This window comes from Micromonospora sp. HM5-17 (genome assembly GCF_003762835.1).
GTDB lineage: Bacteria > Actinomycetota > Actinomycetes > Mycobacteriales > Micromonosporaceae > Plantactinospora.
The window spans coordinates 1-115,343 of the sequence record NZ_RJWA01000011.1; the positions used below are offsets into that span (position 1 = coordinate 1).

The 115,343-nt window shown below is 73.1% G+C and carries 94 protein-coding genes, 2 pseudogenes and 1 riboswitch (1 of these 97 running past the window's edge); of the genes and pseudogenes, 60 read left to right on the forward strand and 36 right to left on the reverse strand.

Features of this window, described 5'->3' with window-relative positions:
• Positions 1-285: 285 nt before the first annotated feature.
• Positions 286-1,011, reverse strand: coding sequence for a hypothetical protein (locus EF879_RS23875; protein WP_123562362.1), 726 nt, complete (start codon positions 1,009-1,011; stop codon positions 286-288).
• Between the two features lie 68 nt (positions 1,012-1,079).
• Between EF879_RS23875 and EF879_RS23880 the strand changes: the two genes are divergently transcribed.
• The 3 genes from EF879_RS23880 to EF879_RS23890 all read left to right on the forward strand — a co-directional run bounded on the left by EF879_RS23880 (position 1,080) and on the right by EF879_RS23890 (position 5,564).
• A complete protein-coding gene (locus tag EF879_RS23880) occupies positions 1,080-3,707 on the forward strand; it encodes a valine--tRNA ligase (RefSeq protein ID WP_123562364.1) in 2,628 nt (875 codons plus the stop codon).
• A gap of 208 nt (positions 3,708-3,915) precedes the next feature.
• Complete coding sequence (locus tag EF879_RS23885) at positions 3,916-5,187, forward strand: folylpolyglutamate synthase/dihydrofolate synthase family protein (RefSeq protein WP_123562521.1); 1,272 nt, start codon at positions 3,916-3,918, stop codon at positions 5,185-5,187.
• Positions 5,184-5,564: a DUF4233 domain-containing protein gene (locus tag EF879_RS23890; RefSeq protein ID WP_123562366.1), complete on the forward strand. Its 381-nt coding sequence runs from the start codon at positions 5,184-5,186 to the stop codon at positions 5,562-5,564. The genes EF879_RS23885 and EF879_RS23890 overlap by 4 nt, the downstream gene beginning before the upstream one ends.
• Before the next feature lie 22 nt (positions 5,565-5,586).
• On the opposite strand, the gene EF879_RS23895 is transcribed toward EF879_RS23890, so the two are convergent.
• A complete protein-coding gene (locus EF879_RS23895; RefSeq protein WP_123562368.1) occupies positions 5,587-7,050 on the reverse strand; it encodes a VOC family protein in 1,464 nt (487 codons plus the stop codon).
• Positions 7,051-7,688: 638 nt separating this feature from the next.
• Between EF879_RS23895 and ileS the strand changes: the two genes are divergently transcribed.
• Together ileS and EF879_RS23905 are read left to right on the forward strand one after the other, a co-directional pair.
• The gene (ileS, locus tag EF879_RS23900; RefSeq protein WP_123562370.1) at positions 7,689-10,862 is read left to right on the forward strand and encodes an isoleucine--tRNA ligase; all 3,174 of its coding nucleotides are present in this window, start codon (positions 7,689-7,691) and stop codon (positions 10,860-10,862) included.
• A 194-nt stretch (positions 10,863-11,056) separates the two neighbouring features.
• Entirely contained in the window at positions 11,057-11,755 is a 699-nt protein-coding gene (locus EF879_RS23905; RefSeq protein ID WP_123562372.1) for a 1-acyl-sn-glycerol-3-phosphate acyltransferase, read from the forward strand.
• 234 nt (positions 11,756-11,989) lie between these two features.
• Here the strand turns inward: EF879_RS23905 and EF879_RS23910 are convergent, their stop codons facing one another.
• A complete protein-coding gene (locus tag EF879_RS23910) occupies positions 11,990-13,648 on the reverse strand; it encodes a hypothetical protein (protein ID WP_123562374.1) in 1,659 nt (552 codons plus the stop codon).
• 215 nt (positions 13,649-13,863) lie between these two features.
• On the opposite strand from EF879_RS23910, the gene EF879_RS23915 reads away from it, so the two are divergent.
• The 8 genes from EF879_RS23915 to EF879_RS23950 all read left to right on the forward strand — a co-directional run bounded on the left by EF879_RS23915 (position 13,864) and on the right by EF879_RS23950 (position 23,820).
• Positions 13,864-15,849 (forward strand): TIGR03960 family B12-binding radical SAM protein, encoded by a 1,986-nt coding sequence (locus tag EF879_RS23915; RefSeq protein ID WP_123562376.1) that lies wholly within the window; start codon positions 13,864-13,866, stop codon positions 15,847-15,849.
• 144 nt (positions 15,850-15,993) lie between these two features.
• A complete protein-coding gene (locus tag EF879_RS23920; protein WP_123562378.1) occupies positions 15,994-16,713 on the forward strand; it encodes a TIGR03936 family radical SAM-associated protein in 720 nt (239 codons plus the stop codon).
• 135 nt (positions 16,714-16,848) lie between these two features.
• On the forward strand, positions 16,849-20,109 hold the full coding sequence (locus EF879_RS23925; protein WP_123562380.1) for an Rne/Rng family ribonuclease: 3,261 nt from the start codon (positions 16,849-16,851) through the stop codon (positions 20,107-20,109).
• Positions 20,110-20,310: 201 nt separating this feature from the next.
• Positions 20,311-20,838, forward strand: coding sequence for a hypothetical protein (locus EF879_RS23930; RefSeq protein ID WP_123562382.1), 528 nt, complete (start codon positions 20,311-20,313; stop codon positions 20,836-20,838).
• Between the two features lie 188 nt (positions 20,839-21,026).
• A complete protein-coding gene (gene rplU / locus EF879_RS23935) occupies positions 21,027-21,335 on the forward strand; it encodes a 50S ribosomal protein L21 (RefSeq protein WP_123562384.1) in 309 nt (102 codons plus the stop codon).
• A gap of 30 nt (positions 21,336-21,365) precedes the next feature.
• Entirely contained in the window at positions 21,366-21,623 is a 258-nt protein-coding gene (gene rpmA, locus EF879_RS23940) for a 50S ribosomal protein L27 (protein WP_123562386.1), read from the forward strand.
• 209 nt (positions 21,624-21,832) lie between these two features.
• Positions 21,833-23,299, forward strand: a complete 1,467-nt coding sequence (obgE, locus tag EF879_RS23945) for a GTPase ObgE (RefSeq protein WP_123562388.1) — start codon at positions 21,833-21,835, stop codon at positions 23,297-23,299.
• Between the two features lie 71 nt (positions 23,300-23,370).
• Positions 23,371-23,820 carry a GNAT family N-acetyltransferase gene (locus EF879_RS23950; RefSeq protein ID WP_123562390.1) on the forward strand — a complete coding sequence of 150 codons (450 nt, stop codon included), beginning with the start codon at positions 23,371-23,373 and terminating at the stop codon, positions 23,818-23,820.
• Between the two features lie 37 nt (positions 23,821-23,857).
• Here EF879_RS23950 and trpS read toward each other — a convergent pair whose 3' ends face one another.
• Together trpS and EF879_RS23960 are read right to left on the reverse strand one after the other, a co-directional pair.
• Positions 23,858-24,892, reverse strand: a complete 1,035-nt coding sequence (gene trpS / locus EF879_RS23955) for a tryptophan--tRNA ligase (protein WP_123562523.1) — start codon at positions 24,890-24,892, stop codon at positions 23,858-23,860.
• 293 nt (positions 24,893-25,185) lie between these two features.
• Positions 25,186-25,404 carry a DUF397 domain-containing protein gene (locus EF879_RS23960; protein ID WP_123562525.1) on the reverse strand — a complete coding sequence of 73 codons (219 nt, stop codon included), beginning with the start codon at positions 25,402-25,404 and terminating at the stop codon, positions 25,186-25,188.
• Between the two features lie 71 nt (positions 25,405-25,475).
• Here EF879_RS23960 and pepN point away from each other — a divergent pair, with 71 nt between their 5' ends.
• The 10 genes and pseudogenes from pepN to EF879_RS24010 all read left to right on the forward strand — a co-directional run.
• Complete coding sequence (gene pepN, locus EF879_RS23965) at positions 25,476-28,130, forward strand: aminopeptidase N (protein ID WP_123562527.1); 2,655 nt, start codon at positions 25,476-25,478, stop codon at positions 28,128-28,130.
• A 79-nt stretch (positions 28,131-28,209) separates the two neighbouring features.
• Complete coding sequence (gene nadD, locus EF879_RS23970; protein WP_123562392.1) at positions 28,210-28,803, forward strand: nicotinate-nucleotide adenylyltransferase; 594 nt, start codon at positions 28,210-28,212, stop codon at positions 28,801-28,803.
• Positions 28,804-28,935: 132 nt separating this feature from the next.
• A complete protein-coding gene (rsfS, locus tag EF879_RS23975) occupies positions 28,936-29,334 on the forward strand; it encodes a ribosome silencing factor (RefSeq protein ID WP_123562394.1) in 399 nt (132 codons plus the stop codon).
• On the forward strand, positions 29,331-29,960 hold the full coding sequence (locus EF879_RS23980; protein WP_123562396.1) for a histidine phosphatase family protein: 630 nt from the start codon (positions 29,331-29,333) through the stop codon (positions 29,958-29,960). The genes rsfS and EF879_RS23980 overlap by 4 nt, the downstream gene beginning before the upstream one ends.
• Positions 29,961-30,093: 133 nt before the next feature.
• Positions 30,094-30,957 carry a DegV family protein gene (locus EF879_RS23985; RefSeq protein ID WP_123562529.1) on the forward strand — a complete coding sequence of 288 codons (864 nt, stop codon included), beginning with the start codon at positions 30,094-30,096 and terminating at the stop codon, positions 30,955-30,957.
• Positions 30,958-31,035: 78 nt separating this feature from the next.
• On the forward strand, positions 31,036-32,253 hold the full coding sequence (locus EF879_RS23990; RefSeq protein ID WP_233604711.1) for an alginate lyase family protein: 1,218 nt from the start codon (positions 31,036-31,038) through the stop codon (positions 32,251-32,253).
• Between the two features lie 161 nt (positions 32,254-32,414).
• Positions 32,415-33,323, forward strand: a complete 909-nt coding sequence (locus EF879_RS23995; RefSeq protein WP_199736590.1) for a ComEA family DNA-binding protein — start codon at positions 32,415-32,417, stop codon at positions 33,321-33,323.
• Positions 33,324-33,553: 230 nt separating this feature from the next.
• The gene (locus tag EF879_RS24000; protein ID WP_123562535.1) at positions 33,554-35,941 is read left to right on the forward strand and encodes a ComEC/Rec2 family competence protein; all 2,388 of its coding nucleotides are present in this window, start codon (positions 33,554-33,556) and stop codon (positions 35,939-35,941) included.
• A gap of 228 nt (positions 35,942-36,169) precedes the next feature.
• Entirely contained in the window at positions 36,170-37,144 is a 975-nt protein-coding gene (gene holA, locus EF879_RS24005; protein WP_123562399.1) for a DNA polymerase III subunit delta, read from the forward strand.
• Positions 37,141-37,465: pseudogene (locus EF879_RS24010) on the forward strand (hypothetical protein); the annotation flags it as partial. The gene holA and the pseudogene EF879_RS24010, both read left to right, overlap by 4 nt.
• Before the next feature lie 1,092 nt (positions 37,466-38,557).
• Here EF879_RS24010 and rpsT read toward each other — a convergent pair.
• Positions 38,558-38,824, reverse strand: coding sequence for a 30S ribosomal protein S20 (gene rpsT / locus EF879_RS24015; RefSeq protein ID WP_123562401.1), 267 nt, complete (start codon positions 38,822-38,824; stop codon positions 38,558-38,560).
• 324 nt (positions 38,825-39,148) lie between these two features.
• Entirely contained in the window at positions 39,149-40,129 is a 981-nt protein-coding gene (locus EF879_RS24020; RefSeq protein WP_123562402.1) for a phosphotransferase family protein, read from the reverse strand.
• A 244-nt stretch (positions 40,130-40,373) separates the two neighbouring features.
• On the opposite strand from EF879_RS24020, the gene lepA reads away from it, so the two are divergent.
• From lepA to EF879_RS24040, 4 genes are all read left to right on the forward strand, one after another.
• On the forward strand, positions 40,374-42,257 hold the full coding sequence (lepA, locus tag EF879_RS24025) for a translation elongation factor 4 (RefSeq protein ID WP_123562404.1): 1,884 nt from the start codon (positions 40,374-40,376) through the stop codon (positions 42,255-42,257).
• Positions 42,254-42,805 (forward strand): NUDIX domain-containing protein, encoded by a 552-nt coding sequence (locus EF879_RS24030; protein WP_123562406.1) that lies wholly within the window; start codon positions 42,254-42,256, stop codon positions 42,803-42,805. The genes lepA and EF879_RS24030 overlap by 4 nt, the downstream gene beginning before the upstream one ends.
• A 78-nt stretch (positions 42,806-42,883) precedes the next feature.
• A complete protein-coding gene (locus EF879_RS24035; RefSeq protein ID WP_123562408.1) occupies positions 42,884-43,159 on the forward strand; it encodes a GlsB/YeaQ/YmgE family stress response membrane protein in 276 nt (91 codons plus the stop codon).
• A gap of 527 nt (positions 43,160-43,686) precedes the next feature.
• Positions 43,687-44,451, forward strand: coding sequence for a hypothetical protein (locus tag EF879_RS24040; RefSeq protein WP_148086544.1), 765 nt, complete (start codon positions 43,687-43,689; stop codon positions 44,449-44,451).
• A 412-nt stretch (positions 44,452-44,863) separates the two neighbouring features.
• Here the strand turns inward: EF879_RS24040 and EF879_RS24045 are convergent, their stop codons facing one another.
• From EF879_RS24045 to EF879_RS24055, 3 genes are all read right to left on the reverse strand, one after another.
• Positions 44,864-45,775 (reverse strand): phytanoyl-CoA dioxygenase family protein, encoded by a 912-nt coding sequence (locus EF879_RS24045; RefSeq protein ID WP_123562412.1) that lies wholly within the window; start codon positions 45,773-45,775, stop codon positions 44,864-44,866.
• Positions 45,776-46,062: 287 nt separating this feature from the next.
• Positions 46,063-46,923: a hypothetical protein gene (locus tag EF879_RS24050; protein WP_123562414.1), complete on the reverse strand. Its 861-nt coding sequence runs from the start codon at positions 46,921-46,923 to the stop codon at positions 46,063-46,065.
• A 242-nt stretch (positions 46,924-47,165) separates the two neighbouring features.
• The gene (locus EF879_RS24055; RefSeq protein WP_123562416.1) at positions 47,166-47,951 is read right to left on the reverse strand and encodes an enoyl-CoA hydratase-related protein; all 786 of its coding nucleotides are present in this window, start codon (positions 47,949-47,951) and stop codon (positions 47,166-47,168) included.
• A 17-nt stretch (positions 47,952-47,968) separates the two neighbouring features.
• Here EF879_RS24055 and hemW point away from each other — a divergent pair, with 17 nt between their 5' ends.
• Positions 47,969-49,192: a radical SAM family heme chaperone HemW gene (hemW, locus tag EF879_RS24060; protein WP_123562418.1), complete on the forward strand. Its 1,224-nt coding sequence runs from the start codon at positions 47,969-47,971 to the stop codon at positions 49,190-49,192.
• Positions 49,193-49,375: 183 nt separating this feature from the next.
• On the opposite strand, the gene EF879_RS24065 is transcribed toward hemW, so the two are convergent.
• Complete coding sequence (locus EF879_RS24065; RefSeq protein ID WP_123562537.1) at positions 49,376-49,963, reverse strand: DUF4870 domain-containing protein; 588 nt, start codon at positions 49,961-49,963, stop codon at positions 49,376-49,378.
• 299 nt (positions 49,964-50,262) lie between these two features.
• On the opposite strand from EF879_RS24065, the gene hrcA reads away from it, so the two are divergent.
• The 3 genes from hrcA (at position 50,263) to EF879_RS24080 (ending at position 53,325) form a co-directional block, all read left to right on the forward strand.
• The gene (gene hrcA / locus EF879_RS24070; protein WP_123562419.1) at positions 50,263-51,285 is read left to right on the forward strand and encodes a heat-inducible transcriptional repressor HrcA; all 1,023 of its coding nucleotides are present in this window, start codon (positions 50,263-50,265) and stop codon (positions 51,283-51,285) included.
• Between the two features lie 90 nt (positions 51,286-51,375).
• Positions 51,376-52,512 carry a molecular chaperone DnaJ gene (gene dnaJ / locus EF879_RS24075; protein WP_199736593.1) on the forward strand — a complete coding sequence of 379 codons (1,137 nt, stop codon included), beginning with the start codon at positions 51,376-51,378 and terminating at the stop codon, positions 52,510-52,512.
• 69 nt (positions 52,513-52,581) lie between these two features.
• Entirely contained in the window at positions 52,582-53,325 is a 744-nt protein-coding gene (locus tag EF879_RS24080) for a 16S rRNA (uracil(1498)-N(3))-methyltransferase (RefSeq protein WP_123562423.1), read from the forward strand.
• A 103-nt stretch (positions 53,326-53,428) separates the two neighbouring features.
• Here EF879_RS24080 and EF879_RS24085 read toward each other — a convergent pair whose 3' ends face one another.
• Genes EF879_RS24085 through EF879_RS24095 form a run of 3 tightly spaced genes read right to left on the reverse strand, consistent with a single transcriptional unit; the run spans position 53,429 to position 57,854 of the window.
• Entirely contained in the window at positions 53,429-55,927 is a 2,499-nt protein-coding gene (locus tag EF879_RS24085; RefSeq protein WP_233604712.1) for a beta-glucosidase, read from the reverse strand.
• A gap of 28 nt (positions 55,928-55,955) precedes the next feature.
• A complete protein-coding gene (locus EF879_RS24090) occupies positions 55,956-56,717 on the reverse strand; it encodes an SDR family NAD(P)-dependent oxidoreductase (RefSeq protein WP_123562427.1) in 762 nt (253 codons plus the stop codon).
• 33 nt (positions 56,718-56,750) lie between these two features.
• On the reverse strand, positions 56,751-57,854 hold the full coding sequence (locus tag EF879_RS24095; RefSeq protein WP_199736591.1) for a pyridoxal phosphate-dependent aminotransferase: 1,104 nt from the start codon (positions 57,852-57,854) through the stop codon (positions 56,751-56,753).
• 144 nt (positions 57,855-57,998) lie between these two features.
• On the opposite strand from EF879_RS24095, the gene EF879_RS24100 reads away from it, so the two are divergent.
• From EF879_RS24100 to EF879_RS24135, 8 genes are all read left to right on the forward strand, one after another.
• Positions 57,999-58,355 carry a histidine triad nucleotide-binding protein gene (locus EF879_RS24100; protein WP_123562539.1) on the forward strand — a complete coding sequence of 119 codons (357 nt, stop codon included), beginning with the start codon at positions 57,999-58,001 and terminating at the stop codon, positions 58,353-58,355.
• Positions 58,356-58,587: 232 nt separating this feature from the next.
• Positions 58,588-59,991, forward strand: coding sequence for a serine hydrolase (locus EF879_RS24105; protein WP_123562431.1), 1,404 nt, complete (start codon positions 58,588-58,590; stop codon positions 59,989-59,991).
• 270 nt (positions 59,992-60,261) lie between these two features.
• Positions 60,262-62,370: a PhoH family protein gene (locus EF879_RS28905; RefSeq protein WP_123562433.1), complete on the forward strand. Its 2,109-nt coding sequence runs from the start codon at positions 60,262-60,264 to the stop codon at positions 62,368-62,370.
• Positions 62,371-62,385: 15 nt separating this feature from the next.
• A complete protein-coding gene (gene ybeY, locus EF879_RS24115) occupies positions 62,386-62,853 on the forward strand; it encodes an rRNA maturation RNase YbeY (protein WP_123562435.1) in 468 nt (155 codons plus the stop codon).
• Positions 62,853-64,343 carry a hemolysin family protein gene (locus EF879_RS24120; protein ID WP_370375554.1) on the forward strand — a complete coding sequence of 497 codons (1,491 nt, stop codon included), beginning with the start codon at positions 62,853-62,855 and terminating at the stop codon, positions 64,341-64,343. Before ybeY ends, EF879_RS24120 begins: the two co-directional genes overlap by 1 nt.
• A complete protein-coding gene (locus tag EF879_RS24125; RefSeq protein ID WP_123562437.1) occupies positions 64,336-64,737 on the forward strand; it encodes a cytidine deaminase in 402 nt (133 codons plus the stop codon). The genes EF879_RS24120 and EF879_RS24125 overlap by 8 nt, the downstream gene beginning before the upstream one ends.
• Positions 64,734-65,633 carry a GTPase Era gene (gene era, locus EF879_RS24130; protein ID WP_123562439.1) on the forward strand — a complete coding sequence of 300 codons (900 nt, stop codon included), beginning with the start codon at positions 64,734-64,736 and terminating at the stop codon, positions 65,631-65,633. The genes EF879_RS24125 and era overlap by 4 nt, the downstream gene beginning before the upstream one ends.
• A gap of 35 nt (positions 65,634-65,668) precedes the next feature.
• Positions 65,669-66,322 (forward strand): MOSC domain-containing protein, encoded by a 654-nt coding sequence (locus EF879_RS24135; RefSeq protein ID WP_123562441.1) that lies wholly within the window; start codon positions 65,669-65,671, stop codon positions 66,320-66,322.
• A 132-nt stretch (positions 66,323-66,454) separates the two neighbouring features.
• Here EF879_RS24135 and EF879_RS24140 read toward each other — a convergent pair whose 3' ends face one another.
• Positions 66,455-67,249 carry a DUF4097 family beta strand repeat-containing protein gene (locus EF879_RS24140; protein ID WP_123562443.1) on the reverse strand — a complete coding sequence of 265 codons (795 nt, stop codon included), beginning with the start codon at positions 67,247-67,249 and terminating at the stop codon, positions 66,455-66,457.
• 173 nt (positions 67,250-67,422) lie between these two features.
• Here EF879_RS24140 and recO point away from each other — a divergent pair, with 173 nt between their 5' ends.
• The 3 genes from recO to EF879_RS24155 all read left to right on the forward strand — a co-directional run bounded on the left by recO (position 67,423) and on the right by EF879_RS24155 (position 69,731).
• The gene (recO, locus tag EF879_RS24145) at positions 67,423-68,226 is read left to right on the forward strand and encodes a DNA repair protein RecO (protein WP_123562445.1); all 804 of its coding nucleotides are present in this window, start codon (positions 67,423-67,425) and stop codon (positions 68,224-68,226) included.
• Positions 68,223-69,047: an isoprenyl transferase gene (locus EF879_RS24150; RefSeq protein ID WP_123562447.1), complete on the forward strand. Its 825-nt coding sequence runs from the start codon at positions 68,223-68,225 to the stop codon at positions 69,045-69,047. Before recO ends, EF879_RS24150 begins: the two co-directional genes overlap by 4 nt.
• 378 nt (positions 69,048-69,425) lie before the next feature.
• Positions 69,426-69,731 carry a hypothetical protein gene (locus EF879_RS24155; protein WP_123562449.1) on the forward strand — a complete coding sequence of 102 codons (306 nt, stop codon included), beginning with the start codon at positions 69,426-69,428 and terminating at the stop codon, positions 69,729-69,731.
• Positions 69,732-69,755: 24 nt separating this feature from the next.
• Here EF879_RS24155 and EF879_RS24160 read toward each other — a convergent pair whose 3' ends face one another.
• From EF879_RS24160 to EF879_RS24185, 6 genes are all read right to left on the reverse strand, one after another.
• The gene (locus EF879_RS24160) at positions 69,756-72,032 is read right to left on the reverse strand and encodes an ABC transporter permease (protein WP_123562451.1); all 2,277 of its coding nucleotides are present in this window, start codon (positions 72,030-72,032) and stop codon (positions 69,756-69,758) included.
• A gap of 3 nt (positions 72,033-72,035) precedes the next feature.
• The gene (locus EF879_RS24165; RefSeq protein ID WP_123562453.1) at positions 72,036-72,776 is read right to left on the reverse strand and encodes an ABC transporter ATP-binding protein; all 741 of its coding nucleotides are present in this window, start codon (positions 72,774-72,776) and stop codon (positions 72,036-72,038) included.
• Positions 72,769-73,326 carry a PadR family transcriptional regulator gene (locus EF879_RS24170; RefSeq protein WP_123562455.1) on the reverse strand — a complete coding sequence of 186 codons (558 nt, stop codon included), beginning with the start codon at positions 73,324-73,326 and terminating at the stop codon, positions 72,769-72,771. Before EF879_RS24170 ends, EF879_RS24165 begins: the two co-directional genes overlap by 8 nt.
• Before the next feature lie 219 nt (positions 73,327-73,545).
• A complete protein-coding gene (locus tag EF879_RS24175; protein WP_123562457.1) occupies positions 73,546-74,346 on the reverse strand; it encodes an energy-coupling factor transporter transmembrane protein EcfT in 801 nt (266 codons plus the stop codon).
• Positions 74,343-75,776 (reverse strand): ABC transporter ATP-binding protein, encoded by a 1,434-nt coding sequence (locus tag EF879_RS24180; RefSeq protein WP_123562459.1) that lies wholly within the window; start codon positions 75,774-75,776, stop codon positions 74,343-74,345. Before EF879_RS24180 ends, EF879_RS24175 begins: the two co-directional genes overlap by 4 nt.
• A gap of 84 nt (positions 75,777-75,860) precedes the next feature.
• Positions 75,861-76,451 (reverse strand): ECF transporter S component, encoded by a 591-nt coding sequence (locus EF879_RS24185; RefSeq protein WP_123562461.1) that lies wholly within the window; start codon positions 76,449-76,451, stop codon positions 75,861-75,863.
• 79 nt (positions 76,452-76,530) lie between these two features.
• Positions 76,531-76,637: riboswitch (TPP riboswitch) on the reverse strand.
• A 174-nt stretch (positions 76,638-76,811) separates the two neighbouring features.
• Between EF879_RS24185 and EF879_RS24190 the strand changes: the two genes are divergently transcribed.
• The 5 genes and pseudogenes from EF879_RS24190 to EF879_RS24210 all read left to right on the forward strand — a co-directional run bounded on the left by EF879_RS24190 (position 76,812) and on the right by EF879_RS24210 (position 83,634).
• Positions 76,812-77,561, forward strand: a complete 750-nt coding sequence (locus EF879_RS24190) for a sugar isomerase domain-containing protein (protein WP_123562463.1) — start codon at positions 76,812-76,814, stop codon at positions 77,559-77,561.
• A 230-nt stretch (positions 77,562-77,791) separates the two neighbouring features.
• A complete protein-coding gene (locus tag EF879_RS24195) occupies positions 77,792-78,304 on the forward strand; it encodes a DUF6328 family protein (RefSeq protein WP_123562465.1) in 513 nt (170 codons plus the stop codon).
• Positions 78,305-78,791: 487 nt separating this feature from the next.
• Complete coding sequence (locus EF879_RS24200; protein ID WP_123562467.1) at positions 78,792-79,469, forward strand: RNA polymerase sigma factor; 678 nt, start codon at positions 78,792-78,794, stop codon at positions 79,467-79,469.
• Entirely contained in the window at positions 79,466-81,424 is a 1,959-nt protein-coding gene (locus EF879_RS24205) for an EAL domain-containing protein (protein ID WP_123562469.1), read from the forward strand. Before EF879_RS24200 ends, EF879_RS24205 begins: the two co-directional genes overlap by 4 nt.
• A gap of 249 nt (positions 81,425-81,673) precedes the next feature.
• Positions 81,674-83,634, forward strand: a pseudogene (locus EF879_RS24210) (acyl-CoA dehydrogenase family protein).
• Between the two features lie 25 nt (positions 83,635-83,659).
• Here EF879_RS24210 and EF879_RS24215 read toward each other — a convergent pair.
• The 4 genes from EF879_RS24215 to EF879_RS24230 form a co-directional block, all read right to left on the reverse strand.
• Positions 83,660-84,628 (reverse strand): aldo/keto reductase, encoded by a 969-nt coding sequence (locus tag EF879_RS24215; RefSeq protein WP_233604713.1) that lies wholly within the window; start codon positions 84,626-84,628, stop codon positions 83,660-83,662.
• Positions 84,629-85,529: 901 nt separating this feature from the next.
• Positions 85,530-85,994 carry a hypothetical protein gene (locus EF879_RS24220; protein ID WP_123562543.1) on the reverse strand — a complete coding sequence of 155 codons (465 nt, stop codon included), beginning with the start codon at positions 85,992-85,994 and terminating at the stop codon, positions 85,530-85,532.
• A complete protein-coding gene (locus EF879_RS24225) occupies positions 85,969-86,658 on the reverse strand; it encodes an RNA polymerase sigma factor (protein ID WP_233604714.1) in 690 nt (229 codons plus the stop codon). The genes EF879_RS24220 and EF879_RS24225 overlap by 26 nt, the downstream gene beginning before the upstream one ends.
• The gene (locus EF879_RS24230; RefSeq protein WP_233604715.1) at positions 86,651-87,976 is read right to left on the reverse strand and encodes a S8/S53 family peptidase; all 1,326 of its coding nucleotides are present in this window, start codon (positions 87,974-87,976) and stop codon (positions 86,651-86,653) included. The genes EF879_RS24225 and EF879_RS24230 overlap by 8 nt, the downstream gene beginning before the upstream one ends.
• A gap of 275 nt (positions 87,977-88,251) precedes the next feature.
• On the opposite strand from EF879_RS24230, the gene EF879_RS24235 reads away from it, so the two are divergent.
• On the forward strand, positions 88,252-90,864 hold the full coding sequence (locus EF879_RS24235; RefSeq protein WP_123562476.1) for a CHAT domain-containing protein: 2,613 nt from the start codon (positions 88,252-88,254) through the stop codon (positions 90,862-90,864).
• Between the two features lie 76 nt (positions 90,865-90,940).
• Here the strand turns inward: EF879_RS24235 and EF879_RS24240 are convergent, their stop codons facing one another.
• The 6 genes from EF879_RS24240 to EF879_RS24265 all read right to left on the reverse strand — a co-directional run bounded on the left by EF879_RS24240 (position 90,941) and on the right by EF879_RS24265 (position 95,003).
• The gene (locus EF879_RS24240; protein WP_123562478.1) at positions 90,941-91,348 is read right to left on the reverse strand and encodes a Fur family transcriptional regulator; all 408 of its coding nucleotides are present in this window, start codon (positions 91,346-91,348) and stop codon (positions 90,941-90,943) included.
• A gap of 106 nt (positions 91,349-91,454) precedes the next feature.
• Entirely contained in the window at positions 91,455-91,793 is a 339-nt protein-coding gene (locus tag EF879_RS24245; RefSeq protein WP_370375555.1) for an ArsR/SmtB family transcription factor, read from the reverse strand.
• Entirely contained in the window at positions 91,774-92,715 is a 942-nt protein-coding gene (locus EF879_RS24250; protein ID WP_123562482.1) for a metal ABC transporter permease, read from the reverse strand. Before EF879_RS24250 ends, EF879_RS24245 begins: the two co-directional genes overlap by 20 nt.
• Positions 92,716-92,764: 49 nt before the next feature.
• Entirely contained in the window at positions 92,765-93,526 is a 762-nt protein-coding gene (locus EF879_RS24255) for a metal ABC transporter ATP-binding protein (RefSeq protein ID WP_123562484.1), read from the reverse strand.
• 79 nt (positions 93,527-93,605) lie between these two features.
• Positions 93,606-94,571 (reverse strand): metal ABC transporter substrate-binding protein, encoded by a 966-nt coding sequence (locus EF879_RS24260; RefSeq protein WP_123562486.1) that lies wholly within the window; start codon positions 94,569-94,571, stop codon positions 93,606-93,608.
• A 174-nt stretch (positions 94,572-94,745) separates the two neighbouring features.
• On the reverse strand, positions 94,746-95,003 hold the full coding sequence (locus EF879_RS24265) for a hypothetical protein (RefSeq protein WP_123562488.1): 258 nt from the start codon (positions 95,001-95,003) through the stop codon (positions 94,746-94,748).
• A gap of 99 nt (positions 95,004-95,102) precedes the next feature.
• Here EF879_RS24265 and EF879_RS24270 point away from each other — a divergent pair, with 99 nt between their 5' ends.
• From EF879_RS24270 to EF879_RS24280, 3 genes are all read left to right on the forward strand, one after another.
• Complete coding sequence (locus EF879_RS24270) at positions 95,103-95,444, forward strand: antibiotic biosynthesis monooxygenase (protein WP_123562490.1); 342 nt, start codon at positions 95,103-95,105, stop codon at positions 95,442-95,444.
• Positions 95,445-95,835: 391 nt separating this feature from the next.
• Positions 95,836-96,306, forward strand: coding sequence for a hypothetical protein (locus tag EF879_RS24275; RefSeq protein WP_123562492.1), 471 nt, complete (start codon positions 95,836-95,838; stop codon positions 96,304-96,306).
• A 238-nt stretch (positions 96,307-96,544) separates the two neighbouring features.
• The gene (locus EF879_RS24280) at positions 96,545-97,924 is read left to right on the forward strand and encodes a glycine--tRNA ligase (protein WP_123562494.1); all 1,380 of its coding nucleotides are present in this window, start codon (positions 96,545-96,547) and stop codon (positions 97,922-97,924) included.
• Between the two features lie 52 nt (positions 97,925-97,976).
• Here the strand turns inward: EF879_RS24280 and EF879_RS24285 are convergent, their stop codons facing one another.
• Positions 97,977-98,963: a type IV toxin-antitoxin system AbiEi family antitoxin domain-containing protein gene (locus EF879_RS24285; protein WP_233604716.1), complete on the reverse strand. Its 987-nt coding sequence runs from the start codon at positions 98,961-98,963 to the stop codon at positions 97,977-97,979.
• 179 nt (positions 98,964-99,142) lie between these two features.
• Here EF879_RS24285 and dusB point away from each other — a divergent pair, with 179 nt between their 5' ends.
• On the forward strand, positions 99,143-100,300 hold the full coding sequence (gene dusB, locus EF879_RS24290; RefSeq protein ID WP_305036056.1) for a tRNA dihydrouridine synthase DusB: 1,158 nt from the start codon (positions 99,143-99,145) through the stop codon (positions 100,298-100,300).
• Between the two features lie 141 nt (positions 100,301-100,441).
• Here dusB and EF879_RS24295 read toward each other — a convergent pair whose 3' ends face one another.
• From EF879_RS24295 to EF879_RS24305, 3 genes are all read right to left on the reverse strand, one after another.
• A complete protein-coding gene (locus tag EF879_RS24295) occupies positions 100,442-101,116 on the reverse strand; it encodes a hypothetical protein (protein WP_123562498.1) in 675 nt (224 codons plus the stop codon).
• Between the two features lie 15 nt (positions 101,117-101,131).
• A complete protein-coding gene (locus EF879_RS24300) occupies positions 101,132-101,647 on the reverse strand; it encodes an RNA polymerase sigma factor (RefSeq protein ID WP_233604717.1) in 516 nt (171 codons plus the stop codon).
• Between the two features lie 303 nt (positions 101,648-101,950).
• Entirely contained in the window at positions 101,951-103,744 is a 1,794-nt protein-coding gene (locus tag EF879_RS24305; RefSeq protein ID WP_233604718.1) for a beta-N-acetylhexosaminidase, read from the reverse strand.
• 687 nt (positions 103,745-104,431) lie between these two features.
• Between EF879_RS24305 and ppdK the strand changes: the two genes are divergently transcribed.
• Positions 104,432-107,167 carry a pyruvate, phosphate dikinase gene (gene ppdK / locus EF879_RS24310; RefSeq protein WP_123562549.1) on the forward strand — a complete coding sequence of 912 codons (2,736 nt, stop codon included), beginning with the start codon at positions 104,432-104,434 and terminating at the stop codon, positions 107,165-107,167.
• Between the two features lie 104 nt (positions 107,168-107,271).
• Here the strand turns inward: ppdK and EF879_RS24315 are convergent, their stop codons facing one another.
• Positions 107,272-107,778 carry a roadblock/LC7 domain-containing protein gene (locus EF879_RS24315; RefSeq protein WP_233604719.1) on the reverse strand — a complete coding sequence of 169 codons (507 nt, stop codon included), beginning with the start codon at positions 107,776-107,778 and terminating at the stop codon, positions 107,272-107,274.
• Between the two features lie 331 nt (positions 107,779-108,109).
• On the opposite strand from EF879_RS24315, the gene EF879_RS24320 reads away from it, so the two are divergent.
• The 7 genes from EF879_RS24320 to EF879_RS24350 form a co-directional block, all read left to right on the forward strand.
• Positions 108,110-108,463, forward strand: a complete 354-nt coding sequence (locus tag EF879_RS24320; protein ID WP_123562554.1) for a VOC family protein — start codon at positions 108,110-108,112, stop codon at positions 108,461-108,463.
• A 12-nt stretch (positions 108,464-108,475) separates the two neighbouring features.
• Entirely contained in the window at positions 108,476-109,723 is a 1,248-nt protein-coding gene (locus EF879_RS24325; protein WP_123562502.1) for a deoxyguanosinetriphosphate triphosphohydrolase, read from the forward strand.
• A gap of 355 nt (positions 109,724-110,078) precedes the next feature.
• Positions 110,079-110,774 (forward strand): SDR family oxidoreductase, encoded by a 696-nt coding sequence (locus EF879_RS24330; RefSeq protein ID WP_123562504.1) that lies wholly within the window; start codon positions 110,079-110,081, stop codon positions 110,772-110,774.
• A 9-nt stretch (positions 110,775-110,783) separates the two neighbouring features.
• Entirely contained in the window at positions 110,784-112,391 is a 1,608-nt protein-coding gene (locus tag EF879_RS24335) for an MFS transporter (protein WP_123562506.1), read from the forward strand.
• Between the two features lie 48 nt (positions 112,392-112,439).
• Positions 112,440-114,329, forward strand: a complete 1,890-nt coding sequence (gene dnaG / locus EF879_RS24340) for a DNA primase (protein ID WP_123562508.1) — start codon at positions 112,440-112,442, stop codon at positions 114,327-114,329.
• 3 nt (positions 114,330-114,332) lie between these two features.
• Positions 114,333-114,902, forward strand: coding sequence for a hypothetical protein (locus EF879_RS24345; RefSeq protein ID WP_123562510.1), 570 nt, complete (start codon positions 114,333-114,335; stop codon positions 114,900-114,902).
• 128 nt (positions 114,903-115,030) lie between these two features.
• On the forward strand, positions 115,031-115,343 hold the start of the coding sequence (locus EF879_RS24350; protein WP_123562512.1) for an ABC transporter ATP-binding protein. The gene runs 620 nt beyond the window's last position; 313 of the gene's 933 nt are visible here — the first part of the coding sequence; its start codon is at positions 115,031-115,033; its stop codon lies beyond the right edge, outside the window.

Genomic DNA, 115,343 nt, shown 5'->3' on the forward strand with positions numbered 1-115,343 from the left:
TTCGTGGGGGTTTTGGCGGCTGTTGTTGTTGTTTCCGCGGCTGTTTGGGATGTTGGTCCGGCTCATTTGGGCTTTTGTTTCACGAACCAACACGCCGGCATGGCATGTCGCTCGTGGGTGGCGCGATTCCGTGCCTTTCGGCATCGAGCGACCTCTGCCCGCGCCAACCCGCTGACCGTGTCGCCACGACCGATCTGGCAACCGTCGCGTATACGGCCGCAGCCGGGCACGGCGGCGGACCATCGGCGAGTGGGTCCGCACGCCGGGCTGTTGGCGAACGCGCCCTCAGCCGCGCTGCTGGATGGCGGCGCGGATGGTTCGGAGCAGGGCGGCGGCCTCGCCCAGATCGCGTCCGGGGAACATCGCCATCACGACGCTGCCGTGGTCGGCCCAGCCGCAGATGGCGATGTCGCCGCCGTCGCCGCGGCTCGTGCCGCACTTCATCACGCCGCCGAGCGGACCGGCGTCCACCGTACGCAGGTCACCGATCGTCCCCTCGCCCTCCGACACGAGATCGAAGAGCCGGTCCAGGTCGCGTTCCGGCTGCCACACCAGGCCTGTCCCGCCGAACAGCAGCACACTCCGGTCCGGGGCGTCGGGGTCGGCGTACACGACCCCGATGCTCTCGTCGGTGTCGACGATGTCCGCGGTGAAGCCGATCCGGAGGTAATCGGCGGTCTCCCGGGCCCGCATGCTGGTGTCCTGTCTCAGGCCCGCGATCTCCGGCGGGATGCTGAGGGTGGCGTCCTTCTCCTGGAGAATCCGCCACCCGACGCTACCGAACCCGACGCCCGCGACGAGGGCGAGCGTCAGGATCGCACCCAGGACGATCGTCCGCCGCCGTGACCACCGGGGCGCGGTGGATCGGTCCTCCGACCCCGAGGGGGCAGACGAGTCCGTCGGGCCGCCATCCCGGGGCGCCGCCTGGTCCAGGACGACCGGTTCCGACGTCAGCTCTATGGGAGCGGCATCGACCGACGGACGCCGATCGGGGTGGGAAGCATCGGACATAGCCGCCACCGTACGCGACGGGGGAGGCGGCGCACGACGGACCTGGCAGCGCTCCGTAGACTTTCCGGGTGACCGAGACTCTGGACTCCCACCGCACCACGGCCGCGCCCCTGCCCGCCCAGTACCAGCCGGGCGAGGTAGAGGGCCGCCGGTACGAGGCATGGGTGGCGGCCGGGCACTTCCGGGCCTCGGCCGACAGCGACAAGCCGCCGTTCACCATCGTCATCCCGCCGCCGAACGTCACCGGCTCCCTGCACATGGGCCACGCCCTGGACCACACCGTGCAGGACGCGCTGATTCGTCGCAAGCGCATGCAGGGCTACGAGGCGCTCTGGCTCCCCGGCATGGACCACGCCGGCATCGCCACCCAGAACGTGGTGGAGCGGCAGCTCGCCGGCGAGGGCCTGTCCCGGCACGACCTCGGGCGGGAGAAGTTCGTCGAGCGGGTCTGGCGGTGGAAGGCCGAGTCCGGCGGCGCGATCCTCGGCCAGATGCGCCGGCTCGGCGACTCCGTCGACTGGGACCGCGAGCGCTTCACCATGGACGAGGGGCTGTCGCGCGCCGTACAGACGATCTTCAAGCGGCTGTACGACGACGGCCTCATCTACCGTGCGGAGCGGATCATCAACTGGTGCCCGCGTTGTCTGACCGCGCTCTCCGACATCGAGGTGGAGCACAGCGACGACGAGGGAGAGCTGGTCTCCATCCGCTACAGCGACGACGTCGTGGTCGCCACTACCCGGGCCGAGACCATGCTCGGCGACACCGCGGTTGCGGTGCACCCCGACGACGAGCGGTACCGGCACCTGATCGGCACCGAGGTCGAGCTCCCGCTCACCGGGCGACGGATCCCGATCGTCGGCGACGCGCACGTCGACCCGACCTTCGGTACCGGCATGGTCAAGGTGACCCCTGCGCACGACCCCAACGACTTCGAGATCGGCCAGCGACACAACCTCCCCGCCCTGACGATCATGGACGAGCGGGGGGTCATCACCGCGTCCGGCCCCTTCGAGGGACTGGACCGCTTCGAGGCACGGCGGGCGGTCGTCGCCGCCCTGCGCGAGCAGGGTCGGATCGTCGCCGAGAAGCGGCCGTACGTGCACGCGGTGGGGCACTGCTCGCGGTGCGGGACGACGGTCGAGCCGCGACTGTCGCTCCAGTGGTTCGTCAACACCGGCCCGCTGGCCCGGGCCGCCGGCGACGCGGTGCGGGACGGACGGGTGCGGATCGAGCCGGCCGACATGGCCAAGCGCTACTTCGCCTGGGTCGACAACATGCACGACTGGTGCATCTCCCGGCAGCTCTGGTGGGGCCACCGGATCCCGGTCTGGTACGGCCCCAACGGCGAGATGCGCTGCGTCGGCCCCGACGAGGAGCCGCCGACCGGCGAGGGCTGGCACCAGGACACCGACGTCCTCGACACCTGGTTCTCCAGCGCACTGTGGCCGTTCTCGACCCTCGGCTGGCCGGAGGACACCGCCGACCTGGCCAAGTTCTACCCGACCAGCGTGCTGGTGACCGGCTACGACATCCTCTTCTTCTGGGTCGCCCGGATGATGATGTTCGGCCTCTACGCGATGGACGGCCGGCAGCCCTTCGACGTCATCGCGCTGCACGGCATGGTGCGCGACCAGTTCGGCAAGAAGATGTCGAAGTCGTTCGGCAACGTCATCGACCCGCTGGACTGGATCAACCGGTACGGCGCCGACGCTACCCGGTTCACGCTGGCCCGGGGCGCCAATCCCGGGCAGGACGTACCGGTCAGCGACGAGTGGTGCCAGGGCTCCCGGAACTTCTGCAACAAGCTCTGGAACGCTACCCGGTTCGCCCTGATGAACGGCGCCCACGTCACCGGCGAGCTGCCCGGACCGGACCGGCTCTCCACCGTCGACCGGTGGATTCTGTCCCGGTTGCAGCAGGTCATCACCGAGGTGGACCGGCAGTTCGAGGCGTACGAGTTCGCCAAGGTCTGCGACGTGCTGTACCACTTCGCCTGGGACGATGTCTGCGACTGGTACGTGGAGCTGGCCAAGCCGGTGCTGGCCGCCGGCGGCGCGCGGGCCGAGGCGACCCGACGGGTACTGGGGCACGTGCTCGACCAGCTGCTGCGGCTGCTGCACCCGATCATCCCGTTCGTGACCGACGAACTCTGGATCGCGCTCACCGGGCCGGAGCGGTCGGTCGACTCGGTGATGGTCGCGGCCTGGCCGGAGGCCGTACCGGAGCTGGTCGACACGGCGGCGGAGCGTGAGATCGCCGAGCTGCAGCGGGTGGTGACCGAGATCCGTCGGTTCCGCTCCGACCAGGGGCTGCGGCCGACGCAGCGGGTTGCGGCACGGCTCGACGGCCTGGCCGAGGCCGGGCTCGCCGGTCACGAGGCGTTGGTCCGCTCGCTCGTCCGGCTCGACGAGCCGGGTCCGGACTTCCAGGCCAGCGCCACCCTGGCGGTGACCGGGGCGGTGACCGTGGCGCTCGACACCCGGGGGTCGATCGACCTCGCCGCGGAGCGGGCCCGGCTGGAGAAGGACCGGGCGGCGGCCGAGAAGGAGCTCGTCCAGGCCCGGACGAAGCTGGCCAACCCCGCCTTCGTCGAGAAGGCGCCCGCGCCGGTGGTGGAGAGGATCCGGGCCCGGCTCGCCGCGGCCGAGGCCGACCTCCAGCGGATCGACGCCGCTCTGGCGGCACTCGGGTGAGGTCCGGTCGCCGACGCCCGGGCGGCCCTGCCGGGACGGTCCCCGGCGGAGCCGCCCGGCGGGGGAGCCCGGCGTGGTGGCCCGCCGGGCGGTACGGGAGTCGTGGTAGCCGGGGGGAACAGGCGGGATCGTGGTGAGTGAGCGGAGTGGGCGGACGGCCGAGTTCGCCGCGGTCGAGGCGGAACTGGCCGAACGGGGCTTCACCCGGATGGTCTTCGACCTCGGACGGATCGAGACGTTGCTCGACGTGTTGGGCAGCCCGCATCGGGCGTACCCGTCGATCCACGTGACCGGGACGAACGGCAAGACCTCCACCGCCCGCATGATCGACGCGCTGCTCCGGGCCTTCGGGCTGCACACCGGCCGGTACACCAGCCCGCACCTGGAGACCGTGCGGGAGCGGATCAGCCTGGACGGCGAACCGGTCAGCGAGGAGCGGTTCGTCTCGGTGTACCGCGAGGTCGCACCGCTGGCCCGGCTCGTCGACGAGCGGGCGGACGAGCCGTTGACGTACTTCGACCTGACCACGGCGCTGGCCTTCGCCACCTTCGCCGACGCCCCGGTCGACGTGGCGGTCGTCGAGGTGGGCCTCGGCGGGGCGGAGGACTCCACGAACGTACTCGGCGCCGGGGTCTGCGTGATCACCCCGATCGGGCTCGACCACACGGAGTGGCTGGGCGACACGATCGAGGACATAGCCCTGGCCAAGGCGGGCATCATCCACAAGGGCGCCACGGTGATCTCGGCGACCCAGCCGGACGAGGCCGTCCGGCCGATCCTGGAGCGCTGCGTCGAGATGGACGCCACAGTCGCCCGGGAGGGCAGCGAGTTCGGCGTCCTGCGGCGGACGCTGGCCGTCGGCGGACAGGTGCTCTCGCTGCAGGGGCTCGGCGGGGTCTACGACGACGTCTTCGTCCCGCTGCACGGGGCACACCAGGCTCAGAACGCCGCGGTGGCGCTCGCCGCCGTGGAGGCGTTCCTCGGCGCCGGCGCGTCCCGCCAGCTCGACGTCGAGACCGTACGCCAGGGCTTTGCCAGCGCCGACTCACCCGGGCGGCTGGAACGGGTCCGGTCGGCGCCGACGATCCTGCTGGACGGCGCGCACAACCCGCACGGCATGGCGGCGACGGTCACCGCGCTGCAGGAGGAGTTCGCGTTCAACCGCCTCGTCGCGCTGGTCGGGGTGCTCGCCGACAAGGACGCGACGAGTCTGCTGGAGCTGCTGGAGCCGGTCGCGGACGCCGTGGTGATCACCCAGAACAGCTCGCCCCGGGCGATGCCGGCCGCGGAGCTGGGCCGGATCGCCGCCGAGATCTTCGGACCGGAACGGGTCCGGGTGGCGCCGGCACTGCCGGACGCGATCGAGGCGGCGGTGGCCCTGGCGGAGTCGGACCTGACGGGGGAGTTGAGCGGAGTGGGCGTGCTGGTCACGGGTTCGGTGGTCACGGTCGCCGACGCACGACGGCTGTTGAAGCGATGAGCGGCGCCACCGAGGACCCCGCCGGAGGGCCGGTCGAGCGGCGGTCCGGGCTGCGAAACCCGGACCGGGCGGTACGGAGTCTCGGCGCCCTGACGTTGAGCGTCGAGACCGTCACGCTGCTACTGGCGATCCAGCCGATCCGCCTGCTCGGCGGCCACCTCGGTGGAGCCGCCATCGGCACCGTCGTCGGGCTCGCGGTGGCGGCGGTCCTGGTGGCCGGGTGCCTGCGGCGGCGCTGGGCCTGGCACGCCGGAACCGTGCTGCAGGCGCTCCTGATGCTCGCCGGGTTCCTGCACTGGTCGCTGGGGGTGTTGGGCGTCATCTTCGCCGCCGTCTGGGTGTACGTCCTGCACGTACGGCGGGCGATCCTCGGCTGACCCCGGCCGGGCACACACCCGGTCAGTCAGGGTCACGTTCGCGCCACTGGGTCAGCGCGATGCCGTGCCCGTCCGGATCCCGGAACGCGGCCGCCCAGAGCTCGAGTTTCGCGCCACGGTTGACCGCCCGCGGGGGGTAGGTGAACTTCACCCCCTTGGCGACCAGCTCCTCGTAGGTGGCGTTGACGTCGTTGACCTCAAGGTTGAGGTGCACCAGCCGGCGGTTGATCGGCGCGACCTCGGGGATGGCGCGGAGCACCAGGCGGGTCGCGCCGGAGGCGAGGACCGCGTTCCCGTTGCCGCCGTCGATCTCGAAGAAGCCGAGGAGATCTCGGTAGAAGCTGACCGAGCGCTCCAGGTCGGTGACGAGCAGGGTGATCCCCACTCCGGCGATCGGCCCTGACTCGCCGAGCCGGGCCGGGGGCGGGGTGGCCCGCAGGTTGGCCAGGATCGCCTCGTCGTCGGAGGTCAGCGTGGGGTCGGCGGCAGGTTCGACGTCGGCGTCCGAGGCCGGGTTGTCCAGGGCGATGTCGATCTCGCTGTCCGGCGTACCGGCACGGGGGGCGGGAGGTGTCGGGGCGGCGGCGGTCGGCTCCCGACCGGAGGTGTCCGGCGGAGTCGGCTCGGTCACCACGGTGGAGACGGCCGGCGCGGCGGTCTCGGCTGCCGGACCGGGGCTCGGCCGTCGGGCCTCGCTGGTCGGGGCCGGCCGGGGACGGCGGGGCAGCGGCGGGGTGGCCGGTGCCTCCACCAGGGTCCCCTCCAGGACGATCGTCCCGCCCGGCGTCTGGCGCACCACCACCGGTTCGTCGCGGGGTGCACCCCGATCGTCGTCCCGCTCGTCGCGGAACGGTTCGGGATCCTCGCGGAACCGGTCCGGATCGTCGACGGGGTCGTCGGGGACGGTCTCCGCGACCGGCGGGCCCGCGAACGGGTCGTCCCGCTCGCGCCGCGCCCACGGCGGCGCCTCCTGCTCGATCAGGATGTCGTCGCCGAGTGGGTCCGGGCCCTCGAAGGGCGGCGGAAGGTCGCCGCTCGCCGCGGCCTCGGCGTGGGTCAGCACCTCGTCCCAGAGAATCCGGACGTGTCGCTGGTCGTCGATGGCGACCATGATCGGCAGCGTCGCGCCCGGATCGGGCCACTTCGACACCGGGACCCTGGGGTCGCGGATCTTCACCGAGCGGGCCGGCACCCCGGGAGCGTCGATCACGATCTGGAGCTCACATCGGCCGAAGGCCGACGAGGCCGGCGGCTCCGTCACGCTGTGGACGTGGCCGACGCCGGTCACCCACGCCCGGGGGCCGGTACGGACCGCGGTGATCGCGACCAGCCCGACCGCGAGGGCGAGCAGGGCCACGCCGAGCATGGCGATCGCCCAACTGCGCATCCCGACGCCGAAGAGCGTGACGAAGGTGGCGAGGGTGCCCAGCACCGCGGCGACGAGCTTCCGTACGGGTGCAACCTGGCGTCGCCGATCATCTGCCACAGTGGACCTCCTACCTACGGTCAGGCTAGGCCGGATCCGGCGGGAATGGAACGACCGACGATGGAGGAGGTTCGTCGTCGGGGCCCGGACCACCCCTCGGATCCCTCCGGGTGGGGTCCGGCCGCCCCGGATCCCTCCGGGCGTCCGGCCGGCGCCCAACCGACGCGACGTCCGGCCGACCCGGCCGACCCCGCCTTCCGGACAGCCTCCGCCGGGGTGTCCGGGCTGGCGGGGCACGTCGAGCGGCCGGGGTACCCGACGGCCGCCCCGGACGGTCCCGTCCGGCGTCTTTGTCCGTCGGGATGCGGTCTGTCGGGCTCGGCCGACCGCCCGGTCGCGGGGGCTCGGCCCGGGGCACGGGTATCGGAGTGAGCCCGACCGGCCGGGTCGAGTATCGTGGAGAGCCACAGGCGATGACCCGGCCATCACCGGTGAGCCTCCGGAAGAAAGGGCCCCGCCCGGCGTGGCCCGAGTAGAACCGGACGGGACCGGCCCGTCACAGCCGGCTAATGAGCGGGTGGTCGGCTCCCGACCACCAAGCGGGGTGGTACCGCGGGTCTGCGGTGCGTCGGTGGGCGTACCCGGGCTCGTCCTCGCAGATCACAGGCAGTGCGCTGCACCGAGGAGAGCGACCCGCGATGGCGTACCCGAAGAACGCCCCCGCCGGCACGGGTGTGCCGGCCAGTCCGGACCTGCCGGCGATCGAGCGTCGTGTGCTCGACGGATGGGCGGCGGACAAGACCTTCGAGGCGAGCGTCGAGTCCCGGGACGCGGGACCGAACGGGGCCAACGAGTACGTCTTCTACGACGGCCCGCCGTTCGCCAACGGCCTGCCGCACTACGGCCACCTGCTGACCGGCTACGCCAAGGACGTGATCCCGCGCTACCAGACGATGCGGGGCCGCCGCGTCGAGCGGCGGTTCGGCTGGGACTGCCACGGCCTGCCGGCCGAGGTGGAGGCGGAGAAGCAGCTCGGCATCACCACCAAGGCGGAGATCCTCGACCTCGGGGTGGCCCGGTTCAACGAGGCCTGCCGCACCTCCGTGCTCGCCTACACCAACGAGTGGGAGCGGTACGTCACGCGTCAGGCTCGCTGGGTCGACTTCGGCAACGACTACAAGACGCTGGACCTGAGCTACATGGAAAGCGTCATGTGGGCGTTCAAGCAGCTCTACGACAAGGGGCTGATCTACGAGGGGTTCAACGTACTGGCGTACTGCTGGCGCTGCGAGACACCGCTGTCGAACACCGAGACCCGGATGGACGACGTCTACCGGGACCGGCACGACCCCACGGTGACCGTCTGGTTCAGCCTCACCCCGGACGAGAACGCCCCCGAGCCGGTGCGCGGGCCGGTCCGGGTGGGGGTCTGGACCACCACACCGTGGACCCTGCCGTCGAACCTGGCACTCGCCGTCGGGCCGGAGATCGAGTACGCGGTCCTGGAGCGGGACGGCGAGCGGTACGTGATCGGGGCGGCGCGGCTCGGCGCGTACGCCACGGAGCTGGAGGGCTTCACCCGGGTCGGCACGGTCACCGGTCGGGACCTGGTCGGCCGCCGCTACACGCCGCTGTACGACTTCCTCGTGGAGCGGGCCGGGCCGAACGCGTACCAGGTGCTCGGCGCCGACTTCGTGACCACCGAGGACGGGACCGGGGTGGTGCACCTGGCGCCCGCGTTCGGTGAGGACGACCAGAAGGCCTGCAACGCGGCGGGCATCCCCACCATCGTCACCGTCGACGACCACACCCGGTTCACCGCGCTGGTGCCGCCGTACCAGGGGGAGCAGGTCTTCGACGTCAACCGGTCGGTGATCCGGGAGCTGAAGGAGCGTGGCGTGGTGCTCCGGCAGGACACCTACACCCACGCGTACCCGCACTGCTGGCGCTGCGACACCCCGCTGGTCTACAAGGCGGTCTCCTCCTGGTTTGTCGCGGTGACGAAGATCAAAGACCGGATGGTCGAGCTGAACCAGCAGATCAACTGGACCCCGGGGCACGTCAGGGACGGCTCCTTCGGAAAGTGGCTGGCGAATGCCCGGGACTGGTCGATCAGCCGGAACCGGTTCTGGGGGTCGCCGATCCCGGTCTGGAAGTCGGACGACCCGAACTACCCCCGGGTCGACGTCTACGGCTCGCTCGAGGAGCTGGAGCGTGACTTCGGGGTACGGGTCACCGACCTACACCGGCCCGGCATCGACGAGCTGACCCGGCCGAACCCGGACGACCCGACCGGCCGGTCCATGATGCGGCGGGTGCCGGAGGTGCTGGACTGCTGGTTCGAGTCCGGCTCGATGCCGTTCGCCCAGGTGCACTACCCGTTCGAGAACCGCGAGTGGTTCGAGCACCACTACCCGGGCGACTTCATCGTCGAGTACCAGCCGCAGGTGCGGGGCTGGTTCTACACCATGCACGTGTTGGCGACCGCGCTCTTCGACCGGCCGGCGTTCCGCAACGCCGTGGTGCACGGCATCGTGCTCGGCTCCGACGGGCGCAAGATGTCCAAGAGCCTGCGCAACTACCCGGACGTCTACGAGATGTTCGACACCTACGGCTCGGACGCGATGCGCTGGACGCTGATGGCGTCGCCGGTGCTGCGCGGCGGGGACGTGGTGGTCAGCGAGACGGCGATCCGGGACTCGGTGCGCCAGGTGCTGCTGCCGTACTGGAACGTCTGGTACTTCTTCTCGCTCTACGCGAACGCGGAGGGGTACACGGCCAAGCGGAGGACCGACGCGGGGGCGGCCGGCGGTGCCGGCGACCTGCTGGACCGGTACGTCCTGGCCAAGACCCGGGAGCTGATCGAGGCGGTCACGGCCGAGCTCGACGCGTACGACATCTCCGGTGCCTGCGCCTCGGTCCGGTCGTTCCTGGACGCGCTGACCAACTGGTACGTCCGGCGGTCCCGGGATCGCTTCTGGGCCGGTGACCGGGACGCCTTCGACACCCTCTACACCGTGCTGGAGACGGTGAGCCGGGTGCTCGCCCCGCTGGCCCCGCTCACCGCCGAGGAGGTGTGGCGCGGGCTGACCGGGGAGCGCTCGGTCCACCTGACCGACTGGCCGGACGCGACCGAGTTCCCGGCCGACCACGAGCTGGTGGCGGCGATGGACGCCGCGCGCGGCGTGGTCTCGGCGGCGCTGTCGCTGCGCAAGGCGAAGGGGCTCCGGGTCCGGCTGCCGCTGTCGTCGCTGACCGTGGCGACCCCGGCCGCGGCGACCCTGCGGCCCTTCGCCGACCTCGTGGCGGACGAGGTGAACGTGCGGTCGGTCGAGTTCAGCACCGAGCTGAGCAGCTACTGCGCGCAGGTGTTGACCGTGGTGCCCCGGGTGCTCGGCCCCCGGGTCGGCAAGCAGGTGCAGGCCGTGATCAAGGCGGTCAAGGCCGGGGACTGGTCGCTGGTCGACGGCGTACCGGAGGCCGCGGGGGTCCGGCTGGAGCCCGGCGAGTACGAGCTGAAGCTGGTTCCGGCCGATCCGGAGCAGTCGGCGCCGCTGCCCGGCGGCGAGGGCGTGGTGGTGCTGGACACCACGGTCACGCCGGAGCTGGCCGCCGAGGGGTTGGCCCGGGACGTGATCCGGGTCGTGCAACAGGCCCGCCGGGACGCGCGCCTGAACGTGTCGGACCGGATCGACCTGCTGATCGGGGCCGGCCCGGAGGTGACCGCGGCGGTTCAGGCGCACCGCGACTTCGTGGCGCGAGAGGTGCTGGCGGAGTCGGTCGAGTACACGACACCGGAGCAGGTGACGGGCGGCTTCGCCGGCGAGGTCGGCGAGAACGAGCCGGTCACGATCCGGGTGCGCCGCCGCTGACCCTCGCCGGGACCGGTCCCCGGACCGGCGCCCCACGACCGGTTTCCGGACGAGGCCTTCATCCCCGACCCAACGGATGTCTGCGCACGGTAGCGGTGTGTGGCGGTACGGGTGACCGCGCCGGTCACCCGTACCGTCCCGGCCGGGCGTCGGCTACCGTGACAGCGCCACCCACCCCGACTGCCGGAGGTTCCGTGCCGCTGCTCTACACCATCGGCCAGTACACCGTCGCCCCCGTCCTGCGGTTCGCCTGGCGTCCCATCGTCGAAGGGCTCGAGAACGTCCCGAAGACCGGTGGCGCGATCTTCGCGGGCAACCACCTGTCGGTCGCCGACGAGATCTTCCTCGGCGCGGTGGTGCCGCGACACCTCGCGTTCTGGGCCAAGGCGGAGTACTTCACCGGCACCGGGTTGCGGGGCTGGCTGACCAGGTCGCTCGTGACGGGGCTGGGGGCGATCCGGGTCGAGCGCAGCGGTGGGCGGGCCGCCCTCTCCGCGTTCGACGGGGCCATTCCGGTGCTGCGGGCCGGGGACCTGGTCGCGCTCTATCCGGAGGGGACCCGGTCGCCGGACGGGCGGCTCTATCGAGGACGGACCGGCGTGGCTCGGCTGGCCCTGGCCGCCGGGGTGCCGGTGATCCCGGTGGGGACACTCGGTACGGACAAGGTGCAGCCGATCGGTGCCCGGATGCCCCGGCTCGGCGCTGGCAAGATCATCATTCGGTTCGGCAAGCCGCTCGACTTCACCGGCCGGCCGGTGGACCGGACGTCGCTGCGCGAGATCACCGACGAGATCATGATGGAGATCCAGAAGCTGACCGGCCAGGAGTACGTACCCCGGTACGCTCCGGTGCGTGGCGCCCCCGGTGGCGCGGCATCGCCGGCGGACACCTGATCCGTTCTCCCCGCCGGGTGCTTCCGGCGCGGGTCGAGAGCTGTCCGCCTCCTGCCGCGTGCCGCCGCCGTCGGCCCAGGTCCCCAATCGCCGGCCCGTCCGTCCGGCGCGACCGCCGCCGGCGGCGCCGAGGTCAGCGATCCGGCCGAGCCCGTTGGTCGTCGGTGTCGGCGCCGCGTCCGGAGGTGCCCGTCGGTGCCGGGTTCCGGGTCGGTTCCCGGTGTCGGGCTCCGGTCAGTCCCGCAGGACGATCTCCTCGCGCATCGCCAGCAGCAGTTCCGCGCTGTCGTCGATGTTGCGCAGCGTGAAGAGCCCGCTGATGAGGCTGCCGTGGTCGGCCGCGGTGCAGACCACCACCGATTCGCCCCGCTCCCGGCCAACGCCGCAGCGGTGGTACTCACCCCGGACGCCCGTGTCGATGTCGCGGGTGTCGGTGACGCCGTACTTCTTCTCGAACTGGCTGAACTCCTCGTCCACCGCGCCCTCGGGGTCGAGGCGGAAGCCGGTGGTGCCGAAGACGGTGACCCGCTTGCCGCGCCCGTCGCGGTACACGGCGGCGAAGGTCTCCTTGCTGAACCAGTTCCGCATCTCCAGGTCCGACCTGAGGTCGCTGGTGACCCGCTGGTCCTCCTGGCCGTCCTGGAGCCGGAGGTCCAGGACCTGCTCGGGGAGTGGGTCCGCCGGCCGGGCGGGGTACTGGGTCCAGATTGGCCAGAGGTAGTACCCGGGAAGGCCACAGCAGCAGGCGACGGTGAGCAGGGTCAGGGTCAGCATGACCCGGGGCCAGCGCCGCCGTCGTCGTGCCGGAGCGGGCGGCGGGCTCGGCGGTGCGGGCTGTGGCGGGGGCGCCGAGGGCCGCTTTCGCGTCACCGGCCGGGGTGGGGCCGCCGGTGGCGGCGGGGCGGCCGCCGTGGGCGGTCGTGGTGGTTCCCGGCGTGTCGCCCGCCCGGCCGGAGCCGGCTCCGGTGCCACCGACGATCGGGCCGAGGAACCGGGCCGGGGCTGTGGCGCCGGTGGGGGCGACCCGGGCAGGGCCGGGAAGCGTCGGGTCGCCGGAAGCTGACGGGGCGGCGGACCGGAGGGTCCCGCGGGTTCGGCCGGTGGGTGCGCCAGCCCGGCGGATGCGGAGTGGTCGACCGGCGGGTGGGACCCGGGGTCCAGGGACGGAAACGCAGCCGGTGTGACCCACGGGTCGTTGGCGACCCCGGCCCAGGGATCGACCGGCGTCGGCATCTCGGCCTCGTCCGGCTCCAGCGCCGGCATCCGCAGGGTCGGGTCGGGGCGACGCGCCGGGGCCGACGCCGGTACGCGTGGCGGGGGCGGCTCGTCGTCGCCGCGCCACCGACGCTTGCGCCGGCTCGGTGGCGGCACCGCCGCCGAACCGGTCCAGCGGGGCGCGGCGACCCGGGTCGGCTCGGGGTCGGCCCCCGCCTCCGGGCCCGTGACCGGGTCCGGCCCGCCGGTACGTGGTCCCGCCTCCCCGGCCGGGTTGTCGGCGTCGGTACGCGTCGCTGCGGCGTCGGCCGTGTCGGGCCGGGTCGACGGCACCGGGGCGGTGACGTCCGGGGGCGGCGCCACCTGGGTGACCTCGGGAGGCGTCGCCGGCTGCGCCGTGCCGGCCCGGGCGGGGAGGGTCGGCTCCGTGACGTCGGGGCTCGCCGGGCTCGCGTCGCCGTCGTCGGCCGGGAGCCGTTCGGTCGCGTCCCCGTCCGGGCGGGTCGCCGCCTCGTCCCGGGACGGGTCGGGGTGGGCGGCGTCCTCGGTGGGGACGGTGGTGACCGCGGGGTCGCGATCGTCGCGACCACCGTCCGGTGCCGGCTGGGCCGGCTCCGACCGCCCGGGTGAGGTGGCTCGGCCCGCCGGCTGACCCTCGTCCGGCTGAGGCGGAAGCATCGTGCGGATCTCCTCTCGCGCCGGTCCGAGGTTAGTACGGTCGTACCAGTTCGTCCGGTCGCGGTCCCGTGGTCCGTCGTGGGACGGGCGGCCCGGCCGCGTACGGCGGGTACGACGAGGGCTCGGGTTAGGGTTCCTACCCGACCGGGTCGCCGGGTGCGCGCGTACCCTGGGTGGTTGGTCGTGTCCCAGTGGATTTGGTTCCGGGAGGTCTCATGAGCGTCGCGTCGGCTGCCGCGCGCAGGTCAGCGGCGATGACGGTCTGGCCGCAACTCGAACCGCTGCTGCCCCAGGTGAGCAAGCCGATCCAGTACGTCGGCGGCGAACTGGGCGCGGTGGTGAAGGACTGGGATTCCGCGGCGGTCCGTTGGGCGCTGATGTACCCCGACGCGTACGAGGTGGGCCTGCCCAACCAGGGCGTGCAGATCCTCTACGAGGTGCTCAACGAGCTGCCGGACGTGCTGGCCGAACGGACGTACGCGGTCTGGCCGGACCTGGAGCGGCTGATGCGGGCGCACGGCGTGCCGCAGTTCACCGTCGAGGCACACCGGCCGGTCGGGGCGTTCGACCTGCTCGGTGTCTCGTTCGCCACCGAACTCGGCTACACCAACCTGCTCACCGCGCTCGACCTGGCCGGGATCCCGCTGCTGGCGGTCGACCGGACCGAGGCGCACCCGGTGGTCCTGGCCGGCGGGCACGCCGCGTTCAACCCGGAGCCGATCGCCGACTTCCTCGACGCGGCGGTTCTCGGGGACGGCGAGGAGGCCGTCCTGGAGATCACCGACATCGTCCGGGCCTGGAAGGAGGAGGGCCGCCCCGGGGGCCGGGACGAGCTGCTGCTGCGGCTGGCCCGGACCGAGAGCGTCTACGTGCCGCGCTTCTACGACGTCGACTACCTGCCCGACGGTCGGATCCGGCGGGTGGCGCCGAACCGGCCGGACGTCCCGTTCCGGGTGCACAAGCGCACGACGATGGACCTCGACGCCTGGCCGTACCCGAAGAAGCCGCTCGTGCCGCTCGCCGAGACCGTGCACGAGCGGTACGCGGTGGAGATCTTCCGGGGCTGCACCCGGGGCTGCCGGTTCTGCCAGGCGGGCATGATCACCCGGCCGGTCCGGGAGCGGTCGATCACGACCGTGGGGCAGATGGTGCAGCAGGGGCTGGAATACTCCGGCTTCTCCGAGGTCGGGCTGCTGTCGCTGTCGTCGGCGGACCACTCGGAGATCGGCGACATCTGCTCCGGCCTGGCCGAGCGGTACGCGGGGACGAACGTGTCGCTCTCGCTGCCCTCCACCCGGGTGGACGCGTTCAACATCGAGCTGGCCCAGGAGCTGAGCCGCAACGGCCGGCGGACCGGGCTCACCTTCGCGCCGGAGGGCGGCTCGGAGCGGATCCGCCGCGTGATCAACAAGATGGTGTCGGAAGAGGACCTCATCCGTACCGTCGTCACCGCGTACACCAACGGCTGGCGCCAGGTGAAGCTCTACTTCATGTGCGGCCTGCCGACCGAGACCGACGAGGATGTCCTGCAGATCGCCCGGCTCGCGCACGAGGTGATCAAGGCGGGCCGGGAGGCGACCGGGTCGAAGGACATCCGCTGCACGGTCTCGATCGGCGCGTTCGTGCCCAAGCCGCACACTCCGTTCCAGTGGGCGGCGATGGAGCGCCCCGAGGTGATCGACAACCGGCTCAAGCTGCTCAAGCAGGCGATCAACGCCGACCGGTCGCTGGGCCGGGCGATCGGCTTCCGGTACCACGACGGCGAGCCCTCGTTGATCGAGGGCCTGCTGAGCCGGGGCGACCGCCGCGTCGGCGCGGTGATCCGGAAGGTCTGGGAGAACGGCGGCCGGTTCGACGGCTGGAGCGAGCACTTCTCCTTCCAGCGCTGGGTGGAGGCCGCCGCCGAGGTCCTGCCGCAGTTCGGTGTCGATCTCGACTGGTACACCGTCCGGGAGCGCGAGCAGACCGAGGTACTCCCCTGGGACCACCTCGACTCCGGCCTGGACAAGGACTGGCTCTGGCAGGACTGGCAGGACGCGTTGGCCGAGTACGAGCAGGACGACTGCCGCTGGACGCCGTGCTTCGACTGCGGCGTCTGCCCCTCGATGGACACCGAGATCCAGGTCGGGCCGACGGGTCGGAAGCTGCTGCCGCTGACCCCGGTCCGGGGCCTGCGTATGCCGGCGACGTCGTCCCGCTGACCGTTTCGACCCGACTCGGTCCGATCCGGCGGCCCGCGCCATCGATGACCGGAACGCCGGGACCACCATGTACCCCTAGGAGCAGCGATCAGTAGCAAACCACAGCCCGAGGGCGGCCAGGCACCGGTCGTACAGCGGATCCGGATCAGGTACGCCAAGCGGGGGCCGCTGAGGTTCACCTCGCACCGGGACTTCGCCCGCGCGTTCGAGCGGGCGCTGCGCCGGGCCGGCGTGCCGGTCGCGTACTCGCAGGGCTTCACGCCGCACCCCAAGATCTCCTACGCCAGCGCGGCGCCGACCGGGGTCGCCAGCGAGGCGGAGTACCTGGAGATCGGGCTCTGCGAGGAGGTGGACCCGGCGGAACTTCGGATCGCGCTCGACGCCGCGCTGTCGCCGGGCCTCGACATCCTCGACGCCGTCGTCGCCGGACCCGGGAGCCTCGCCGACCGGATCGACGCGTCGCGGTGGCGGATCGAGCTGCCGGGTGTCGACCCGGCCGTCCTGCGCCACGCGGTGTCGGCGTTCCTGGCCGCTCCCGAGGTGCCGGTCGAGCGGATGACGAAGCAGGGCCGACGCGTCTTCGACGCGCGCGGCGCCGTGGTGAGCATCGATGTGATCTCCACGACCGAGGCACCTTCCGAGGTCGAGGGTGTACCGTGTGCGATACTCGAGGTGGTCGTGCGGCAGGTCACCCCGTCCGTACGACCCGATGACGTCCTTTCCGGCCTCCGCGTGGTGGCCGACCTGGCGCCGCCGGTGCCGCCTCGAGCGACCCGCCTGGCGCAGGGCACGCTGACCGCGCAGGGGGAGATCGTCGATCCGTTGGAGGCGGATCGCGACGGGGCAGCCATCGGCGAACGCTAGCCGGAGGTCCGGCCGGCGGTCAGGCAGGCAGACTTCGGTGGCCGGTCACCTCGACGCGTCGCCGGAAATACTTTGCGGCATCCCTGCGTGGCAGCGCTCACCCGCGCCCGGGGAGGCCAGAACTGGAGAACGCCCATGCTCGAGAACGAGCCCGAGGGCGGGGAGCGTACCGGCGCAGAGCCGGGCAACGTGACCGCCAACGAGATCAGTAGCGAGGCGCCGGCACGGCGCACCCGTACCACGCGGCGCCGCACCTCGGCACCGCCGAGCGAGCCGGCCCCGACCGGCGTACCGGTCGAGGCACCCACCTCCGTCCGCGCCACCAGCGGTGAGGCGGCCGACGCCGAGGTGCTCGCCCCGGTCACCGGGGACACCGAGAGCACGGCGAAGGCGCCCCGTCGCCGTCGCAAGGCCACCACCGCCGACAAGGGGGCCGCATCCGCGTCGGCCGAGGCCGCCGCGACCGGCGCGTCGGGTGCGGCGGCCGGCGGTCCCGGTGACGCGGCCGACGCGACCGCCGCCGGAGGTGATACCGACGCCGCCGGGGGCGGGGTCCCCGACGGGGCGACCGGCGCCAGCTCCGCCCCGGACGGTGGTACCGGCCCCTCGGCGGCCGGGAGTGCGGCCGAGGCGGAACAGGCTGGTCCGGCCGCGCCGGCCGGTGGTGCCGCGGAGACGGCGGCCGGGGAGGCGGCTGCGCCGGTCAAGGTGACCCGTACGCGACGTAAGAAGGCGGCTGCTCCGGCGGCGCCGCCCGCGGCGTCCAGCGTCGGGACGGCGTCCGGCGAGCACGGCGCCCCCGCGGGGCAGCCGGAGACGGGATCGGAGCCGCCGGTGGCCGGAGGGGGGGCCCCGGGTGTCACCGGTGCCGCCGGTACCGGCGGTGACGCCGCGTCGCCCACCGGTGCGTCGCCCACCGGCGCGGCGCCGACCGGGAGCGGCACCGAGCCGGCCGTGGTCCGCGAGACGGGGACCGGTGCGGCCGGGACCGGCGAGGAGGAGCCACGGCGCCGCCGGGCGGTGCTCTCCGCGCCGACCGTGTTGTTCATGGCTCCGGAGCCGGAGGCGCCGACCTCGCGGGCGGCCGAGCCGGCCGCCGGCCGCCCGGAGGGCGACGAGGCCGAACCGGGCGAACCAGCCGAGACCGTACGCCGTCGTCGCCGCGGGCGCCGCACCACGGAGCCGGCCGAGCCCGAGATCGAGGCGGAGGCGGAGCCGGAGCCGGTCGTCGCGGGCGAGGAGCCCGCCGAGGTGGCGGAACGGGACGAGGACGAGGAGACGGTCACCAGCCGCCGTCGGCGCCGCCGCGGTCGCCGTGGCCGTGGCCGTGGCAAGGGCACCCCCGACGACGTCGAGGAGGTCGAGGAGGCGCCGTCCGGTCAGACCGAGGTCCCGGCCGTGCCCGGTGAGGGCGAGGACGAGGAGGCCGAGGTCGCGGTCGACGGCGTGACGCGCCGGCGCCGGCGCCGGCGGCGCAAGGGCTCCGGGGAGACCGAGAGCGTCGCCGAGGACGGCGTACCCACGGTCATCAAGATCCGCGAGCCGAGGAAGACCGTCGACGAGGTTCAGGGCGTCTCCGGTTCGACCCGGCTGGAGGCCAAGCGGCAGCGCCGCCGGGACGGGCGCGAGCAGCGGCGTACCCGGCCGCCGATCCTGACCGAGTCGGAGTTCCTGGCCCGCCGGGAGGCGGTCGACCGGGTGATGGTGATCCGCCAGCGCGGCGACCGGACCCAGATCGCCGTCCTCGAGGACGGGGTGCTGGTCGAGCACTACGTCAGCCGGGCGTCCTCCGGCACGATGGCCGGCAATGTCTACCTCGGCAAGGTCCAGAACGTGCTGCCGAGCATGGAGGCGGCCTTCGTCGACGTCGGGCGTGGGCGTAACGCGGTGCTGTACGCCGGGGAGGTCAACTGGGACATCACCGGCCTCGAGGGCCGGGCGCGCTCGATCGAGCAGGCGCTGCGCTCCGGTGACTCCGTGCTGGTGCAGGTCACCAAGGACCCGATCGGGCACAAGGGGGCACGGCTGACCAGCCACATCGCCCTCTCCGGCCGGCATCTGGTCTACGTTCCGCACGGCAACGCCTCCGGCATCAGCCGTAAGCTGCCGGACACCGAACGCAAGCGGCTCCGTGACATCCTCAAGAAGCTGGTACCGGACGGGGCCGGCGTCATCGTCCGGACCGCCGCCGAGGGGGCGACCGAGGACGAACTGGCCCGGGACGTCAAGCGGCTCCAGGCGCAGTGGGAGGACATCCAGGCCAAGGCCGCCGCGGGGGGCGCCCCGATGCTCCTCTACGAGGAGCCGGACCTGGTGATCCGGGTGGTCCGGGACCTCTTCAACGAGGACTTCCGTGAACTCATCGTGCAGGGTGACGAGGCGTACGACATGGTCGAGTCGTACCTCTCGCACGTCTCGCCGGACCTGGTGCCCCGGCTGCGCCGACACACCGGCACCGTCGACGTCTTTGCCGAGCGCCGGATCGACGAGCAGATCCTCAAGGGCCTGGACCGGAAGGTCTTCCTGCCCTCGGGCGGCCACCTGGTGATCGACCGTACCGAGGCGATGACCGTCATCGACGTCAACACCGGCAAGTACACCGGTGCGGGCGGCAACCTGGAGGAGACGGTCACCCGCAACAACCTGGAGGCGGCGGAGGAGATCGTCCGCCAGCTCCGGCTGCGGGACCTGGGCGGCATTATCGTGATCGACTTCATCGACATGGTCCTGGAGTCGAACCGCGAACTGGTGTTGCGCCGGCTCACCGAGTGCCTGGGCCGGGACCGCACCAAGCACCAGGTCACCGAGATCACCTCGCTCGGTCTGGTGCAGATGACTCGCAAGCGGATCGGCGCTGGCCTGCTGGAGGCGTTCAGCGAGACCTGCGAGTGTTGCAAGGGCCGCGGTGTGATCATCCACACCGAGCCGGTGCCGGAGAAGCCCCGGTCCGGCGCCGGCGACAGGGTCAAGGCGGTGGCCTCGGCGGCCACCAACGCTCCCGCGACCAGTGCCCCGGCCACCAACGCCTCCGCGACCAGCGCCCCGGCCGGCAACGCTCCCGCGACCAGCGCTCCGACGGCGTCGGCCGAACCGGCGGCGGCACCGGTCGCGCCGACCCGGCGCCGGGGCCGCAAGGCCGCCTCGGAACGGGTCGTCGTCGAGGCCTCGGACTACCAGGACACCATGGGGTACGACCTGTCCCGGTACGAGGCCGAGTCGCCCTCGACCCCGGACGCCGCCGAGACTCCGGCAGCGGAGCCGATGCGGCTGGCCGGCCCGGGGGATCCGGACGCCCTCCCGGAGAACGGTGACCTGGACGCGGACGCCGACGTGGTGGAGCCCGGCGCGCGGCGGCGGATCCGGCGCGGCAGTGTCCGGCGGCGGACCCGGCCCTGACGGCGGCCCGGATCCGGCCCGGCGACCGGTGTGCCCCCGGCGCCGCGATGGGTGGCTGGCCGGTTCACCCGGCGGCGTCCGGTGACGGCTGGGATGATTGCGGAGGATGTGGCTAGGCTGACCACGTCCTGCGCCATCGTCGATCGGCCCCGGCCCCGCCGGCCGGCCAGGACGGGCCATCCCGCTCGGAGGAGACGAAACATGCGACGCCTGCTGGTGACCGCCGCCCTCGCCGCTGCCCTGGTCACGGCCGCGGCGTGCTCCAGCGAGCGGGACGGTGTGGACGGCCTTCCGGCGGCCGGCACCGGCGCCCCGACCGGTACGTCCTCCGCGGCGGCCCCGGAGCCGAGCTCGGGGCCGACCGGTTCGCCCGGCGCCGCGGAGACCGGTCCGGCCGGGGGCAACGCCAAGGAGGTCTGCGAGGCGGCCACCAAGGCCAGCGCCGACTCGGTGCGCACCTTCATCGAGGAGCTGGGCAAGTCGTTGCAGGCGGCGGCGGCGAACGACGCCGCCGCGGCCGAGGCCGCACAGCGCAGGGCGGAGGAGGCGTTGCGCACGTGGGGCAACGTCATGCGCGAACAGTCGGTCCGGGCCACCGACGCGCGGCTGAAGGCGGTACTGGCCGAGATCGGTACCGAGGTGTCGAGGATGAAGGCCAGCGTCGAGTCCGTCGACGAGACCAAGCTCGACCAGCTGCAGCAGCGGTTGGACCAGCTCTGCGGGGCCTGAGCGGCCGGACCGGGTCCCGGATCCGGGGCGGGAGCGGGGCCGGTTTGAGGCGCGAAGCGGTCATGGCGTACGCTTGCCTGCGGCGCACATGACGCGCCATGTTCTCGCGTGCCCGCTCCGCACCCGCTGCGGTGGGTGGGCCCTCGCGAACACCACCCGCAGCCTCAACGACAGGGAGTCCGCGTCCGATGTACGCGATCGTCAAGACCGGCGGCAAGCAGTACAAGGTCGCCGAGGGCGACGTGATCGAGGTCGAGAAGCTGGCCGGACAGCCCGGTGACGCGGTCTCACTGCCCGCCGTGCTTCTGGTCGACGGTGACGACCTGGTGACCGACGCGGCGAGGCTGGCCAACGTCTCGGTGTCCGGCGAGATCGCCGCGCACGTCAAGGGTCCGAAGATCCGGATCCACAAGTTCAAGAGCAAGACCGGCTACCACAAGCGCCAGGGTCACCGGCAGCCGTTGACCCGGGTCAAGGTGACCGGGATTACCAAGTAAGCGTTCAGCGGAAAGTTAGGTCGTCCTCAGATGGCTCACAAAAAGGGTGCGTCCAGCTCGCGGAACGGCCGCGACTCCGCGGCGCAGCGACTCGGCGTCAAGCGGTTCGGTGGCCAGCTCGTCAACGCCGGCGAGATCCTGGTCCGGCAGCGGGGCACGAAGTTCCACCCCGGTGACCTGGTCGGCCGTGGCGGCGACGACACGCTCTTCGCCCTGGCCGCCGGTACGGTCCAGTTCGGCACCAAGCGCGGTCGCAAGGTCGTCAGCATCGTGCCGACCGAGCGGTAGCGGCAGTTTTTCCAGCGGAGCGGGCCGCGGACCTGGTGTCCCGGCCCGCTCCGCCGTTTCGCGTCCGGGCGTCGCCGCAGCTCCGCCCCGGAACACCTGCCCGGCGTCGTCGGGCGCCGGCCCGGAACACCTGCCCGGTGGGCCGTCGCCGGGGCGCCGGCCCGGGGTGCCGGCCCCGGTACGTCGGCCCCGATGGAAGGATTGACAGCGTGACGATGTTCGTTGACCGGGTCGTACTGCACCTGCAGGCCGGGGACGGCGGGCACGGTTGCGTCTCGATCCGCCGGGAGAAGTTCAAGCCGTTCGGCGGGCCCGACGGGGGCAACGGCGGGCACGGTGGCAGTGTGTCCCTGGTCGTCGACCCGCAGGTGCACACCCTGCTCGACTTCCACTTCCGGCCGCACGTCAAGGCGGAGAACGGCAAGGGCGGGGCCGGCTCCAACCGGGACGGCGCGAACGGTGCCGACCTGGTGCTCAAGGTCCCGAACGGGACGGTCGTGCAGGCGATGGACGGAACCGTCCTCGCCGACCTCGTCGGTGCCGGCACCACCTTCCAGGCGGCCCGGGGCGGCCGGGGCGGGCGGGGCAACGCCGCGCTCGCCAACACCCGGCGGAAGGCCCCCGGCTTCGCGGAGCTGGGCGAGCCCGGGGAGCGGCGGGACGTCATCCTCGAACTCAAGAGCGTCGCCGACGTCGGGCTGGTCGGCTTCCCGTCGGCCGGCAAGTCCTCGCTGATCTCGGTCATTTCGGCGGCGAAGCCGAAGATCGCCGACTACCCGTTCACCACCCTCGTGCCGAACCTCGGCGTGGTCCGGGTCGACGAGTACACCTTCACCGTCGCCGACGTACCGGGGCTGATTCCGGGAGCGGCGGCGGGCAAGGGGTTGGGCCTGGAGTTTCTGCGGCACATCGAGCGCTGCGCGGTGCTGGTGCACGTCGTCGACGCGGCGACCATGGAACCCGGGCGCGACCCGCTCGCCGACATCGACGCGATCGAGGCCGAGCTCGCCGCGTACGGCGGCCTGGCCGACCGGCCCCGGATCGTCGCCCTGAACAAGGTGGACATACCAGATGGTCGGGACCTCGCCGAGATCGTCCGTCCGGACATCGAGGCCCGGGGGCTGCGGGTCTTCGAGATCTCCGCGGTGACCCGGGAGGGGCTGCGCGAGCTGACATACGCGCTGGCCGAGCTGGTGGAGCAGGCCAGGGCGGCGGCGCCCGCCCCGGAGCCGACCCGGATCGTCATCCGGCCGCCGGCCGTCGACGACGCCGGCTTCACCATCGAGCAGGCGCCCGACGGGGCGTACGTGGTGAAGGGGCCCCGACCCGAGCGCTGGGTCCGACAGACCAACTTCGACAACGACGAGGCGGTCGGCTACCTGGCCGACCGGCTGGCCCGGCTGGGCGTGGAGGAGGAACTCGCCAAGCTCGGTGCCGAGCCGGGCGACCTCGTCCGGATCGGAGACCGGGAGTTCGACTGGCAGCCGACGCTCTACGCCGGCATGGACTTCGTGCCGGGTGCGCGGGGTACCGACTACCGGCTGGTCGAGAAGCCGAGCCGACCGACGGCGGCGGAGCGGCTGGCCGCCCGGAAGGCCCGGCGACAGCGTCCACCGGAGGAGGCGGAGCCCGAGGCGGTCGAGGTCACCGACGCGGCCGACGAGGACGGGGAGTAGTTCCCCGGTCCTCAAAATCCGGGCTACCCGGGCGAAACCTCACCGAAACGGCGGGTGGTTACCGTCGGCAGGTGCTGATCGAGTCGCGTCCGTCGTCGGATCCGGAGCTGGTCGCTCTCCTCGTGGCCCAGCAGCGTGAGCTCCGGGAGATCGGCGCCGGGCCGCCCGGGCAGCACGTCACCCCGGACGACGATGGTCGCTACCTGGTCGGGGTCCAGGCCGGGCGGGCGGTCGCCTGCGGGGCGATCCAGGCCGTGGACCGGAACGTCGCCGAGATCCGACGGATGTACGTCCGTCCCGCGCACCGGGGAAAGGGCCTCGGCCGACAGCTGCTGGGCGCACTGGAGGAGCTGGCGCTCTGGTCCGGCCACACCGTGCTGCGGCTGGAGACCGGCCGCCACCTGCCCCGGACCATCCGCCTGTATGTCTCCGCCGGGTACACCGAGATCCCGGCCTACGGCGCGTACGCCGGCAACCCGTCCAGCGTCTGCTTCGAGAAGCGGCTGCTGGTCCCGGCCTGACCGACCGGGGACGGCCGACCGGGACCAGCGGGGCGGGTCAGTCAAGCAGGCCGATCGCCCGCTTCGCCCGGTACACCGTCTCCGCGGCGTTCTCCCGAGCGCGTTCCGCGCCCTCGGCGAGAACCCGCCGGACGTAGCCGGGGTCGCGGGCGAGTTCGGCGTGGCGGAGCCGGATCGGCCGGAGCAGTCCGTCGAGGGCCTCCACCACGGCGTGCTTGAGCTGGGCGTACGACCGGTAGTCGGCGGCGAGCGTGGTCGGGGCGGCTCCCACGGCGGCGGCGAGGATCTCGAGGAGATTCGCCACCCCGGGGCGGCCCCGTGGGTCGTACTCGACGCTCCGGCCCGGGTCCGTCACCGCACGCGTCACCTTGCGGCGGATCACCTCGGGCGGGTCGAGCAGGAAGATCGTCCCCAGAGCGGTGCCGTTCGTCTTGCCCATCTTCCTGGTCGGGTCGGCGAGGTCCATGACCCGGGCGGAGACGGTCGGGTAGACCGCCCGGGGCACCACGAAGGTCGGGCCGTAGCGGGCGTTGAAGCGCTGGGCGACGGTCCGGGTCAGCTCGAGGTGCTGGCTCTGGTCAGCCCCGACCGGCACCTCGTCGGCCTGGTGGAGCAGGATGTCGGCGGCCATCAGCACGGGGTAGCTGAGCAGGCTCAGCCGGACGTGCTCCTGGGCCGCGGACTTCTCCTTGAACTGGATCATCCGGTGTGCCTCGCCGTACCCGGCGGTGCACTCCAGCAGGTAGTGCAGTTCGGTGTGCTCCGACACCTGCGACTGCACGTAGAACGTCGTCCGGTCGGGGTCGAGGCCGGCGGCGAGCAGTGTGGTGGCCTGCTCCAGGGTGCGCGTCCGGACCTCGTTCGGCTGGTGCGCCACGGTGAGGGCGTGCAGGTCGGCGAGGAAGACGATCGTCTCCGCGCGGTACTGGCCGGCGATGATCGGCCGGATGGCGCCCAGCAGGTTGCCGAGGTGGAGGCGGCCGGTGGGCTGGAGCCCGGTGAGCCGGCGTCCCCCGGTGGTGGGCCGGGCGGGCGGCGCGGTGGGCTCGGTGAGCGGGGCGGTCCGGGTCATGATGGTGGTCACTCCTTACCGGGTACGGCGACCGCCCGCCGGGGTGAGACACGCGAAACGGCCGCCCCGGTGGGGCGGCCGTTTGGCTCGTCTCGGGTACGCGGATGCGCGGGCCGCCCGTCAGGGCGCCCACCAGCCGTTCGTCGTCATCCGCATGTCCTCCACGGTAACAGAGCGCCGGCGCGGACCACAGGGACGGCGATGTCGGTGACCGGTGCGGTCGACGGTGGCGGCGATGTCGGTGCGCCCGCCGGGTCACCGGCCCGGGCCGGATGTGGTCGCTGGTCGGACGATCAGTCGAGGTCGAACTCGCCGTCCCGGGCTCCGGCGACGAAGGCGTCCCACTCGGCCTGGGTGAAGACCAGAACCGGTCCGTCAGGGTCGGCGGAGTTGCGCATGCCGATGAGGTTGTCGACGAAGGCGATCTCGACCGCGCCCTCCGAGTCGTCGCCCTCGGCACGCTGCCACACGGCTCGCGAGAGATCGAAGTCGCCCTTGGGATGCTGCGCCATCGTCCGTTCCTCCACTGGTGAGTCTGCCCGGGAACCGAACTGTCCGCGAGCCCATGGTGCAGGATATGCGGATGCCAAGTCTTACCCGGGTAGCAGCGGCCGAACGCGCCGCATTGCTCGACGTCGAGTCGTACGCCATCGATCTGGACGTGACCGGCGCCGGGCCCACGTTCCGCTCCACCACCGAGATCCGGTTCCGGTGCGCGACTCCGGGCGCCACCAGCTTCGTGGAGATCCGGCCCGAGCGGGTGTACGGCGTACGGCTCAACGGGGTCGAACTCGACCCGGCCGCGCTGGTCGACAACCACTTCCCGCTGCCCGGGCTGCGCGCCGAGAACACCCTGGTCGTCGAGGCGGAGATGGCGTACTCGAACACCGGGGAGGGGCTGCACCGGTTCGTGGACCCGGCCGACGGCAACGTCTACCTCTACGCGATGTCCGCAGTGGACAACGCGCAGCGGATTTTCGCCTGCTTCGACCAGCCGGACCTGAAGGCGCCGGTGACCCTGGCGGTCAGTGCGCCGGCCGGATGGATCGTGGCGGGCAACGGCGAACTCGCCGCGACGCCGGCGCCCGGACGGTGGGAGTTCGCCCCGACCCCACCGCTGGCGACGTATGTCGTGACCCTGGTCGCGGGTCCGTACCACGTCCTGCGGACCGAGCACGACGGCGTGCCCCTGGGCCTCTACTGCCGCCGGTCGCTGGCGGAGCACCTCGACCGGGAAGCCGAGGAGATCTTCACCGTGACCCGGCAGTGCCTGGACCGGCTGCACGAGCTGTTTGGGGTGCGGTACGCGTTCGGCACGTACGATCAGGCGTTCGTCCCGGAGTTCAACATGGGGGCGATGGAGAATCCCGGCCTGGTCACGCTCCGGGACGACTACGTCTTCCGGTCGGCGGTCACCGAGGACGAGCGGGAGCGGCGGGCCACCGTCATCGCGCACGAGATGGCGCACATGTGGTTCGGCGACCTCGTCACCCTGCGCTGGTGGGACGACCTGTGGCTGAACGAGTCGTTCGCCGAGTACTTCGGCACCCGGGTGACCGCCGAGGCGACCCGGTTCGACCGGGCCTGGACCACCTTCGGCCTGCGTCGCAAGGCCTGGGGCTACGCGGCCGACCAGCGCCCCTCCACCCACCCGGTGGCGCCGGCCGAGGTTCCGGACGCCGCCCAGGCGCTGACCAACCTCGACGGCATCTCGTACGCGAAGGGGGCGGCGGTGCTCCGCCAACTCGTCGCGTGGCTCGGCGACGAGGCGTTTCTGGCCGGACTGCGGACCTTCTTCACCGACCACCGCTTCGGCAACGCGACCCTCGCCGACCTGCTCGCGGCGCTGGCCAGGGCGAGCGGGCGGGACCTGGGCGGTTGGGCCGAGGTCTGGCTGCGACAGCCGCAGGTGAACACGCTCCGGGTGGAGGTACGCCGCGACGACGACGGCCGGTACGCCGAGGTCGCGATCGTGCAGAGCGCCCCGGCCGGGTACCCGGTGCTGCGTCCGCACCGGATCGGGATCGGGCTCTACGACGCTTTCGGGATCGGGCTCTACGACGCTTCTGGTGCGGCCGAGGCCGATGAGCCAACCCCGGAGGTGCCCGTCGCGGATCAGACGGCCCCCGGTAGGCCGGTCGTGGGTGGAGTAACCCCGGGTGACGCCGGGCGGCGGATACCCGGGGTACGCCGTCGGGACCGGTTCGAGGTGGATCTCGACCCGGCCGCCGACCGGGGCCGTACCGTCCTGACCCGGCTGGCCGGGGAGCCGGCGGCCCGGCTGGTGCTGCCGAACGACGGCGACTTGACCTTCGCCAAGATCAGGCTGGACCCGGACTCGGTCGCCGCCGTACCGGAGCTGCTGCCCGGGCTGGCCGACCCGCTGGCCCGGGCGGTGCTCTGGGGCGAGACGCTCGACGCGGTCACCGACGCGGACCGGCCGGTCTCGGCGTTGGTGGAGCTGGTCGAGACGGCACTGCCGGTCGAGACCGAGGTGATCGTCGTCCGGGACGTGCTGGCCCTGGCCCGGTCCCTGATCGACCGCTATCTCGACCGGGAGGCCCGCGCGGCCGCCCTGGTGAGGCTGGCGGGGGCCTGTGACCGGCTGCTGGCCGGGGCGGAGCCCGGCAGCTCGATGCAGCTCACCGCGGTCCGGGGCCTGATCGGGACGACCCGGGACACCGGGCGGCTGGCCGGCTGGCTGGCCGGTGCCGACGTGCCGGCCGGGCTCGCGGTCGACGCCGACCTGCGCTGGTCGGTGCTGCTCCGGCTCGCCGTCCTCGGCGCGGTGGGGGAGACCGAGATCGCGGCGGAACAGGCCCGGGACCCGAGCGCGACCGGCGCGGAGCGGGCGGCGGAGTGCCGGGCCGCGCTGCCGGATCCGGAGGCGAAGAGCCGAGCCTGGCAGGCGGTCATGAAGGACACCACGCTCTCCAACCGGCTGGTGATGGCGAACGCGACCGGCTTCTGGCAGCCCGAGCAGGTGGACCTGACCGCGTCCTTCGTGGAGCGCTACTTCGTCGAGGTCGTCGAGGCGGCGGGTCACCGTACCCCGTGGGTCGCCGACCGGGTCGCGGTCGCCGCCTATCCCCGGTACGCCGTCGCCGAGCGGACCCGGGAGCTGGCGGCGGCGCTGCTGGCCCGGCCCGACCTTCCCGTCGGGTTGCGCCGCGCGGTAATCGACGCCGACGACGACCTGGGCCGGGCGCTCCGGTCGCGGATCCGTTGGGGAGCGTGACCCGGATCCGGTACGGCGGGGATGCGATCTGTCTCATGCCTGGGCGGCCCGGCGGGCCGACCCGCCTACGATCACAGGCGTGGAGGAGAAGATCCGGCGAGTAGGGATCATGGGGGGCACGTTCGACCCGATCCATCACGGGCACCTGGTCGCCGCCAACGAGGTGGCCGACCGGTTCGAGTTGGACGAGGTGGTCTTCGTGCCCACCGGACAGCCGTGGCAGAAGGCGAACGAACCGGTGAGCCCGGCCGAGGACCGCTACCTGATGACGGTGATCGCAACCGCCTCGAATCCGCGCTTCCAGGTCAGCCGGGTCGACATCGACCGGGGCGGGCCGACCTACACCGTCGACACGTTGCGGGACCTGCACGCCGTGTACGGCCCAAAGGTGCAGTTGTTCTTCATCACCGGTGCCGACGCGCTGGAGAAGATCCTCTCCTGGAAGGACATCGACCAGATGTTCGAGCTGGCGCACTTCATCGGGGTGACCCGGCCCGGCTTCGAACTCTCCGACGCGCATCTGCCGGCGGACACGGTCAGTCTGGTGGAGGTTCCGGCGATGGCCATCTCCTCGACCGACTGCCGTCGCCGGGTCGCCGCCGGCGGGCCGGTCTGGTACATGGTGCCGGACGGTGTCGTGCAGTACATCGCCAAACGCGGCCTCTACCGGTAGCTGGTCCAACGCGCCTCTACCGGTAGGTTTCGCCCCGGCTGTCCCGCTGCCGCTGGTGGCATTGACCGCCCGACCGCGGGCCGACCTGGTGTGAGAGGCTAGGAGGGTCCGACGGCTGATCGAAGGAGAACGGTGGCAGCTTCCGCACGCGCCCGTGAGCTGGCGATGGCCGCCGCGCAGGCGGCGGCCGACAAGAAGGCGCAGGACATCGTCATCATCGACGTATCGGACCAGCTGGTGATCACCGACGCGTTCCTGCTCGCCTCAGCGCCCAACGAACGCCAGGTGGTCGCGATCGTGGACGCGATCGAGGAACGGCTGGTCGGCCTGCCCGAGAAGGCCAAGCCGGTGCGGCGCGAGGGCGAGCGGGCCGGTCGCTGGGTGCTGCTCGACTACGTCGACCTGGTGGTGCACGTCCAGCACACCGAGGAGCGGGAATTCTACGCGCTCGACCGGCTCTGGAAGGACTGTCCGACGATCCCGTTCGTGGACCGGGCCCTGGTGGAGGCCGAGGCGGGCGCCGCCGAATGACCCGGTTGATCGTCTGGCGGCACGGCAACACCGACTGGAACGCCGCCAACCGCGTGCAGGGACAGCTCGACGTACCACTGAACGACCTCGGCCGGGAGCAGGCCGCGGCCGCCGCGCCGCTGCTGGCCGCGCTGCGGCCCGACGCCATCGTCGCCAGCGACCTCAGCCGCGCCGTCGACACCGCCGCCGCCCTGGCGGCGTTGACCGGCCTGCCGGTCCGGACCGATCCCCGGCTGCGGGAGCGGTACTACGGGCAGTGGCAGGGGCTCACCATGACCGAGGTCGCCCGACGGTTCCCGACCGAGCACGCCCGCTGGCGGGCCGGTGATCCGGATCCGGGCTGTGCCGTGGAGAGCCTCGACGAACTGGGTAAGCGCGTCGGGACCGCGCTCCAGGAGGCGGCCGACGCCGTACCGGGTGGGACCATCGTGGTGGCGACGCACGGCGGCGGCGCCCGGCAGGGCTGCGGCTACCTGCTCGGCTGGGACTCGGTGGTGCTCCGGGCCGTCGGTTCGCTGAACAACTGCCACTGGACGGAGCTACGCCACGACGAGGTCCGGGGCTGGCAGCTCCGGGGTCACAACGTCGGGCTGATCGCCCAGAACCCACCGCCTGCCGCCATCTGAGCCCGCGGTCGGGTTGCGGCCTCCGCCGGGTTGCGGCCCCGCCGTCCCGGGGTGCGGCTCCCGCCGTCGCCGCGTGGCGCTCCGGCGGGGAGGATGGCAGCGCGTCACCGCGGTGATCGGCTACCGTGCCGGAATGTCCGTCGCGGTCGTCACCGACTCCACCGCATACCTGCCGTCCGAGCTGGTCGACCGGTACCGGCTCAGCGTGGTACCGCTCACCGTCGTCATCGACGGGGTCGCGGGCCTGGAGGGGGTCGAGGTCACCCCGGCCCACGCCGCCCGGGCGCTCGCCGGGTGGCGCGGCGCGGTGAGCACCTCCCGCCCGGCACCGGAGCAGTTCGCCCAGACGTACCGTCGACTGCTCGACGGCGGCGCCGAGGCGGTGGTCTCGGTCCACCTGTCGGCGGAGCTCTCCGGGACCGTGGCGGCGGCCCAGCTGGCCGCTGCCGAGGTGGGTCCCCACGTGAGCGTGGTCGACGCCCGGTCGACCGGCATGGGCCTCGGCTTCCCGGTCCTCGCCGCCGCGGCGGCGGCCGCGCGGGGAGCGGCGGCGGCCGAGGTACGGCGGGCCGCGGTCGAGGCGGTCGATCGGACCAGCACCCTGTTCTATCTCGACACGCTGGAGTTTCTGCGGCGCGGTGGCCGGATCACCGCGGCTGGGGCACTGCTCGGCACCGCGTTGTCGGTCAAGCCGATCCTGCACGTGGTGCAGGGGAGGATCGCGGTGCGTGACCGGGTTCGGACCGCTGGTCGGGGTCTGGCCCGGCTGGTCGACCTCGCCATCGAGGAGGCCGGGGACGGCGAGGTCGACATCGCGCTGCATCACCTCGCGGCGCCCGGGCGGGCCGCCGAACTCGCCGCGGCGCTGGAGTCCCGGCTCGGTCCCCGGCTGCGGAACCGGTACGTCACCGAGGCCGGTGCCGTGATCGGCGCGCACGTCGGCCCGGGGCTGGCCTGCGTGGTCGTGCACCGGGTTGACTGCGATCGATCCGTGTGATCGAATTAATAGTAAAGCTTCCTAAGAGAACGCTTCTGGGTGGCTCGGTCCGGTTGGTCTTCGAAGCAGGAGGATGCTGTGTCCAGGTCACGTCTCGCGGCCAGGCTGCCGGGGCTGGTCGCCCTCGGCGCGATGCTGGCGGCGGTCGCGGTCGCCGTTCCGTACGGCGGGCCGGGTGCGACGTCCACGGCGCAGGCGGCGCCCGCCACCTTCGCCCACCCTGGCGTGCTGGTCAGCCGTCCACAACTCGACTTCGTCCGGTCTCGGGTCAACGCCGGGGCACAGCCCTGGCGCGCTGCCTTCGACCAGATGATGGCGAGCGGGTTCGCCTCGCTGTCCCGGACGCCGAAGCCACGGGCGATCGTGGAGTGTGGGTCGTACTCCAACCCCAACAACGGCTGCACGGACGAGCGGCAGGACGCGCTGGCCGCGTACACCATGGCGTTGGCCTGGTACATCACCCGGGACAGCCGGTACGCGCAGAAGGCCATCGAGATCATGGACGCCTGGTCGGCCGTGATCCAGGACCACACCAACAGCAACGCGCCGCTGCAGACCGCCTGGGCCGGCTCGACCTGGCCTCGGGCGGCGGAGATCATCCGCTACACGTACGGTGGCTGGTCGTCGACCGGAATCAACCGCTTCGCCACCATGCTCCGCACCGTCTACCTGCCGGAGATCATCAACGGCAACCTGACGAGCAACGGCAACTGGGAACTGAGCATGATGGAGGCGGTACTCGGAATCGCGGTCTTTTTGGAGGACCAGGCGGTCTACGACCGGGCCGTCGCCAGGTTCCGGGACCGGTTGCCCGCCTTCATCTACCTGACCAGTGACGGCGCGTACCCGCGGGGACCGGTCGGCAGCCACATCGACACCCGGGACGAAATCGTGTCGTACTGGCACAATCAGACAACCTTCGTCGATGGCCTCGCCCAGGAGACCTGTCGCGACTTCACCCACACCGGGTACGGCATCGCGGCGATCTCGCACATCGCCGAGACCATGCGACACCAGGGACAGGACATCTACCCGGAGATCCAGGACCGGTTGCGGCACGCGCTCGGCTTCCACTCCCGGTACGAGTTGGGCGATCCGGTGCCGTCCTGGCTCTGCCGCGGCGCGGTCAACCGTGGGCTCGGCCCGATCACCGAGGTCGCCTTCAACGCGCTGAGCTTCCGGCGCGGGGTGGCGATGACCCGGACCGGGCAGCTCACCGCGCAGCAGCGGCCGGCCGGCACAAACTACCTCTTCGTGGCCTGGGAGACCCTGACCCACGCCAGCAACCCGTACTGAGGGCCGGGGCGGACGGCGTACCGGCCCGTCTCCCGGACCGGACCCGGTGGCCCCGTACCACACGAGGTCATGATCAGGTCGTTGTCCACAGGGGTCCCGGTTCTCCACAGTCGCGTCGGCCGGGCCGCCGCAACCGGGGTCGGGCTGGTTAGCGTCGCCGCGTGTCCGACGACGAGGCGATGGTGCGGGAACGTCTGGTACGGCTGCTCGGCCCGGACGACCGCACCGCACCGATACGACCGGCCACCCTGCCACCCGCCGGATCCGGGTCGGGGCGGGTGCCGGCGGCACGTCCGCGGCCGAGGGAGGCCGGACCGCCTTCGAGGTCCGGCCCGCTGACGGAGGTCGGGTCGCCCGCGGAGCCCGGCCCGTTGGCGGCGGCCGGGTCGGCGGAGCGGACGCGCCCACCGGAGGAGGACGGCGGGCCGGGCCGGTTGGGCGGACCGGGTCCGTTCGACCCGGGTCGCCGCGGCGTTCGGGCTCTCGCCGTGGTGGCCGCCATCGTGGTGCTCGGCGCGGCGGCCTGGGCCTGGCTGTCCCGTCCCCGGGCCGAGCCCCTCCCGGAGCCACCGGCGGGCGGGTCGGCGGTGGTCCCCGCCTCGGTCCCGCCCAGCGCCGGGACGGGCTCACCCGAGGTGGTGGTCGCCGTGGCCGGCCGGGTACGCCGCCCCGGACTGGTGCGGCTGCCCGCCGGCGCCCGGGTCGCCGACGCGCTCGCCGCCGCCGGTGGCGCGCAGCCCGGCGTCGACGTCGCGCTGCTGAACCTGGCCCGCAAGGTGACCGACGGTGAACTGATCCTGGTCGGGGTGACCCCGCCGCCGGGTGCGGCCCCGCCCGGCGTCGCAGCCGGCGGCGGCACCGTCGCGCCAGGCACCGGCGGAAAGGTCAACCTCAACACCGCCACCGTGGCCCAACTCGATGCCCTGCCCGGGGTGGGGCCGGTGCTCGCCCAACGCATCGTCGAGCACCGCGAACGGATCGGCGGCTTCCGCTCGGTGAGCGACCTGCGGCAGGTGAACGGCATCGGCGACGCCCGGTACGAGGAACTGAAGGATCTGGTGACGGTGTGAACACCGACCGGCTTCGCCCGTACCGGCTGGGTTCCCTCCTCACCCGACTCCGGACGGGCCGGTCCGGACCGCCGGCCGCGGTCACCTCGCACCGACGGTGTGTCCTCTCCGACCGGCCCTCGCCCGCCGGGGCCGCCGGATGGAACGCTGAGGCCACCGACCGGGAGGGTGAGGCCACCGGCCGCGGTGGTGAGGTCTCCGACCGACATGGTGCGGGCTTCGGGCGGGGCGTGGAGCAGGACCCGGACGGTGACCGTCGGGTCCCGCCCGACCTGCGGCTGGTGGGGCTGGCCGTCGGTGCCTGGCTTTCCGCGTTGGCCGGTCTCCGACTTCCGACCGGGGTGGTGCTGCTGGTCGCGACGCTCGCCGCCGTGGCCGCGGCGGTGCTCGGGTACCGGCTCGTCCAGCGACCGGTGTTCGCCCTGGCCGGGCCCGGTCGGGTCATGGTCACGGTGCTGCTCGGGGTCCTCTGCGGCAGTGTCGCCACCGCCGTGCAGCTCGGCGTCCGGGACGCCGGCCCGATTCGTGACCTGGCCGACTCGCGGTCCCGCGTCACCGCCGAACTGGTGGTCCGGGACGACCCGCGGACCCTCGCCGGAGTGGCTGGTCGACCGGCGAGGTACCTGCTGTCGGCCCGGCTCCGCTGGCTGGCGGGTCCGGACCAGACACGACGCCACGTACCGGCCCGGATCCTGGTGCTGGCCGGCGATCCGGCGTGGCGGCACCTGCTGCCCGGGCAGCGGCTCACCACCAGCGGTCGGCTCGGCGCGGCACGCGGCGGGGATCTCACCGCGGCCGTGCTGACGGTCGACACCCCGCCGGTGCTGCGGGGCCGGCCGTCCTGGGCCCAACGGCTGGCGGGTACGCTCCGCGCCGGGTTGCAGCAGGCCTGCGCCCCGTTGCCCCGGGAGCCGGGCGGCCTGCTCCCCGGGCTGGTCGTCGGGGACACCAGCCGGTTGGAGCCGGCGGTCGAGGCCGACTTCCGGACGACCGGGATGACCCACCTGACGGCGGTGTCCGGCTCCAACGTGGCGATCGTCGTCGGCGCCGTGCTGCTGCTGGCCCGCTGGGCTCGGGCCGGGCCGTGGCTCGCCGCGCTGCTCTGCGCGGTGGCGTTGCTCGGTTTCGTCATCCTGGCCAGGCCGTCGCCGAGCGTCGTACGTGCCGGCACGATGGGCGCGATCGGCCTGGTCGCGCTGGCCGTCGGACGTCCCCGAGCGGCGCTGCCGGCACTGGCCGGGGCGGTCACGGTGCTGGTCGTGATCGACCCGGAGCTGGCCGGCGACGCCGGATTCGCCCTATCGGTGCTCGCCACCGGCGGCCTGCTGCTGCTCGCTCCCCGCTGGCGGGACGCGTTGCGCCGCCGGCATGTCCCGGCCGGCCTCGCCGAGGCGTTGGCGATCCCGGCCGCGGCGCAGCTCGCCTGCGCGCCGGTGCTGGCCGGGCTCTCGGGGACGGTCAGCCTCGTGGCCGTGCCGGCGAACCTCCTGGCGGTCCCGGCGGTGGCCCCGGCCACGGTGCTCGGGGTGGTGGCCGCGGTGCTCTCGCCGGTCTGGCCGGCAGGCGCGCAGGCGATCGCCTGGCTGGGGCACTGGCCCGCCTGGTGGCTGGTCCTGGTGGCCCGCCACGGCGCGCGGTTGCCGGCCGGCACCCTGCCCTGGCCGGACGGTGTGGCCGGCGGTGTGCTGCTCGCCGCGCTGACCGTCGTCCTGCTGGTCGCCGGCCGGCACCCGGTCGTCCGTCGCCTCGTCGCGGTTGTCACCGCCGCCGTGGTCGTCGGCGCGCTCCCGGTGCGGCTGGTCGCCACCGGCTGGCCGCCGCCGGGCTGGGTCGTGGTCGCCTGCGCGGTGGGTCAGGGCGACACCCTGGTCCTGCCCGTCGGCCCCGGGCGGGCGGTCGTGGTGGACGCCGGCCCCGATCCGACCCCCGTCGACCGCTGTCTGCGCCGGCTCGGGATCCGTACGGTGCCGTTGCTGGTGGTCAGCCACTTCCACGCCGACCACGTCGGGGGCCTGGACGGCGTGTTCCGAGAACGGACGGTCGGGGTCGTGCTGGTGCCGCCGTGGCCGGACCCGGCGGAGGCGCGCGAAGCCGTCCAACGGGCCGCCGCCGCGCACCGGGTACCGGTCACGGAGATCGGTCCCGGTTGGAGCCACACCACCGGTGCGGTGCTGCTGACCGCCCTGGGCCCGCCCTACCCGATGCGGGGCACCCGCTCCGACCCGAACAACAACTCGCTGGTCATCCGGGCCGAGGTGGCCGGGGTCGGCATCCTGCTGACGGGCGACGCGGAAACCGAGGAGCAGCGGGCACTGCTCGACCGGGTCCCACCCGGGTCACTCCGTGCCGACGTCCTGAAGCTGCCGCACCACGGCTCGGCGTACCAGGAGTGGTCCTTTCTCGGGGCGGTGGATCCGGCCGTGGCGCTGGTTCCGGTCGGCGTCGGCAACGGGTACGGTCACCCGAACCCCGGGGTGCTGGATCGGCTGGCCCGCGCCGGCGTACGGGTGCTGCGGACCGACCGGGATGGTGACCTGGCGGTGGTGCGCGATGGACGGGGTCGGCTCGCGGTGGCGGTCCGTGGCCTGCCGCCCGGCGAGGGCCGGGGAGACCGCTGAGGAGTGCATCCCGGTACGGCGGGCCGCCCGGGGACCATGGCGTCGACCCGCGCGGGCCGCGATCCGGCCGGCCGTGGTGGCGGGCGGGGCAGGCCACGGACAGGGATGACGGGAAGGTGATATGACTGAATTAAAATAAATGTCTGGATTTGCGCTAAGTGCGGGGTCAGCCGCAGCCAGCCAGGTGACCAGGCCCGACACGCCCGCGTCGCGTGCGACGATGACCACGTGACCGCCGTCGACCTCGCTCCCGTCCTGCTCGTCCTCGGTGACGAGGAACTGCTCGTCACCCGCGCGATCACCGGTGCCGTCGCGGCAGCCCGGGCCGCCGATCCGGACGTCGATGTCCACGACCACGAGGCAGGGGCGTTGAGCCCCGGGGAGATCGCCGAGCTCCTCGGCCCCTCCCTGTTCGGCGGCCGGCGGGTGCTGATCGTCCGGTCCGGACAGGACGCCCGCAAGGACCTGGTGGCGGAGCTGCTGGCGTACGCGAAGAATCCCGACCCCGAGGTGCACCTGGTGGTGGCGCACGCGGGCGGGGCGAAGGGCAAGGCGTTCGCCGACGGCCTGCGGGCGGCGGGCGCGGTGGTCGTACCGGCGGCCAGGCTCAAGGGACACCGCGAACGGGTGGCGTTCGTCCGCGACGAGATCCGCCACGGTGGCGGGCGGTGCACCGAGGAGGCGGCCGAGGCCCTGATCGCGGCCGTCGGCACCGACCTGCGCGACCTCGCCTCCGCGTGTTCCCAGCTCCTGGCCGATACGGACGGCCGGATCGGCGTCGACACGGTGGCGCGGTACTACCGGGGCCGGGCCGAGGTGAGCGGGTTCACGGTGGCGGACGCGGCGATGGCCGGGGACGTCCCGGGCGCGCTGGAGGCGTTGCGCTGGGCCCTGCACGTCGGGGTCGACCCGGTGCCGATCGCCGACGCGATCGCCGACGGAGTCCGGACCGTGGCCCGGGTCAGCGCCGCGGGTCGGGGCAACGCGTACCAGCTGGCGAGCAGCCTCGGCATGCCGGCATGGAAGATCGAGAAGGCACAGCGGATGGGGCGCGGCTGGACCCCGGAGGCCCTGGCCGACGCGATGTCCGTCGCGGCCGAGTGCAACGCCGCGGTCAAGGGCGGTGCCGAGGACCGGGGCTACGCCCTTGAGCGTGCCGTGGTCGCCGTTGCGGCGGCCCGGAGAGCGAGCGGGCAACGATGACCGGGGCGGTGGCCCTGTCCGCCGAGGAGGAGCGGTTACGCCCGCTCTACGCCCGCGTGCTCCGGCTGCGCCACGTGGACCCGGGCGGGGTCCTCTGCTTCGTCTACTTCGAGGGCATGGTGTCGCTCGGGCTGCTTCTCGCCCTGGCCGAGCTGGTGCGCTGGTGGGAGGTGCTGCTCCTGCCGGCATGCGTGGCGGGCATGGTGAAGGCCAACGACCTCGTGGCCGCCGCGGTGGCCCGCTCCGCCGCCCGGGTGCCCGCGCAGGAGCGTGACCGCTTCCGCCGCGAGTTGCAACCCGTGATCGGCCGGGCCAGTGTGCCCCGGGCGTCGCTCGTCGACCCGGCTCTCCACGCCCGGACCGACGCGCTCACCCGAGGTGCGGCCCCGGTCGCGGCGTCGCCACCAGCGGCCTCGGGGACGGTGCCACCAGCAGCGTCGCCAGCGGCTTCGGGCGCGGTGCCACCAGCGGCCCTCGGCGCAGCGTCGCCAACAAACCCGGCCAGTATCCCGCCAGCCGGCCCGGTCAGTGTCCCGCCAGTGAGCCCGGCCCGCGCTGTGCCGGTCGGCCCAGCCCGTGCCGTGGTGCCTGCCCCCGCCACCACCCGGGCCGACGTCTCGTCGGGCTCCGCCGTCCCCGTGCCCGGTCAGGCCGGCGTCCCGGTGCCCGTCGCGGGCGTCGTTCCCGTACGCCCAGGTGGGGTGGGCGGCGTTGTCCGGCGTTCGGCCGGGTCGGGGCGGTGGACCGTCGGGTCCGGACGGGGGACGGGGTCCGGCCGGCGCTTCGCCTGGTCCGGCTGGAGCGGCGGCCTCGGGTCTGGCGTACGGGAGATCGGCGGCCGGCTCGTGGCCCGGCTCGTTCCGGCGGGGCGCCCGTTGAGCATGACCGCGATGGTTCGGGCCCGGCTCGAGGCGGGCGCGCGGCCCTGGCCGGAACCGGAGCAGGAGCCCCGGCCGGATCTCGGTCTCGCGGAACGACTCCGGGGCGGCGCGCCCGGTCCGTCGCCGCTGACGGTCAGCCGCATGGCCTCGGGCCTGCCCGTCTGGCGTCACCCGTCCCTGCGGAGCGCGGCGCGGGCCGCTGCGGCGCCGAAGGCCACTGATTCGGGCGTGGGGTGGCCGGATACGGTTGAGCCGCCGCGCCGCCAGATCGGGGCGGACCCCGCATCGACCGCCGCCCGCCCGCGCAACGACCGCCGGGTCGAACGGCCGGCCCGCCGTTGGACCGTCCGACCGGTCGACAGCGCCCGCCAGTCGGCCGTCCGCCGCTACGAGTAGACGGGGGACGAGCCACACACCGGTCAGGGAAGGCGCCGCACATCGCCGGTACGGACGACCGCGACGGCTACGGCGGACAGCACGATGGCCCCGAGCCGACCGGCCACGGGGCCATCGTCAGGTGTCTACGGATGCGTCAGGCGGAAAGCGACTGCAGCCGCTTGGCGATCGCCGACTTGCGGTTCGCCGCCTGGTTCCGGTGGATAACGCCCTTGCTGACCGCCTTGTCAAGCTTGCGCGAGGCGTCCCGCATCAGCTCGGTGGCCTTGGCGGTATCTCCGCTGTCAGCCGCCTCGTGGAACTTGCGGATGGCAGTCTTGAGCGACGACTTGACCGACTTGTTGCGCAGCCGGCGCTTCTCGTTCTGCCGGTTGCGCTTGATCTGGGACTTGATGTTCGCCACGCGACAGCCTCGTCCTGGGTAGCTAGCTTCAGTCTGGTAGCTAGGGTTTCCGGTTGCTTCGATGCGCGCGGGCGACGACGCACGCCACGATGCTGCCGTGTCGGCACGCGCGAAGAGCAACATTACCAGCTGAGCACGTCCCAGGCCAACGTGGCGGCCGGTCCCGGCCGGCCGTACCAGCCCGTCGGGTCGGGGCCATCCGACCGGTCGCCGGGGAGGTCGGATCGTGGTCGCCGGACCGGCGCCGTCGGTCGTCCAGTCGTCCGGGCGGGCCGGGCAGTCACCCCCAACGTAGCCACCCCAACGCGGTCATCCTCAACGCGGTCACCCCCAACGGCGACGGGCGGCGAGCCAGGCCAACGCCATCTCACCGCTCCACCGCTGGTGGGCGCGTAGGTGCGGCGAGCCCGTACTCGGACTGGCCCCGTGGACGAGCCAGTACCCCGCGAGCGCGGCGAGAGCGGCGTCCAGCCCGTCGTGGGGCGCGGTCCGGGCCGCCGGGTGACGGTCGAAAAGTCGGTCCGCCGGCAGCCCGCTCGCGTACGCGGTGACCAGCAGGCCGGCCAGGTCGAACCAGGCGGGCCCGAAGCAGAGCCAGGTCCAGTCGCAGAGCCAGGCGGTGCCGGTGGCGTCGACGAGCACGTTGTCGACCCGTAGGTCTCCGTGGATCATCGACGTGCTCTCGGCGTACCCGGGAAGCCGGGCCTCCAGTGCGGCCAGCTCGGGCAGTCGGTCCCGGGCGACCGCGGGGAGGTTCGGCACCGTCTCCCGACCGGTGGCCAGCTCGCCCCACCAGGCGAGGTCGGCCCGGGCCAGGTCGGCGAGGCGCGGGCTGCCGAGGGCGACGAGTTCGGCCGGAGGGTCGCGCAGCGCGTCGGCGACCGTGGCGTACGTCGCGAGGGTCGCCTCCAGGTCGCCGAGGGACCACGGGAGTCCGGGCATCCGTCCCTCGATGGCGTCCAGACAGACCACGAAGTAACCGGCGGCGGTGAGCGTCCAGCGCGGCCGGGCGACGGGCAGCCCCGCCGGGAGCGCGGCGGTGATCGCCACCTCCCGGGCGTACCAGTCGCTCAGGTGTCGCTGGTCGACCAGGGAGGCGGCCTTGACGAACACCCGGTCCCCGGCCGCCGTCTGGACCACCCCGGCGAACCCTCGGGTGAACCCGCCGCCCGCCGTGGCGGCCCAGGTGACGCGGGAGCCCAGTCGGGCGTTGATGGCGGCGCGGAGGTCGGCGGGAAGATCGGCCCAGCCGGGCCGTACGGCGGTCGCGTCGTACGGCCGCGGGGGTACCGAGATGACGGCCATGACCTCCAGTCTGCCCTGGTCGGACGGGCGGTCCCGGACTCGTGGTCACCGGGCGCGTCGCTGTCGGAGCGGCCCGGCGCGGCGCCCCGGATCGGTGGTCGGGCGCCGGCGTGGCGGTAAGACGAGTGGCGCCGCACCGGCCGGTGGTGGGCGGGTGAAGATCCGGCGGGCTCGGCCGGGTGCCCCCGGGCGGCATGGGAAAATAGAAGGCCCGACAGTAGCCAGCCAAGCAGAACGGACCGACGTGCCACCGACGCCCGACTCCGGTGCGAACCTCCCTGGTGCCACCGACCCCCGCCGCATCAGGAACTTCTGCATCATCGCCCACATCGACCACGGCAAGTCGACGTTGGCCGACCGGATGCTTCAGCTCACCGGCGTGGTCGAGGAGCGGCAGATGCGCGCCCAGTACCTCGACCGGATGGACATCGAACGGGAGCGCGGCATCACGATCAAGAGCCAGGCCGTCCGGATGCCCTGGACCGTCCGCGAGGGCGAGCGACAGGGCGAGCAGGCCGTGCTCAACATGATCGACACTCCGGGGCACGTGGACTTCACGTACGAGGTCTCCCGGTCGCTGGCCGCCTGCGAGGGAGCCATCCTCCTGGTCGACGCGGCGCAGGGGATCGAGGCCCAGACCCTGGCCAACCTCTACCTGGCCCTGGAGAACGATCTGCACATCATCCCGGTGCTCAACAAGATCGACCTGCCGGCCGCCCAACCCGACAGGTACGCCGAGGAACTGGCGCACCTGATCGGCGTTGACCCGGCCGACTGCATCCGGGTCTCGGGTAAGACCGGCGAGGGGGTGTCGCACCTGCTCGACGAGATCGTCCGGCAGTTCCCCCCGCCGGTCGGCGACCCCGACGCCCCGGCTCGGGCCATGATCTTCGACTCCGTGTACGACGTGTATCGCGGCGTGGTGACGTACGTCCGGGTCGTCGACGGCCGGATCGAGGCCCGCGACAAGATCAGGATGATGTCCACCGGCGCCGTGCACGAGCTGCTCGAGATCGGGGTGATCTCCCCGGAGATGGAGAAGGCCACCGCGCTCGGGGTCGGCGAGGTGGGATACCTGATCACCGGGGTGAAGGACGTCCGGCAGTCCCGGGTCGGTGACACCGTGACCATCAACGCCCGGCCGGCGGCCGAGGCGCTCGGCGGCTACAAGGACCCGAAGCCGATGGTCTACTCCGGTCTCTACCCGATCGACGGCTCCGACTATCCGGCGCTGCGGGACGCACTCGACAAGCTGAAGCTCAACGACGCCGCGCTGAGCTACGAGCCGGAGACCTCGGCCGCGCTCGGCTTCGGTTTCCGCTGCGGCTTCCTCGGACTGCTGCACCTGGAGATCATCGCCGAGCGGTTGGAACGCGAGTTCGGGCTCGACCTGATCTCGACCGCGCCGAACGTGGTCTACCGGGTGGTCAAGGAGGACGGCACCGAGGTGACGGTGACCAACCCGAGCGAGTACCCGTCCGGCAAGATCGCCGAGGTGTACGAGCCGGTCGTCCGCGCCACGGTGTTGACGCCGAACGACTTCGTCGGCGCGGTGATGGAGCTGTGCCAGGGCCGGCGCGGGTCGTTGCAGGGAATGGACTACCTCTCGGCCGACCGGGTGGAGCTGCGCTACACCCTGCCGCTCGCGGAGATCATCTTCGACTTCTTCGACCAGCTCAAGAGCCGGACCAAGGGGTACGCCTCGCTGGACTACGAGCCCTCCGGCGAGCAGCCGGCCAACCTGGTCAAGGTCGACATCCTGCTCAACGGCGAGCCGGTCGACGCGTTCAGCGCCATCGTGCACAAGGACAAGGCGTACAACTACGGCGTCACGATCGCGGCGAAGCTCCAGAAGCTGATTCCCCGGCAGCAGTTCGAGGTGCCGATCCAGGCGGCGATCGGCAACCGGGTGATCGCCCGGGAGACCATCCGGGCCATCCGCAAGGACGTGCTCGCCAAGTGCTACGGCGGTGACATCACCCGCAAGCGCAAGCTGCTGGAGAAGCAGAAGGAGGGCAAGAAGCGGATGAAGATGGTCGGCCGGGTCGAGGTTCCCCAGGAGGCCTTCATCGCCGCGCTCTCCACCGGTGACTCCGGGGACGGCGGCAAGGCCGGCGGGAAGAGGTGACCCCCCGAGGGTACGGCCCGGGCGCCTCGTTCTGCCCCCGGTGCGCGGCGGCGCTGCCCGGCCCACCTCCGACGGCCTGCGGCGACTGCGGGTACCAGCTCTTCGTCAACGCCCGCCCCACCGCCGGGCTCGTCCTGCTCGACCGGGACCCGGAGCGACCGTCGGGAGTCGACGACTCCGGGCCGCGCTTCCTCGCGCTGCGCCGGGCGGCGGAACCGATGATTGGTCGGTGGGAGACCCCGGGCGGGTTCTGCGACGGGTGGGAGCACCCGGCGGACGCGGCCGTCCGGGAGGCCCGCGAGGAACTGGGTGTCGAGTTGACGCTCGGTGACTGCCTGGGGATGTTCATCGGCAGTTACGAGTTCCAGGACGAGGTGCTTCCGGTACTCGACGTCTTCTTCCTGGCCACGCTGGACGATCAGTCCATTGTCCTCAATCCCGCCGAGGCGACCGAGTCGCGCTGGTTTCCCCTGTTCGATCCGCCTCCGCTGGCCTTCGCCACGATGGACCAGGCCGTTCGTGCGGCAGCACACCGCGTGCGCCGCTAGCGCGGTTTGGGCCTGTCCGCCTTCGGGAACCGTGCAGTCAACACGACGACGTGTGACTGCTATCGAAGGAGGACGGTCGTGGAACTCACCGTCTGGGGCATCGTCAGCGCGCTCATCGTCGGCGTACTCGGTCGGCTGGTCGTGCCGGGGCGTCAGGACATGCCGATCTGGCTGACGATGCTCATCGGCGTGGCTGCCGCGCTACTCGGTACCGTCATCGTCCGGGCCGCCGGCATCGCGACCGTGACTCCCGGGATCGACTGGATCGAGCTGGTGATCCAGGTGGCGCTGGCCGCGGTCGGCGTGGCGCTGGTGGCCGGCGTCGGTCGCCGTCGCCGGATCAGTCGCTCCTGATCGATCCCCGCGGACCCCGGGGCGCCGGCCGGCCCGGTCGGCGCCCTTCGCCCGGTTGGACCGGGCGGCCGTAGCCGGTGACGTAGACCTGGTCGCCGCGCCAGCCGATCCGTAGTGCCGGCGTCTGCCAGGGAGCCCGCGGCCGGGCGCCGCCCCGGCCCATTCCCCGCCCGGCACCGACCCGGCCGGGCAGGTCGCCGAGGGCATGACATACTTCCCCCGGCCGCGACGAGCCCACCGGGACCCGGGCGGGCCATTGTCGACCTTCCGACTTTCGCGGGCGATCGTTTCGTGGTTTCGGTCGGTCCTGCGGTCGCCGATTCGCTGATCAACGCGGCGGAAAGGCGGAATCCATCGTGATCGACCGATCGTCGGCTCGGTGGCGGGTGTCGCCTAGAGTGGTGGTCGCATATTCGCATTTGATTTAAATGATCTTATCTGTTACTTTCCGTAATGTGTCCACCGACTCTCTCCCGGGAAGCACGAGGGTGTTTCACCAACAGCTTTCGTACCGGCACCCCAAGGCGGTGCTGTACCTTGAGGCGTACACGCCGCTGGTCGAGCACTGGTTCCACGCCCTGCGCGCCTCAACCGCGCTGGCAGAATTGCGCGCGACGGCGCCGACCCGAGATCTTCTCAAGAATCTGGAACGTCTGGATCTGCTTTTCCGTGCCGTTGTCGACGACCTGTTCGACCGGCGGGGCCCGGTCCTGGAGCATGCCCTGGCGGTGGTCGCCGAACACCGGGACGCGGTGGTCTGGACGGACCAGATGGTGCCGCGGCCCGGGGCCGACATCGTCGAGCTGACCGCCTCGCTGCGCCACAAGTTCAAGCGGAACATCAGCCTCGCGCTCCTGGAGGCGCTGATCTGCCTGGAGTCGGCGCTCGTCTACGGGCGGGGCACCCTCCAGCTCACCGGAGCCGAGCTGGAGGAGACCCTGCGCCGGAGCACGGCGCTGCTGGCCAGCCTATCCGTCCTGCACGACGAGCAGGAGATGGCACGGATGCGCTACCTGACGGGTGACCCGAGGGAGATCCAGCACCCCACCTTCACCGTCGCCGACATCCTCGGCGGGGCCTTCCGCATCCCGCCCGACAAGTTCCGGGTCGTCGGTGCGGACGGGGCGCGGAGGATCCGGTTCGCGAGTGTGCCGCCGAGCGGTATCACTCCCGACAGTCCCACCATGAAGTGTCCCGCCCACCGTTTGACAAACGAGGACGGCCAGCCGTTGAACAACGAGTTCTGGGAGCTGCTCGTGGACATCTACCGGGATTCCGGCCAACTGGCGTAACCGCCGTCTGGAATAGGCCGACGTCGAGCCGTGGCGATTCGGCGAAAACCTGAACAGCGGGACGGAAGCGATTCATCTTTCCGTACCGCGTCGCACCCTTGTCGGTTCGACACCTGATCGTCGTACGGTCACCACGGCGGTGGGAGCCGCCTTTCCCGAATTCTGGTGCTGGCGTTCATTCACCTCGTGGGCGGTGGTTGGCCCTACCCGGCGTGATGCCACTGTCCCGGCCCGGTGCCGTCGGGACGTGCCCCCCGCGCCGGCCGAGGGTCGGGACGTGTCCTGCCACGCGCCGGCCGGGGGTGACGGCAACAGGCGTCGGCCCGGCCGGCCCACGAGGGGCCGACCGGGCCGACGGAGATGACGTCGAGGAGCTGTCGGCGGCGCCGTACGCTCCTGCCCTTGGCCTGGGTCAGCGGAGCCAGGGGATGTTGCGGTCCAGCAGGCCGCGCTGCTTCAGCTCCTTGCGCAGCGGGATCTCGTCGTCGATGTACCCGTCCCAGTTGATGCCCCAGTAGTTGGCGGTGTGCGTGCCCTCGCCGCAGAGCTGGCGCTGCACCGGGGTGCGGTTGGCCCACCACTCGCTGTTCTTGTCGATGTGCAGCTCGTCGAGCGGCCGGATCCACCGGTAGGTGTAGCCGATGAAGAGCATCTTGCGGGTGATGTTGGACAGGTTGGTGGAGCGGGAGTGCCACTGCCGCCGGTCGAAGATGAAGGCGTCGCCCGGGTTGGCGGTGATCTCGACCGTCCCCTCCGGGTCCGGGTTGTGCACCGTCAGGTCGGCCGGCCGCGGCAGCGTGTTCCACAGGTGGCTGCCGGGGATGATCTTGGTTGCGCCCCGCCCCTTCTCGGACAGGTCCGAGAGGACGTACGCGACCTTCAGCGAGAACATCGGCCGCGGGACGCTCGGGTCCAGCGTCTCCGGGTCGGAGTTCTGCCGGTACCCGTCCTGGTGCCAGCCCCAGTACGGCTTCTCCGGCTCCCGCGCCGGCGGCGTGACGTCCAGGTGGTTGTGGTGGGTGTAGATGTTCCAGCCCGCCAGGCCCCACATGTAGGGGAAGGTGATCGGGTGGGTGAGCAGGTCGCCGAAGAGCTCGTCGCGATTGATGAAGCCGAGCAGGTGCAGGGTGCCGTCCTCCTTGACCCGTCCGGCCGCCTTCTCCTCCTCGTAGACCCGGTCGACCGCCTCTTCCAGCGCGGCCCGGTGGTCCTCGGTCAGGACGTTGCGGAGGAGCAGGAAGCCCTGCTCGTGGAACTCCTTGCGCTCCGCGTCGCTGATCGGCTCGTACCCGGTCCGGCCGCCGTAGTCGAACACCGCGTCCATCCCCTCCCCATGAGATGAAACTCTTTCTGAGCACACAGGCTGCCGATCGTAACGCGGCGGGCAATGCCCGGGGTGTCGCGTACGCGCGCGGACATCGGCGGGTGTCAGTCAAGATCCGGGATGGTCGTACGGAGGGAAGCGGTGACCTGACCGCCCGTTACTGAGCGCGGCGAGGCTGGGGAGTTACGTCCCAAAATGCCCGTTCGTGCAGCCACTGCGGGTTATGGGATGCAGGATTTCCCGCCGCGCGAGCGTCTGGGGCCGCCACGCGCGAGCGTCCGGGGCTGTCAGTCGTCGAAGACCTCCGCGATGACCCGGTCGGTGCTGTGGGCGCCGTCCCGCACCGGCGACCAACTCCCGCCGTCCGCGGTCCACTCGAGGTTCCCGAAGCGCACCCGCTTCACCCCGTGGGCGCTGGCGTGCGACACCAGCCAGTGCGCGTAGCGCCAGCCGACCCGGGAATCGCTGGCGGGCACGGCCAGACCGGTCAGCTCGGCGGGCGAGACGGTCTCCAGTCGGCCCCAGTCCTCGGTCAGCCCGGCGCTCAGCGCGGCCGCCGCGGCGGCACCCCGGATGGAGGGCTTCCGGCCGACCGTACAGGCGACCGCCCCGGTGGCGTTGCCGAGCAGCGCCCGGGTCAGCACCTCCGCCTCGTCCGCCCACTGCTGGTACGCCCGCGGGTACGCCGAGCGCTGCACCTTCTGGGCGGCGTCGGTGATCTCCATCTGTTCCCAGCCGCGTACCTTGCGCAGGGCGTTGTAGAACTTGGTGGCCGCGTACCGGGGGTTCCGGATCTGTTCCGGGGTGCCCCAGCCCTGGCTCGGCCGCTGCTGGAACAGGCCCACGGAGTCCCGGTCGCCGCCGGCGAGGTTGCGCAGCCGCGACTCCTGAAAAGCTGTGGCGAGGGCGATCACCACCGCCCGCTCCGGCATCTTCCGGCGGACGCCGACCGCGGCGATCGTGGCGGCGTTCGCCATCTGCTCGGCGTTCAGGGTGACCCGGCCCTCCGCCTCGACGACGCAGCCCCGGGTCGACCGGGGCAGCGGCAGCCGGTGCTCGAACTCGCGAGCGCCCAGGTAGATACCGAATCCGGCGACCGTCGCGAGGGCTACTCCCGCTGCCACCATCGCCCGAGTCCGCACCGTCACCCCCTGATCGACAATGGACAAAGACTACGTCAGGCACCCAAATCTCCGGCAGGCCCGGGGCCACGGCCCGTTCCAGCCGGAGGTGGCCTCGCTCCCCGGTCCTGCCGAAGGTCGGTCACCGCCGGCCCGTCCGGCTCCGGCACCCGGCGGTTCCGGATGTCGGGCAGCCCGTCCGGCCCCGCATGGTGCCGGACGTCCGCCGCCGGGCGGACGCTGGGCCCCGGGGGATCGGTGCGGGAACGTCAGGTCTCGGGTACCCAGCGAGGGGTGCGCTTCTCCCGGAACGCCGCCACTCCCTCCCGCCCCTCCGCCGAGTGGAAGTACCGCACCGACAGCTCGCGCAGCCCGGCCAGCTCGGCCCGGATGTCGGCCGCGGGCGGCCGGCGCAGCAGCTCCTTTGCCCCGGCCAGCGCGGCGGGCGCACCGCGTACCAGGGCGCGGCAGTAGGAGGCGACCGTCTCGTCCAGCGCCTCGGCGGTGGTGACCGTGGTCACCAGGCCGATCTCGGCGGCCCGGCGGCCGTCGAAGGTGTCGCCGGTCAGGTACAGCTCCGCGGCCGCCCGGGGCGCGAGTCGGGGGAGGACCGTCGCCGAGATCACCGCCGGGATCACCCCGAGTCGGACCTCGGTGAAGGCGAAGGTCGCGTCCTCGACGCAGATCGCGAGGTCGGCCGCGGCGATCAGCCCGAGGCCACCCGCCCGGGCCGATCCGCCGACCCGGGCCACCACCGGTTTCGGGGACTCCCAGATCGCCGCGAGGACGTCGCCGAGCATCGCCACCGGAACGGTTCCGGCCTCGTACGCGGCGGCGGTCTCCTTCAGGTCCGCGCCGGAGCTGAAGACGGGCCCGGTGTGGGAGAGGACGATCACCCGGACGGCGTCGTCCGCCACGGCGGCGGCCAGCGCGTCGAGCAGCTGGGTCATCAGCGGGGTCGAGAGCGCGTTACGGTTGTGCGGACTGTCCAGGGTGAGTGTCGTCACACCCTGTGCGGTCGAGACCCGGACGAGCGGGTCGGGGGCTGAGGTCATGCCGGCACACTAGCCGTATGCCCGGAGCTCTCCCAGATGGCGAACCCGTACCCGTCGACGGGGCGTTGCCCGACTCCGCCCGGGCGGCGGTGGGGACGCGCGGCTTCGGGGTCTACGTGCACGTGCCGTTCTGCGCCAGCCGCTGCGGCTACTGCGACTTCAACACGTACACGGCGGCGGAGCTGGGCGGCGGGGCGAGCCGGGAGGGCTACGCCGATCAGGTCCTTGCCGAACTGGCGCTGGCCGGCCGGGTGCTCGGCGACAGCCCACCGGCGCGGGTCGACACGGTCTTCGTCGGCGGCGGCACCCCGACCCTGCTCCCCACCGACGACCTCGCCCGGATCCTCGACGGCATCGACCGGCTCTGGGGGCTGGCCGGCGACGCCGAGATCACCACGGAGGCGAACCCGGAGTCGGTGACACGCGAGTCGCTGAAGGCGCTCCGGGCGGGCGGGTACACCCGGATCTCGCTGGGGATGCAGTCGGTCGCGCCCGGGGTGCTCGCGGTGCTGGACCGGCGGCACACCGCCGGGCGGGCCACGGCGGCGGCCGAGGAGGCCCGGGAGGTCGGATTCGAGCACGTGAACCTGGATCTGATCTACGGGACGCCGGGGGAGCGCGCGGAGGACTTCGCGGCGTCGCTGGACGCGGCGATCGCCGCCGGGGTCGACCATGTCAGCGCGTACGCCCTGATCGTGGAGGACGGCACCCGGCTGGCGGCCCGGATGCGCCGCGGTGAGCTGCCGTACCCGGACGACGACGTGGCCGCGGACCGCTACCTCGCGGCGGAGGCCCGGCTCTCCGCCGCCGGCTTCTCCTGGTACGAGATCTCCAACTGGGCCCGGAGCACGGCGGCGCGGTGCCGGCACAACCTGCTCTACTGGACCGGCGGCGACTGGTGGGGGCTCGGTCCGGGGGCGCACAGCCACGTCGGCGGGGTCCGCTGGTGGAACGTGAAACACCCGGCGACGTACGCCGCCCGGCTCGGCGCGGGGGAGTCGCCCGGGCAGGGCCGGGAGGTGCTGTCGGCGGCGGACCGGCGGGTGGAAGAGGTGATGCTGCGGCTCCGCCTCGCCGACGGTCTGCCGTTGGCGGTCCTCGACGCGGCCGGTCGGGCCGGCGCGGCCGACGCGCTCGCCGCCGGGCTGCTCAGCCGGCCGGAGTACGACACGGGGCGGGCCGTGTTGACCCTGCGTGGGCGGCTCCTCGCCGACGCGGTCGTGCGGGACCTGCTGCCCTGAGCACCCGGCGTCACCCCGGCGCCCCGGGCTCCCGCCGGTGGTCGCGGGTCCGCCGGTCGGGGCGCGGTCCCGGCCCGGCCGCCGCGTCGCCCGTGCCTCATGGCCCGTGCCCGGGCCCGACGGCGCGGACCGTCGACCGTCCTGGCACGGGCCACCGTGGCTCCGGTCGGCGAACGAGCGACGCTACTTCACCATCCGGATGCTCATCGGGTAGCGGTACAGCGTGCCCTCGTTGGCCTTCATACCGCCGATGATCGCGAAGACGACCGCGATGATCCAGGTGATGAACGGCAGGAAGAACAGGATGCCGAAGCTGCACACCGAGATGATCACCGCGACCAGGGTGGCGATGCCCCAGGTGATCTGGAAGTTGAGCGCCTCGACGGCGTGGGCTCGGACCGTCGGCGATTCGTTCCCCTTGGCGAGCATCGCGACGAGTGGGGCCACGAAGCCCGCGATGATGGCGCCGAAGTGGCCGATCAGTGCCCAGGTCTTCTCATCGTTGGTGGCGTATCCCGCCGGGGCGGGCGCGCCGTAGGGGGCGCCGGGTGGGGGATAGGCCCCACCGGGGGGCGGATAGCCACCGGGAGGTGGATACCCACCGGGAGGCGGGTAGCCCCCGGGCGGGGGATAGCCACCCGGAGGCGGGTACGCGCCGCCGCCCGAGGTGGGTGGTGGGTAGGCACCGCCACCGGAGGTGGGCGGCGTGCCCGGCGAGTCGTACGGGTTGCTCGAGCCGTACTCTCCGGGGGGACGAGGTGGTTCGGTCATGAAGGTCACGGTAGGGGTACGGAGCAAACGACGCCACTCGCCCCCCGACGATCGAAACCGGACAATCGTCGAGGCGTGGCGGCTGGTGCCGCCGGGGTAGGGTGTGCAGACAAGCTGGTGGGGGATCAGCGTGCACGGTGTCGGGGATCAGATAACCGTCCAAACGATCATCGCGTCACCTCGCGCCTTGGTCGTAGACTGGCACTCGATAGAGTCGAGTGCCAGGGTGAATCCGTGGCCTGATCCGTCGTGCCCGGGTGGTGCCGACCTCCGGGGACGGACGTCGCAGGGAGGTGAGGATGGGTCTCGACGACCGCAAGCTCGAGGTGCTGCGCGCGATCGTGGAGGACTACGTCGCCACCCAGGAGCCGGTTGGTAGCAAGGCACTGGTCGAGCGCCACCAGCTCGGGGTGTCTCCCGCTACGGTCCGTAACGACATGGCGGTGCTGGAGGAGGAGGGCTACATCCGCCAGCCCCACACCAGCGCCGGCCGGGTGCCCACCGACCGGGGTTACCGGCTCTTCGTCGACCGGCTCTCCCGGGTCAAGCCGCTCAGCCCGGCCGAGCGTCGGGCGATCGAGCGCTTCCTGGTCGGCGCGGTCGACCTGGACGACGTGGTGCACCGTACGGTCCGGCTCCTGGCGCAGCTGACCCGGCAGGTCGCCGTCGTGCAGTACCCGAGCCTGGCCCGCTCCTCGGTACGACACCTCGAACTCGTGCCGATCTCCACCACCCGGTTGATGCTGGTCATGATCGCCGACACCGGCCGGGTGGAGCAGCGTCTGGTCGAGCTGCCCACGCCGGCGACGCCGGACGACGTGACCGACCTGCGTCGTCTGGTCAACGAGCGGCTCGGCGGCAAGAAGCTCGTCGAGACCCCTCCGCTGGTCCAGGCGCTGGTCGACGAGGCGCCGCCACCACTGAGTTCCGCCATGGCGACCCTGGCCACGGTGCTGCTCGAGACGCTCGTCGAGCGTCCGGAGGAGCGGATCGCCCTGGCCGGGACCGCCAATCTCGCCCGAGGCGGGCTGCTGGACTTCCAGGGCTCGCTGCGGCCGATCCTCGAGGCGCTCGAGGAGGAGGTCGTCCTGCTCAAGCTGATCGGTGAGGTCGAGCCAAACACTCTCCAGGTCCGTATCGGCGACGAGAACGAGATCGACAACCTGCGGTCCACCTCGGTGGTCAGCACCGGCTACGGTCCGGGGTCCACTCTTGTCGGGGGTCTCGGCGTGTTGGGGCCCACCAGGATGGACTACCCGGGCACCATCGCCACGGTACGGGCCGTGGCACGCTACGTCGGTGATGTGCTCGCGCAGAACTGACCCAACCCACCTTGCGCTGAACTGACCACCAAGGCTCATCCGACGACCGGCGGACGGTAACGCGAGACAGACATGAGGACACGGAACGCAGTGGCCAGGGACTACTACGGGATTCTCGGTGTCAGCCGGGACGCCTCCGAGGACGAGATCAAGCGCGCATACCGCAAGCTGGCCCGGCAGTACCACCCGGACATCAATCCGGATCCGGAGGCACACGAGAAGTTCAAGGACATCAACGCCGCGTACGAGGTCCTCTCCGACGCCCAGAAGCGGCAGATCGTCGATCTTGGTGGTGACCCGCTCGCACCCGGTGGCGGGGGCGCGCCGGGGCCGGGCGGTGCCGGCGGGCCGTTCGTCGGTTTTCAGGACATCATGGACGCGTTCTTCGGTGCCGCCGGCGGCTCCCGGGGGCCCCGACCCCGGACCCGTCCCGGTGCCGACGCCATCCTCCGGCTCGAGCTGGACCTCCACGAGACCGCGTTCGGCGTCGAGGCGCCGATCACCGTCGACACGGCGGTCCTCTGCACCACCTGTTCCGGCGCCGGGACCGCGCCCGGCACCCACCTCGCCACCTGCGAGGCGTGCGGCGGCCGCGGCGAGGTCCAGTCGGTGCAGCGCACCTTCCTCGGTCAGGTGGTCTCGTCCCGGCCCTGCACGGTCTGCCAGGGCTACGGCACGATCATCCCGCACCCCTGCCCGACCTGCGCCGGTGACGGCCGGGTTCGGACCCGGCGCTCGCTGACGGTCAAGATCCCGGCGGGGGTCGAGGACGGCATGCGGATCCGGCTCGCCCAGCAGGGCGAGGTCGGCCCCGGCGGCGGCACCGCCGGCGACCTGTACGTGGAGATCCACGAGCGTCCGCACGACGTCTACTCCCGCAAGGGCGACGACCTGCACTGCCGGGTCACGGTCCCGATGACCGCGGCGGCACTCGGCACCCGACTCACCATCAAGACCCTGGACAGCGAGGAAACGGTCGACGTCAAGCCGGGCACCCAGCCCGGATCGACGCTGCGGCTGCGCGGTCGGGGCGTACCGCACCTGCGCGGCACCGGCCGGGGTGACCTCTTCGTCCACCTCGACGTTCGGACCCCGACGAAGCTCGACGCCGAGCAGGAGCGGCTCCTGCGGGAGTTCGCCAAGAGCCGGGGCGAGGAGGTCGCCGAGCTCACCAAGCAGGGCGGCTTCTTCTCCCGGATGCGCGACGCCTTCAACGGCCACGGCTGATTCCGGCACGTACGGCTGATCCCTCGGCGCGCTCCGGTCACCGTCCGGCGGTCGGCTAACCTGCTCGGCGTGAGTGCGCCGCTGTTCCTGGTCGAGCCGCTTCCGCCGGGGGATGTCGTCACGCTCGACGGGCCGGAGGGGCACCACGCCGCGACGGTGCAACGGCTCCGTACCGGCGAGAAGCTTCTGCTCGCCGACGGCCGGGGCGGCCTCGCGTCCGCCGTCGTCGTCAGCGTCGGCCGCGGCACCCTGACCTGCTCCATCACCGACCGGCGGTACGTCGCCGCCCCCGACCCGCGGCTCGTCGTGGTCCAGGGCCTGCCCAAGGGCGATCGGGCCGAACTGGCGGTCCAGGCGATGACCGAGGTCGGGGTGGACGAGATCGTCCCCTGGGCGGCGGCCCGCTCCGTGGTGCAGTGGCGCGCCGACCGCGGAGCGCGGGCCCGGGACCGCTGGATCGCGACGGCCCGCGAGGCGGCCAAGCAGGCCCGCCGCTCCTGGCTGCCGGCCATCGGTGGGACCACGACGGCGCCGGCGGTACCGCTGGCCGACGTGGCGGCCCGGACCGGCGCGGCGGCTGCCGCCTTCGTGCTGCACGAGGAGGCCGAGGAGCGGCTCTCCGCCGTGGACCTGCCGTCGGGCGGCGAGATCGTGCTGGTGGTCGGCCCGGAGGGCGGGATCGCCCCGGAGGAGCTGGCCGTGCTGCGCGAGGCCGGCGGGGTGCCGGTCCGGCTCGGCGCCGAGGTGCTCCGGACCTCCACCGCCGGGACCGCCGCGCTCGCCGTCCTCTCGACCCGGCTCGGCCGCTGGTGAGGCGCCCCTGGGCGGCGCCTGGTGAGGCGCCCCTGGGCGGCGCCCACCCGCCCCGACGCGCGACCCCCCGTCGCCCACCGACCGCGACCCGGTCGGGCCGCCCTCAGACGACCAGTGACGCGGTCAGCCGGCGATCGGCGACGCTGCGGGCCGCCTCGACCCGATACCGGCCGGGCCGGGTACGCCAGCCCTCGGGCGTCCAGACCTGCACCGTCCGAGCCGGCAGCGGCACCCGTACGGTGACCGACCGACCCGGCTCGGCGACGACCCGGGCGAAACCGGCGAGCCAGCGTACCGGACGGTCCGGCTCGGCGATCTCCGGGCCGACGTACACCTGCACCACCTCGGCACCGGGCCGGGCGCCGACGTTGGCGACGGTGACCACCGCGACCGGTCCGCCAGCTTCCTCCTCGACGGAGAGGGCGCGGTACTCCCAGTCGGTGTAGCCGGATCCGTGCCCGAACGGGAAGAGCGGTTCGGCCCGCCACCCGCGGTAGCCGACGAAGACGTCGTCGACGTAGTGCAGGACGCCGTCGACCGGGGTGACGTCCAGCGCCGGGCAGTCCTCGGGGCGGCGCGGCCAGGTGGTGGGAAGCCGCCCGCCGGGCTCGGCCACGCCGAGCAGGACGTCGGCGAGGGCGTGCCCCGCCTCCTGGCCGGGGAACCAGGTGAGCAGGATCGCCGCCACCTCGTCGACCCACGGCATCAGCACCGGGGAGCCGCTGTTCACCACCACGACCGTACGCGGGTTGGCCGCCGCCACGCGCCGGACCAGCTCGTCCTGCCGGCCGGGCAGGCTCAGCGTCGTCCGGTCGAAGCCCTCCGACTCCACCTCCTCGGTGGTGCCGACCACCACCACCGCCACGTCGGCGTCGGCCGCGACCCGGACCGCCTCGGCCAGCAGCGCCTCCGCCGCCTCGTCAGGGTCGATCCTGTCCGTCCCGGCCCGCTCCGGGTCTGCTCCGCCCGCCGCGGCCTGCTCCGGGCCGGTCCTCTCCGGCGCGGCGTGGCCGAGTCCGAGGGACACGAAGCCGTGTCGCCCGTCCGCCATCCGCTGGGTGAGTCGTACCTCGACCGGCCGACCCGCGGTGAGCGGCACCTCGAACCGGCGCTCGACGGTGGTGAGGAAGATCGTCGTCGGGTCGTCGCCCTCGTCGTACAACGGGCCGGAGAAGAGCTCGGCGCCGCCGACGGAGAGCGTGAGGTCGCCGAAACCGGTGATGGCGAAGCGGTGCCGTCCGCTTCGGCGCGGCGTGTACCGGGCGGTGAGTTCGACGTGGGCCAGCTCGGCGGGGGCTACTCCGACGGGCAGGTCCCCCATCCACCGCACCGTGGCGCGCTCCAGCGTCGCCTGGTACAACACCCGACCGTCGGCGGTCCGCAGCGTCGCGGTGATCGGGCCCCAGCCGGGACCGCCGGCCGGGCGCAGCCGGGGCCGGGGATCGGCGCCGACGGCGTACTCGATCGCCACCCCGGGCAGCGCGGCGGCCAGCCCGGCGAGCGGGGACACCACGTGCGGCGGCAGGACCTGGGCGCTGCCGCCGCCCTGGATCCGCGCGTCATCGGCGAGCGCGCCGAGGACCGCGATCCGGCGCAGCCGCCCGGCGTCCAGGGGCAGGAGATTGTCGATGTTGCGGGCGAGCACGAACGAGCGGGTCGCGATCTCCCGGGCGAGCGCCGCGCCGTCCGGCGGGGTGGGCGCCGCGGCCGGGTCCACCGCCGGGGGTACGCCGTCGAGCAACCCGACCCGGGCGGCGAGCCGGAGCACCCGGCGTACCTTGTCGTCGACGGTCGCCTCGGCGACCTCGCCGGCGCGGACGGCGGCGACCAGCGCCGCGCCCCACGGGTCGCCGGCCGCGGGCATCACCACGTCGAGCCCGGCGTTCGCGCTGGCCACCGTGCTCCGCGCGGCGGTCCAGTCGGAGACGACCACTCCGTCGAAGCCCCATTCCTCCTTCAGCAGGTCGTGCAGGAGCGGACGATGTTCCGTCATCGTCGCGCCGTTGACGCCGTTGTACGCCGCCATCACCGCCCAGACGCCGGCGGCGACGATCCGTTCGAACGGGACGAGGTAGAGCTCTCGAAGCGCCCGGTCGGAGACCCGGACGTCGACGGTGAGCCGGTCGGTCTCCGAGTCGTTGGCGACCAGGTGCTTCACCGTGGCTCCCACGCCCGATTCCTGAAGCCCGGTGACGTATCCCACGCCGATCTCGGCGGTGAGCAGCGGATCCTCGGAGTAGCACTCGAAGTGCCGGCCGCCGAGCGGGCTGCGGTGCAGGTTGACGGTCGGGGCGAGCAGCAGGTGGATGCCGCGGCGCCGGCACTCGGCGGCGAGCAGCCGGCCGGCGCGGCGGGCCAGGTCCGGATCCCAGGTGGCGGCGAGCGCGGTCGGGCTCGGCAGCGCGACCGACGGGTGCTCCGGGGCCCACCGGACGCCGCGGACGCCGATCGGGCCGTCCGACATCACCAGCGAGCCGAGGCCGACGCGGGGGATCGCCGGCAGTGTCCAGAAGTCCTGCCCGGAGAGGAGGCGTACCTTCGTCTCCAGGTCCAGCGCGGCCAGCGCCCGCTCGATCGCCGCCTCGGGCGTCACAGGGTGCACGACCTCGATCGTAGTCGATGGATGGTTCTCAGGTCCTCAGGTAGGAGGCGCCGTTGAGGTCGACGATCGCGCCGGAGGCCCACTCCGCCTCCGGCGAGGCGAGCCAGTGCACCGCCGCCGCGATCTCCTCCGGCCGGGCCACCCGGTTGAACGGGCTCTGTGCCCGGATCGCGTCGCCGCGCGGCGCCTTGAGGTGCTCGTTGGTCATGTCGGTCTCGACGAAGCCCGGCGCGACGGTGGCGACCGCGATGCCGTACGGCGCGAGGGCCACCGCCAGCGACTGGCCGAGCGAGTTCAGCGCCGCCTTGCTGGCGCCGTACGCCGGCTGGGTCGGCTCGCCCCGGAAGGCTCCGCGGGACGAGACGTTGACGATCCGGCCGCGCCGCTCGCGCAGGTACGGCGCCGCGCACCAGATGGCGTTCGCCGCGCCGAGCAGGTTGACGTCGAGGATCCGGCGCCACTGCTGCTGCCACTGCTCGTAGGAGGTCTCGAAGATCGGGTGCGGGTCGTCCGGGCCGCCGAAGACCCCGGCGTTGTTGACGAGGACGTCGAGCCCGCCGAGCCGCGTCGCTGCCTCGTCCACCATGGCCCGCACCGCGGCCGGGTCGGCGAGGTCCGCCTGGACGACGATGTGCCCGTCACCGGGCAGCGTGGCGACGAGCTGCTCGGCCAGCGGTGCGGAGTCCCGGTGGTGCACCGCCACCCGGTCGCCGCTGCGGGCGAATGCGGTCGCCACCGCCCGCCCGATTCCTCGAGATGCCCCCGTCACCAGTACCGCACGTCCTGCCATGTGATCATCATGCCCCAGTCCGGGGTCGGCGCCTCAGGCTCGGAGCGCGTCGGCGAGGCGGTCGAGCGCCGCACTGAAGTCGTTGGCGGGGAGGTGACCGAAACCGAGTCGGAACACCCGGTCGGCCTCGCCGAACCAGGAGCCCGGCGCGACGCGGACCTCGCGCTCCGCGAGACGGGCGTAGAAGCCGGCGACGGCGTGGTCGGAGAACAGCGCGGCGGGCAGGCGCAGGCAGCACATGGCGCCGCCGTCCGGCGGGACGATCTCCACCGGCTGCTCCCGGGCCCAGCGCAGCAGCTCGTCGAGGGCCTGCCCCAGCCGTCGCGCGCGGGCGGTGAGGATCTCGGCCTGCTGCCGGAGGACCTGCGCGGCGAGGAACTCGTCAACGGTCGAGCAGGCGATCGTGCTGTGGAACTTGGCCGCCCGGAGCTGCTCGTACAGCTCGGCGTCGGTCGTGGTCAACCACCCGAGCCGCAGCCCGGGGGCGCCGTGCGCCTTGGAGAGGGAGGAGCAGGTGGCGATCCGCGGCGACATCGCCGCCGCCGACCGCGGCACCGGGGCGGCGCCGTAGGTGGACGCCCGGTAGGTCTCGTCGACCAGGACGACCGCCCGTGGCGCGCGTTCCGCCACCGCGGCGAGCACCGCCGCGAGTTCCGCCTCGGTGAACCGGACCCCCGACGGGTTCTGCGGCGACGCCAGGGAGACCAGGCGGGTCTGCGGTGTGAGGGCCTGGGCGAACCGGTCCAGCGGCAACCGGTATCCGTCGTCGAACGCCAGCGGCACCACGTCGACCCGCATCCCGAGCCCCTCGGGAATGCTCCGGGCCGGCGGGAAGCAGGGTGTCGCCACCAGCACCCGGTCGCCGGGTACGCAGGTGACCTGGGCCAGCAGGAACATCGCCTCGATCGCGCCGACCGTCACCAGCACCTGCTCGGCCGTGACGCCGACGTCCGCGGCGATCAGCGCGCGCAGCTCGGCGTCTCCCCGGGAGGTGCCGTAGTCGAGCCTCAGCCGTGCGAGCGCGGCGCCGTCGGCGAGGTCGCCGACGCTGAGCGGCGGACAGGTGCTCTCGGCCAGGTCGTAGCGGACCGGAGCGTCGATCAGCGTGGTCATGGCGCTTGGGGCGAAGGCGGTCACGAGGTCGATGATCGGGGGCCCTACGGGGCGGAGACAGAGCCAATGCCGCGGCGGTGGTTCGACCGGGGCCGCGTCGTCGGTGGTCGGGCGGCGGCGCGGGTGGGCGTGCGGCCGTGGCCGGGCGACACCCCTACGATGCGGGGCATGGAGAGCGGAAGCGACTGCCTGTTCTGCCGGATCGTCGCCGGGGAGATCCCGGCGACCGTGGTCCGGGAAACCGACACCACCCTGGCCTTCCGGGACATCAACCCGCAGGCGCCGGTGCACGTGCTGGTGATTCCGAAGGAGCACCATGCGGACGTCGTGACCCTGGCCCAGGCGAACCCGGCGCTGGCCGGTGAGGTGCTCGGCACGGCGGCGGCGGTGGCGGAGAGCGAAGGGCTCCGCGCCGACGGCTTCCGATTGATCTTCAACACCGGTCCGTACGGCGGGCAGGAGGTCTTCCACGCGCACGCGCACGTGCTGGGCGGCGAGCCGCTGGGGCCGATGCGTGCCCGCTGACCCGGCGCCGCTGAGTCCGACGCCCGGCGGGCGGACCCGCCGCCTCGCCGGCCGGGGCAGACGTCGCCGGCACCCCGTGCCCACGGCGACGCAGGTCCCGCCGGAGACCGCGCCCGCAGCCCGATATCATCACTGATCTTGACGCGCCCGTCCCCTCGCCGCCGGCGGCGAGGGGACGAACGGAGGCCGGTGAGCGGTCGATGGCGGTCGAGGAACGACGAGGGGGCGGGACATGACCGAGATGAGCCGACGGTACGAGCGGATGGTCCGGCAGGCGCAGGCGGAGTCCCGGATCCCGGCGGTCTCCGTCGCCCTGCACCGGGCGGACCGGCCGCTCTGGACCTGCACCGTCGGCACCACCGGCAACGCGGCCCCGCTCACCGAGCGGACCGCCTTCCGGATCGGCTCGGTCACCAAGACCTTCACCGCGGTCCTCGTCCTGCAGTGTCGTGACGACGGCCTGCTCGACCTCGACGACCCGATCTCGGCGCACCTCGACGTCCCGGCGCACGGTACGGCGACGATCCGCCGGCTGCTGTCGCACACCTCCGGCCTGCAACGCGAGCCGTACGGCGACGTCTGGGACACCCTGCACACCCCGGAGCTGGCCGAATTCCTCGCCGACCTGGCCCGGGCCGAGCGGGTGCTGCCGCCGGCCCGCCGGTTCCACTACTCGAACCTCGGGGTCGCGCTGCTCGGACAGGCCGTCGCCCGGCTCCGCGGCGGCACCTGGGCCGAGGTGCTCGCCGACCGGATCCTCCGTCCGCTCGGGCTCGCCGACACCACCCCGACCCCGCCGCCGGACGCGGCGACCGGGTTCCTGGTCGACGCGTACTCCGACCACGCCCGGCCGGAGCCGAACACCGACCTCGGCGCGCTCGGGCCGGCCGGCCAGCTCTGGAGCACCGCGCCGGACATGGCGCGCTGGGCGGCCTTCCTCGCCGACCCGGCGACGGTGGACCCGGACGGCGCGGTGCTGAGTCCCGCGACCCTGGACGAGATGCGCTGGCCGCTGACGACCACCGACGAGGCGCTCTGGTCCGTCGGGTTCGGGCTCGGCCTGATCCTGGTGCCGCAGACCGGGCCGACCGGGTCGCGTACGGCCGGTGGTGAGCGGATCACGCACGTCGGGCACGACGGCGCGATGCCCGGCTTCCTCGCCAGCGTCTACGGCCGGCGGGGCGGCACCGGTACCCCGGCGGCGCTGGGCTGCGCGGTCCTCGGGTCCTCCGGCACCGGCACCGCCGTCCACGAGCTGGTCCACCAGCTGCTTGCCGCCTCCGCCGAGGGTGACCCGGCCGACATCGAGCCCTGGACCCCGGGCGAGCCCGCGCCCGAGGCGTACCGGGGACTGCTCGGCCACTGGCGGGGCGAGGGGTTCGAGTATGTCTTCTTCTGGCGGGACGGAACCCTGCGGGCCCGGGGCGTCGGCGACCCCGTCGGGCGGCCGCCCGCGGTCTTCGTGCCGCTGCCGGACCGCCCGGACGTGCTGCGTACCGTCTCGGGCCGGGAGGCCGGGGAACTCCTCCGGCTCACCCGGGACGACCAGGGCAACGTGATCATGATGCACTGGGCGACGTACCGGTTCACCCGGCACCAGGAGACGTTCGACCGGTTCGACTTTCGTCGGGGCTGAGCGGCCCCGCGTCGTTCGGGCGAGCGGATCTCCCGGTGCGCCGTGGCCGGTCCCGCCGGAGGTGTTCCCGATCGCCTCTCCTGGTGTCGGACGGAGTTCGCCGTCCCGTTGACCGGTTTTGGGTACCCGACCGGGTCGGGGAAGACCGGCGGAAATGGGCAGCCTACCGTCGGCGTTGAACGGATACGATGACGGCAACGTCCGCACGCCGCGTCACCCCGGCGCGGCATTGAGATCGAGAGCAGGTGGCACAGGGCGCAGGCCCGACCCATGACCGGTACCCCACCTCCCGGGCAGACCCGGGCACAGACCAGGATCACGGTCCCGGACCCCAAGATCATGGTTAATCTGCTCGGCGCGGGCGACGAGATCCTGCGACTCATCGAGCGGTCGATCACCAGTGACGTTCACGTCCGGGGCAATGAGATCACCCTCACCGGCGCCCCCGGTGACAACGCGTTCGCCGAGCGGCTCTTCACCGAGCTGCTCGAGTTGATCGAGAAAGGCGAGACCCTGACCACCGACGCCGTCCGGCGTACCCTCGGCATGATCGAGCAGGGCGCCACCGAGCGCCCGGCCGAGGTGTTGACGCTCAACATCCTGTCTCGGCGCGGACGGACCATCCGACCCAAGACCCTGGGTCAGAAGCGGTACGTCGACGCGATCGACCAGAACACGATCATCTTCGGGATCGGGCCGGCCGGTACCGGAAAGACGTACCTGGCGATGGCGAAGGCCGTCCAGGCGCTCCAGGCCAAGCAGGTCAACCGGATCATCCTGACCCGGCCGGCGGTCGAGGCGGGTGAGCGGCTCGGCTTCCTGCCCGGCACGCTGTCGGAGAAGATCGACCCGTACCTGCGTCCGCTCTACGACGCGCTGCACGACATGCTCGACCCCGAGTCCATCCCGAAGCTCATGGCCGCCGGGACGATCGAGGTCGCCCCGCTGGCGTACATGCGGGGGCGGGCGCAGCCGTACGACGCGCGGGTCCTGACGCCGGAGGGGTTCAAGCCGTTCGGGTCGCTCCGGATCGGCGACCTGGTCATCGGCTCGGACGGGACGCCCACGCCGGTGATCGGCATCTACCCGCAGGGGCCCAAGCAGGTCTACCGGGTCACCACCCAGGACGGGGCGTCCACCGTCTGCTGCGGTGAGCACCTCTGGACCGTCGTGACCCCCGAGGACCGGCGGCGCGGGCGCCGACGCACGCTGGAGACGCGGGAGATGATGGGCCTGGAGCGGCAGGGCCCCACCCACCGGTACGAACTCCCGGTCGTGGCGCCGGTCCAGCTGGAGCCGGCGGAGGTTCCGCTCGACCCGTACGCGCTCGGCCTGCTGCTCGGCAACGGCGCCATCTCGGGGCGGATCCCGGAGGTCGCCACGGCGGATCTGGCACGTGTCGGTGCGGGTGCGGACGCGTTCGCCGACCTCGCGCTGGCCGGTACGAGCACCGTCGACGGCCCCCGGCGCGGCGACGGTCACCGGGGCGGGGTGCTCGTCGCGAACCCGGCGACGGTCGCACTGCGTGAGCTGAACCTGGTCGGGACGGTGTTCGTGCCCGAGGTCTACCAGCGCAACAGTGTTGACGTTCGGCTGGCCGTTCTCCAGGGGTTGCTGGACACGGACGCGGGCTCGGCCCGCCAGGTCGGGCGCACCTGCCGGGTGCGGTTCACGACGACCTCCACCCGCCTGCGCGACGACGTCGTCTATCTGGTCCAGTCGCTCGGCGGCATCGCCTACCAGCGGGCCCCGGAGGCCGAGGGAGGCGAGCCCCGCCTCGTCGACGGCCGTCCGGTTCCGTCCGACGCCCACGTGCTGGACATCCGGCTGCCGGACGGTGTCCCGCCGTTCCGCCTGTCCCAGAAGCGTCGGCTGTACGAGCAGCACGGGGGCGGCCGACCCCGGCGTTTCGTCGACTCGATCGTTCCGGCCGGGGTGCAGGAGACGATGTGCATCCAGGTCGCGGCGGAGGACTCGCTGTACGTCACCGACGACTTCCTGGTCACGCACAACACGCTCAACGACGCGTTCATCATCCTGGACGAGGCGCAGAACACCACGCCCGAGCAGATGAAGATGTTCCTCACCCGGCTGGGCTTCGGCTCCAAGATCGTGGTGACCGGCGACATCACCCAGGTCGACCTGCCCGGCGGGACGACGAGCGGGTTGCACGCGATCCAGCAGATCCTGGCCGGCGTCGAGGACGTGCACTTCGCCCAGCTCTCCAGCTCCGACGTGGTCCGGCACCGGCTGGTGAGCGACATCGTGGACGCGTACGCGCGGTGGGACGCCGAGCGGGAGTCACAGCAGCAGGGCCAGGGCGTGCACGCCGTGCCGGGCCGTGCCGCTCACGGCGGCCGGGCTGGCCGGCGCCGCTGACATCAGGGGAACCAGTTGTCCATAGAGATCGCCAACGAGTCGGGTACGACGGTCGACACCGACGCGGTGCTCGCCGTCGCCCGGTACGCCCTCGACGAGATGGGGGTCAACTCCCTCGCCGAGCTGTCGATACTGCTCGTCGACGTCGACTACATGTCCGAGCTCAACCACCGCTGGATGGGCGGCGACGGGCCCACCGACGTCCTCGCCTTCCCCATGGACGAGGGAAGCGTCGACCACGGCCCCGGCGAGGCGAACGGCGGGGAGCCGGCGCTCCTCGGCGACATCGTGCTCTGCCCGGAGGTGGCCGCCAGACAGGCCGCGGTCGCCGGGCACTCGGCCGCCGACGAGCTGCACCTGTTGACCGTGCACGGTGTGCTGCACCTGCTCGGCTACGACCATGCAGAGCCGGAGGAGGAGCGGGAGATGTTCGCGCTACAGGCCCGCCTCCTGGACGGCTGGCGCGCGAGCCGGGTGCACTGATGCCCGGTCACTTAGCCGTGCTGGCCGCGCCGCCCGTACCGCTGGTGGCGGCGGGCGCCCCGACGGCCGGCCTTCCCGACCTCCAGCTGCTGCTCGTCGCCGCCGCGCTGGTCGTCCTCGCCGGCATCTTCGCGATGGCGGACGCGGCGCTCGGCGCCGTCTCCCCGGCGCAGGCCGGCGAGCTCGCCCGCGACGGCGTCCGTGGAGCCCGCACCCTCCAGATCGTCGCCGCGGACGCGGTCCGACACATCAATCTGCTGCTGTTGCTCCGCCTGCTCTGCGAGCTGACCGCCACCGTCCTCGTCGCGCTGGTCGCGGTCGACACCTTCGGCGCCGGCGTGACGGCGGCGCTGATCACCGCCGGTGCGATGACGGTGGTCAGCTTCGTCGTCGTCGGGGTCGCGCCGCGCACCATCGGCCGGCAGCACGCGTACGCGGTCGGCCGGATCACGGCTCCGCTGGTCCGCTGGCTCGGGCGGGTGCTCAACCCGCTCGCCTCGCTGCTCATCCTGATCGGCAACGCGGTGACGCCGGGGCGTGGCTTCCGGGAGGGGCCGTTCGCCACCCAGATCGAGCTGCGGGAGCTGGTCGACCTGGCGGAGCAGCGCGGGGTGGTCGAGCACGGCGAGCGACAGATGATCCATTCGGTCTTCGCGCTCGGCGACACCATCGTCCGCGAGGTCATGGTGCCGCGTACCGAGATGGTCTGGATCGAGGCGCACAAGCGGCTGCCGCAGGCGCTGACGCTCTTCCTCCGCTCCGGTTTCTCCCGGATTCCGGTCATCGGGGAGAGCGTCGACGACGTGCTCGGGGTGCTCTACCTCAAGGACGTCATCCGGCAGACCCAGGGCGGCGACCCGGACGCCAACGACCGCGCGGTGGCCGAGGTGATGCGGACGGCGACCTTCGTGCCCGAGTCGAAGCCGGTCGACGACCTCCTCTCCGAGATGCAGGCGGCCCGGACCCACATGGTGATCGTCGTGGACGAGTACGGCGGCACCGGTGGCCTGGTTACCATCGAGGACATCCTCGAGGAGATCGTCGGCGAGATCACCGACGAGTACGACGTCGAACGGCCGCCGGTGGAGCGGCTCGACGACGGCGAGGTGCGGGTCACCGCCCGGCTGCCGGTCGAGACCCTCGGCGAGCTGTTCGACGTGGAGTTGCCGGCCGACGAGGTGGAGACCGTCGGCGGCCTGCTCGCCCAGGCGCTCGGCCGGGTCCCCATCCCCGGGGCCGAGGCCGAGGTGAACGGGCTCCGACTCCTCGCCGAGGGGACCACCGGCCGCCGCAACCACATCGACTCCGTGCTGGTCCGCCGGGTGAGCGCGGCGGACCAGCGTGACCGCGAGCGCGACCAGCGCGAGCGGGACCACGACCACGACCCGGTCCGTGCCTCCGACCGCGAGGCCGGGCCCGAGTTCCGGGCCGAACAGCCAACCCGGGAGGAGCACTCCCGGTCCGAGGAGAGGCAACCCGCTGATGCCTGAGTCGTCTGCTGCCGCCCCGGCTGCCCCGGCCGGGCTGTCTCCCGCCGCCCCGGCGGCCGCCGAGCTGACGGCCGAGGACGCCAAGCTGGTGGTCCTGGCCCGCGGCGCGCGGGCGCGGATCGGCGCGGTCGAGGGCGCGGCCGTCCGCGACCAGGACGGCCGTACCTACGCCGCCGCCAGTGTCTCGCTGCCCTCACTGACCATCACCGCCCTCCAGTTGGCGGTCGCGTCGGCGGTCGCCGCCGGCGCCACCCGCCTGGAGGCCGGGGCGGTGGTCACCGAGGCGTCGACCCTGGACGGGGCCGGGCACGCCGCCGTCCGGGACCTGTCGGCCGACGCGCCGATCCACGTGGCCGCCCCGGACGGCACCGTGCTCGGCACGGTGGTCGAGTGACGGCGGGCCGCGAGGCGGACGGCTACCGGGCCGGGTTCGCCTGCTTCGTCGGTCGCCCCAACGCCGGCAAGTCGACGCTGACCAACGCGATCGTCGGGCAGAAGATCGCCATCACCTCGAACAAGCCGCAGACCACCCGGCACGTGATCCGGGCCGTCCTGCACCGTCCGAACGCGCAGCTCGTCCTGGTGGACACGCCCGGCCTGCACCGACCCCGTACGCTGCTCGGCGAGCGCCTCAACGACCTGGTCCGGCACACCTGGAGCGAGGTCGACGTGATCGGCCTCTGCCTGCCGGCCGACGAGGCGATCGGGCGTGGCGACCGGTTCATCAGCGGTGAGCTGGCCGGGTCGAAGGCCACGGTGCTGGCGGTGGTGACCAAGGCCGACCTGGTCGACCGGAAGCGGCTGGCCGAGCAGCTGCTCGCGGTCAGCAAGCTGGGCGACTTCGCCGAGGTCGTCCCGGTCAGCGCGGTCTCCGGGTACCAGGTCGAGACCCTGGTCGACGTGATGACCCGGTACCTGCCGCCCTCGCCACAGCTCTACCCCGACGACATGCTCACCGACGAGCCGGAGCAGGTCCTGGTCGCCGAGCTGATCCGGGAGGCGGCGCTGGAGGGGGTCCGGGACGAGCTGCCGCACTCGATCGCGGTGGTGGTCGAGGAGATGATTCGGGAGGGGCGGCTGACGAAGGTCTACGCCGACGTGTACGTCGAACGCCCGAGCCAGAAGGCGATCGTGATCGGCGCCCGGGGCAGCCGGCTCAAGGAGGTCGGCACCCGGGCCCGGCAGCAGATCGAGGAGCTGCTCGGCACCCGGATCTATCTCGACCTGCATGTCCGGGTCGCCAAGGACTGGCAACGGGATCCGAAGCAGCTCCGCAAGCTCGGGTTCTGAGACGGACGGTGCCGCCGACGCCGGGGGAGGAGCGGATGGGCAGCATCCTGTCGGTGCACCTGGCCGTACCGATGCCGAACAGCGCCAAGGCGGTCGGGGTCACCGGCATCCTGAAGCGGCCGGTGGAGGGCCCGGTGCAGGTCCGGGCCCCGGGTCCGAAGACGGTCGGGCTGGGCAGCGGGCTGGTCGGCGACCAGATCTTCGACGTGGAGCACCACGGCGGTGACGACCAGGCGGTGTACGCGTACGCCCGGGAAGACTACGACTGGTGGGAGAGGGAGCTGGGTCGGACGCTGCCCGGTGGTGTCTTCGGCGACAACCTCACCACGGTCGGGGTCGACGTCAACGGGGCGCTCCTCGGCGAGCGTTGGCGGATCGGCGCGACGCTGGTGCTCCAGGTCACCTTCGCCCGCATCCCGTGCGCCACGTTCCAGCTCGTGATGGCCGAGCCGCACTGGATCAAGCGGTTCACCCGGGAGGCCCGGCCCGGGGCGTACCTGCGGGTCGTCGAGCCGGGCGAGGTGCGGGCCGGTGACGAGGTGACGGTGGTGCACCGGCCGGCGCACGGGGTGACCGTCGCGGAGGGCTTCCGGGCCTGGACGCTCGAACCCGAGTTGCTGCCGCGCCTGCTGGAGTCGGACGCGCCCGAGAGGCTGAAGGAGAAGGTCCGGCGGCGGCTTGGCCGGTGACCGACCGCACCGTGGGCCGGTGGGACCTGACCCGGTCCGTCGACCTGTCCGCCCGGTGCGATCGCCCCGGGCGCGGTGTGCCTGGTGTGTCGCATGGCCGGGAGCCACCCTGCGGCGCGGTGGCGCGCCCGGTCAGATCTGCCGGATCGTGACGTCGCCGCTGTCGGCCCAGACGTCGAGCACCTCGGTCGCGGTCGGGTCGTCGCGCACCTCGATCTGGGAGTCGGGGATGTCCGGACTGGTCCGTACCCGGTAGCTTCCGGCCGGGACGCGGAGCTCGATCGAGCCGCTCGATGCCCGAGCCTCCACCGACCCGACCGTGGCCAGGGTCAGGGTGATGTCGCCGGACCCCGTCTCCACCTGCACCTTTCCGTTCCCGAGATCGCGTCCCTCGACGTTGCCCGCGTCGGCGTGCGCGGTGACCGGTCCCGAGATCCGGCTGAGGGTGATGTCGCCCGAACCGGTCTCGGCCCGGACCGCCCCGCTGGCGCCGGAGACCCTGATGTCGCCGGCGCCGACCCTCAGGTCCACCTCCGCGACGTCGGTCAACGACACGTCGCCGGAACCGTTCTCGCCGCGGACCGCCACGCCCTTCGGGGCGACGACCTGGTACGAGACGCTGCACTGCGGGCCGCAGTCGGTGGCGAGGTGGAGGGTGGTGCCCTCGATCCGGTAGGTCGCCTCGTCCGGGTTTCCCTCGCCCCGGTACCGGACCACTCGCTTGATCTCCACCCCCGACGCGGTGCCGGTCCGCACGGTCAGGTCCCCGGCACCCGGGGAGAGCCTGATCTCGGTGATCTGGTCCTGCTCGGTGTCGGTGAAGTCGAGGCGGCGTTCCTCGAAGGTCTCGAGGGGATCACAGGCGGTGAGCACGGCGAGGGCGACGAGCCCGGCGACGGCAACGACGAAGGTCCGGCTGGTTGGCATGACCGCAGGCTACGGTGGTACGGGGCGATCGACATCCGGGGGTAACCCCCCTGTGGGACGGGGGAGCACCCTGAGCCGACCCCGATGGAGGAGCGCGATCGGTGCCGGCGCCGGTGCGGCCGGGGGACCGACCGCGGCGTGGCGGGTGTCGGCCGGCAGGGAAGAATGGGCGGGTGCCCGGGTACCGCCGCCAGCTCTACCGCGACGACGCGGTGGTGCTCCGCGTGCAGAAACTCGGCGAGTCCGATCGGATCATCACCCTGCTGACCCGGCGACACGGCCGGATCCGGGCGGTGGCCCGGGGCGTACGGCGGACCACGTCCCGGTTCGGCGCCCGGCTGGAGCCGTTCGGCCACGTCGACCTCCAGCTCGCCGGCGATCCGACGGGGCAGCAGGGCAGTTCGCTGCACAGCATCGGCCAGGTCGAGGCCATCGCACTCTACGGGAAGCGGCTCGTCGGCGACTATCCCCGGTACACGGCGGCCAGCGCGATCGCGGAGACCGCGGAACGGCTCACCCCGGTGGAGCGGGAGCCGTCGCTGCGGCTGTTCCAGCTCACCCTGGGCGGGCTGCGCGCCCTCGCGGCGGGGGAGCACGCCACGACCCTGGTGCTCGACGCGTACCTGCTGCGTGGGATGGCGCTGGCCGGCTGGGCGCCCGCCCTGGTCGCGTGTGCCGTCTGCGGTACGCCGGGCCGGCACGCGGCCTTCTCCGTACCCGCCGGGGGGTGTGTCTGTCCGGACTGCCGGCCGCCCGGCGCGGCCCACCCGGCGCCGGCCACCCTGGAGCTGATGGCCGCGCTCGTCTCGGGCGACTGGCGCACCGCCGACCAGGCCGATCCGGCGCACCGTCGGGAGTGCAGCGGCCTGGTGGCGGCGCACCTGCAGTGGCATCTGGAGCGGGGGTTACGCTCGTTGCCGCTGGTTGACAGAGGAACGACCGGCCCGAGGGACGCAGCAGCGAAGGAACCGCAGTGAGTCGAGCGACGACCAGGGGAGTACGTCGACAACCCGTCCCGCCAAGCCCGCACCCGTCCGGTGCCCGGCCACCCGCGCTGCCTCCCGAGGCGCTGCCCCGCCACGTGGCGATCGTGATGGACGGGAACGGCCGGTGGGCCAAGCAGCGGGGGCTGCCCCGGACCAAGGGGCACGAGCAGGGCGAGTTCTCCCTCTTCGACACGATCGAGGGCGCGATCGAGATCGGGATCCCCTATCTGACGGCGTACGCCTTCTCCACCGAGAACTGGCGGCGTTCCCCGGAGGAGGTGCGCTTCCTGATGGGGTTCAACCGGGACGTCATCCGGCGCCGCCGGGACCAGTTGGTGGAGCTCGGGGTCCGGGTGCTCTGGTCCGGCCGGGCCGGGCGGCTCTGGAAGAGCGTGATCTCGGAGCTGCAGACGGCCGAGGAGATGTCCCGGGGCAACTCGACGCTGACGCTCCAGTTCTGTGTCAACTACGGCGGCCAGGCCGAGATCGCCGACGCCGCCGCCGCGATCGCCCGGGACGTCGCCGCCGGCCGGGTCGACCCGGCGAAGGTGAACGAGAAGATGATCGCGCGGTACCTCTACCACCCGGAGGTTCCCGAGGTCGATCTGTTCCTGCGCCCCTCCGGCGAGCAGCGGATCTCCAACTTCATGCTCTGGCAGAGCGCGTACGCCGAGTTGGTCTTCCTGGACACGCTCTGGCCCGACTTCGACCGCCGGCACCTCTGGTACGCCTGCGAGCTGTACGCGCAGCGGGACCGCCGGTTCGGGGGCGCGCTGCCCAACCCGGTCGCACCGGAGTCGGCCAACTCCTGAGTCGCCCCGCCGGGTCGCCCCCGACCGGCCGGGCCGCCGTGTCGTGACCCGGTGGTGCGGCTCGTCGCCTCGTACCCCGCCCGGACGCGGCTCCTGCCCGTACCCGGGCGGGCCGGCGGTGCCGGAGCGCGGGATCGCCGGAACGACAAATTCGGCTGCGGGTTCCGGCACCGGGTGATTACGATCGCGCCATGCGCTACTGACGCCCGTCGAATCCGAGCCGACCCGCCGCGTCCGCGTGCGGTGTCTGGCGCTCCGGGCGTCCGTCACGTTCTCCCGATTCGGCGTTCCATCGTGCCGGGACTCCCGGGGCATCGTCCGTTTCCGCGACAGCCGCTGCCGCGCTGCGGCGTGGCTTCGAGCAGGAGGAGGCACGGCATGGCTGCCAAGAAGCGAAAGTCCACGGGGGATCGGAAGGCGCGACGCGGCCCGTCCGGGGCGTACCAGAGCACGGGCGGGCAGGGAGTCGGCCCGGCCGCGGCGACCCCGGCCGCGGCGACCCCGGCCGGCGGCGGACCGGTGGCCGTCCCGGCGTTCGGCGTCGGGCTGCCGGCGGACGCCGGGAGCGGGCGACGGGCCACGCCGGTCGCCAACCCGCCGCTGCGCGGCGGAGCCCGATTCAACGGTGTGGGGCGGGGTAAGGCGACGCCGACGATCCGCAACTACGCCTTCCGCCGGAGCTGACGGTCCCGGCCCGGCTCGCCCGGATCACTCCCCGCGTACCAGTTCGGACGCGGGACGCCGGGCGAGCCGGCCGGCGGCGAGGGCGCCGACGACCGCCCCGGCCAGGACGCTGACCGGGACGATCGCACCGAGCAGGGCGGCCGGCGGGGTCTCGGCGAGACCCGGCCCGACGCCCAGGCCGACCGTGACGCGGTCGGCGAGCACGCGGTGGGCGAGCAGGCCCACCGGCAGGCCGACGAGTCCGGCCACCAGACCGAGCGCGGCGCCCCCGGCGGCCGACTGGACGACGCTCTGTCGCACGGTGAACCCGACGGCCCGCAGCACCCCGAGCGCCCGCGACCGTTCCCGGGCGCCGCTCAGCATCGCGGCACCGAGGTGGGCGAGGCCGACGGCAAGGACGAGCGCGGTCATCAGCCGCATCGCCGTGGTGAAGGCGCGGAGGTCGTCGGGGTCGGTCTCCCGGGCGCGTACCGTGGCGGAGGTGCCGAGGCGGTCGCGGAGCGCGGCGGCGAGCGCCCGGGGCGTACCGCCGGGGTGGCCGGAGACCAGGAAGGCGTCGGGAGGCGTCCCGGGAAGCTGTTCCGCCCGGTACAGCAGCAGCTCGCCGGCGTCCTCGGTCTCCAGGTACCAGCCGACGACGGTGAGGGTGAGCGGGGTGTCGCCGGCCCGGACCGTCACGGTGTCGCCGATCCGCAGGTCGAGGCGGCGCAGTAGGCCGTACCCGACGATCGCCTCGCCGGCCGCGCGCAGGGCCCGCCCCTCCCGGATGACGAATCGGGCGTGCCCGGGGTCGCCGCCGACCGCCCGGGACAGAAACGTCTGGTCGCCGAGCCGGGCCGGCCGGTCGATCCGGCTGTACCAGCCCGCCACCTCGGGTGCGGCGGAGAGCGCCGCCGCCAGCTCCGCCGGATCCGCGCCGTGCGTCGGCACCACGACCGCGTCGTACGGCTCGCCGGTGCGGGCCGGATCGGCGGTCAGCCCGGCCAGGGTGACGGCGAACCCGGCGCCGACGACGAGCGCCGCGACGGCGACCGCGAGCGCGCCGACGGTGAGCGCCGACCGGCCGGGGCGGGCGAGGACGACGCCGAGGCCGTACCGGTGGGCGGGATCGAGCGGCAGCCGGTCGACGAGCCGGGCGAGCCGGGCCGGGGTGACGGCGCGGGGTGGATGGTCCCGCAGCGCCTCGACGGCGGGGTACCGGACCGCGCGCCACGCCGGCAGCAGGGTCGCCGCCGCGAGGATCAGCGCGACCGCGGCGGCGGAACCGAGCAGCAACGCCGGCGCCACCCGCGGGCCGGGCCGGCCCAGGCCGTCGGCCAGCCCCACCTGGAGGTACGGCGCGAGCAGGCTGCCGGCGACCCCACCGGCGAGGACGCCGGCGGCACCGAGGAGCAGGGTCTCGCCGACCAGGCCGGCGACGAGCTGCCGGCCGGTGTACCCGACCGCGGCCAGCAGCGCGATCTCCCGCCGTCGGGCGAGCAGCCGGGCGGTGGCGGTGCCGGCGGCCACGAACCCGGCGGCGAGCAGGACGACGAGGCCGAACGCCGCCAGCGAGGCGCCGAAGAGCCGGTCCCGGATCAGGAGGTCGTCCCGGGTGTCTCCCCAGGTCTGGACGGTGTCGACGCCGTCGGTGTCGAGAAGGCGGGCGGCCACGCCGTCGGCGTCCGCCGGCTCGGCGAGCCGGCCGACGACCAGCGCGTCCCACCGGGCGGGATCCGGCGCCAGCCGGGCCAGCGCGGCGGGGTCGACCAGGAGCCGGATCGGATCGCAGTCCGGGTGGAAGCAGTCGGTCAGGTCGACGGCGATGCCGACCACGGTCAGCGTCGCCGTCCGGCCCGCGACCCGGACGTCCACCCGGTCGCCGACCCGGAGCCCGGCCGCCGCTGCGGCGGCCTGATCGAAAACGACCTCGTCCGGGGCGTTCGGGGTCGGCCAGCGGCCGTCCCGGAGCAGCGGTCGGCCGGGCGTGGCGCCGTCACCGGTCCGGGCGTCGACCCGGGCCTCGACCGGTTCCCCGCGCAGCGGCACGGTGGCCTCGACGTACCGGACGACGGGCGAGGCGGCCACGAAGGCCGGATCCCGGCGCAGCCGCTCCAGGACGTCCGGGTCGCCGTAGACGACCAGGTCGGGCCGGCCCGCCTCCCGGTAGGCCCGGTCCACCAGCGGGCCGGCCTGGCTCCGCACCGTGAGGCCGGCGACGATACCGGCGGTGGCCAGCGCCGCCACCAGGACGGTGGCCAGGGCGACCGCGCGGTTACCGCCCCGGATCCCGGCCAGCGCGAGGCGGAGCAGGGCGAACACCGGTCACCCCTCCAGCCCGAGCAGGTTGGCGTACGTCGCCGGCCGCCGGGCCGGGTCCCCGAGCCTCCGTTCGTCGACGAGCTGTCCGTCCAGCATGGTCACGACCCGGTCGGCGGCGGCCGCCACCCGGTGGTCGTGGGTGACCAGGACGATGGTCTGCCCGGCGGCGTGCCGGCGCCGGAGCAGGTCGAGTACGACCTCGGCGGAGCCCGAGTCCAGGGCACCGGTGGGCTCGTCGGCGAGGAGGACGTCGGGACGGTGCACCACGGCCCGGGCCAGCGCCACCCGCTGCTGTTGCCCGCCCGAGAGCCCCGACGGTGTCGCGTCCGCGATCTCGGCGACGCCCAGCTCGTCGAGGATCGCCAGTGCCCGCCGTCGGGCCTCGCGCCGCCCGACGCCGGCGAGCAGCAGGGGGAGTTCGACGTTCCCGACCGCCGTCATGGTCGGTACGAGGTTGAAAAACTGGAAGACGACGCCCACGTGCCGGCGGCGCAGCCGCGCACGGGCGCTCTCGGAGCGGTCGTCCAGCCGCCGGCCGGCGAGCCACACCTCGCCGCCGTCCGGGCGGTCCAGCCCTCCGAGCAGGTGCAGCAGCGTGGACTTGCCGCAGCCGCTCGGTCCGGTGACCGCGACCCAGTCACCCCGGGCCACCTCGAGTGAGACGTCCCGCAGCGCGGGCCGGGGCCGGGCGCCGTCGTGGTAGGTCCGGGTCAACGCCGTGGCGCGCAGCACCGGGTCACTCATCGCGCTCTCCGTTCCACGAGGTCCTCAGCTCGAGTCGGGTGAGCTGTTGCTGACACGCCTCCAGCCAGCGGAGTTCGGCCTGCAGGTGCAGCGCGGTCGCCTGCACCAGCAGGCCGCCGACGCTGGCGGGGGTGGCCCGGGCCGCCTGCCGGTCGAGATCCCGCAGCGCCTCCAGGCAGCGCTGACGGTGGTCGGCGATGACCGTGTGCGGATCGAGGTCGGGGAGCAGGACGGCGGCGAGCCGGGCGGTGACGAGGCGGAGCAGGACGTCCGGCTTCACCAGCGGGGTCTCCGAGGGCTCGGTGACCCACTCCCGAAGCTGCTTGGCGCCGGCCTCGGTCAGTCGGTAGACCTTGCGATCGCGCCGTGGGCCGCTCGACTCGGTGCTGTGGCTGACCAGACCGTCGCGCTCCAGCCGGCCGAGCGTGACGTAGATCTGGCCGATGTTGACCTCGACGCCGGCCTCGGCGAACAGCTCGTCGTACCGGCGGTGCAGCTCGTAGCCGTGGGCCGGACCGGCGGCGAGCAGCCCGAGTACGACGTGCTTCATGCCGAACCTCCGATGCCTGACCCGCTGAACACTAGCCGTCATGCATCGGCGGTCAAGGAGTCGCCGGGACGGCGGCTGGCCCGACCTGAGGCCGGGCAGGGCGCGCTCCGTCGTCGCGGCCGGGTCAGCGTGGCGCTCCCTCGTCGTGTCCGCGTCCGCGCGGCGCGGGCTCGTCGTGTCCGCGTCCGCGCGGCGCGGGCTCGTCGTGTCGCGGCCGGGTCAGCGGATCAGCGGCCGGTAGGTGCCGAGGGCCACGCTGGTCACGAGGATCCCGGCGGCCACCAGCACCGCCCCGACGAGCAGGGCGGTGTCCGCCCGGGTGAAGCGCTGCCGGCGGGCCGAGGTGCGCGGGACGCCGGAGTCGAAGCCCCGGGCGTCCATCGCGGTGGCCAACCGGGTGCCCCGGCGGATCGCCCCGACCAGGAGCGCGAACGCCGTCGAGCCGAAGATCCGCAGCCGGGCCACGGGATGTCGTCCGGCGTCGACGCCCCGGGCCCGGCGCGCCATGCTGATCATTCGCCACTCCTCGGCGAGCAGCGGCACCAGCCGGAACGCGGCCAGCGCCCCGATCGCGAACCGGGGCGACGCCTTCGCGTTCTGCACCAGCGCGTCGGCGAGATCCGTCGGGTCGGTGGTGGCGAAGACCAGGACGCCGGGGAGCGCCACCGCGAGCAGCCGGAGCCCCAGTCCCAGGCCGGTGCCGAGCACCCCGGTGGTGACCACCAGCGGTCCGGCCGCGACCAGCGGATCGCCGGTCCGCTCGGCGGCGAAGAGCGTCAGGGTGACGAGGATGCCGAGCGCGCTGAGCAGCAGCGGCCAGGCCCGGCGGGCCAGCAGCCGGTACGGGACGCCGAAGAGCGGCGCCACCGCCAGCTCCACCGCGATCGCCAGGGCCGGTACGACCGGATCGAGGGTGGCCAGCAGCGGCAGCGAGAAGAGCAGCGCGGCGGCGAGCTTGGCCACCGGGTTGCGTCGGGCCAGCGGGGCGGCGGGCGCGGCGACCGGGGCGTACGGGATCACGCCGGCCCCCCGTCCGGCCGTCCGCCGAGCCAGAGCGTCCGGTCGGCGAGCGCGGCGACGAAGTCGGCGTCGTGGGTGACGGTGACGATCCCGTGCCCGGCGTCCCGCAGCCCGGCGAGCAGGTCGACCAGCTCCCACCAGGTGCGGCGGTCCTGGCCGAAGGTCGGTTCGTCCAGGATCACCAGCCGGGGTGCGCTGGCGAGCGCCGTTGCCACGCTGAGCCGCCGCGCCTGCCCGCCGGAGAGGGTGTACGGGTTGGCGTCCGCCAACCGGTCGAGCCGGAGCCGCGCCAGCAGGTCGTCCACGATGGTGGCGATCTCGGCCGCGCTCCGGCCGGTCCGGGCCGGACCGAGCGCCAGCTCCGCCCGGACCGTGGCGGCGACGAACTGGTGTTCCGGGTTCTGGAAGACGGAGCCGATCCGCCGCGCCAGCACCGGGGCCCGCCACCGGTGTGGCGGCCGCTCCGCATGCCGGCCGGCCAGGGCCGGGGTCGCGGCGAGCCGGCCGGTACCAGGTCTGAGCAGGCCGCCGAGGAGCAGGGCCAGCGTCGACTTTCCGGCGCCGTTCGGTCCGAGGACGGCGAGTGCCTCGCCGGCGCGTACCGTCAGGTCCGTCGGCGCCAGCCGGGGCGGCAGGCCGAGCCGGTCGGCGGTGAGCAGCACCTCGCCCGGGGGCGACGCCGCCCGGCGCGGTGCCGGCGGCGGACCCGGCACCCAGACCCCGGCGTCGACCAGCTCCGCGCCGTGCACGGCGAAGACCGTGGCGGGCGGGCCGTCGGCCCGGACCCCGCCCCCCGGTTCGAGGACGACGACCCGGTCGACCAGGGGCAGGGCCTCCGCGACCCGGTGTTCGACCAGGATCAGCGTGGTGTCGGCGTCCACGGCGGCGTGGATCGCCGTCCGGACCAGCGCCGCACCGGCCGGGTCGAGGTTGGCGGTCGGCTCGTCGAGCAGCAGCAGGCCCGGCCGCAGCGCGAGCGCCCCGGCCAGGGCGAGCCGCTGCTGCTCGCCGCCGGAGAGGGCGGCGGTGGGTCGTTGGAGGTCGTACGGGAAGCCGACCCGCGCCAGCGCCTCGCGGACTCGGGGCCAGATCTCGGCCACCGGCACCCCCCGGTTCTCGAGTCCGAACGCCACGTCGTCCCCGGCCCGGGCCATCACCAGCTGGGTCTGGGGGTCCTGGAAGACGATGCCGACCCGTTCCCGGGCCTTGCGGGGGTCCAGCCCGTCGATCTCGACGATGCCGGCCTGTTCGCCGGAGTCCTCGGCGAGAAGCCCGGCCAGCGCCGCCAGCAGGGTGCTCTTCCCGGCCCCGGAGGCGCCGAGCAGCAGGACCCGCTCGCCGTGCTCGATCCGCAGGTCGACGTCGCGGAGCGCCCAGGCCCGGCGACCGGCGTGCCGCCACCCGAACCCCCGCAGCTCGACCGCGCTCATCCCCGCCCCCTCCCGGCGTCGATCACGGGGTTGTCACCGACCCGGCCGGCGGTGCGGGCGGACGCTTCCATGGGTCGACGAGGCTCAGATCGCGGTCCGCTCGCGGCCGGCCGGGAAGCGGTCCAGGACACCCGTCTGGGTCAGCGCCCGGGTCAGCGCCCACCCGCCGGCACCGGCGACGACCGCCGAGCTGACCACCGTGAGGAGGAGGACCGGCAGCCGGAACGAGGCGAGGTCGTACTCGGAGTAGTACCGCCACTGGTCGAAGAGGGCGGCGGCGAGTCCGGCCAGGGTGCCGGAGAGGACCGCCACCGGCAGCCGGAAGGCGCGGTAGCCGGTGGCCAGGAAGGCCAGTTCGGCGCCGACTCCCTGGCAGAGCCCCTGGAGGATCGCGACCGTGCCCCACTGGCTGCCGAGCAGCACCGAGACGAGGGCGGCGAGGAACTCGGTGTACGACGCCGCGCCCGGCTTGCGGATCACGAGGCCGCCGAGTACGCCCGGCAGCAGCCAGACGCCGTAGATGACCGCCTGGGCCGGCGGAAAGAACGTGAACAGCCCTTCGGTGGCGCTCCAGACCAGGTTCCAGGCCCAGAAGATGACGCCGAACGCGACCGCGACGACCGAGGCGACGACGATGTCGACGGTGCGCCATCGGGCGGTGGTGGACTGACTCATGAGGTGCCTCCCAGTCGCTGGGCGATCCAGGGGCGAAACGCACGCCGCCGTCCGGGCTGGTACCCGGACCGCGGCGCGGCTGGAGACTCGACCGAACTCCCTGCGCTGGCATTACCCAGATCAGGTTCGAGGGTCTGCGGAGGTCCGTCCGCACTCTCAGCGCTGTGCGCTCCCCTGTCGGATGTGTAGTTGTTTCGCGAACGCTAGCACCGGATCAGCGCCGGCCGATAGCCACGGTTAGGCTTCGGTCATGCGGATCACCGTCCGGGACCTGACCGTGGGCCGGGGACCGGCGGTCCCGACCAGGGCCGTGGCATCCTCGGCGGGCCGGACGGATCGCAGAGAGGGATCGGAGGACAGGTGACACCCAGCGCCGAGGACTACCTGGAAGTCGTGACCGCGACGATGGCACGGGTCGCGGCGAGCCAACGGGACAACGTACGGCGGGCCGCCGATCTGGTCACCGCGGCGCTCCGGGCCGGTGGTGTGGTGCACGCGTTCGGCACCGGCCACTCCGAGGCGCTCTCGATGGAGATCGCCGGCCGGGCGGGTGGACTGGTCCCGACGAACCGGATCGCCCTGCGTGACCTCGTGCTGTACGGCGGGGAGCCGGTCGACATCCTCGGACCGACCCTGGAGCGCGACCCGACGGTGGCTCGGCGGCTGCTGGACCTGGCCCCGGTGCGGGAGCCGGACATCTTCGTGATCGCCTCCAACTCCGGGGTCAACGGCACCATCGTCGAGTTCGCCACGCTGGTCAAGGAGCGCGGACACCCGCTGATCGCGATCACCTCGGCGGAGCACTCGGCCGGGGTGGAGTCCCGGCATCCCTCCGGACGCAAGCTGAGTGATCTCGCCGATGTCGTGCTCGACAACGGCGCCCCGTACGGCGACGCGGCCCTGCCGCTGCCCGGTGGCGGGGCGGTCGGCGCCGTCTCGTCGATCACCGCCGCGCTGCTCGCCCAGCAGATCACCATCGAGGTGGTGGCCCGGATGATCGAGGCGGGTGAGACCCCGCCGGTCTACCTCTCCGCGAACATCCCGGCCGGGGACGAACACAACAGGGTGCTGGAGGAGCGGTACGCCGGACGGATCCGGCGGGGGGCGTGACCCCGACGGGCAGCGGAGGCCGAGCCCGTACGTCATCGTCGTGACCCGCCGGCCGGGACCGGCCCGGACGCTACCCCGGGCCGTCCCCGCCGAGGAACCGGATCCCGTGGAAGAACGCGGACGTCACGGACGAACGCTCCCGAGCCGAACCCGTGTTTCGGTCGCGCCGGTGCGGGGCACACTGCTCCGCACCGGCGGCTGACGGCCCGGGCGGGAGCAGGAGGTGGCGGGTGAGCGCGGAGACCGAGAAGCAACGCTGGCAGCGCAACTTCGCCGACCTGCTCCAGGAACTGCGGGTGGCCCAGACCGGGGTGCAGATTCTCTTTGCCTTCCTGCTCACCCTCCCCTTCAGCAGTGGGTTTTCCCGGGCCAGCCAGTTCCAGAAGGACACGTACGTCGTTGCCCTGCTCGCCGCCGCGGCGGCGACCGCGCTGATCATCTCGCCGGTCGCCTTCCACCGGGCGCTGTTCCGGCGGGGCCGCAAGCCGGAGCTGGTCCGGTTCGCGCACGCCATGGCCACCGGAGGGCTGGCGTTCATGCTGGTCGCGATGGTCAGCTCCGTGCTGCTGATCACCGATGTCATCCTGCCGCGTCCGCTGGCGTTCCTGCTCACCGCGCTGGCGGCGGCCTGGTTCCTGACCTTCTGGGTCGGGCTGCCGTTCCTGCGGCGCAACTGGGGCGAGCCCGAGGAGGACGACGGCGACGACGGGTTCCCGGGCCGGGACGAGGTCGTGGGTGCCTGAGCGGTCGCGGCACGAGACCGGTCCGCCCCCGCCGGACCGGTCGGTCCGGCCATCCGTCGAGTCGCCGCCGGTCCCGACAGACCCGGTCGCCCCGCGGAGCCGTCCACCGGGATCCGACCTGTCCGGACGCCGGCTCCGACCTGCCCGAACCCGCGTCGGACCGGCGTCGAATCCGGGACCAAACTGTTACGCTCCGCGATCCATACTGGACAGTATTTGCTTTCGTCCGTTCCGCCTTTCTACATTGACCGCTTATGCGATGTGCCGCAGCTAGGCGACGTCTGTTCGATCATCGCGATCCTGCCCTCCGCGCGTCGCCCACCACGTCGTCGTCATTGACTGAGAGTTATACAGAGAACGGCACCGACACGAGGCGAGAGGCGAAGATGAATCACCTGCAGGGGGGGTTGCGCGCCGGGCGGCCGGCGGCAGCGGTAGCGAGCCCGATCGGGGGCACGGGGCTCGGCATCAACGGGGGTAGGACAGCGTGAGGGGCGGCGACGAGGCGACGGCGCGGGCCGCTGCCGGCACCCGGCTGGGGGACCGGGGACAGGCGGGGTTGGACGCGAGCTTCGAGGAGTTCTGCCAGCAAAACTTCATCCTGGTCGAGCGCTTCCTGTTGCACCAGTGCCCGGACCACGGGCTGGTCGAGGACGCCGTCCAGGAGGCGTTCGTCACCGCCCGGGCGCGGTGGGAGCAGATCCGCGGCTACGAGAAGCCGCTGGCCTGGGTGTACCAGACCGCCCGCTACCGTCTGTGGATGGCCCGGCACCGGGGCCGGCCGGAGACGGCGTCCGAACCGGACGAGCCGCTGCCGTGCCTCGCCACACCGACCCGGCACGGCGCCGCGGCGGCGGACGGCGGGCTCGGCGACCCGGCCGGGGTGGGCGGCGGGCTCGGCCATCCCGCCGGCGTGGGCGGCGAGCTGCCGGTCACCGCCGCGGCCGCCCGGCACCTGCTCCGGGGCTGGCTGCGGCAATTGCCGCCCCGACAGGCCGAGGTCTTCACCCTCGCGCTGGACGGCTGGTCCGACCACGAGATTGCCCGGGTGCTCGGCATCGCGTACCAGACGGTGCGCAGCTACCGGCATGAGGCGCGACGCCGGCTCGAGGAACTCGCGCGGCGGGACGGGGTGGACCCGGGCGTCGGGCGGGGACGGGGATGAACCTCGACGACCTGCTCGCCCTGGCCGCCGACCGCGGCCTGAGCGAGCTGGAACGGGCGCGCGCCCGTCGGGCGACCCGCCGGGTGCAGCAGGAGTACCAGCGAGCCGTCTCCGCGGGCCTCGACGTGAGCAGCGACGTCGACGTCCGCGACCCGCTGGCCGGGGACCTCGACGAGGCGGCCCGGATCAGCCGGGCGGCCCAGTTGGCCAAACTGGGCACGCTGCGCTGGAACCGGGAGACCGGTGAACTGCGCTGGTCGGACGAGATGTCCCTGATCTTCGGGTACCCGCCCGGCACCGTCCGGCCGTCGCTCGAGCTCCTCACCCGGCTGGTTCACCCGGACGACGCCGCCGAGGTCCGCCGGACCGTCGAGTCCGCCTGGCGGGCGGAGTCGGTTCGGGAGACGACGGTCCGGGTGATCCGGCCGGACAACGCCATCCGCTTCGTGCACTGCCTCGTCGAGGTTGTCGTCGACCGGAACGAGCGTCCCTGCGGGATCGTCGCCACCGGCCAGGACGTCACCGAGGCGGAGCTGGCCCGGCAGGAGCGGGCCCGGCTGTCCCGGCGCCGCGAGACCCTCCAGACCGGACTCACCGGACGGGAGCCGGTCAACGGGCTGCTCGACCGGCCCCGCTTCGTCGACGAGATCGACGCCGCCCGGCGGGACGGGTCCGGCGTACTCCTGGTGGTGGCGGTCGAGTCGGCCGCCCCCGACACGGCCAGGCCCGGGGCGGACGGTCCGGGCGACGGCGAGCTGACCAGCCGGCTCGGCGGCATCGCCACCACCGGGCACGTCGGCGCCGGCGTCGAGGACCACGACCTGCTGGTCGCCGCCGTCGGCGCCGTGGTCCGTCGGGCCGTACGGCACGGGGACGTCTGCGGCGTCACCGCCCCCGGCGAGTTCGGAATCCTGCTGCACCGGACCACCCTCGGCGCGGCCCGGGCGATCGCCGAGACGGTCGTCGCGGGCATCCGGCGCCAGCCGTTCGTGCTCGGCCGGACCCGGCTCCGCCTCGACGCCTGGGCGGGGCTGGTCCGGTACCCCGGCCGGGGTGGCCGCCCCGGGTTCGACCTGCTGCTCGACGCCGAGACCGCGTGGCGGCGGGCCCGCGCCGCGGACCTGGACTGCGTGGTGCTGGAGGAGCCGGCCAGGACCGGGGAGGCGCCGGCGGACGGGCGGAGCCGGACCCGCGAGTGGCGGAGCACCAACCTCGTCACCCTGGACACCCAGCCGATCCTCGACCTGCGGGTGAACCAGATCACCCGGCAGGAGATCCTGCCCCGACTGGTCGACGGTTGCGGAGGGCAGCACCGTGACCCCGGCATGCCGGAGGGCGACGAGCTGGTCGACCGCCGGGTCGTCGACCACGTCGTCGAGCTGGTCGCCCGGGGCGCCCGCACGTCGCACTACCAGGTGAACCTCTCGGCCCGTTTCCTCGCCGACGCGGACCTGCTGGAACACCTGCAACACCGGCTTCGGGAGTACGACGTGGACCCGGCCCAGCTCACCTTCGAGATCACCGAGACCGCGCTGACCGGCGACCCGACCGAGGCGGTGAACTTCGCGTACGGGCTGCGGAAGATCGGTTGCCACCTCGCGCTCGACGACTTCGGCGCCGGACCGGCCCCGCTCAGCCTCCTCACCTATCTGCCGCTGGATCTGGTGAAGATCGACGGCGGGCTCATCGTCGGGCTTCCCTCCTCCCGACCGCACCAGCTCCTGGTGCGGTCGTACGTGGAGATCTGCCGCGAACTCGGGATCCGGACCGCGGCCGGACACGTCCGCGACGCTGCCACCCTCGACCTGCTCCGGACGTACGGTGTGGACTTCGCGCAGGGATCGCTGATCGGCCGGCCCGAGCCCGTCACCGGTCCGCACCGGTCGGCGTCGGCACCGCTTCCGCGGTCGCTCCGGCCCGGTACGGCGGCGTGCCCCTCGGCCGCTCTCGGCTGAGGCCGCTCGGGCCGCCACCCCGGGCCGGGCAGGATTCCGCGGTCCGGCGGCCGGGGTGGGCCGGTGCCCGTGGCTGCCGGTCGGTGACTCCGGGCCTCGCTGAGGCTACCACTGGGTAACAATGCGGAGTAGCGTTGGCCCTACCGGTGGTGAGCGCCGCGCGTCCTACCGGTTGTCGGCAGTGAGCGGGGCTCTCCGCCACTCGCGGCGATGGCATAGGGTCCCTCCGCACATCCCAGGAGGGTTGCCGTGACCACGACCGAGCACACACCGGACGGAGTGGGCCCGCTGCCGGCCGAGGGCGGCCAGGTCTCGGAGCGAGAGGCCCGGCAGGTCGCCGAGGCGGCCCGGGAGGCCGAGTGGGGAAAGCCGAGCTTCGGCAGGGAGCTGTTCCTCGGCCGGTTGCGTCTCGACCTGATCGCACCCTGGCCGCGCCCCGACCAGAACCAGGCGGCCAGGGCCGAGGAGTTCCTCGGGAGGCTCGACGCGTACGTCCGGACCGAGGTGGACGGTGCCGCGATCGAGCGGGACGCCCGCATCCCCGACGAGGTGTTCCAGGGGCTCGCCCGGCTCGGCGCCTTCGGGATGAAGATCGACGAGCGGTACGGCGGCCTCGGGCTGTCCAACCTGCACTACTGTCGGGCGCTGATGCTGGCCAGCTCGGTGAACCCCGCGATCGGGGCGCTGCTGTCGGCGCACCAGTCGATCGGGGTGCCGCAACCGCTCAAGATGTTCGGCACCGAGGAGCAGAAGCGGCGCTTCCTACCCCGGCTCGCCGCCGGTGAGGTCTCGGCGTTCCTGCTCACCGAACCGGACGTCGGCTCCGACCCTGCCCGCCTGGCCAGCACCGCCGAGCCGACCGAGGACGGCACCGGCTACCGGCTCAACGGCGTCAAGCTCTGGGCCACCAACGGCACCGTGGCGAACCTGCTGGTGGTGATGGCCCGGGTCCCGACGAGCGCCGACCGGCGCGGCGGGATCACCGCCTTCGTGGTCGAGGCCGACTCACCCGGGATCACCGTCGAGCGGCGCAACGCCTTCCTCGGCCTGCGTGGGCTGGAGAACAGCGTCACCCGGTTCCACGACGTCTTCGTCCCGGCGGAGAACGTCATCGCGGCGAGGGCCGCGGTCTGAAGGTCGCGTTGAGCACGTTGAACACGGGCCGCCTCTCGCTACCGGCGATGTGCGTCGGGGCCGGCAAGTGGGCGCTGCACGTGGCCCGGGGCTGGGCGGCCGAGCGGGTCCAGTGGGGACGGCCGGTCGGCGAGCACGAGGCGGTGGCGACCAAGCTCGCCTTCATCGCCGCCACGACGTACGGCATGGAGACCATGCTCGAGCTCTGCTGCCTCCTCGCCGACGACGACCGCAACGACATCCGGATCGAGGCGGCGCTGGTCAAGCTCTACGCCAGCGAGATGGCCTGGCGAATCGCGGACGAGCTGATCCAGATCCGGGGCGGGCGCGGCTACGAAACCGCCGAGTCGCTGGCGGCCCGGGGCGAGCGGCCGGTCGCGGTCGAGCAGCTCCTGCGGGATCTGCGGATCAACCGGATCTTCGAGGGCTCGACCGAGATCATGCACCTGCTGATCGCCCGGGAGGCGGTCGACGCCCACCTCTCGGTCGCCGGCGACCTCATCGACCCGGCGGCGGAGCTGGGCCGCAAGGTCCGGGCGGGGGCCCGGGCCGGCGCCTTCTACGCGAGGTGGCTGCCGACCCTGACGGTCGGCCGTGGCCAGAACCCGGCCGGGTACGCCGAGTACGGTCCGCTCGCCGGCCACCTGCGCCACGTCGAACGGGCCTGCCGCCGGCTGGCCCGTTCGACGTTCTACGGGATGTCCCGGTGGCAGGGGAGGCTGGAGCGGAAGCAGGCGTTCCTCGGCCGGGTGGTCGACATCGGCGCCGAGCTGTTCGCCATGGCGGCGGTCTGCGTCCGGGCGCACGCCGAACGCCAGAGCCGGCCGGAGGGCGTCGAGCTGGCCGACCTCTTCTGCCGCCAGGCCGAGGTGCGGGTCACCGCGCTGTTCCGGGCGCTGTGGGAGAACACCGACCATGTCGACGGGCGGGCGGCGACGCGGATCCTCGCCGGCCGGTACGCCTTCCTCGAGGACGGCATCGTCACCCCGCCCGCCGACCGACCCTGGGTAGCCACCTGGCAGCCCGGCCCGTCGACCGCCGAGGACGTCCGTCGCCGCGTCCCGCCCGCCTCCTGAGCCCCGGCGTCCCGCAGGGTTCCGCTCAATACAGCCAGAACCGTCGGGGCGCGGCGAGCGGGGTGAGGGTCTCCCACAACTCGTCGGGAATCTCCCAGGTGGCGAGCCGGGCGGTCTCGGCGATCCGCTCCGGGCGGGAGACCCCGACGATGGTGGAGGTGATCCGCGGGTCGCGGAGCGAGAACTGGAGCGCCGCCGCGGCCAGCGGTACGCCGTGTGCGGCACACGCCTCCGTCATGGCCCGGATCCGGCGCAGGACCTCCTCGTCGGCCTGGCGGTAGGCGTACCTGCTGAACCGGTCGGGACCCTTGGCCAGGATGCCGCTGCCGAACGGCGCCGCGTTGACGACGCCGACGCCGAGCGAGACCGCCTCGTCGATCAGGTCTCCCGCGGAGCGGTCGACGAGGGTCCAGCGATTGTGCGTGATCAGCGCCGAGAAGTGTCCGGTACGCAGGTACCGGGCCATCAGCGCGACCGGCCCGCCGGCCACGCCGAGGTGTGTGATCACGCCCTCGCGCTGCAACTCCAGCAGGGCCTCCACCGGCCCGCCCGGCGCCATTCCCGCCTCGAAGCTGATGTGTTCGGGATCGTGGAGATAGACCAGCGGCAGCCGGTCGAGGCCGAGCCGTTCCAGGCTGCCGGCGACGGAGCGGCGCATCTGCGCGCCGGAGAAGTCGCCGGTGCGCAGGTCTCGGTCCACCTTGGTGGCGAGGACGAAGCCCTCCGGTACGCCGCCGATCCGCCGCAGCGCCGCGCCGATGCGCCGTTCACTCTCCCCGTCGCTGTAGCCGGCGGCGGTGTCGAGGAAGTTGAACGGGCCGGTGAGCGCGGCGAGCGCCGTCTCGGTGCCGCGTTCGGCGCTGACGTCGTACCCGAAGAGGTCTGGCATGCTGCCGAGTGGGCCGCCGCCGATACAGACCGGAGTGACCAGCAGGCCGGTCGAGCCGAGCGGTCGGCGCGGGAAGCTACCGGGGGTGTCTGGTACGTCGGTCACGCGTCTCCTCGGGGTGTGTCGTGTCATCGCCGACGGTGGTGAGGGCCGTCGCGCGACGAGCATGACATGGTTTCGCGTCCGGCCCGGGTACCACGCCGGGTGGGCGAGGTCCGTTCCGGACAGCGGCGGGCCGGGCACCCCCACGCGCCCGGCCCGCCGTCCCCCGTTGGCGCTGTGCCGAGGTGATGGTGGCGCTCACCGCCGACGTTCCGCGGGCCACCAACCGTGGTGTGGTAAACGCGGAGAGTGTCGGTGGTGAGCCCGGCCCGGACAGATCTGGATTTCGCAGCGTGACGAAAATGTCGCTCGTCGGGTCGACGACCGGGCCCGTGTGGCGGTCATCGGCGTCGCCTGCGCGGCGCCGACGAACAGCCGCGCGGCCGAACGGCACGGGCGGGGAGCTGTGCTGGTCATCGAGTTCCCTTCGCTAACGGAAACCGTGGTGCCGGAATGGGCGGAGCGCGTTTTCGTGGCCGGCGAAAACACTGTATGTCGGCGGCCGGAGACAATGAAGAGAGCGATTTTTTCGATTGTCGATCGTGCCCCGTTTGCCGGGGAGGGAGTAATTCACGAATGCGGCGGAACGTGGGCCGCAACAATGACTCGGCCACGTGTATCAACCGGGTCCGACGATTCTCTTGTGCGTCGTCACAAGGCGGTGCGGCGACCCGGGCGCGCCGAGGCGAGGCAGCGGGCGCGCCCGGTCAGACCAGCCCGGTGTGCGCGATCGGACCGGGCGGGGTGCGCTCGCGCGGACCAGGACCGGCGCGGTGCGCGCGACCGGATCAGGCGGGGCGCGGCGTGCGCGGCCCGGCCCGGCGGTTGGCGGTGGCGGGACCGGGGCCGCGGACGGCGGTGGCCGGGACGGGACCCGAGGTCAGGCGGCCGGGACGGGACGGGGTCAGCGGAGTGGGACCCAGGCCGTCGCCACCGCGTACTCCTCGGTCCACGCGTGCAGCCGCACCGGGCCGGGCGGCGGCGCGCCCAACGAGAAGAAGCCCACCTCGTCCGCGGCTGCCTCCGCGTACGCGCCGCGGGCGCTCCGGGCCACCACCCGGCCGCGCCGGGCCGGGGAGAGCTGGCCGACGACGCCCGCGTCGGTCACCTCGATCTCGACGACGACCTCGCCGGCCCGGAAGGTCAGGGTCCGGGCGGAGTCGGTGGACCGGGTGAGCCCGGTGGGCGCGGCGTCGCAGGCCGAGTCGAAGACCAGCTCCGCGACGGTCAGCTCGGCGTCCACGGTCCGCCAGCTGAACGCCGCGTACCCGGCGGCGAGGAGCTCCGCCACCGGCGGTTCCCCCTCCCGCAGCGCGACGCCCAGCTCCCGGAGCAGGGCGTCGTCATCGGTTGGCGGCCACGGCCCCATCCCGGTCACCTCCGCTTCCCTCGACAGTGTCCCGGTCCGGTCGTACGAACGGCGCGAGCGCGGGCGACTCGCGCAGCTTGCGCAGGCATCGTGCCTGGGACGGGCCGATGCTGCCGATCGGCATGCCGAGCCGTTCGGCGATCTCCCGGTAGCGGAGCGGGGGATCGGCGACGAGCAGGGCGAGCAGCTCGCGGCAGCGCGTCGGGAGCTGGGCGAAGCCCGCCCGCAGCGCCTGCCGACGTTCCGTTCGCAGCAGGTCCTCGTCCGGGGCGGCGACGTCCGCCGACCGGAAGAGCGCTCGGTGTGCCTCGACCGTCTCGTCGTGCGGGTCGAACGGCCGGGTACGCCGCCCGGCGCGCAGCAGCCGGTAGCACTCGCGCCGCGTGGTGGTGATCAGCCAGGCGGCGAGGGCCGCCGGTTCGCGGACTCGGCCCAGGTGCTCGACCAGGCGCAGCCAGACGGTCTGGTTGACGTCCGCGGCGTCGGCGCGGTCCAGACGGTGTGCCCGGATCACCGCCAGCACCAGCGGCGTGTGGCGGCGGACGAGCTCCGCCCAGGCGTGCTCGTCGCCGCGGCTGGCGGCGGAGACGAGCACGGCCACCGGCCGGTCCGGTTGGTCCGCCCCGCCGTCCTGTCCGACCGCCCACCCGGGACGCTCAGTCAACGAGCACCCCGTAGTCGGGATGCCAGCGGGGGGCGGCGAGCAGCGCCGCGCGGGCGGCCTCGGCGTCCAGCCCGGCGGTGGTCATCAGCGCGGCCAGTCGGCCGGAGACGTGCGCCGCGGCGAACGAGGTCCCGGCCCAGGCCGCGAAGCCGGTGAACAACCGGGTGGGGAGGCCGGGCAGCACCAGCCGTCCGTCGACGTACGTGCTGGTCCGCTCGCCCACCGCGCAGGCGTCCACCCAGCTGCCGAATCCGCTGTACGGCGCCGGCACCGGGCCTGACTGCCCCGGGCTGACCGCGCTCACCGCCAGGACGTCGGGGAACGCCGCCGGCCAGGCCGGCCGGCTGGTCCCGGCGTTGCCCGCCGCCGCCACCACGACGCTCCCGCTCGGCCGGGCGGCGAGGGCCTGCGCCAGCGGCAGGGACGGCTGGTCGTCCTGGGTGAAGCAGCCCAGCGAGAGGTTGACCACCGACACCTCCGGAGCGAGGGCGGCCAACGCCCGCACCAGCATCTCCTCGTCGCCCAGGCCGGTGTGCGCCAACGCTGGCTCGGGGTCGAGCCGCACCCCGGGGGCCGCCTGCCGGACCACCCCGGCGACGAACGTGCCGTGTCCACCCTGGAGGGCGAGGATGTCGGCCGAGAGGTAGAGCGGGTCCTCGTCGTCGAGCTGTGGCAGGTAGCTGCCGCCGAGCCACTGGGGATGGCGGTCGGCGGCGAGCCGCCAGATCCCGGTGTCGCAGATCCCCACCGTCACCCCGGCGCCCTCGCCGGCCCGGGTCGGGGCCGGCGGCGCCAGCGGGGTGGCGTCGCGGGGCGGACTGCCCGGGTTGCCCATGATGTTGCCGAACCCCACCACCACGTGGTGTGGCTGCACCCGGGGGACCGGCTGGTTCGGCCACTGCCGCGGGTCGCGCAGCGCCGAGACCACCGCCGGTACGTCGGTCTCCTGGCCGAATCGCAGCCGGGTGACGCCGGCGAAGCTGCCGGCCGGGGTGGCCTGGTGGCCCTGCTCGCGCAGCCGGACGAGCACCCGGGTGGTGTCCGGGTTCGCCACCAGGAGCTGCCGGGGGCGGTAGAGAAACTCCCGGCCCGGCTCGGCGTACCACCGGACGTCCTGGTCCGCCGCCACCGCCTGCTGGAACGCCCTCTGGTACGCGTCGCCGTCGCTCTCGGCGACGGCCCGGGCCGGCCACAGTCCGGCGCCGAGCGGGGTCGCGGCCGCCAGCGCGGACCACACCAGGAGGCGGCGACGGGTCAGCCGACCGTCGGGACCGGGTGAGTCCTGACGGGGGACGACGGGACGGTCGGGTGGCGGCACCGGTCCTCCACATGGTCGGTGGAACTGCGGCCAGCGGACGGGAGAACAGCGGACGCGTGGCCGGGCGGCCCGCCAGCGCCGGTGCACGATTCGACGGCACCGGTCGATCCGCCCCGCTGGTCGTGGGAGCATTCCCGCTGGCGCGATTGTTTTCCGTTGATAGTAAATTGTCAATGGCTGGTACGGTGTCGACCTGACGTGGGAAGGCAATTTCCGCGGTCGGGTGAGATAGGGGGATTTTGACCCAAAGCCATTCGTCGGAGATTCTGTCCGGCATGGGCGACGGCGTGGGCGATTCCGCCGCGCCCACCGCCCAGGCCGCCCTGGACGCGGTGCAGCGCTATCCCCGGGAGGCCATCGCCGTCGCACGGCGGGTGCTCGCCACCAGCGCCGACCCGGACGAGTGCTCCACCGCCGAGCGAGCCATCGGGCTGGCCCTGCGGGAACTCAACGACCTCCCGGGTGCGCTGCGGCACCTGCGCCGGGCGCTCCGGGCCGCCGACTCGCCCCGGGTGGCGGCCCTGGCCCGGATGAGCCTGGGCTACGTACTCGCCAACCTCGGCCGTACCTCCGCCGCGCTGGCCGCGGTCACCGCCGCACTGCCGAAGCTCTCCGGCGCCGACGCGGGGCGGGCCCGGATGCAGCGGGGCGTGGTGCTGCACTACCGGGGCCAGTTCGAGGAGGCGGCCCGGGACTACACGATCGCCGTCGAGATCGCCCAGCGCGAGGGTGACCTCCTGCTGGAGGCCCGGGCCCGGAACAACCGGGGGCTGCTGCACGCGTACCGGGGCGCGGCCCCGGGCGCCGACGACGACCTCCAGCGGGCCGCCTCGATCTTCGCGCGGCTCGGCCTGGACCTGGCCGCCGCCGACGCCCGGTGGAACATCGGCATCGCCGCCGGTCACGGCGGCGACGTACCGGGGGCGCTGCGGCGGTTCGCCGCGGTGGCCGAGGAGTACGCCCGGCTCAACGTGCCCCGGCCGGCCCTGCTGCTCGACCGGTTCGAGCTGCTGCTCTCGGTGCCGTTGGTCGAGGAGGCGGTCGAGGTGGCCGCCACCGCCGTCCGGGAGCTGCGCCGCCGGGGCATGGCCTCCGACCTCGCCGAGGCGCTGCTCGCCCGGGCCCGGGCGGCCCTGCTCGCCGGTGACCCGGAGACCGCCTCCGCGACCGCGGCGCAGGCCCGGGTCCGGTTCCGCCGTCAGGGACGCCGGACCTGGGCCGCGTTCGCCCGCCACGTCGAGCTCCGCGCGGCGGTACGCCGGGGCATCCGGTCCCCGGTGCTGCTCGCCGCGCTGATCCGCACCGCCAACCAGCTCGACGCGGCCGGCTGGCCGGACCCGGCGCTGACCAGCCGGATCGAGGCGGCCCGGCTCGCCGCCGAGCTGGGCCGCACCGCCCAGGCGACCGCGCTGTTGGCGGTCGCCGCCCGGGCACGTCACCGGGGCACCGCCTCCCGGCGTGTCCAGGGCTGGTACGCCCTCGCCCTGGCCCGGCGGCTCGCCGGCGACGAGCGGGGCGGTGCCCGGGCGCTACGCCGCGGACTGGCGGTACTCGACGGTCACCGGGCCGCGCTCGGCGCCACGGAGCTGCGGGCGCACAGTGGCGCACACGGGCAGGAACTGGCCGCCGAGGGCCTGGACATCGCGATCCGGTCCGATGCTCCGGCCGAGGTGCTGGCCTGGACCGAACGGTGGCGGGCCAACGCCCTGCGGACCCGCGCCGTGCTGCCGCCGCAGGATCCGGAACTGGCCGCGGCCCTCGCCGAGCTCCGCATGGTCAGCGCCGCGCTCGAGGAGGCGCTCCTGGCCGGGCGGCCGGTGCACGCGCTGCGCCGCCGCCAGGCGGGGCTGGAACAGCGGATCCGGGAACTGGCGCGGGGCGTACCCGGGCGGGGGACCCTGGTCGCGCCGCCGAGCGTGCGCCGGCTGGCCGAGCAGCTCGGGCCGGCCGTCCTGGTGGAACTCGTCGCCCACGGGGAGCGGCTTCGGGCGGTACTGGTCCGGGACGGCCGGGCGACCCTGCACGACCTCGGCCCACTCGCGGAGGCGCTGCACGCGACCCGGCTGCATCGGTTCGGCCTGCGCCGGCTGGTGGTCACCGGCGACTCGCCGTCCGCCCGCACCGGCGTCCGGCACGCGGCGGCGATGCTGGACCGGCAGCTGTTCGGCCCGCTGCGGTCCCGGCTGGCTGACCGTGCCCTGGTGGTGGTGCCGATCGGGGCGCTGCACGCCGTCGCCTGGGCAGGCCTGCCGACCTGCGCCGACCGGCCGGTCACGGTGGCGCCGTCGGCGACGGCCTGGCTGCACGCGGTGCGGCGTACCGCCCCGGACGGGCCGCCGGTGCTGGCCGCCGGGCCGCGGCTGCCCGCGGCCGAGACCGAGGTACGCCTGCTCAACGAGGTGCTGCCGGACGCCAAACCGCTGATCGGGGCGAGCGCCACCGCTGACGCGGTGACCGCGGCGCTCGACGGGGCCCGCCTGGCGCACGTGGCGGCGCACGGGACGTTCCGGGCGGACAACCCGCTCTTCTCCACCCTGGAGCTGGCCGACGGGCCGCTGACCGCGTACGAGTGGGAGCGGTTGTCAAGGCCCCCGGGCTGCGTGGTGCTCTCGGCGTGCGACTCCGGGCTCTCCGGGGTGCGACCGGGCGACGAGGTGATGGGCTTCACCGCCGTGCTGCTCGCCGCCGGGGCCCGCAGTCTGATCGCGACCGTGCTGCCGGTGCCGGCGGAGCTGACCACCGAACTCATGGTCGACCTGCACCGCCGGATGGCGGACGGCGTCCCACCGTCGGTCGCGCTCGCCGCCGCGCGGCAGCGGCTCGTCGCCACCGGCAGCGGCGGCGGCCTGGCCACGGCGGCGGCCTTCGTCTGCTTCGGCGCCGGCTGACGTCACACCGACCGTGGCAGTGCTTCGGCGCCGGCTGACGTCACCGACCGTGGCAGTGCTTCGGTGCCGGCTGACGTCAGCGACCGTGGCAGTCGGGGCAGGTGCCGAAGATCTCCAGCGTGTGGCTGACGTCCTGGAACCCGTGCTTGGCGGCGACCCGTTCGGCCCAGCTCTCCACCGCGGGTCCCTCCACCTCGACGGTCCGGCCGCAGGCCCGGCAGACCAGATGGTGGTGGTGCCCCTCGCTGCACCGGCGGTAGAGGTGCTCGCCGCCCGGCGGGCGCATCACGTCGATCTCGCCCGCGTCGGCGAGCCCCTGGAGGGTGCGGTAGACGGTGGTCAGGCCGACCCGCTCGCCACGGCTACGCAGCATCGCGTAGAGGTCCTGGGCACTGTGGAAGCCGTCGACCTCGGCGAGCAACGCGCTGACCGCGCTGCGCTGCCGGGTGTTGCGGATCGCGGTGCCGCCCCCTGCCGTCGTCATCTCGTCCTCCCACTGCGCCGGACCGCGTGCCTACTCCGAGCCGTGGTCGCGAGCCCCTCTGGCGCCCGTCGCCACGCGGCTCGCGAACCCGGCCTGCTCCGCGCACTCACGAGGCCTCCCCGGAGTGGCTGACCGCGTCCGCCACGATATGCGCGATGTGCTCGTCGACCAAGGAGTACGCGATTTCCCGACCGCGACGCGATCCGCGTACCACCCCGGCGCCGCGCAGCACCCGCAGATGCTGGGAGACCAGCGGTTGTGGTGCGCCGAGCTGCTCGACCAGTTCGTGCACGCAGCGTTCCCCGTTGGCCAGCTCGCTGACGATGGCGAGCCGGATCGGAGCGGACAGGGCACGAAGCAGCTCTCCGGCGCCGGCGTAGGCCTCGTAGGCGTTCGTGCTCGTCACCCCGTAACGGTAACCAATTCTACCGGGGCACCGCCGCATGGTCGGGTCCATCAAGGTCAAGAGCCGGCGTGGGGGAGGTCGGCGCCGGTTCCAGCACCACGTCGCACGGCTCGACCGCCGCGGCCGTCCCCGCCGGCACCGCCCGCCGCCGGACCAGCGCGCGCCGCGCCGCCGCCCCGACCGCCACCACCAGGAAGATCCCGATCGCCAGGATCACGATGGTCGCACCGAGGGCGGTGTCGATGGTCCCGGCCAGCCACACGCCGGAGCCGGCGGCGACCAGCCCGATCCCCATCGCGGCCAGCATGGTCGCGAGGAAGCCCCGGGAGAAGAGCTGCGCGGTGGCGACCGGCACCACCATCAGGGCACTGACCAGCAGGAGCCCGACCGCCCGCATCGAGATGGTCACGGTCACCGCGGTGGTCACCGCGAGCAGCAGGTTGAGCGCCCGCACCGGCAGACCGGAGACCCGGGCGTACTCCTCGTCGTGCGAGATCGCGAAGAGCGCCGGGCGCAGCACCAGCATGGTGCCCAGCACCAGCACCGCCAGCACCACGATCACCGTCAGGTCCTGCGGCGACGTCGTGGTCAGCGACCCGAAGAGGTACGCCATCAGATTGGCGTTGCTGCGGCTGCCGGAGAGCCCGACCAGCATCACCCCGCCGGCGATGCCGCCGTAGAACATCAGTGCCAGCGCGACGTCACCGGGGGTGCGGCCGCGTTCCCGGATCAGCTCGATGGCGACCGCCGCGACCGCCGAGACCAGCACCGCCATCAGCACCGGGGAGCGGTCGAGCAGCAGCCCGATCCCGACCCCGGTCAGCGCGATGTGCCCGACGCCATCGCCGATCAGGGACATGCGGCGCTGCACCAGGTAGATCCCGAGCGCCGGGGCGGTGAGCCCGATCACGAGCGCCCCGACCAGGGCGCGGATCATGAAGTCGTACTGGAACAGGCTCATGCCACCTCCTCGCTCCACCCGCTCACGTCTGGCACCCCCGTCCGCCCGCTCACGAGCCCCACAACCCCGACGACTCGTCCGGTGCGTGCGGGTGGACGTGCTCGTGCCCGGGCGTCGCATGGTGCCCGGCCGGTTCCGGCACCGCGCCGTCGTGCGCGATCGTCCCCTCGTGTACGACCACCGCCCGGGTGATCAGCGGGGCGAGCGGCCCGAGCTCGTGGGCGACCAGCAGCACCGTCCTGCCGCCGGCGACGAACCCCCGCAGCGCCTCGGCGAACGCGTCCTGGCTGGCCGAGTCGACCCCGGCGGTGGGCTCGTCGAGGACCAGCAGCTCCGGCTGCCCGGCCAGGGCCCGGGCGATCAGGGTCCGCTGCTGCTGGCCACCGGAGAGGGTGACCACCGGGTCGCCGGCCCGCTCGGTCAGCCCGACGGCCTGGAGCGCCTCGGCGACCGCCCGCCGGTCGGCGCCGCCGGCCGGCCGGAGGACGCCCCGACGGGCCAACCGGCCCGAGGCGACCACCTCCGCCACGGTCGCCGGTACGCCGCTGCCCGCGCCGAGCCGCTGCGGGACGTACCCGATCCGCCACCACTGCCGGAACCGACGCTGCGGTGTGCCGAAGAGGGTGACCCGGCCGGCGTTCAGCGGCACCAGGCCGAGGATCGCCCGGACGAGGGTGGACTTGCCGGAGCCGTTGGCACCGAGCACCGCGACCACCTCGCCGGGTGTGATCCGGACCGAGACGTCCCGGAGCACGGGGCGGTCGTCGTAGGCGACCGCCCCGTGCTCGACGGTGATGACGGATTCGGTCACGGTCGCTCCTCGTCGCGTCCGGTCGTGGCTGTCGTGCTGCCGGGTTCAATCATGCGCGACGTCGTGCTACCGCGTTCGATCATGCGCAGCCCAGTGCGGTCCTGAGGGTCGCCAGGTTCTCGCGCATCACCGAAAGGTAGTCCCCGGTGCTGCCCGGCTGGAGGCCCTCCACCGGATCGAGTACGGCGGTCTTGGCGCCGACCTCCCGGGCGATGGTCTCGGCGACCTTCGGGCTGACCAGGGTCTCGAAGAAGATCGTCGTGGCGCCGTGCTCCCGCGCCTCGGCCGCCACCTCGGCGAGCCGCCCGGCGGCCGGCTCGTCCTCCGGGGTCAGTCCGGTGATCCCGATCTGCTCCAGCTGGTACCGCTGCGCCAGGTAGGCGAAGGCGGCGTGGCTGGTCACCAGTTCCCGCCGCTGGCAGTTCCGGAGGCCCTGGGCGAACTCCCGGTCCAGCGTCTCCAGGTCGGCGCGCAGCGCCCGGGCCCGGTCGGCGTAGTCGGTGGCCCGGTCCGGGTCGACGGTGCCGAGCCGTTCGGCGAGCCGGTCGCCGATCGTGGCCAGCCGGGTGGGGTCCAGCCAGACGTGCGGGTCCTTGCCGCCGGTGGCCGCCTCCTCGTGCTCCTCGCCCGCACCCGCACCCTCGCCGTCGTGGACGTGCCCGCCGGCGGTGGCGTCCAGGAGCGGCTGCACGCTCGCCACGTCGAAGGCGCGGTCGCCGGCCTGCTGCTGGACCGCCTCGTCGACACTCGGCTGGAAGCCGGCGAGGTAGACCACCAGCTCCGCCTCGCTCACCTGGCCGACCTGGCCCGGGTTGAGTTCGAGGTCATGCGGCTCGGCCCCGGGCTTGACCAGGTTGGTCACCCGGACGGCGTCGCCGCCGACCCGCTCGGCGACGAACTGGAGGGGATAGAAGGCGGCGACGACGTCGACCTGGTCAGGGTCGTCGCCGCCGGATCCGTCACCGGCGCAGGCGGTGGCGGTGGCCAGGGCAAGGAGGCCGCCCGCGACGAGCGCGGCGGCACGGGGAGCGGAGTGGATCAGCATGTTCCCCACTCTCCGCCGTAATGAGAATGATTGTCAAAAACGCATGCTTGCATGAGAAGGTGTCACGTCCGCGCCGGCTGGCCGGGTCCGGCCGGCGCCGGGCCAGCAACCCCGGTCGGTGTCGGGCCGGAAGACCCGGTCGGTGTCGTGGGCATCGTTGGTCCCCGTCCCCGCTCAGACGATCTTCAACAGCGCGACCGCGACCAGCACCGTGAGGATCACCAGCCGGACCGCCCGTGCTCCCGGTGTCTGCACCGTCCAGGTCATCGCCAACAGGAAGCCGAGCAGGCCGGCGAGGGCCAGCAGCAGCAGGCCGCCGACGACGCCCGGCGCGAAGAACGCGACCAGCACCAGGACCAGCGCGGCGAGGAACGCGGTGGTCGGATTCACCCGGGCGAGGCGGGCCAGCAGGACACGCTGCGTACGCTGCATCCCACAGACTCTACGAGATCTCGATGCCCCGGCCGGCGTGCTGTCGCCGACGACACCGCCGCCGCACCCGGTCGGTGGCTCCGGCGAGGAGGCGTACAGGTGCTGGTCACGAACCGGTTCGTGGTGGCGGAGGAGGATGCCGCCGCCTTCACCGCGCGGGCACACGCCGCGCTGGCCGTCCTCGCGGCCCGGCCCGGGTACCGCCGGGGTGAACTCGTGCGGGCGCTCGACGACCCCCGGCACTGGTGCCTGGTCACCGAGTGGGAGTCGGTCGGCACCTACCGGCGGGCGCTTGGCGCCTTCGACGTCCGGGTCCACGCCACCCCGCTGCTCGCCGAGGCGCTCGACGAGCCCTCGGCGTACGAAACCCTCGCCAGGGCCGAACCGGGCGGCGAGGTCGACATCGTCCACAGCGACCGGGCCGCTGACCCCGGACGGTGAGAGGTCGGGCACTACGCTTGCCGGCATGACCCTTCCCGGACCGCCCGGCGGCCCCACTCCGTCGATGCCGGCCGTCCCGTCCACCGGCGTGGCGCCCCCGGTGGCATCCACGCCGCCGGCGGCGGTGTCCCCGTCGCCCTCGGCCGCTTCCGCGACGCCTTCAGTGGCTTCCGCCGCGTCTTCGGCGGCTTCCACGACGCCGGTGGTACCCGCCGGCGCCACGCCGATGCTGGCGGTGCCGTCCGGCGGCGCGTCGCCGACCGCGCCGGCGCCGGGCGGCATGCCGCCGGTACCGCCGGGCGGTACACCTCCGCCCGGGTCCCCGCCGGGGGACACACCTCCGGCTGGGTCTCCACCGGGTGGCACGCCGCCTGCTGGCTCCTCGCCGGGGGTGCCCGAGCCACCGCCCGGGCCCGGGGCCGTGCCGCCGTTCGCCGCGCCGCCCACCGAGGGCCGCACGATGCGACTGTGGCTCGGGATCGGGGTCGCCGCGCTCGCCGTGACACTGGTCTGCGGCGGTGGCGGGGCTGCCCTGATCGGTCTGTTGATCAGCAGTACCCAGGCGATCAACGAGCAGGCCAAGGCGGTGGTCGGCGACTACTTCGAGGCGATCGAGCAGGACCAGTTCGGGCGGGCGTACAACCTGCTCTGCGACGCGGCCAAGCAGCGGGAGTCGCCGAGCGAGTTCGCCCGTCGGGTCAGCGCCGAGCCGGAGATCGCCTCGTACCGGGTCGGCGACCTGATGCTGAACGAGCTGAGCGTGCCGGTGGACGTCACCTACGTCCAGGGCGGCCAGGAGCGGTTGCAGGCCGTTCTCGAACAGGACCCGTCCGACGGGCTGACCATCTGCGGCTTCCGATAGGGGGCGGCCAGGGCTTCCGATAGGCGGCGGCCGGCGGCGGGCGGTGCCGGCCCGCGCCGCCGGACGGTGGAGTAATCTGCTGGGCTTGGGCGGAGGGTGGGCCGCATCATAGGGCCAACGGGTGCCGATCCGGGCGCAACCGCGACCAGCCCGGCGATCTGCCCACCGTTTTCGACCGTAGTCCGCCGATTGTCCCAATCCAGTCCCCGCCGGCCGCCAGCCGGTGTAGGAGGTAGCCATGCCAGCCGACCGAATCGACGCCGTCGTCAGTCTCGCGAAGCGCCGCGGCTTCGTCTTCCCGTCCAGCGAGATCTACGGAGGCACCCGGTCAGCCTGGGACTACGGCCCACTCGGCGTCGAGCTGAAGGAGAACGTACGCCGGCAGTGGTGGCGCGCCATGGTCCAGCAGCGGGAGGACATCGTCGGCCTGGACTCGGCGGTCATCCTCGCCCCTGAGGTCTGGGCCGCGTCCGGCCACCTCGACGCGTTCGTCGACCCGCTGACGGAGTGCCAGTCCTGCCACAAGCGGTTCCGGGCCGACCACCTGGAGGAGACGTACGCGGAGAAGCACGGCCACCCGCCGGCCTCGCTCGCCGAGCTGAACTGCCCGAACTGCGGCAACAAGGGCACCTTCACCCAGCCGCGGATGTTCAACGGCCTGATGAAGACCTTCCTCGGCCCGGTCGAGAGCGACGAGGGCCTGCACTACCTGCGACCGGAGACCGCGCAGGGCATCTTCATCAACTACAACAACGTGGCCGCCTCGGCCCGCAAGAAGCCGCCGTTCGGCATCGCCCAGGTCGGCAAGTCGTTCCGCAACGAGATCACTCCGGGCAACTTCATCTTCCGTACGCGGGAGTTCGAGCAGATGGAGATGGAGTTCTTCGTCGAGCCGGGCACCGACGAGGAGTGGCACGAGTACTGGCTGCGGGAACGCTGGAACTGGTACGTCGACCTCGGCCTCTCCGAGCAGAACCTCCGGTTCTACGAGCACCCCCAGGAGAAGCTCTCGCACTACTCGAAGCGGACCGTCGACATCGAGTACCGCTTCCAGTTCGGCGGCAGCGAGTTCTCCGAGCTGGAGGGGATCGCGAACCGGACCGACTTCGACCTCTCCACGCACAGCAAGCACTCCGGCGTCGACCTGTCCTACTTCGACCAGGAGAAGGGCGAGCGGTGGGTGCCGTACGTCATCGAGCCCGCCGCCGGTCTGACCCGGGCCGTCCTCGCCTTCCTGCTCGAGGCGTACGACGAGGACGAGGCGCCGAACACCAAGGGCGGCGTCGACAAGCGCACCGTGCTCCGTTTCGACCCCCGGCTGGCTCCGGTCAAGGTCGCCGTGCTGCCGCTCTCCCGCAACCCCGCCCTCTCGCCGAAGGCGCGAGACCTCGCCGCCGACCTGCGGAAGCGCTGGAACGTCGAGTTCGACGACTCGCAGGCGATCGGCCGCCGCTACCGCCGGCAGGACGAGATCGGTACGCCGTACTGCGTCACGGTCGACTTCGACACCCTGGAGGACAACGCGGTCACGGTCCGGGACCGGGACACCATGGCCCAGGAGCGGGTATCCCTGGACCAGGTGGAGCGCTACCTGATCGAACGCCTCCCCGGCTGCTGAGGTGTAAGGAAGGGCCCCTTCCTAACGCTTTTTGTATAGGAAGGGGCCCTTCCTAACGTCCAACCACCACCACCACCCCACATCGCACGCCAGATTCCCGGCGGGACTCGTACGCGTCCTCGACGATCCGTCGCACCCGGGCCGGCTCCCGTCGAATCTGGCTGGGGGTGAAGTGGAGGATCAACACGCCGTGCCTGCTCAGCTCGTTGTGTCGGTCGATCGTGCGCCGCCAGTCGGCGGCGGCGAAGTGGAACTCCTGGGAGTCCACCTCAAGAGCCAGCGCGGCGTCGGGCAGATAACCGTCCGGGGTGGGCAGGCGCGATCGGTCCGCGCCGAGGAGCTGGGGATTCCAGAGGATCTCCGGCAGCAGGCGGCTCGCCGACAGACACTCCCGCAGCTCCGCCTCCGGAGACGACCGTACGCCCCGAACGATCTCCTCGAACGCCTTCCGGACCAGGGCGGTACGACTACGTCCGGCACGCACCACCTCTCGATCAAGGGTTGGCAGGTCGGTGAGGTCGCGCTGGATCGCCTCGGCGAGAATCGCCCGGACGGTACGGAGATCAGTCAGCTCGCGACCGGCGTCGACGGCCGCCCGGGCCGGGGAAACGACCTGGTAGAAGCCGGCGTCACGGGCGTACGCGTCCAAGGCGAGCGTCCGCGACACCAGAACGTACCCCGCGGAGGTGCGCCGCGTCTGATGCGGGACAATCAGCCGTAACTTCTCCCCTTTCGGGGCATAACGGAAGCCATACCACCCGAGCGCCGCCAGACCGGTGAGCTGCGCGGACCGCCCGACGTAGAGCGCGGCGGCGATGCGTCGCTGTTCGTCCGTGAGGGTGCCCGTGAGGAGCGCGTACGTCGCCGGCAGTACCCGCTGCCAGCGACCGCGTCGCGTCTGCCGGTACATGTACATGTCGTCGATGCCGACGGAGAGGAGTTGGGCACGGGTCACGATGTGCTGTTGCTGGATCGCGAGGACCTCGATGGTGGTCGTCGGCGCGATCGGCCCCGTCGGTGCCGCAGAAGACGTGGTCACCAGGCGAGGTTGACGGTCGGGTACGTCTGTCGCCAGCCCTGATGGCCGGCGTTGTGGACAATCCGGCGCGCTGTGGACAGCCTGCTGAACTGCCGAGGGGTGTGCTATGGGCGCTGTTAGGAAGGGCCCCTTCCTCTACCGAAAGCGATAACAAGGGGCCCTTCCTTACACTTCAGCGCGTGGGTGGGGAGCTACCGCCGCTGGTCCTCGGGCGGCATCGGGTGTGGCCACCGGTGGTGCTGGCGCCGATGGCCGGGATCACCAATGTCGCGTTTCGGCGACTTTGCCGGGAACAGGGCGGCGGGCTCTACGTCTGCGAGATGGTGACGACCCGGGCGCTGGTCGAGCGGAATCCGAAGACGCTGCGCATGGTGGCGTTCGGCGGCGACGAGCGGCCCCGGAGCCTCCAGCTCTACGGCACCGACCCGGAGGTCACCGCCGCGGCGGTACGGATGGCGGTCGAGGAGGACCTTGCCGACCACGTCGACCTCAACTTCGGCTGCCCGGTGCCGAAGGTCACCCGCAAGGGGGGCGGGGCGGCACTGCCGTGGCGGCGTCGGCTCTTCGCCCGGATCGTCCGGGCCGCCGTGCAGGCGGCGGCGCCCGCCGGGGTTCCGGTGACGGTCAAGATGCGGAAGGGTATCGACGACGATCACCTGACGTACGTCGAGGCGGGGCTCGCCGCCCAGGATGCCGGGGTGGCGGCGGTCGCGCTGCACGGTCGTACGGCCGCGCAGCGTTACTCGGGCACCGCCGACTGGGACGCCATCGCCGCGCTCAAGCAGGCGCTGGACGTACCGGTGCTGGGCAACGGCGACATCTGGGAGGCCGACGACGCGCTGCGGATGGTCGCGCACACCGGGGTGGACGGGGTGGTCGTCGGTCGGGGCTGCCTGGGCCGGCCGTGGCTCTTCGCCGACCTGACGGCGGCGTTCGCCGGTCGGGCCGAGCGGCGGCTGCCGAACCTCGGTCAGGTGGCGGCGACCATGCGCCGGCACGCCGAGCTGCTGGTGGAGTGGTACGCCGACGCCGGCCGGAACCCTCACGCCGAGCGGGACGGCTGTGTCGACTTTCGTAAGCACGTGGCCTGGTATCTCAAGGGCTTCCCGGTCGGCGGCGAGCTGCGCCGGGCTCTCGCCATGGTGAGCGGCCTGGCCGAGCTGGACGACCTGCTCGGCAAGCTCGATCCGGCGGAGCCGTTCCCGGTGCACACGCTCGGGCAGCCGCGCGGCCGGACGAACTCCCCGGGCAAGGTCTTCCTGCCGGACGGCTGGCTCGCCGACCGGGACAGCGTCGAGGTGCCCGCCGGCGCCGAGCTGGCCGACTCCGGGGGCTGAGACCGCCCGAGGGACCGTGAGTAGCAGCACCTCGGGCGGCGCGCGGCCCGCCCCGGCCGGCCGCCCGAGAGCTGTCGGTACGGCCGGCCAGAGCGGGCCGGATCGGCGGGAGGCCGGGGAACCGGTCCTGGCGACGGAGCCCTATCGGGACCTGCTGGGCGAGGGTCGGGTCGGCTCCGGTTCCAGGGACTCGCCGGGGGCCGGGGCCCGCCCGATCCCGACCCGGGCGGCGGCCTGGTAACCCAGCGGCACGCGGATGCCGACCGCACAGCCGCCGTCGGGCTTACAGTTGCCGGGTGCCTCGATCACCTCGAGCTCCGGGTCGGTCTTCGCACTCTCCTCGACGAAGATGACCCGTCCGACCAGCTCGGGGCGGACCGGCTTGACGAACAGCTCGATGTTGAGGCCGTGCTTCCTGAGTTCGGCCTGGTACCGGGGCGGGTCGGCGACCGGGTCCAGGATCTTGATGACGAGGTGACCGTCTTGCTCGGTGATCTCGAGTGCCTGTGCCTGGGCCGGGGCGGGGCCGAGTGGACCCTCGCCACCGGTGGACGGCAGCACCGCGCTGACCACGAAGATCGCGGCGGCCAGGGCGGTTGCCGTCGGCACCGCGATGAACAGGCGGCGACGGGAGAACCGGTACCAGGGGCGTCGGCGGATCCCGGCGGGTGCGCGGTCCGGGTCGGGAGCCCGCAGGATGGCGTGCAGCAGGTCGTCCGCGGCGGGCCCGTCCGGTTGCGCCGCCGTTCCGAGAAGCCGGTGTTGGGGAAGCATCAGTCGGACCAGGTGGTCCGGCTGGTCGTTGAGATCGGTCATGGTGATGTCCTCGAGCTATCGGGCGAGAGCGGGATCGCGAAGCGCGGCGGCGAATCGGCGCCGGGCGCGGTGGAGGCGGATCCGGGCGGCGTTCACCGAGCAGCCCAGGACGACGGCCAGTTCCTCACCGGTCAGCCCTTCCCAGGCCACCAGCCGGAGCAGTTCCTGATCCGCCTCGGGCAGGGTGTGAAACGCCGTGCGGATGTCGTCCGGGACCTCGGGCTGGACGACCTCGGTGTGCCGGAGCTCCTCCCGTAACCTGATGGCCAGGTCGTGCCGGCGTTGGTCCGCCCGGTGGTGGTTCGCGAGTACGTTGCGCGCGACGCCGAAGAGCCAGAGCCGCGCCTGGTCGGTCGGGATGTCGGCAAGGCGGCGCCAGGCGATGAGGAACGTCTCCGCCACCACGTCGGCGGCGGACTCGGGCCGGTCCGTGCGACGTAGCGCAAACCGGAGCAGGTCCGGGTAGCAGGCGCGGTACATCGCCTCGAATTTCGCGGCGTCGTCGGGTGGGTGGGGTGCGGCACGTGCCAAGGCGGCTCCTTCGGACGATGGGCGGCGGGTCGAACACCCGCACACCGCGTACATGTCCGCCACCCGGGCGACATTTCCGCGCGCGATGGCCGTCCGACACTGCGCGCCTCGGCCGCCCGGAGCCCGCGGCCGAGGCGGGTCGCCCGGCGCGGATGCCGCGTACGCCACCGGGCGCCCGCTCACCGTTGAGCGGTGGCTCCGCGCCGGTGGACAAACCCTGACCGGGACAGGTGCCGTCCCCTCGTCGTGCACGCCGTCCGCCGCAAAGGGCGAAGCGGGCGGGTACGGCGCCGGCGCGACACGTCAGACGATGGGCGTCGGGGTACCGCCCGTGGGCGGCGTCTCCGCCCCGTCGGCACCGGCGTCGCCGGCCGGTCGCACGACTCGGATCGGTGCCCCGGCCTCGGCCCCGGCGGCGGCCGCGACGTCCGCCGGTCGCACGACTCGGGTAGGTGCCTCCGTCTCCGTCCCGGCGGCCGTGGCGTCCGCCGGTCTCGCGACCCGGGTCGGTGCGGCCGACCGTGGCCCGGGTACGGTCGGGGTGCCCGACCACGGCACCTCGGGCGAACGGTGGAAGGTGATCCCGGCGGCGCTCCACCGGTCACCCTGCTGCGCCAGCCGGTGCCGGAAGTCCGCCCAGTCGTGCGCCTCCGCCGGCGACCAGCCGAGTTCGGCGATGGCGGGGAGCCGGGGGAAGGTCATGAACTCGACGTCGCTGACCGAGACCACGGTCTCCGTCCACAGCGGTGCCTCCACGCCGAGCACCGCCTCGGCGGGGACGCCGGCGAGGTAGGCGCCGGGATCCCAGTCGTACGCGTCGCGGACCTCGATGAGTCCGGCCCAGTCCTTGCCCAGCGGGGTGGTCTCGGCGTACTTCATGTCGAGGTAGGTGCGGTTGCCGGGGGAGAGCAGCAGCTTGGCGCCCCGCGCGACGGCGTCGGCCACCACCGGGTCCTCGGTGGCGGTGCCCCAGTACTGGAGCACCCGTCCCGGGCTGTGCTCGGCGACCGCGAGCTGGTGCCAGCCGAGCACGGTCTTGCCGTGCCGGGTGACGATCGGCTGGATCCGGTTCATGAACGCGGCGTAGTCGGGAGCCGCCAGGGTGAACGCCTCGTCCCCGCCGATGTGCAGGTACGGCCCCGGGGTGAGCGCGGCCACCTCGCCGAGCACGTCGTCGACGAACCGGTACGTTTGCTCGCTGGTCACGTCGACCGCGCTGAACCCCACGTCGGTGCCGGTGTACTCGGGCGGCGGCGTGCCGCCCGGAGCCAGTTCGCCGTACGCGGTCAGCGCCGCGTTGGTGTGACCCGGAAGGTCGATCTCGGGCACCACCGTGATGTGTCGGGCGGCGGCGTAGGCGACGATCTCGGCGTACTGCTCCTTGGTGTAGTAGCCGCCCGGACCGCCGCCGACCTCGGTCGCGCCGCCGACCGTGGCGAGCCGGGGCCACGAGTCCACCGCGATCCGCCAGCCCTGGTCGTCGGTGAGGTGCAGGTGGAGGTGGTTGAGCTTGTATCGGGCGAGGTGATCGATGAAGCGCAGCACGTGCGGGACGGCGAAGAAGTGCCGGGCGACGTCGAGCATCGCGCCCCGGTAGGCGAAGCGAGGGGCGTCCTCGATCCGCCCGCCGGGCACGGTCCACGGGCCGGTCTGCCGACGGTTGGACTCGATCTTGGCGGGTAGAAGCTGGCGCAGGGTCTGTACGCCGTAGAAGAGCCCGGCCGCGGTCCGGGCCCGGATCACCACCCCGGTCGCGGTCGCCTCCAGCAGGTAGCCTTCGCCGGCGGTGCCCGGACCGGAGGCGGGCCTAGCCCCGTCGTCGGTGAGCAGCAGCGAGATCCCGCCCGGCGCGTCGGAACGACCGACGGGCACGACCGGCAGCGGGTAGCCGGTGGGGCGGCGCAGGAGCTCCGCCAGATAGCGGCCGACCGCGACGGCCTCGGGGACCGGCGTGGTCCGGATGGTGGTGCCCGGGGTGAGGAAGAACTCGACGCCCTCGGCCGGTTCCACCCGTCGCGGCGCGGGCAGCACGGTGCGCAGGCGGGTCTGGGGGACGGTGGCCTCGACGGACCGGGGTGGGAAGGCGGCAGGTCGCACGGCAGGTCTCTCCCGGGGGTAGCCGCAAGTGATCCGGGCAAATCTCATGAAACGCACGTTCGAATTGGCGTCGTGTCAAGGGCTGGTCACTCTGTGGCACGGGACGTGGGATCACGTCGGCTGGTCGGCTCCGGCGGGACGGGGACGAAATGGGGACGAGACGAGGGCGGGGACGAGGTCGCGACGGGGACGAGTCGAGGAGGAGGTCGCGGCGGGGCCGAGACGAGGACGAGGTGGTGACGGGGGCGAGAGCGGGATAGGGACCGAGGTGAGGCGGCCGGTCATCGCCGCTGGCCTCGCCGCGACCGCGACCTCGCACCCGTCCCCGACGTCCCGGCCGGCGCGCCGCCCCGGCCGATCCGGCGTCGATCCGGCGTCCACCGTCGGCCGTGCCGTCGATGTCGGCAGCGCGCTCGATGTTGGCAGCGCGCTGAGCACCGGCTGATCGATGCTGTCCGTGGGATCGTTCCCACACAACCCGACGAACACGTACGGCACGGCTATCTGTGCGCATTGTCACCGATGGGTCCCGTGTCGATCCGGAGTCGCTTACTCTTCGCCCACCAGCGGCCCCTCGTCTCACCCGTCACGGGCGACCGGTCCGGCCGGTACGGACGACTGCCCGAGGGGTACGTAGGGAGCGGCTGATTCATCGTTCAGCGTCGAACGACCCGCGTGGAGGCTCCGGTGGCAGCGCAGCACACTGCGACACAGAAGTACGTGTACGACTTCTTCGAGGGCAACAAGGACCTGAAGGACCTACTGGGTGGCAAGGGCGCCAACCTGGCCGAGATGACCAATCTCGGGCTGCCCGTACCACCCGGCTTCACTATCACCACCGAGGCCTGCCGGGCGTACCTCGCCACGGGATCCCGGCCGGCCGGGCTCAGTGAGGAGATCGCCGACCACCTGCGGGCGCTCGAGGAGGCGATGGGCCGCCGGCTCGGCGACCCGGACGACCCGCTGCTGGTCTCGGTCCGCTCCGGCGCCAAGTTCTCGATGCCCGGGATGATGGAGACCGTGCTGAACGTCGGCCTCACCGACGCCAGCGTGCATGGGCTCGCGCGACAGGCCGCCGGCTCGGCCGACCGGCCCGGCTCCGCGGACGCCGAGCGGTTCGCCTGGGACTCCTACCGCCGGCTCATCCAGATGTTCGGCAAGACGGTCTGTGACGTGCCGGGTGAGGAGTTCGAGCGGGCGCTCGAGGAGTGCAAGCGGGCAAAGGGAACCACCAGCGACCTCGACCTCGACGCGAACGACCTGCGCGCGCTGGTCGGCACGTACAAGGAGATCTTCCGCGCGCACACCGGCCGGGAGTTCCCGCAGCAGCCCACCGAGCAGCTCGACCTCGCCATCAACGCCGTCTTCGAGTCCTGGAACTCCGAGCGGGCCGTCGTCTACCGCCGCCAGGAGCGGATCCCCGCCGACCTCGGCACCGCCGTCAACGTCTGCAGCATGGTCTTCGGCAACCTCGGCCCGGACTCCGGCACCGGCGTCGCCTTCACCCGCGACCCCGCCACCGGGGCGCAGGGCATCTACGGGGACTACCTCGCCAACGCCCAGGGCGAGGACGTGGTCGCCGGAATCCGCAACACCGTCCCGCTGCAACAGCTCGCCGAGCTGAACCGGCCGGCGTACGACGAACTGCTGGCCATCATGGCCCGGCTGGAGGAGCACTACCGGGACCTCTGCGACATCGAGTTCACCATCGAGCGCGGCAAGCTCTGGATGTTGCAGACCCGGGTCGGAAAACGGACCGCCGCCGCCGCGTTCGTGATCGCCGCGCAGCTCGTCGACGAGGGCCTGATCGATCTCGACGAGGCGCTGGCCCGGGTCACCGGCCCGCAGCTCGCCCAGCTCATGTTTCCCCGCTTCACGCACGACAGCGACCTGCGGCCGGTCGCCCGGGGCATCGCCGCCTCGCCCGGCGCCGCTGTCGGCCGGGCGGTCTTCGACAGCCAGCGGGCGGTGGAACTGGCCGGGCAGGGGGAGCGGGTCATCCTGGTACGCCGGGAGACCCACCCCGACGACCTGCCCGGCATGGTCGCCGCCCGGGGCATCCTCACCTCGCGCGGCGGCAAGACCAGCCACGCCGCGGTGGTGGCCCGGGGCATGGGCAAGACCTGCGTCTGCGGCGCCGAGGCGCTGGACGTCGACACCCGGCAGCGACAGTTCACCGTCGGCGGCCAGGTGGTGCGCGAGGGGGACGTGGTCTCCATCGACGGCACCACCGGCGACATCTACCTCGGCGAGGTGCCGGTCCAGCCCTCCGAGGTGGTGCGCTACTTCGAGGGCGAGCTGGATCCGGAACGCTCCGACGACCCGCTGGTCCGGGCCGTACACCGGCTCATGTCGCACGCCGACGCCCGGCGGCGGCTGGGGGTCCGGGCGAACGCCGACACCGCCCAGGACGCGGCCCGGGCCCGGCGGTTCGGCGCGGAGGGGATCGGGCTCTGCCGTACGGAGCACATGTTCCTCGGGGACCGGCGTGAGCTGGTCGAGCGGCTGATCCTGGCCAGCACCGAGGCCGAACGGGAGGCGGCCCTCGCCGAGCTGCTGCCGCTCCAGCGGGCCGACTTCGTCGAGATCTTCCGGGCGATGGACGGGCAGCCGGTCACGGTCCGGTTGATCGACCCGCCGCTGCACGAGTTCCTCCCCTCGCTGGAGGAGCTGGCGGTGCAGGTGGCGGTGGCGCACGAGCGCGGTGAGGACGCGGGCCGGGACGAGCAACTGCTCAGCGCGGTACGCCGGATGCACGAACAGAACCCGATGCTGGGCCTGCGCGGCGTCCGCCTAGGCCTGGTCATCCCCGGTCTCTTCGCCATGCAGGTCCGGGCGATCGTCGAGGCGGCCGTGGAGTGCGCCCGCGGCGGCGGTACCCCCAAGCCGGAGATCATGGTGCCGCTGGTCGGTGCGGTGCAGGAGCTGGAGACGGTCCGCGCCGAAGCCGAGAAGATCATCCAGGAGGTGACCCGGGAGCAGCCGGTCGAGGTGCTGATCGGCACCATGATCGAGGTGCCCCGGGCGGCACTGACCGCCGGGCAGATCGCCGAGGCGGCCGAGTTCTTCTCCTTCGGCACCAACGACCTGACCCAGATGGGCTGGGGCTTCTCCCGTGACGACGTCGAGGGAGCGTTCTTCTGGCGCTACCTGGAGTTGGGCATCTTCGGTATCTCGCCGTTCGAGTCGATCGACGCCGAGGGCGTCGGCCGACTGGTCCGGATCGCCTCCGCCGAGGGGCGGGCCGCCCGGCCCGGGCTCAAGCTCGGGGTCTGCGGCGAGCACGGCGGTGACCCCGACTCGGTGCACTTCTTCCACGAGGTCGGGCTGGACTACGTCTCCTGCTCGCCGTTCCGGGTGCCGGTGGCCCGGCTGGAGGCGGGTCGGGCGGCGGTCACCTCGACCGGCTCCGACAGCCGCTGACCGGACCCCTGGCGCACGGTCGCCCGGGCACGAGTGTCGCCGCGGTCCGGTACGCCGGCCGGGCCGGACCGCGGCGTCGCCGGCGACCGGTGCCGGTCGGTGGATCACCGCCGGTCGGGGGAACGCCAGCGGTCCGTCTCGGACCAGAGCCCGGTCGGCAGGGCGGCCATCGGCGTACGGGTGGTGAGCGGCGCCGTCGGATCCGTCGTCGGGGGGATCGCGGTGGCCACGTCCGGCTGCCGGGCGGCGTCCCAGAGCGCGCCGAGCCGCTGGGCGGCCGACCGGGCCTCGGCGTGCAGCCTGGCCAGGTCGGCCCCCGCGCCGGCGATCGCGGTGAGGATGGCCTCGGCACCGGCCGGGTAGGTCGCCACGTACCCGTCGGCGCCCCGGACCACCGACTCGCGCACCGGGCCGTGCCCGGCGAGGCCGGCGAACCGGCCGGCGATGCCGAGGCTGGCCGCGGAGAGCGCGGCGACGTGGTGCGGGTCGCCGGTGGGCAGGTCACTGGCGACCAGCAGACCGTCGACGGCGGCCAGCACGGCACCGGTCATCTCCGGCACCGCGCGGCGCAGCCGGTGTAGTTCGGCCAGCAGGGCGGCATCAGTGTTCACGGGGTCTCTCCTTCGGGCGTCGGTCTGTGCCGCGGGTGGGACGTGTGGAGGTGGCTACGGACGTGCGGAGATGCTTCGGAGGTGCCGGACGGACGGTGGTCGCGGGGTGGTGACCTTTTGCCTCCGGCACGTTACACCGGGGCATGTTCGACCGGGGTCCCGCGACCATCGGCGATCGTCTGGCAACTCCCGGCTGTTCGGCCGTTGCGGGCTCGGCGTCTCGCGCAATTGCGGACACGTGCTGGCCGGTCCATTGCCGCCCCCGGATCGGATCTCCGGCGTACCCTGAGCGGCACGCGAACTCTGTTGGCAGGTGACGGAGGTGGAGCGCATGGGCAGCGTGTGGGAGAACCTGGTGGTCGACGCCGCCGACCCGGCCCGGCTCGCCCGCTGGTGGGCTGAGGCGCTCGGTTACCAGATCGTCAACGAGCTGCCGAACGAGGTGGAGATCCGCCGTGCGCCGGACGTGCTGCCCGGGCTGGTCTTCGTCCCGGTCCCGGGGCCCAAGGAGACGAAGAACCGCCTGCACATCGACCTCCGCCCGACCGACCGGGAGGCCGAGGTCGAACGGCTGGTCAACATGGGGGCCCGGCACGTCGACGTCGGGCAGTCCCCCGACGAGAGCTGGACCGTGCTGGCCGACCCGGAGGGTAACGAGTTCTGTGTGCTGGCGTCGCGGAGCTGACCGGCGGAATTGGTGAGGACGGCCGGCGCGGTCAGCCAGCCCGACGCGGAACGCCGGGCCCCCGAGCCGCCGAAGGACGTCGGCTACGGGCGCAGCCCGTACCAGCGGGACCGGGCCCGGGTGCTGCACTCGGCGGCGTTCCGGCGGCTGGCCGCCAAGACCCAGGTACACACCGCCGGGACCGACGACTTTCTCCGGACCCGGCTCACCCACTCCCTGGAGGTTGCCCAGATCGCCCGGGAGATGGGGGGCCGGCTCGGCTGCGACCCGGACATCGTCGACGTCGCCGGGCTCGCCCACGATCTCGGACACCCGCCGTTCGGGCACAACGGCGAGGCGGCGCTGGACGCCCTGGCGGCGGCGTGCGGAGGTTTCGAGGGAAACGCCCAGACGCTGCGGGTGCTGACCCGGCTGGAGGCCAAGGTGTACGCCCCGGACGGCACCTCCGTCGGGCTCAACCTGACCCGGGCCGCGCTCGACGCCACCTGCAAGTACCCCTGGCCCCGCCGCCCGGGCGAGCGCAAGTTCGGGGTGTACCCGGACGACATGGACACCTTCGAGTGGCTGCGTCGGGGCGCCCCGGCCGGCGACGTCCGGTGCCTGGAGGCGCAGGTGATGGACTGGGCGGACGACGTGGCGTACTCGGTGCACGACGTCGAGGACGGGATCCACGGCGGCTACCTGCGGCTGACGCCACTGCGGGCCGACGCCGACGAGCGGGCCGCGCTCTGCGCCGACGTGGCCGGACGCTACTCGGCCGAGTCGGCCGACTACCTCTCCGGGGTGCTGGCCGAGCTGCTCGACGATCCGGTGCTGGCGCCGTTGTACGGCTACGACGGCAGCCACCGGGCGCTGGCCGCGCTCAAGGGCACCACCAGCGCTCTCACCGGGCGGTTCGTCGCGGCGGCGGTGACCGCCACCGAGGAGCGGTACGGTTCCGGCCCGCTGCGCCGGTACGCCGCCGAGCTGGTGGTGCCGCGCCGGATCCGCGCCGAGTGCGCCCTGCTCAAGGGGATGGCGCTGCGGTACGTCATGCGCCGCCCCGGCGCCGAGGGCTGGTACGCCCGCCAGCGGGAGATCCTGGCCGAGCTGGTCGGGGCGCTGACCGCCCGGGCTCCGGAGGCGCTCGACCCGGTCTTCGCTCCACTGTGGAAGGTGGCGCCGGACGACGCCGCCCGGCTGCGGGTGGTGATCGACCAGGTCGCCTCGCTGACCGACCCGGCCGCGGTCGCCTGGCACCAGCGGCTCACCGCCGGCTGATCCCGCTGGCTGAGCCCGCGGGCGACCGCACGTCTTCCGCTGTCGGGTTGCCGGCCGGCACGCCGTCGCGGGACGGGTTCGGCTCGTGCCCGGGACCACGCGGCGCGTGGGCGGACGGACCGGCCGGGGACGGGTCGGCTGGGCTGGACCGCCCGTCCCGGGCGTTTCCTCCGGGTCGTGCCGCCGCGGCCTGTTCGGCCGTCCTCGTTCCGGGCGCGTCCCGTTCAGGCGGTGTTCGTCCCCAGGCTCCGCACCGGAACCGGCCCCCGATTGGGCGATCACGCCCGCACGTCCGCTCCCCAGGTGTAACCCTCCTTGGTAGGACGGCGTCGTCGACGGGAAGCTGGAGTGGGCCATGAACGCCAGGACCTTCGTGGTGGACGGCGGGACCAGCGGTCTCGGCCTGGAGGCGGCCCGGATCCTCGCGGCCGACCACCGGGTGGTGATCCTCGGCAACGTGCCGGACGAGGTGTCCCGGGCCCGGAACGACCTCGGCTGCGACGGCCTGGTCTGCGACATCTCCCGGGCCGACCAGGTCCACGACGCTCTGACCGAGGTCGTCGAGCGGTACGGCCCGATCGACGGCCTGGCGCACTGCGCCGCGATGTGGGCCGGGGGCCGCCTGGAGGACCTCTCCCCGGAGATGATCCGTCGGGCGGTCGAGGTCAACGTCCTCGGGACCGCGATCCTGCTGCACGAGGTCCTGATCCGGATGCGCGAACAGGGGTACGGCAACGTCGTCTACGTCAGCGCGCTCGCCACCGAGGTCCCCCGACCGGGAATCCCGCTGTACCGGGCGACGAAGAGCTTCGGCACCAGCCTGGTCGAGTCGCTCGCCGAGGCGCAGGGCACCAACAGCATCAAGGTCATGGAGATTCGTCCGGGGCCGATGCACACCCGACTCCAGGAGCGGGTGGGTGCCGAGTTCCTGGACACGGTCTTCGCGGCGCCCGAGCAGGTCGCTGCCGAGGTCGTCCGGCTGCTCCTGCTCACCCCCGACGACCTCTACGTCTCCGGGCAGAAGGTGCTCCGCGCCGACGGTCGCTGGTAGCGGGGCGCGATGGTCAGCGCGGGACCGGCCTCCGCCGAGCCGCCACCCTCGGCACTCGCGCCGCTGCGGGTGGCGGCGTACCGGAACCTGTGGGTGGCGATGCTCGTCGCCAACATCGGCACCTGGATGCAGACCGTCGGCGCGCAGTGGCTGCTGATCAGCGAGCGGAACGCCTCGACCCTGGTCTCCCTGGTGCAGACGGCGAGCATGCTGCCGATCCTGCTCCTCGCCCTCCCCGCCGGGGCGCTCGCCGACACGCTCGACCGGCGGCGGCTGCTCATCGCCGTCCAGTTCTTCGTCGTCGGGGTGGGGCTGGCGCTGACCCTGCTCACCGCCGCCGCCCGGATGCCGCCGGCGCTGTTGCTGACCCTCACCTTCGCCTTCGGGGTCGGGCAGGCGCTCACCCTGCCCGCCTGGGCCGCGGTCATCCCCGACCTGGTGCCCCGCAACCTGTTGCAGTCCGCCTCCGGGCTCGGCTCGATCAGCGTGAACGCGGCCCGCTCCATCGGCCCGGCGCTGGCCGGTCTGCTGATCGCCTGGACCGGCGTACCACTGGTCTTCGCCATCAACACGCTGGCGTTTCTCTTCTTCGCCCTGACCCTGATCCGGTGGCGGCCCGGCCGGGCCCGGTCGGTCGAGGTGCCGGAGCGGTTCACCGCCGCGCTCCGCGCCGGTGCCCGGTATGTCCGGCACTCACCCATCGTGCAGCGGCTGCTGCTGCGCGCGTTGCTCTTCCTGATCCCGGGCAGCGCCCTCTGGGCGCTGCTGCCGCTGGTCGCCAACCGGGAACTCGGGCTCGGCTCCGGCGGGTACGGCATTCTGCTCGGCGCCCTCGGCGTCGGCGCGGTCATCGGTGGCCTGGTGCTGCCCCGGGTCCGCTCGCGGTTCTCCCCGAACCAGTTCCTGCTGCTGGCCGGGCTGGCGTACGGGCTGGTCCTGCTGGTCGTGGTGTTCGTCCCGATCGAGCAGGTGGTGCTGGTCGCGCTGGTGCCGGCCGGGCTGGCCTGGGTGACCGTGCTCTCCAACCTCAACGCCGAGATGCAGCTCTTCCTCCCCGGCTGGGTACGCGCCCGCGGCCTCGCCGTCTACCAGGTGGTCTTCGCCGGCGGACAGGCGCTCGGCGCGCTGGCCTGGGGCGTGGTCGCCGATGCGACGAGTCTGCTCCTCGCCCACGTCGTGGCCGGGTTGCTGATGGTCGCCAGCGCCCTCACGGTCCGGATCTGGCCCCTGCCGGACCTGCGGGCCGTCGAGCGGGACCCGGCGACCCACTGGCCGGAGCTCGACCTGGTGTACGAGCCGGACCCGAGCGTCGGTCCGGTGGTGGTGATCATCACCTACACGGTCCGCGAGGAGCACCGGGAGGGCTTCGTCACGGCGATGGAGGACGTCCGGTCCGCCCGGCAACGTACCGGGGCGGTACGGTGGGGGCTCTACCGCTCGGGTGAGACGGCGGACCGCTTCGTCGAGGTCTACGAGCTGCCGTCCTGGGACGAGCACCTGCGCCAGCACGGCGGCCGGCTCACCAAGGCCGACCAGGTTGCCGAGCTGCGTGCGCTGCGCCACATCGAGGGCGCGCCCGAGGTGAGCCACCTGCTGCCCGCCGAGGCGGGCCGGTAGCCACGCGGGGGCACCCCTTCGCCGGTGAGATCCCCCCGACAGGGCAGGATGTACGCCGGAGGGGGTGGGTGCATGGCCGGGCGAATCCGGGACGAGGACATCGCGCTGGTCCGGGAGCGCACCTCGATCGCCGACATCATCTCGGAGACGGTCACGCTGCGGTCCGCCGGCGGCGGCAACCTGAAGGGCCTCTGCCCGTTCCACGACGAGAAGACCCCGTCGTTCACGGTGTCTCCCGCCCGGAACGTCTACTTCTGCCACGGTTGTGGGGCGGGTGGCGACGCCATCAAGTTTCTGATGGACGCCGAGCACCTGACCTTCGTCGAGGCCGTGGAACGGCTCGCCGACCGGGCCAACATCCAGCTTCGGTACGTCGAGGCCGGGCCGGCGCCGGTCCGGCCGCGGCAGGGGCAGAAGCAGCGGCTGGTCGCCGCGCACGCCGCCGCCGCCGAGTTCTACGCCGACCAGCTCGGTACGGCCGCCGCCCGCCCGGCCCGCGAGTTCCTCGCCCAGCGCGGCTTCGACAAGGCGGCGGCGCAGACGTACGGCTGCGGCTTCGCGCCCGATGCCTGGGACGCGCTGACGAAGCACCTGCGGCAGAAGGGGTTCACCGCGCAGGAGCTGGTCACCGCCGGCCTGGCCCGGCCGGCCCGCTCCGGGTCGCTGATCGACCGGTTCCGGCGTCGGCTCCTCTGGCCGATCAGGGATCTGACCGGCGACGTGATCGGGTTCGGTGCCCGCAAGCTCTTCGCCGACGACGACGGCCCGAAGTACCTCAACACCCCGGAGACGCCGATCTACAAGAAGTCGCACGTCCTCTACGGCATCTTCCAGGCGAAGCGGGAGATCGCCCGGCAGGGGCGGGCGGTGATCGTCGAGGGGTACACCGACGTCATGGCGTGCCACCTGGCCGGGGTGCCGACCGCCGTGGCGACCTGCGGTACCGCGTTCGGCGCCGACCACATCGCGGTCCTGCGCCGGCTGCTGATGGACACCGACGCGGTGGCCGGTGAGATCATCTTCACCTTCGACGGCGACGCCGCCGGGCAGAAGGCGGCGCTGCGCGCCTTCGAGGAGGACCAGCGCTTCGTCGGGCGGACCTTCATCGCGGTCAGCCCGGACAACATGGACCCGTGCGAGCTGCGGCTGGCCAAGGGGGACCTGGCGGTCCGGGACCTCGTCGCCCGCCGCGAGCCGCTGGTCGACTTCGCGCTGCGCCAGGTACTCAACCGGTACGACCTGGACACCGTCGACGGCCGGGTCGAGGCGATGCGCCGGGCGGCGCCGCTGGTGGCCAAGCTCAAGGACCGGGAGAAGCGACCCGAGTACGTCCGCAAGCTCGCCGGTGACCTCGGCATGGAGATCGAGCCGGTGCAGCGGGCGGTCCGCAACGCCGAGGCCGAGCTGCGGGGCGAGCCGGTTCGGGCGGACCGCTCGGCGTCGGCCCGGCCTGAGCCGGCGGTGGACAACCCGCAGGTGGTGGTGGAACGCGAGGCGCTGAAGCTGGCACTCCAGGTGCCGGTGCTGGCCGGGCCCATGTTCGACGCGCTCGGGCCGGAGGTGTACCAGCACCCCGTACACCGGGTGCTGCGTACGGCGGTGGCGGCGGCCGGGGGCGCGGCGGGCGCTGCCGGTGGCGCGGTCTGGATCGAGGCGGTTCGGGACGCCTGCGGCGACCTGGCGGCGGCGGCGCTGGTCAGCGAGCTGGCGGTCGAGCCGCTGCGGATCGACACCGAGCCCGATCCCCGGTACGTCTCGATCACGCTGGCCCGGCTGGAGTGGGGGGCGGTCACCGCCCGGATCCGGGACCTGAAGTCGAAGGTGCAGCGGATCAACCCGGCGGCGAACAAGGACGAGTACTTCACGCTCTTCGGTGAGCTGCTCTCGTTGGAGCAGCACGCGCGGGCCCTGCGTGAGCAGGCGATGGGGGGTCTGTAGCCGATGTCGCCGTTCGGCCTCTTCTCCCGGACCCGGCGGTTGCCGGCCTCCCTCCGGCCCGCTCTGGAGCGCGACGAGCGGGTGCTCGACTGGGCGCGGGTGGGCGACGGCGGCGAGTGGGCGGTGGTGGTCACCACCCGTGGCCTGTGGCTGCCGGACCTGGAGGGACAGGTCGGCTGGCTCCCCGGGGTGGATGGCCGGCTCGGCTGGCACGAGATCCACAAGGCGGTCTGGTCCGGGCGGGAGCTGACGGTCGTCCCGGCGCAGCTGGTCGAGGAGCGGGCCGGCTATCGGGTGCTGGCCGACGGGGCGTCGCGGACGTACCTGCTGCTCGATCCGGGTAACGTGCCGCACCAGGTGCGGGTCCGGGTCACCCGGTCGGTGGCGTACACCGCGCATCGGCGGCTGCCGGGCGGTGGCGTCCGGGTGGTGGCCCGGCGAGTTCCCGGGATCGACGGCCTGACCTGGACCGTCCGCTACGATCCGGGTACGCCCAGCGACGACGACGCGGTGATCGCGGAGACCGACCAGCTCGTCGCGGCGGCCCAGGCCGGTACCGACCCTGACCTCTGACCTCGGCCCGACGGCACGCCGACCCTCCGACAGCCGGGCGGGTCCGGCGCGTCGCGGGCGTGGGGACGGGTGTGACCTGCCGGGAAACTCGATGGGAGGTGTCGGAGGCGCCGGCTAGGGTCGGTTCCGTGTCGAAGGACGGGGTGTTGATCAGGGCCCGCGGGCTGGTGAAACGGTTCGGGGACTTCGTGGCGGTCGACGGGATCGACGTCGAGGTGCGGGCCGGGGAGGCCTTTGGATTTCTCGGCCCCAACGGCGCCGGCAAGAGTTCGACCATGCGGATGATCGGCTGCGTCTCCCCACCGAGCGGGGGTGAGCTGCAGATCCTGGGAATGGATCCCCGGCGGGACGGGCCGGCGATCCGGGCCCGGCTCGGCGTCTGCCCCCAGCTGGACAACCTCGACCCCGAGCTGACCGTCCGGGAGAACCTGACCACGTACG

What these genes read in the sequence shown, in the direction of transcription:
- EF879_RS23875 (WP_123562362.1), bottom strand. Translation starts at nt 1,011, where the DNA reads ATGTCCGATGCTTCCCACCCCGATCGGCGTCCGTCGGTCGATGCCGCT.
- EF879_RS23885 (WP_123562521.1), top strand. Translation starts at nt 3,916, where the DNA reads ATGGTCTTCGACCTCGGACGGATCGAGACGTTGCTCGACGTGTTGGGC.
- EF879_RS23890 (WP_123562366.1), top strand. Translation starts at nt 5,184, where the DNA reads ATGAGCGGCGCCACCGAGGACCCCGCCGGAGGGCCGGTCGAGCGGCGG.
- ileS (WP_123562370.1), top strand. Translation starts at nt 7,689, where the DNA reads ATGGCGTACCCGAAGAACGCCCCCGCCGGCACGGGTGTGCCGGCCAGT.
- EF879_RS23910 (WP_123562374.1), bottom strand. Translation starts at nt 13,648, where the DNA reads ATGCTTCCGCCTCAGCCGGACGAGGGTCAGCCGGCGGGCCGAGCCACC.
- EF879_RS23915 (WP_123562376.1), top strand. Translation starts at nt 13,864, where the DNA reads ATGAGCGTCGCGTCGGCTGCCGCGCGCAGGTCAGCGGCGATGACGGTC.
- EF879_RS23925 (WP_123562380.1), top strand. Translation starts at nt 16,849, where the DNA reads ATGCTCGAGAACGAGCCCGAGGGCGGGGAGCGTACCGGCGCAGAGCCG.
- EF879_RS23930 (WP_123562382.1), top strand. Translation starts at nt 20,311, where the DNA reads ATGCGACGCCTGCTGGTGACCGCCGCCCTCGCCGCTGCCCTGGTCACG.
- rplU (WP_123562384.1), top strand. Translation starts at nt 21,027, where the DNA reads ATGTACGCGATCGTCAAGACCGGCGGCAAGCAGTACAAGGTCGCCGAG.
- rpmA (WP_123562386.1), top strand. Translation starts at nt 21,366, where the DNA reads ATGGCTCACAAAAAGGGTGCGTCCAGCTCGCGGAACGGCCGCGACTCC.
- trpS (WP_123562523.1), bottom strand. Translation starts at nt 24,892, where the DNA reads ATGACCCGGACCGCCCCGCTCACCGAGCCCACCGCGCCGCCCGCCCGG.
- EF879_RS23960 (WP_123562525.1), bottom strand. Translation starts at nt 25,404, where the DNA reads ATGGCGCAGCATCCCAAGGGCGACTTCGATCTCTCGCGAGCCGTGTGG.
- pepN (WP_123562527.1), top strand. Translation starts at nt 25,476, where the DNA reads ATGCCAAGTCTTACCCGGGTAGCAGCGGCCGAACGCGCCGCATTGCTC.
- EF879_RS23980 (WP_123562396.1), top strand. Translation starts at nt 29,331, where the DNA reads ATGACCCGGTTGATCGTCTGGCGGCACGGCAACACCGACTGGAACGCC.
- EF879_RS23985 (WP_123562529.1), top strand. Translation starts at nt 30,094, where the DNA reads ATGTCCGTCGCGGTCGTCACCGACTCCACCGCATACCTGCCGTCCGAG.
- EF879_RS24020 (WP_123562402.1), bottom strand. Translation starts at nt 40,129, where the DNA reads ATGGCCGTCATCTCGGTACCCCCGCGGCCGTACGACGCGACCGCCGTA.
- EF879_RS24045 (WP_123562412.1), bottom strand. Translation starts at nt 45,775, where the DNA reads ATGGACGCGGTGTTCGACTACGGCGGCCGGACCGGGTACGAGCCGATC.
- EF879_RS24055 (WP_123562416.1), bottom strand. Translation starts at nt 47,951, where the DNA reads ATGACCTCAGCCCCCGACCCGCTCGTCCGGGTCTCGACCGCACAGGGT.
- hemW (WP_123562418.1), top strand. Translation starts at nt 47,969, where the DNA reads ATGCCCGGAGCTCTCCCAGATGGCGAACCCGTACCCGTCGACGGGGCG.
- EF879_RS24065 (WP_123562537.1), bottom strand. Translation starts at nt 49,963, where the DNA reads ATGACCGAACCACCTCGTCCCCCCGGAGAGTACGGCTCGAGCAACCCG.
- hrcA (WP_123562419.1), top strand. Translation starts at nt 50,263, where the DNA reads ATGGGTCTCGACGACCGCAAGCTCGAGGTGCTGCGCGCGATCGTGGAG.
- EF879_RS24090 (WP_123562427.1), bottom strand. Translation starts at nt 56,717, where the DNA reads ATGGCAGGACGTGCGGTACTGGTGACGGGGGCATCTCGAGGAATCGGG.
- EF879_RS24100 (WP_123562539.1), top strand. Translation starts at nt 57,999, where the DNA reads ATGGAGAGCGGAAGCGACTGCCTGTTCTGCCGGATCGTCGCCGGGGAG.
- EF879_RS24105 (WP_123562431.1), top strand. Translation starts at nt 58,588, where the DNA reads ATGACCGAGATGAGCCGACGGTACGAGCGGATGGTCCGGCAGGCGCAG.
- EF879_RS28905 (WP_123562433.1), top strand. Translation starts at nt 60,262, where the DNA reads ATGACCGGTACCCCACCTCCCGGGCAGACCCGGGCACAGACCAGGATC.
- EF879_RS24120 (WP_370375554.1), top strand. Translation starts at nt 62,853, where the DNA reads ATGCCCGGTCACTTAGCCGTGCTGGCCGCGCCGCCCGTACCGCTGGTG.
- EF879_RS24125 (WP_123562437.1), top strand. Translation starts at nt 64,336, where the DNA reads ATGCCTGAGTCGTCTGCTGCCGCCCCGGCTGCCCCGGCCGGGCTGTCT.
- EF879_RS24135 (WP_123562441.1), top strand. Translation starts at nt 65,669, where the DNA reads ATGGGCAGCATCCTGTCGGTGCACCTGGCCGTACCGATGCCGAACAGC.
- EF879_RS24140 (WP_123562443.1), bottom strand. Translation starts at nt 67,249, where the DNA reads ATGCCAACCAGCCGGACCTTCGTCGTTGCCGTCGCCGGGCTCGTCGCC.
- EF879_RS24155 (WP_123562449.1), top strand. Translation starts at nt 69,426, where the DNA reads ATGGCTGCCAAGAAGCGAAAGTCCACGGGGGATCGGAAGGCGCGACGC.
- EF879_RS24165 (WP_123562453.1), bottom strand. Translation starts at nt 72,776, where the DNA reads ATGAGTGACCCGGTGCTGCGCGCCACGGCGTTGACCCGGACCTACCAC.
- EF879_RS24170 (WP_123562455.1), bottom strand. Translation starts at nt 73,326, where the DNA reads ATGAAGCACGTCGTACTCGGGCTGCTCGCCGCCGGTCCGGCCCACGGC.
- EF879_RS24180 (WP_123562459.1), bottom strand. Translation starts at nt 75,776, where the DNA reads ATGAGCGCGGTCGAGCTGCGGGGGTTCGGGTGGCGGCACGCCGGTCGC.
- EF879_RS24185 (WP_123562461.1), bottom strand. Translation starts at nt 76,451, where the DNA reads ATGAGTCAGTCCACCACCGCCCGATGGCGCACCGTCGACATCGTCGTC.
- EF879_RS24205 (WP_123562469.1), top strand. Translation starts at nt 79,466, where the DNA reads ATGAACCTCGACGACCTGCTCGCCCTGGCCGCCGACCGCGGCCTGAGC.
- EF879_RS24220 (WP_123562543.1), bottom strand. Translation starts at nt 85,994, where the DNA reads ATGGGGCCGTGGCCGCCAACCGATGACGACGCCCTGCTCCGGGAGCTG.
- EF879_RS24235 (WP_123562476.1), top strand. Translation starts at nt 88,252, where the DNA reads ATGGGCGACGGCGTGGGCGATTCCGCCGCGCCCACCGCCCAGGCCGCC.
- EF879_RS24240 (WP_123562478.1), bottom strand. Translation starts at nt 91,348, where the DNA reads ATGACGACGGCAGGGGGCGGCACCGCGATCCGCAACACCCGGCAGCGC.
- EF879_RS24245 (WP_370375555.1), bottom strand. Translation starts at nt 91,793, where the DNA reads ATGCGGCGGTGCCCCGGTAGAATTGGTTACCGTTACGGGGTGACGAGC.
- EF879_RS24250 (WP_123562482.1), bottom strand. Translation starts at nt 92,715, where the DNA reads ATGAGCCTGTTCCAGTACGACTTCATGATCCGCGCCCTGGTCGGGGCG.
- EF879_RS24260 (WP_123562486.1), bottom strand. Translation starts at nt 94,571, where the DNA reads ATGCTGATCCACTCCGCTCCCCGTGCCGCCGCGCTCGTCGCGGGCGGC.
- EF879_RS24265 (WP_123562488.1), bottom strand. Translation starts at nt 95,003, where the DNA reads ATGCAGCGTACGCAGCGTGTCCTGCTGGCCCGCCTCGCCCGGGTGAAT.
- EF879_RS24280 (WP_123562494.1), top strand. Translation starts at nt 96,545, where the DNA reads ATGCCAGCCGACCGAATCGACGCCGTCGTCAGTCTCGCGAAGCGCCGC.
- EF879_RS24295 (WP_123562498.1), bottom strand. Translation starts at nt 101,116, where the DNA reads ATGACCGATCTCAACGACCAGCCGGACCACCTGGTCCGACTGATGCTT.
- EF879_RS24320 (WP_123562554.1), top strand. Translation starts at nt 108,110, where the DNA reads ATGGGCAGCGTGTGGGAGAACCTGGTGGTCGACGCCGCCGACCCGGCC.
- EF879_RS24330 (WP_123562504.1), top strand. Translation starts at nt 110,079, where the DNA reads ATGAACGCCAGGACCTTCGTGGTGGACGGCGGGACCAGCGGTCTCGGC.
- EF879_RS24335 (WP_123562506.1), top strand. Translation starts at nt 110,784, where the DNA reads ATGGTCAGCGCGGGACCGGCCTCCGCCGAGCCGCCACCCTCGGCACTC.
- dnaG (WP_123562508.1), top strand. Translation starts at nt 112,440, where the DNA reads ATGTACGCCGGAGGGGGTGGGTGCATGGCCGGGCGAATCCGGGACGAG.
- EF879_RS24345 (WP_123562510.1), top strand. Translation starts at nt 114,333, where the DNA reads ATGTCGCCGTTCGGCCTCTTCTCCCGGACCCGGCGGTTGCCGGCCTCC.